Genomic DNA, 107,023 nt, shown 5'->3' on the forward strand with positions numbered 1-107,023 from the left:
ACAGGATTAGGTGAAACCGCAGATAACTCCTATTATAACATGACCGTGCCGCGCCTGATGGACGATATCAACGCTCACCGCTCATTCATCGAAAGCCTCCCTTTAACGACCCCGGAAGAATTCTGGGAATTCCTATACCCGCTCTTCAAAGATAACATGTTCGCACTGTGTGCCTTAGACCTTGCTGCACACGATCTGTACGCAAAGCTGCTGAACAAAAAACTATACGAGGTATGGGGCCTGGATATCTCTCATAACCCCTTAACAGACTACACTATCGGGATAGATACCATAGAAAATATGGTCAGTAAACTAAAAGAATTCCCATGGCCCATTTATAAAATTAAACTCGGCACAAAGGACGATATTGCCATTATAAAAGAACTGCGCCGGCATACAGATGCTATATTCCGTGTAGATGCCAACTGTGCCTGGGGAGTAGATGAAACATTACGTAATGCAGCGGCATTCGTATCTCTGGGAGTGGAGTTCATTGAACAGCCTATGCCTGCTGCCGATCTGGATGGTATGAAAAAAGTATTCGAGGAATCTGCCCTTCCGCTGATCGCAGACGAAAGCTGTATCATAGAATCAGATGTGAAGAAGTGTAAAGGCTACTTTCACGGTATCAACATAAAACTCACCAAATGCGGTGGTATCACACCTGCCCGCAGGATGATCACCCAGGCGAAACAATTGGGTATGCAGGTAATGACCGGCAGCATGAATGAAAGTACAGTAGGTACTTCAGCTGTTGCACACTTACTTCCTTACCTGGATTATGTAGATATGGACGGCCCTTTATTATTAGCAGAAGATATCGCAGATGGTGTAAAGATCATTGATGGAAAGATCCTCTATGCAGACAGGCCCGGTACCGGAGCAATCCTGATAAAATAAACCCGTTATAACCCGTTATGAGAAAACTCACTTTGTTATTAACCTGTTGCCTGGCAGCACATGTACTGCCTGCACAAACAATTGCCCGTTTTGTTGTTGAATCCGGCAAATACAGCCGTACAAACATTCCTGTAAACTGCGACGTTACTTTCTCAGAAAGTGATATCCTGCAATTACAAGAGGTAAAAGGTACCCGGCGTATACCCGTAGCTTTTCAATCAGGCCCGCACCAGATCTCCTGGTTACTGGACGGCATTAATAAACCCGGCTCTCAACGCATCTTCGAACTGATAAAGATCGATCCCCGGAAACTGGCAGCAGTACAGCAGGTAAGAATCCCACCGGCCATGCTGGCGATAGACAGCTCCGGATCTCTGATACTACAAGACCATAACCACCACTTACTCCAATACAACTATGCTGTCGTAAATCCACCTGCGGGTGTAGACACCATCTATAGAAGAAGCGGCTTTATCCACCCTCTCTGGTCTCCCAACGGGCAGGTGCTCACCAACATACATCCAAAGGACCACTGGCACCACGTTGGTATCTGGAATCCCTGGACGCATACCGAATTCGAAGGCAGGGAAACCGACTTCTGGAACCTGCAAAAGAAAGAAGGGACTGTTCGCTTCATCAGTTTCCTCAGCCAGACGCAGGGTGATATCTGGTGTGGCTTCAAAGCCCTGCAAGACCACATTGCCACAGTGAAAGGTGATGCTGCCAAAGAGAAAACCGCCTTACACGAAATCTGGGATGTCCGTGCTTATAACTGTGGCGCTGATACGACCCGTCGCATATGGGACTTCACCTCTACGCTCTCCTGTGCTTCCAGTCCAATAGAGTTCTTGCAATACCGTTACGGCGGAGGCTTCGGATTCAGAGCTACTGCCGAATGGAATGCAACCAACAGCAAAGTCCTCACCTCAGAAGGGAAGACCCGTATCAACGCGGACAGTACCCGTGCCCGCTGGATAAAGATCACCGGCAACACAAAAGCCGGTATCCTGGTGTTATGTGCGCCGGATAACTACGACTTCCCGCAGCCTTTACGTGTATGGCCGGAGAATACTGAAAGAGGAGAGATCATGCTGAACTATAGTCCCACAAAGATGAAACCCTGGAACCTGGAATACGGGAAAGAATACAGACAGCGTTATCGCATTATGGTTTACGAAAACGATATCACCGCAGCAGAAGCAGAAAATGCCTGGCAGGCATTTGCCTATCCGCCGGTAGTAAGAGTAACAGCTTTGAGATAAACGTTACTGTTGTCTTCTGATAGCTCTTATATGATAAATCGTATAATAAAGCCCTGCAATGGCCATTAAGATAAATGCAGTAACAAGGCCTGATGGACCAACAGCCCGGTAGATATACAGCTCTATACGTGTAATACGGGGAGTAAATCCGTTATCTCCTTTCTCAAAGAACTGGGTATAACGGACAATGGCAAATCCAACACCCATCATGATAACGCCAATACTCATGATTACGGAGAGCCATGTTGATTTTTCTTTTTCAGCCATAAATCAATATACAAAAAAAAAGTCACCCGGAACAGGGTGACTCAGTTATATGATCATGGTTAATTAAATGGCAATTCTGTGTGCTTCTTCCTGACTGGCCTCATATACCGCAGAAAGCAGTTCTCTTTCAGGCAGCCCTTTTTCAAACCATGCGTCCGTAATAGCATAAGTAATTTTCAAAGAAGGCGTTATTACATATATGGCAGGAATCGCAACATCTTCTTCAATACCAGCTACCCTGTCCCAGATAGGATCTGTAGAAGAATAAATACCCGCTTTCTTTGCAATATGATTATGCTGATCAAAGATCGTTGCAAATGGTAACTGCAATTCCTGTGTGGTATAGTCAAAAGTGGTCTTGTCTTCTGCAGTAGCTACCAGCAGATTACCACCCATTACACGGATATCGGCATAGATATCCCTTAACGCTTCCAGGCGACGCTGACCATATCCATTCCAATGTACAGAATGGAAAGCGATTACCAACGGACGCTCCAGCAACTGTGCAATTGGTAATGAGCCATTTACGGTTTTTAAGATATCCGCACGGGAAATAATGTTTTTCTTGTGTATATGAAAAGAAGGGAGAGTATCTCCTGCAACTAATGGCTTGATCGGTGTTTTTTCGTGGGGAGCCCTGCGTACTATGTCCAGTTCGAATTCAGGTAAAAGGTCCGCATATCTGTTGTTGTTCAGCATAAAATTAAGTTTAAATGAGAATGGTTGTATTGATTTTTAAGAAACGGTTATCAACAACAACAACAGCCATGGACGGCATATGAAGTAATGAGCTTATTATTCAGTGTTTGAGTTGTACGGTTAGGCATATTAAATTAATTTTGTTAGTTGCCTCTTATTAACACATCAAAGATAGGGATAATTATTTAATACCCTACAAGTTTTGTAGGGTATTTATCAGATGATTGATTATTAGGTACATATAAACGAGGAAATAGAAAAAATCTAAAAATGACGGGAAAAAAGTTAGTTACATTGATCTTACTGTCTGCCAGCATTGCTGCCTGTAATTCTTCCGGTAAAAAAGGAACGCAACAAGGCATAGACAGTACAAAGGAAGTTACTGCTATCAGGGACAATGAGTTATACCCATTTATGCTGGCCGGAGTATATTTCTTCCACGGTTATGGCGGCGCAGACAATGTATTTAACAGCATGATCAGACCGGTAGCGCAGGGGACACCCGGTACTGCTGTATTTACCAAAAGCATCCAGAAAGCCTACAGTCAATACTTTATCTTCCCTTTCAAACCACAGGATGATCCCGGAGGTGCAGATGCAAAGAGTACATTGTCCAAATACTGGGAAGTAAACAGTAAAGCCGATCTGGAAACAGATCTCAACTGGTTACTGGATGAAGGTCACCAGACACAATATGCCTTCCTGCGCAAAATACTGGATGAAAACGGCGGCGCTAATGCCGATGTAGAAAAGATCGATCTTAAGAAGTACGATCTCGATAAAGCATCTGTGCTCGGACTTGCATTCATCAAAGCGAATTACAGCGACTTTAGCAAAGCTGGTATCAAAGCATGGGACTATGCCCGTTATGTAAACAATATCTGCATAGGCTACCAGGCAGGTTACCTTACAAGGGACGAAGCCACTGCATGGCTGAAAAAAGTAAGCCTCGCTGCACAGCAGAATTATACCAGCTGGCAGGCATATTATAAAGACTTCTTACTGGGTCGTGCATTCTGGGGTGGGGGAGAAACCGATACGCCGCAATACGCGAAAGATGTAGCGGATATGATGACAGGAGATTACAGTATCTATAAATATATGTCTATCAACTAAAGCAATTTTTTAGTGATGGTGCTTTGCACCATCACTAAAAAATTGCTCTTATCTGTAAAGATGTTTATCGCTGCTTGTTACCTCATGCGTCTTTAAATATTCTATCATTTTAAACTGCGTATCAAACTCTTCTTTCGATATAGGATGATCAATATGTTTATTCGGATCATTCGTATCCAGCCCAAGGTCATTGGTCAGGATGACATCCACTACATCCAGCGGAAAATACGCACAGGCTACAATGAACTCATAATTTTGCTCTTCAATATATACCAGCGCACTCTCCAGGCATTCCATTACTTTCATGATACCGGTATCATTGGTTTCTTCCAGTTCAAAATCATCGATATCTATCGTATGCAGATTATCAATGTGCGAATCCACAACCGATTCATCAATAGCAGAAGGATTATCTACCACTGTCCACAGATACGACAGTGCATCGGTTAATACGGCATATCCTTCAACATCGTCCTTCTCTTTCAGATATTTTGCATATTTGGAATACAGGTACTGGCTGCACCAGGTGCCAAAGAACAATAACTTTTCAAATGGAAGCTGTTTGAAATCTTCCGTGATTGTTTTGTCAAACGAGGTATAAGTTAATTGCATTGCTGTTTTATTATTATCTGAAAATATTTTTATCTGCGCTTGTTACGTTATGATCTTTTAAATAAGTAAGCAATTTGTGTTGTGTGTCCAGTTCTTCCTTAAAATACGGATCATCAACACCACTTTTCATCGGAGTCGTATAAGGATCAAGTTTACTGTTTTTAAATGCATTCAGTACATCCAATGGATAATAAGCGCAGGCCAGCACATCTTCCGGATTCTTTTTCTTCAGATAGTTCAGCATACGCTCAATACCTTCCATTAACTTTAACACACCACAATCCTTTGGTTTAGCAAAATCAAACTCATAATCCATATCCATATTCAACAACATCCTCAGCTGTTTTTTTACAGCTGCTTCATCAATCACTGCGTTACTGTCAATGATGTTCCAGAGAAATGATATAGTATTTGTCATCAAGGTATGTTCTTTCACAAATCCCAGTTCATCCAGGTAACTGCCATATTTATTATCAAGATGCTCGCAGCACCAGGTACCAAAGAAAAGTAATTTCTCAAATGAAAGCGCTGTTAAATCATTCTTTACTGCCTTCGTATATGTTACATAAGGTAATGCCATACTATTATTTTATAAAACACGCTGTATATAATATCTACGAAGCACATTTCACATGAGGTTTACAATTGTCACAAGCCGCATTCTTCTGATTAGGCCCCCATGAAATTCCCCATTTCTTGAACTTGGTCCCTTCCGGTGCATTCCTGATAATGACCCTTTCTGCATGGTTATTGAGATTATAGGCCTTCCGTACAGATTTTAATTTACTGGTGGGTCTTGGTTGCTCCATTTTGGCTACCCCACTATAAATATTCTCCGCAGGAATACCATGATCTATCAATATCTGTCTCTGCTTCGGTGTCAGCTTTGCTCCATTGCCGGAAGCAAACAACTGTTTCTCTCCACTGGGTAATGTACCCTCTCCAATAGATACAGTGGACTGGTTAAAACCTATTTCAGGTTTATCAGGTATATTACGTTTAAGTGCATTATGCGCTTCCCTGGCTATTTTAGCTAAATCTTCATCAAAAACCGGATGCAGACCTAAGAAATCAAAATCTGCATTGGGATCATTTACATAACTGTAGGCCCTGCTGCCACCATCCAGTCCTATCGGGTCTTTGCTGATATAACTTCCTTCATCCGGACTATAATACCTGAACCTGTTATAATACAGCCCGGTTTCAACATCTTCATACTGCCCCTGGTACCTGAAAGGGATGAATCCTTTTGACCCTGCTAACTTACGTACCTTTCCATAAATATCCAATTCGCAGGACCAGATGTTTTCTCCTGCTTCATCATAGGCCTGACAGGGAGTACCTAAATAATCAGAGATAATAGAGTATTGCTTTCCGTTGATGATCCTGGCAACAGGAATATGAGAATCCCCTTCAAATACCCAGGTGATCAGTGTTTCCTCAGGTACCGGCTCTGGTGATACCGTGATATTGCCCAGTTCATCTATCACTGTCTGAGGTCTTTCATCTGCTGTATATACCCACTCATGCAATGGCGTATCATTATCCCACACCCAACGGGTAATCTTTTGCTGGAATATCTTCGCCGTTCTTCTCCCCAATGCATCATACTCAAACGTCACCGTTTTATTATCCGGCCTTGTTACCTTCGTCAGCTTTCCCTTGGCAGACCATTCATACAACCACACCTTATGGTCGGCCATGATCTTCTTCACCAGAAATCCCTCTGCATCATATTCAAAGCGGGCTTCAGGTGTTTCTTTCACCTGTCCGCCAGTACCGTATTTACGGTCTTTATGCGTAGCTGCACGATACAGGTTGCCCGTCTTATCCGGCTGGCGGTAATCAAACTGCCCATCTTCATATTGCGCCCACGCAAGGTTCCCAAAGTCGTCATGCCCGAATTTAGCCGTACTCTTATTCAGCGCATTCACCATCTGTTTCAACCGCTGATTCACATCCCAGCGATAATAACATTTGCGGGTAGTACGTGTTTTATTATTCACCGTATGTGATGCCGGCATACCCGCCTGGTCGTAGGTCATACTGCTTGTAACACCACCGGTTAAGATCCTTTCTGTTTCAAGTCCCAGCAGGTTATATTGTATCTCTACAGACCATGCATCTTTTAATCCGGCGGCATATGCTTTCATAGTGGTTACATCGCCCATGTTATTGCGATGCAATTGTATCCTGGCACCAAGAGAACTTTGCAGGGAACTACGTTTACCATTTACATCATAACTGCTCTTTACAATATGCCCGTTTTGCCATTCTTCTACTACCCGTCCTAATGCGTCCCGCTTAAACTGTACCGTAGTATTTTCATTTACGGCTTCGATCAGCTGCCCGTTGCGGTCATAGTTGAAAGTAGACCAGCTGCCGTCATGCTGCTCACTGCGCACCAGCATACCAGCATAATCATATTCATACAGTGTACTCTTTCCATCCGGCCGCTCTGTCTTCACAACCTTACCGGTAGTATCGCGTATGAAACGATGTGTAATGCCATCAAATCCTGTTTCCTGTATGATCTCTCCGCGTGCATTACGTACAAAGCGATACGTTTCTCCGTGCTCATTTACAATGGTATGAAGCTGATCTTCTGTATCATAAACGTAGTGTGTTTTAGCACCATGTTCTTCTCTTGTTCTCACACTGCCCAATGGTGTATAAGTAAAACGTACATCATGATGTTTATCACTGGCACGTAACACCTGGTCATAGGCATCATATTCCAGTTGCGTATAATTCCCATCGGGTGTTTCCATTGAGGTAACACGTCCCAGGTTATCATAACGGTAGGTTTGTTTTTGATTCAATGGATTACTGCTGCTGGTGCATTGTCCCCATACATCATGGGTCCAGCGTGCAATACCTCCATCCGGTAACACCATGGAGACGAGATTAAAGTCCTCATCATATTCCATCAGCGTAGCGTTGTCATTGAGGTCTTCCACACGCGATAACAACTGTTGTTGATTGTAACGGAACACCTGTATAGTACCATCAGGTTTAGTCACCGTATGCAGCAAACCATTAGACGGATAATAGATATAAGAACTGCTGTTCCCTTCAGGGTCTACGCCCAGTATCATATTACCATCCTCATTATAAGAGAATGAATAAGCATTGCCATCAGGTTGTACTACAGAAGCGAGATTACCTCTTTCATCATAAGTATAACCGGAGAGAGTACCTTCTTCATCAATCTCCTGGTATATCTCAAAATCTGGTGTATAGTTGGTAAAAGTAGAATTGCCTGAAGCATCTTTTACCTGGTGAACAACAAAGTCAGGTGTATAATAATAAGTAGATGTTTGTCCCAGTGAATTAGTAACAAGATTATATCCTTCCTGCGGATAATATTCAATGAAGCCTTCCAGTAATCCACCATCGCCCCATGTATGCACACAACGTTTCTTTGCATCATATTCCCAGTAAAAACGCTGACCGGTGCGGTCTTGTTTCTCTATCATCAGATGCTTATGAAAAACGATATGATTGGATTGTTCCAGTGCGTCCGTAATAGTGATCAGATCTCCTTCTTCATTATAAGCATAAGATACCATCAGCTGTTCTTCTCCGCGATGACGCGCAGTTACACTGGTAATACGTCCTGCTTTATCATTCTCAATATGTAAATGTCTGCCAACACTATCCGTTACGCGCAGCAGATGGCCTTTACTGTTATAATGCAGGGTAATAATAAAGCCTGCTTTGTTATGTATGGAAGAAAGCCGGTAGTGTTTTTCTGCGGGATGTGTTTTACGGAAGGTATAATACCGTTGTTCTTCATGATTGTACAACTGGTATTCATCGATATCACTTCTTGTTAATGTCAGTTTTTCATGACGATTATATTCATTGTCACCGCTAAAAGGAAGCAGATCGAACATCGCACTGCGTCCGTCTTCTAATAATACCGCTGTAGCCCCTTCTGCTGCAAATTCATGCACCCGCATATCATAAGACAGATGCGTGCCATGCCCCAGTAATCCTTCATGAGAGCTGTCACTGTTCCAGGAACGTTTCCATATTAAGGTAATAGGCCCTGGCAATTCAAAATCAAGACCATCATATATCACAATGCCCTGCACCAGGTCTACCGGCTCAAAGCCCTTTTTACACAGGAACTTACTCAGTTTATTGCTGCCTAATTTTCCCTTCAGTGCATGATTGAATTTAGTTGTCAGCTTACGCCCGATTTTACCTAAGCCTTTCATCAGTGCACCGAAACCAAAGGACATCACAAGGTTCATTAATACGCCTGCCCAGTCGGGCACAAAAGGACCACCTACCATTACCGGTTTACCAAAGGAGAGGGGGATAGAGAAGGAGGTAGGCAGGTACATACTTGGAATAGGTTTCAGCTTCTTACCTGGTTTTAAGGAAAGCGGAAGACCGATATCATTACAGGTCATGAGCATATGTCCGGAAGGGCTCATCATTCTTCCTTCCACCATTACTTTTTTGCTGCCAAAGAAGTTCACGGAATCATGGCCTATCATAGGAGCCAGCAACCAGGGCCCACCCATGGGAATATGAAAGAGAATGACGATGATACCACTGGTATCACTCACCCCTCTGGGTACATGATTCACTTTGGTAGTAGCGCCTAAAAATGGAATATAATCCATGGGGTCCAGCACAAATCCAATATAAGGATGTGGCAGCGGAATGGGGAAGCCGAATAATATAACAATATGTATATCCAGCCCTATGACGGGAATAAAGTGTTTATTGCTAACCAGCATACGCGTTTTTTTAAAGGTTCTCCATTTCCAGAGGCAGGTTCATAGGCATCCGGTTTTTCCGGATGGTATCGACATCAGTTTTCCAGTCGGCCCCAAATAAACGGCCCATCTTTTCATCGATGCCATTGATCACGTCGGTCATTTTGTTAGCGTGCGCATGATCGTAATAGTCACGTAACAGATAGATGTATATAGAGGCGCTTACTTCTTCATCAGATAGTGGTAATCCGGCCAGATAACCTTTTTCGAGGATATCATAATAACGGCCGGCGTCTTTGCGACGGCATAACTCAGCTGCCTGGTACCAGGCATTTAAAGCCTGTTGGGAGAAGTTATGCAGTTGTGCCATCTCTGCCTGTTGTATAAACCAGTTAATGGCTTCTGTAAAGCGCCTGCGTATCTGTGCATAGGCGCCCTGGTAACCATAAAACTGCACCAGCAAGGGTAAACAGGCTGTATCACCCTGTTGTACCCCCTGTTTGGATATACGCTGTCCGCGTTCCAGTAACAACGGTATCTGTGGATCTCTTTTAAAATGGAACAGCATACCTGCATACATAATATGCGCAGTAGCGAACAATCCCTTGTTACCGCTTTTTTGTGTGCAGTCCAGCGCCGCTTGTCCCCAGCGGTGCAGACGTTTAACATCTTTATCTTTGAGCGCTTCCCCCATTTCAAATACGCACTTGCGCATCATGATCTCCGGGTTGTTAGGATCGCCGCTGCCGCCTAGTTTACGAATGGCTGCATGCAGGTCCATAGACACGTGAATGGTACATAACATGTCCGGGAATTGCCGGTCGTGCATCGCAAACTGTTCGTTATTCAGATGGTCCAGTACCAGCAATTTCACACCTGATGGAATACCTTTTTTGAGGATGGTCGTCAGCCAGTTCTTCATGTCCCGGGTATTGCTGACCTGTCTGGGTAAGAGCACCAGTACCAGTTGTTGTTTCGCGGGCAAAGCACGTTGAAAGGAGGCCAGCATCAGCAATAAATCCTCATCACTTTTTCCCTGTGCAAAAGGCTTCGGGTCCCATGTAAAACCAGCATTACGCTGCTCCATCTCCTGTAACAGCGCAGTACTGTTATTGTAAGTTTCCAGCCAGTCTTTTATGAGTGCTGCACTGTAAGTATCTTCATCTTCGAAATCAGTAAGGTGGGTAACGAATACTTCCGGTAAGCTGCCATGAGCAGAAGATTCCAGTTTCACGAAACCTTCATATACACGCGATTCTTCCGGCTTTATCACCATTCTCACCAGCTTCAATGCCGGTTTGCCGCTTGTCTTTTCCAGCCAGGTACGTTGTATATTATTGACCAGTTGGGCTATGGGATTATGTTCATTCATAATACAGCTTAACAGTTAATGTTCACCATTCCACCTACTATATCAGTAGTGGTATTACCGTTCATTTTAATACTCAGACTGCTGATATCTACTTTGGTTTTTCCTATTACCTCATAGTGTTCTGCATTCAGCTTCATATTAGCAGTACTGATCATTTCATGCAGGGTATCTGCTGTTGTAGTGACTTTATCTGCTGCCGTATCTATTTTATTCGCTTTATTATCTACAGTAATCTGTGCAGGTCCTTCTCCGATCACCACTTTTTCAGACCCTTTAATATGAATTTCTTTGGAGATAAATTCTATCTTATTAGGCGCATCCACTATAATATGATCATCTGTTTTCACGGTCACCAGTGTCTGTGAATTGATAGTGATATTACCGGCGCCATCCATCGCCATGGAGCTGCCGTTTTTATCAGTAACAGTTACACTACCTGCAGCATCATTCAGCACGATCATATTACCACTGCGCGTTTTGAGCGCTTTCACATCATTGCCTGCATTGCCGTAACTGCTTTTGGCTTTACCATTATAGGTACTGCCTATTACAAAGGGTTGTTCTGCATTACCGCCTTCAAACTCTGCTATAATTTCTTCTCCTACTTCAGGCATAATAAATAACCCTTTATCTCCACCACCGGAAGAAGATACAACCCTTATCCAGGGTGTTTGCCCCTGCTGCATCCAGCGGAACTTCACCTTGATACGGCCTAATCCTTTAGGGTCATTATTCTCTACAACGGTAGCAGATTGAGGCTCACAATAGGGGATGTTACTGAGGTCTACATGTGGGGTAGCAACGTCTGCGGGTATACCTTCAAATATGTTATGATAGCTGCCGTTGGCACTACAGTAATGGCGTATACCGGTAACCATAAATTCCCCGTGATGCTGTTCCTGAGAGAAAGCAGATTCATTGATACTGACAGTATCGCCGATACGGAAAGAAGGATTGGTACTGCTGCCTTTTAATGTAACCATCTTAGCGAGTTGCCCTTTCTTCTTCAGCATGGTCATTTTATCTATCTGTGATTTGGCGCTGCTGTTGAAGGCATAGTTCATTTTATATAAGCCTTCGCGACTGTATAACTTCGTGCTTATTTCATGCGCATGTTGTGAATAGGCATTCATCTTACCTACTTCTTTCGCCTGCGTATTATCTTCCACTACAGTATCCTGGCGATAGTCGTATCCGTTGAGACGTGCATTATTCGGCCGTACTGATAATTCAATGTTAAAATCAAGTAGATCTACCTGGTGGGTAAGTACCGTTTTCTGTGGCGTATATTTACCAAATACCTGTTGCTGTCCGTCATAGAAAAACCACTCCCCATATCTTTCAGATAATCTTTTAATAAAGGAATAAGATGTTTCTTTATACTGAACAATATACTTCTGTGTTTCTTTTGTCTCAGGACTGATAGTCGTTCTGAGTACATTGGGAGGATAGCTTTTCACCGTAGCAGAAACAATATCCGATAATGATTTATTTTCGAATGCCGCAATGTGCGGATCATCTTCCAGTAGTATGCTTGGGCTTTGTCCTTTGATGATGCAATGACCATGTGTGCCATCGCCCTGTTTACCAGTGGTAATGTTCATCACAATTCCTTTGAAGATCAGGTTTTTTACACCAGAGAGTTGCTCTGCCGGTGCTACATTGATCTCTACTTCTTCTCCGAGGAATTTGGTAGCGGCACCTGAAATACCTCCACCCAGTTTTTCAAACCAGTCATAGCTGACATATATCTCAAAATCGTGATGACCGTTAATATATTGTCGCAGTTCTATCGTATGAAACGTTTCGAACTGTTGTCCGGCAATGGAAAAAGAAGTTTTTGTATTAAGCGCCATGATGTTAATATTTTATTTCTTTTCTTTCAGAATAAGAGGCTTGCTGAGAAGGCCTTCCTTTTGTTGGGGATGCAGTACAACGTCTGCTCCATTGAATGTTACAGTAAAGCCAGAGAAAGTGATCACTCCCTGTTTATTGGATGTTAACTGAAAAGTACTGCCTGATGTGATGGTCCAGGCATTATATCCCGGTAACCCGCTCAGGTTCCCGTTTGCATTGGTCTGCATGTTATTATATAACAGCTTACCGTTTTCATCGTATACGTCGAACCGTTTGCCTCTGAAATAGTAAGCCAGATAGTTATTGGTATGCATCCATAAAGGAGTGCCGGCCTTTTCTTTTGGTACTTTCTCAAACTGTACAGAATCTGTTCTTCCCTCTTTGTTAGCAATACCCAGCCACAGATCTTTTTTATCATTATGACTGATTAATGTAAAAGAGGCATCTTCAAACAAAGAAGATTGTCCGCCATTAAAGATGGGTCTGTCCAGCTGCCATACCTTCCTGTCGGGCAATACTTTTTCCTTACTGACATGTACAGGAAAATATTCCGCACCATATGTATAGATGCTGACATTATCAGAGAGGATACGCAGAGAAGAAATAGGGCTGAGGTATTTTGAAAAGTCTACGGATTTCCAGAAGGAATCTTCCGGGGGATGTTGTTTGCGGGCATCCAGGTAACTTTTAGGCATCCATATTGCGTTGTCTACTGTTATAGTTTGTGCAATAGCAGAAGTCGCGAATGCCAGTAAAAGGGTTATATACAAAATGGATCTTTTCATAGACTTTAATTTACTTCCCAGAACCAGATCTGTTTCACACGATTATCATTCGTATAATCTCCGGTGGCTGTCTGTATCTGAGCGTTTACGTGATATAACAGATCTATATGATCTCCTGAATTATTTGTCCCGTAAAAGTCCTTAAAGAAGATAATGCCGTTCTTAGACCAATACTGATTACTGATGAAATCGTTTTTCTGTGCAGCACTATTACAATCAATGATCACTGGTTTACCGTAATTACGCCATATCCATGTAGCCAGGCTTTCAGCGCCCCTTGCATAACCGTGTGTACATTTCGGGTCTGTATAATTGGCCAGGCTTACTCCTGATTTAATAAGACAGTATGACATCCTGATAGCGCACTGGTTTTCGTACTGATACATTCCATTGCGGTCTTTCTCATCGCACGGCATTGCGTGGCTGCTGCCGGGAGGAGCATCTCTGTCGTGCGGATAGCTACTCCATAATGTATTAAAAGACGGAAATTTCTTAAGTCCCATAAACACTGATTAAGCCTGAGGCCAGGGGTTCTGAAACGTGGAGCTGCCCAGTTGTACTTCTCTTGCTGAGAGTACCAGTTTTATCTGCATAGGAATTTCACCACTTGCATGAAAATGCTCAAAGTATTCCACGCAATAGGCATCCGTAAATTTCAGTTCTTTCATTTTAGACATCGCATCACGGCGAAAGAAAACAATGCTGCCGCTTTTAGTCTGTGTATTGGATATCATCCAGTCGAACAATGACGTATTACCATCTGATTCAAGTAATACTGTAAGTGAGCCTCCTGTGGGTCGGGCAGCCGGTTTTCCGTTATGATCTGTATGCTGCGAAAAAGAAAATTGGCAATCCAGTACATTGATTTCTTCTCCGTCTAATCGCATTACTGCTTTGAATGACATACCTGTGAGGTTTTTGGATTAACTATAATTACAAATAAAGATAAATGGTCAATACGAAAATAAATTATTCTGCCAGATAATCAGCATCATTTGGAAAAAATTAACTGATAACAGGGAGTAATTTATAACGGTATAATATGTTACTTTTATTTAAAATTATCATTAATTGATATTTGTTTTAAATTGTTGATCCGGATGAAGATGATTGATTGAGAATTGCTTAACTGTAATTGACACAGCAGTGTATAAAAGTGATTGCACGAACACTGCTATATTTGCAGTAGTCATATAAGCCCCTATAGCGCATTTCAACAGCGTAATAAATAATTCATATACATTTTAGCTGTATCTTTATCCCTGTTAATAATGCCCATATAATCGTAACCCTTTTTAAATAATAAACGGAAAAACCTATAAGTTAACTAATGACCCTGGCTACTTATAATATATATGCTCCGGAAGTGCAGGCGACTATCCGCATTGCACAAGCTCTCGCAAAAGAACATCATCATGTGCATTATACTCCTGCACACCTGTTACTCGCATGTTTACATAGAGAAATAAATTTATCTGCTTCTTTACAGGCCATGGATATTGATATCTATTACCTGGAAGAATGGGCAGAAGTACGACTGGATAGTTTACCTAAAGCAACAAGACCATCAGAGGAGCCTGAACCGGATGAACACGCTGCGAACGTATTACAGGAAGCGGATGCAGTAAGACTGGAGTATGATCTTGATGCAGCGGATGCATGGTGCGTACTGGTAGCATTAAGTACACCCGGAGTAGGATTTTCATATGAGCAGTTGAAGACTTTCCCGTTGCAACGTGAACAGTTGCTTACTCATTTCAGTAAGACTGCGATACAACCGGCAGTGAAGTCTAACGGTACCGGTAAAACGACCGCACTCAGGTATATATACCGCCTTACTGATCCGCAACGTCTGCAATCAGAACATGCACTCGCAGGCCGGGATGCAGAAGTGCGTACCATGATTGAAATCCTGACCCGTAAAGGACGTTCCAGCATCCTGCTGACAGGAGAGGGGGGCATTGGCAAAACATCCATGGCTATTGCACTGGCGCGTGCCATCATCAATAAACAGGCGCCATCACAATTACATAATACCGATGTATACGTGCTGGACTATGGTTCGTTCATCGCCGGGGCCGCTTATAAAAACGAACTGGAAGACCGCCTGCAACAAATCATTCAGCAATTACAAACTGCGGGCAGGCATATACTATTTATAGACAATCTGCATACCTTACTGGATAAGCAGCCCAATACTGCCGGCGGTATCGCCAACGTATTAAAAGCTGCGCTTGGCAAAGGCGATATCACTGTTGTAGGTACCAGCACCCCGGAAGGTTTCCGCAAACTGATAGAACCGGACAGCCTGTTGCGGCACTGCTTTGAAACAATCACTTTATCAGAACCTGATGAAGCGCTCGCAGCCCGTATGATACAGGCAGTAGTCCCTGATTACGAAAGCTACTACGGACTAACTGCTGATCCTGAAGTGATCTCAGATGCCATCCGTCTCGCCCGTCGTTATCTCAAAGAACGCAGTCTGCCGGACAGTGCCATTAATTTAATGGACCGTACCCTGGCAGCTGTGCGCACTACACAGGATACCGGTGAACAAATACTTGCCGACCTGAAAGTCAAACTGGAAGTTGCCGGGGATAGCCACCCGGAATTACTCTGGTGGTATCAGCAGTTAAGGCAGCGTTTAAGCGCTTTACTGATCACAAGGCTACAGATAGACCAGGAGATCTCTAAAATCGAAGATAAGGGCACTTTAAAGGCCATTCTGTCCAATCTGATTGAACAGTTGGAACCTATGGTGCAAAATAAGGCCACCGCCGTTACAACGACAGACCTGGCCACCACGATTGCAGAAAGCACCGGTATTCCACTGGGTAAGATCCAATCCGGGGAAAGGGAGCGGCTGGTGAACATGGACAAAGAGCTGCAAAAACGCGTAGTAGGGCAGGACCATGCACTTAAAACAGTGGCCGAGGCTATCCTGGAATCCCGCTCCGGATTGAGCCGGCCGGGACAGCCAATAGGCTCGTTCTTTTTCCTGGGGCCTACGGGTACCGGTAAGACCGAACTGGCCAAATCTTTGGCAGACTTCTTGTTTCAGGATGAAAGGTCCATGATCCGGTTTGATATGTCCGAGTTTAAGGAAGAGCATTCTGCCGCTCTTCTGTATGGTGCGCCCCCGGGTTATGTAGGTTATGAGGAGGGAGGTTTACTGGTAAACAAGATCCGGCAACAACCCTATGCCGTTGTATTGTTCGATGAGATTGAAAAAGCACACCCTTCTGTATTCGATATTTTTCTGCAGATAATGGATGAAGGTAAATTACACGACCGTCTTGGTAAAACAGGTGATTTTTCCAATGCCCTTATTCTGTTCACTTCCAATATTGGTAGCGATGTGATCGCACAGTCATTCCGCCAGGGTGTTATCCCACCTTCGCAACAGTTAATGGAACTAATGACGCGTCACTTCAGACCCGAATTCCTGGGCCGTTTAACAGAGATTGTTCCGTTTGGCCCGATTCAGCAGGAAAATGTGGTGAAGATATTCGACATTCATCTGCAACACTTACTGCAATTGCTAAAACAGCAGCAGATCTCTTTGGAGGTTTCGCTGGCAGCAAGACAGCAACTGGCCGCAGAAGGTTATTCCCCGTTATACGGGGCAAGACCTTTAAAAGAAGTAATACGCAGCCGCCTGCGAAAACCATTGTCAAGGATGATCATTGAAGGTAGCCTGCAACCCCATACGACAGTTAAACTGGATATAGATAGGAACGGGGAGCTGCAATGGGACATAGTAGCATCAGAATTGTAAGAAACCATAGCGCATTTATTGTTGTAAAAACCACTTAATATGAATGATAATTACGGAATTGGCGGTAACGAAGTAAGACTCGACGCTAATGAGGCCATTATTGAAATCTCTCATAACCGGACATTGTTTGCTGAAAAGTTAACCAGGCAGACACCTGTTAAACCGGAAATCGTACAGGGATTAACAACTGTAGAGGATGTGTTTGAAAACTACAAACCTTCCGTTAACATGCTTTTTCATGATGCAGAAGGCCGTACAGTGCCCGAAAATCTGGAGTTCCATAACCTTGGTGACTTCGGTGTAAAAGGTATCACTGCCCAAAGCAATTTCCTGAATAACCTGGCAACAGAAAAGGAACAATATCTCAAAATCATGAAACACCTTAAAACAAATAAGGTGTTGAAAAGCGCACTGGCAGATCCTGCAGCAAGACAGGCATTACTAACTTCTGTAAAGTCATTGCTGGCTGATCTGAACAACAACAAATAACCCATAATTCATTATCATATGGCAGAATTACAAAAACAACCGGAGTCACAGGAACAGCTCCAGGTCACTCCCGGTCAGCAATCTGCATCCCTTGATCAAAGTTTGGATACATTGGCCAAATACGGCGGGTTCGATCTGCTGGAAGGTACCATCGAAGGCATACAGAATATCAACCCGGAACGTAAAGCGCGTCGTAATATATTTTTAACGGAAAGCTCCAAAAAGAGTGAAAGGGAAAAGCTGAGGAAAACCCTGGAACTGTGGGAGAAAGTGCTGACAGAAGCTCAGGACCTGCCCGATATGGTCAGCTACTGTACAGAACATTCCGAACAGGCAGACAGGGTCCTCACCAACAACCTGTCTGAGGCAGTGGAAAGCACCCGCGACCTGGAACAATCCTATCGCAACGTGGCCCTGTTCTTCAAAAACACAGAGTCTGATAAAGTAAAGAACATTGCCTTCATCAACGCAGACCCCGACCAGTTAAAAGACCTGGACAATACACGTTTCATTGATGCCGTGCAACAGGAACTGGTAGCGAACTTCGATCGCCTGGACCTGCGTGGTAACTACAGCCTGCTGGTAATACCCGGTTACCTGGGTTCCAATAAGGTACTGGAAAAATGGGCCAAGATCGCTTATGAAAATAAGACAATGCTGGTAACGGATTTCTCTCACCTGGATGCACCGGACGATGTGATGGAAATGTTTGAGCTCGCCAACCTTACCGGTGGTGAAGTGCATCGTTCCAATGTGATCATGTCCTGTAACTGGCTGGTGGGGCGTGGCAAGTTTGATGAAATCCATGAAGAGGATAATCTCTACATTCCACCTTCAGGTGCACTGGCAGGTAAGATCTATAAAACACTGATGTCTCAGGTAACTGCCGGTAAGAAATTCGGTGGTATCAATGAGGTAGATGGTGTGAAATTCGAACTGAAGAAAAGTGAAATTGCCAGCCTGGAAAAAATGGGATTGATCCCTATGGTAAAAGAATATGGCAAGGTAATGGCCTTCAGTGCGAAAACATTATTCAATGGAGACAACCTTGGTTTACAGACCTACTCCGTAGTACGTGTATTTGATTACGTTACAAAAGTACTGATGGACTTCCTCAACCGCCGTGCTTTCGAAAACTTCAATGCCAATACCCGTAAAGACCTGATGAAGCAGATCATCCGCTTCCTGGACAGTATTACCGGTCCGGAAAAACTGATCGAGGATTTCAATATCCGCCGCTTTGAACAGGATACTATTCAAAAAGACTTGATCCACCTGGATATTCACCTCAAACCATATTTCCCTGCAAAGAACTTCCTGATCAAAATGGAAGGACATAAAGGAGAAGATATGAACAATGAGTGGGATACTGAATATGAACAGGATAAATCATGATTTCAGGTAGCAGGCACCATCAGAAGGTTAGGGCTTGTGAAAAATGTCTATTCATCAGGCTCCGTCAGGAGCCCCGTGTTTGTAGAAATATGGCACACTAAGTAAAACAGACTCCGTAGGAGTTCCCTGTTAAAGTATTAAAAGGGGCTCCTATGGAGTCTAAATTAAATATCAGAATTTATTTGCTACAAATACGAAGCTCCTGACGGAGCTTTGATTGCAAATCATCTTGTAGTTAAATAGAATGGAAAAGAATTATCAGATGAAGCATGCGTTAACAGTCTTCTGCTGTTTATTGTTTTGGAATAGCGTGCTTGGACAAAAACAGACAGATAGCATTATTACAACTAAAGGCGCTGTCACCCTTATTACCTGTGGAGCTGCGATTAGTACATTTCAAATTGGAGATGGTAAAAATTCAGATTATGATTACCGGATTGTAGATGGAACGATCGTTTTCATAAGACCCATCGTTGCCAACCCGCGAACAACGAACCTGGTCATTCGTGAAGGAGAGAACATCCACTACATGATCCTCGCATTCAGGGATAAGGCAGACCTTTCCCGCTTAAAGTATACGCTGTCTCCTGCAAAAGGTGGTGCGGCAAAAGGTACGGAACAACAGCCGCAACCTGCAACACCGGAAGAGGAAGAAGAACCTGCAGTTACGTCCAATATCGATACTGTAACTGTAAGTCGTATCGCCAGTGATTTTATGCGGCAGAAGAGAGTCAGCCACCAGTACGAAACAACGGCCGATGGCATCACCCTCAGTTTCTCGCAGGTAATGACGCTGGATAGTCTGGTATACTTCTGTTTCCATATTAAAAACCGTACAAACGATCCTTACATTATTGGCAAAACAACGCTGATGCATAAAACAGTAAAAGATTCTGCTGTACTTGATCCCATGCCCATACTTTATAGAAAAGTTAATACTACATTGGCCGGCAGGGGAGAACAACAACTGGTGTATGTAACAGGCGCCACATCTTTTAAAAGGAATGATGAAGTGATCATGGTGATTTATAATGGACTGAATAAAGATCAGGTAGTACTATACACACCGGTAGGCGCTTTCCCTAAGTATATGATCAGTAAATAAAATATGCGTTATTCCATCCGTCATATATTGTTTGTGATCTGCTGCTTTGCAGTAGTGACAGTCAGTGCCCGGCAGGTAAATTTCTGCGGAGAATCTGTTCCTCTGGAAAAAGAGTTTGTCTCTTACCGTTTGATGGATGTAATAAAAGGCAACTTACGTCACCGCAACTTCCTGCCTTTCCTGAAAGCAAAAACGGATATATACTTCCCCCTCATTATTCCCATTTTACAACAATACAATATACCTGAAGATTTTAAATACCTGCCCGTGGTAGAAAGTGGCTTTACAAATGCTACTTCTCCTGTGGGCGCCCAGGGGGTATGGCAGTTCATGCCGGCTACAGCTGCTGCATTAGGGTTAGAGGTAAGTTATAATAATGATGAACGCAATCACTTACTCAAATCTACCCATGCTGCCTGCCGTTATTTACAACAGTTACATGAGCAGTTACATTCCTGGACGCTGGCGGCCGCTGCGTACAATGCAGGTGCAGGGAATATTTCCCGTAATGTAAAAAGACAGGGAAGTAAGGATTATTATCAACTGATGCTGAATAGTGAAACAGCGCAATACCTTTACAAGATCATTGCCATCAAACAACTCTTCGAAAGCCCTGAACTATATATGCCTGGTTTCGGATATAATGTATTTGATAAGAGTACAGTCAATGGATCTGTATTCTCTTCAGCTCCGGCAGCTTCGAATAGTGATTTCAAAAGCATCCGTATCAACATGGGCAAACAAAGCAGCAGCAAAACCGGTTACGTTGCATATGCTGCACGTCTGCAAAGTAATATGGGTTTCCAGGATGGACAACTGGTCAGTATTTTACTATTGGACGATTTACAATCAAACGGAGTGTACATCAGGAAGAATACAAAGTTATCAGGGAGAGGGTGGCTGGTCAGCAACCGTATTTATGTAGACCTGGGTTTTGGGAATACCATTGTCCTTTGTGATAAAGTGGGGAACAAAGGAGTACCGCCTGACATTCTCAAATCAGGCGGCGATGTCCGTTTAAAGCAAATATAATCTACATCAGCACTTCATTCATAAATATCCTGTAAGGATAATTATTTGCAGAATGTTCCTGCAACTGTGTTAACAGCTCGTCTTTCAGATACGCAAGATTTCCCGCAGCATAATGTTCAGCAGGCTTTGACAGCAGGATCTTAATATCCATTGTTCTGCTATAACCTTCCGTAGAACCCTGCTTCACTGTCACACCTTTTGAAATAGCTACTTCGCGTACTTCTTTACCTAAGACATACCTGCACAATGCTTTGATATCTTCCGGTGTCACCACCCGGTTACGACTTAATAAATGATACCGGTACAGATTGATCTTCTCATCTATATTCAGCCTGTCTTTCCCACCTTGTGTGTTAGACAACAGGGTGATAGTGCCTGGCCTTACCTGTATGCTTCCATATTCCTGCAAATGACTGCCCATGCGGATGTTATTCGCAATACTGCCATTGGTCGTATAAAACTCTAAGAACAGATAGTCTGCATTCTCCCGTGGTTTGATCATCAGGTAAGGAATGTTTCCCCGGTTGGTACCCGGTTGTAACTGTTCTTCCAGAGATGCAATCAACTGGTGTAATTCCCGCATTCTGCCGGCTACATAATCATTCCGCACTTCTTCAAACATTGCGCTCTCATCTCTGATGACCTCTATCAGGTAAGCAATGATCTCTTTGGCTTCCCTGGAATCAAACCGGCCTATACCACTGCTGCGGATCACCAGTTCTCCTTCCTGCATTTCTCCGGCCGTAGTAAAGTTTCTTACATGATAGTCGAATCCGCTGGTGTCATACACCCGCTTTACATCGAAATAAATGTCCGCAGTATGCAGTGGCATAATGTTGAGGTACTTATTTAATCGCTGCGACTGCTCATTCACTTTTTTGTTAATCACCGGAAAGCAGTTGATCGAACAAAATAAGTCTTCTAAAAGTGAATGACGGATAGTCTCCGGAAACTCCACTCTTACCCAGCAGATCTCATTATTATAAGCGGCAAAGTTATTCCCGAATATCTGCTGCAAGGTAGCCGGTGCCGGTTGCTGAGGTGGTAATGGCATACTGCTGGTCACCGTTAGAAAGTGCCGGCGGAAACGCTGCAATACCTGCTGACTATACTTACTGTTTGTATCAAAAGCAGGCTGCATGATCGCATCCAGGTCTTCTTCCGCAGAAGCACGGCTATGACTATAACCGCTTTTGAAAGTCAGTTCGGTATTACCTATAAAAAGGCGCGACAAAGGCAGATAATAATAAAACATCTCCTGCTGATGCACATTCCTCAGGTCAAAAAACAAAGACAGCCCATCCAGGGAAGAAGGGGCGCCTTCCATATTCAATCCCAGCCACAGATGGTTCGGCGGGGTATCTGTTTGCAATGTACCCTGCAACACCTGTTCCTTAAACCACTGGTCTTTGCTCTCATAGAGTTTATTCCCTATTGCCATATATTTCACCTGCCCGCGGAACAACTTATGTTGCGCTACCGGCATGAAAAACAAATCCTGACTATTAAACCCGTTCCGCAGGGTATAAAAAAACTGGTGATCAGGCGTAAGTGTGGTCGTTGTTTCATTACTGCTGGCATGCAGAATGCCATAAGCAGGCTGACTGCTGGTAATCGGTTCCGGCATCATGATCTGCGCAAGCCTTTCCACCAGTCGGGCATGCGATACGTCCACTTCCCCGGAAATCTTTTCCAGTTCACTCGCACAAGCCTCTAACAACAGTTGAACGATGGGGTCAAAAGAGGTCTCTACTTCAGCATCCGGGTATCCCCATAGTCTGGCAGCAGTTTTCAGCATCCGGTCTTTTATTCTTTCTTTTTGTTCTTTCGCCATGACAATGAGTTTAATCGTAAGACAAAGGGCTTACATAAAAGAAACTATTATAGTGAAAAGGGGTCTTATTGCGTGCCAGTACACCCGTTACGGTTACTTTTATTTTCTTTTTCACTTTACGGGCAGTAGCCGAAGGGAATTCTTCCTGGCTTACCATGGCCACCACCCTGATCTGGGATATTCTTTTCTCATACCGCATAATAGAGGCTTTGATAGCCAGCTCTACGGACTCTTTCACTTCATTATTGGAAGCACGGATATCAAAATCAGAATCCCATAGCTGGCAGCCATATTGCGGATCATCTTTATTCTCACCCAGTACGGTAGTAATGAGCAATTGTATATGCTGTGCCACAGACTCCTCCAGGTTACAATCAGGAAGGTCTTTCTTTTGCAGTATGCGGGAAAAGTCCAATGGCAGTTTATAATATGCTTTCATGATCGTTAGAATATACCCAGGAATTTCTTATCATATCTGATACGGATCTCTTTCACACAACCATTCTGATCTTTGATCAGGTTCACCAGTTCTATCTTAAAGCGTTTCTTACCACGGATGCGGGAGCAGAAATGAGAGAACGAGTCGGTATCCTTATCATTCAGTAATACATTTGCGTTAAGGTTATTACAGAGGAAAGGAGAGAAGTCGCCCGCACTCTTCTGCTTATCTATTACCTGGGTCAGCATAAACTTAAACTCATCATCCGAAATAGACGGTGTTTTAGGCTTTTCCGGCACCGGTTGAGCCGCGGCCGCATTATCTGCCGGTTTCGGCTCTTCAGGGAAAGGCATGGGCTCAAAACGCTCATTACGGTGTGCTGGCTGTGAGACAAACACCTGTATATGTTTTGTTACCATCTTGCTGGTATCGCCGTTCACGATCAGGGTTAAAATGCGTTCACCCGGCGAAGCGAATGTATACACAACTGATTTTCCGTTATGCGTTTCTGCACCATTCTGCAACAAGCGCCATTGCCATTTGGTAGCATTGGAAGAATTGTTGGTAAAGGTCACCGCGCGGCCTGCAAGTGCCTCAGAAGGGCCTTCTATTACAGGGAACAGGTCGGATGACGGAGGCGGCGCGTTGTCCTGAATAGCATTCACTACTACCACTTCCTGGTGCCAGTTGCACTTTCCCCCCTGCACTGTTACCGTATAACTCCCTGCTTTATTAAAAGCGTGGTATACCATCAAACCCTGTGCCTGGCCGGTAGAATCACCGAAATCCCAGGAAATGTCTGTACGGGTTTTACCGGTATTGTCTGCTTTGAAAGTAATCACCTCACCGGTGGTAAAAGAATTGTGTTTTTTTGCATCCTGCTGGCTGGACAGTAATATGCTGGCCTTGCTGCAATCTTCCCTGCCTGAAACCTGAAAGGCCAGTATGACGATACTGATAGCCAGTAAAGAAAGGAACGTATACAGTACCATTGGGTCGATATGGCTTGTGATCTTACGAAATGGCGTGTACGTACTTACTTTTCGCTCGTTTGTTGACTTGCGTGGGGTCATGGGTCTATGGGTTTTTCGTATTTATGCAATTTTAAATATTTTTTTAGATAAATTGCTAAACAACCTACATTCGCTATTGAAATTTTAACATTTGAAAAGCTGATGTGACCCGGAACCCAAAGAGAGGAAAACCTAAATTAACCAGTTGATGTTAAATAATGCCCAAAAAGCCAATGTGCTCGAAGAAGTGATAGACCATATCAGGCGCCTGCATTACGATGTACGCGCAGAAGTAGTTGTAGGTGAACTGCTCGATAATCATGTGCAGGAAGACGAAGTGGCGGTACAAATGCAGAACGTTTTTACACGTGCTTTCAATAAAGATATTTTAGATGCACAATTGGATGATTCACAACCCTATCATCCCTTTATTACATTGACATTATCCCGTGATGGGATCTATGACCGCCTTCCTGAAGGACTTTTCCATGAGTTTACACCGCAGAAACAACAGCGTGCTGTCAGCGACATGGTAGCCAATTACAAAAAACAGCAGAAGGAACAACAGGAAGCACGCAAATTTTTCCGCCCCATAGAACATGAGTTTTTTTTACAACGCGTATTCCTCGAACAACGTGAAAAACATTTGCTGTTCGATGCTTTCGGAAAAGATGCAGACCAGTTATTCCTGTCCTTTTGGGGCATACCCACCGGCTTGCCCTCAACAGGTGTGAACCGGCTCGTAAAGTTGTTACCGTATATTCATCGTATAGCAGGCAATCTGCCTCTTGTGCAATTATACTTACAGGCTATTCTGGATGAACCCGTTCGTATCACCGCAGAAAACGGGGCCAGCGCTGTTCCGGCCGGTATACAGGCCGGACTGGGGGAATGCCGTCTTGGAATAGATACCATGACCGGCAACCTTTTCTACACTGATATGCCCCGGGTAAAAGTAACAGTAGGTCCCCTGCAACAGCGGCGTATATACGATTTCCTGCCCTGGAAACCCTATGGTAAATTACTGGAAGTATGCCAGGGCTTTTTGTTGCCCGCAGATGTGGAAGTGGAAACAGTGCTGGAACCCCATCCTGATGAGAAAAAAATTGTTGTGGCTGATAACCAGCTTAAAGAAGGGATAATGGGCTACAATTTTTATCTATAGGTATTAAATGGAACTATTTTTGCATTTGATTATACTTAACCATACTTAACCCTACTTTGAATAACTATGATGATCAGAGGTAAAATCTACTTTGTACTGGCGCTAGTGATCGCTATCGGCGCATTGATAGTGGGACTGCTGGGACGTTATATTAAGAACTTTGCGTTATATAAGAAAAAGGCATTGTGGTATCTCGCAGGTATGACCCTTGCATATGCAGTGATCAGTTCTATTCCTTTTCTTTTTACGCACCAGAACCTGATGAACCAATACTTGTTTTACCAGATATGGTTCCTGGGCCTGGGAGTAGTGCATTGTCACATCATGTACACCCGTTTCTGGGCAAATGAAAACACCCTTGGTTCTGAACTGGCCTTTATCATCGCTATCTGGTTATTTGGTGGGATCGGCTTCCTGCTGGTGCAATACCTCTTCACGCAGGGAGATTTTCTCTATTACCCCATGCTCACCTGCCTGCTTGTTTTTGCATTGCCCACATTTGTATACAAAACTTTCGAGAAGATGATGGCCATACCGGTGAAGCTCCACAAATGGTGGCAATATCCTGCTTACCAGGACCAGCCGGAAGTGAATGAAGATGATATGAGAGATATCATTGTAGTAGGTTTTGAACTTGAAAAGAAAAGCGCTGATGAAGACCGTACTTATTTCAGGGCACGTACCCCTATCAAGATGGACCTGGGCGATCTGTTCTATCATTTCGTAGCAGACTACAACGACAAATACCCGAATACGCCTATCGATATCATGGATGCCAGCGGACAGCCCTATGGCTGGGTATTCCACCTCAAATCGAGATGGCTGGGCATAGCCAGTACGCTGGACCCTGAAAAGCCGGTATTCATGAATGGCATGAGGGAGAACAGCGTCATCATATGCAGCAGAGTAGTAATCAATTAAATATTTAAAAATGGCAGAGCCGCTTAAACATTTTCCCGTTAACTGGGTAGATGGCATGAAAATTAAAAAGCAACATTTTATCGATACAGAAAATGCAATGCTGGATCAGATAAGAGATGCTATTTCCGGCGGGTTGCATGCACAGAACTATGGACTGTTACCGGCAAAGGCAGAAAGCAAAGAATCTTTGCGTTGCTGGTTCATCGCAGATAATCAGCAGCAATGGCGTATCAAATTAACGGAATGCCGAGCGGTAACGCCCGGTGGCGCTCGTATAGAAATACCCGAGCATACCGTTCATTCATTGAAATATGCGACCACTTTCCCCGAAGCAGTATACAACTGGGACCCTCAGCATACAGAAAATGTATATTATATCCTGATACAGGTAAACCCCTTTGACAGGCAACCCAGCGGAGAACCTTTATTAACCGAAGATCCGCCAAGATTGCCATATGCCACGCCGGAATATAATTTATACGTAGCACCTGTATCGCAGTTGCCAAACGGACAACTGGGCAGTTACCAGATGGTGCTGGGACGCATCTCCATTACAGACGGCCGTCCGCAGCTGGATGATGATTATATCCCGCCCTGCTCCATGGTCTCTTCACATCCTGCATTAACAGACCTGCACCAGGAACTGGACCAGTTCCTGGGACAACTGGAATTGTATGGCGTGAATATCGTGCAGAAAATATATGCACGTAATCAGAACAACGACCTTGCACAGGTGGTGTTATACATTACAGAAAGAATTACGCAGTACCTCAGTACACGCATTTCACAGTTCCGCTGGCTGGGGCTTTATCAGTCGCCCGCTGCTATGCTGGAAGTAGTGGCCGGACTGGCACGCACCATGAAGAATGCTATCGATCAGAGAGCCAGTGCCGGTAAAGAAGAACTGCTGAATTATTTATCAGAATGGTGTGAACTGAGACAGGGAGAACTGGAAACACTGATGGTAAACTGCGCCAATATCCGCTATAAACATATTGATGTGAGAGAATGCCTGCAACCTATGATACCGTTTGTACGTGCAATGAATAAGCTGTTTGAAAGCCTGAGCAGACTGGATTACATCGGTCGTAAGATGGATAGCGGAATATTTGTAAAAGAAGAATCTGCAGAAGATGCTGAATATATACGCAAGCATAAAACCAAACGCTGGTTCTTCACAGATTAACTCAATATATTAATTTAACAACACGATAAATACATGCGCGTACTTAATAAACGTGAACGGACCTCTGCATTCTTATGGTTCTTATTGTTTTTTATTATCACGGTTGGCCTCTTCATACTGGCTATCTTTTTTAATTTCCAGGTGCCTGCCAGGGAGAATGCAGAACTACGCAAACAGTTAAGCACATTCCGTCAGGAACAGGCTTTTCAGGCTGATTTTCTGCAAAAGCTGGAGAAGGTAAGGAACAATCTGGATTCTATAAATTTGCCTAATCAGAATGCGAATTACATAGATCAGGTGATCGCACAGGACCTTGTAAACATGCGTAATTCTATCCCTAAAGATGTGGTAAGCCATTATGGACTATATGCAAACATCATTCAGAATTGTCTGTTGTTGCAACAAAGCAAACAGCAGTTGCGTGGTTTGCAGAATGCACAGCAAACTATTGCAGAGCTGAAGGAAAAAATCAACGATATTAATAAAGAATTAGAGAATGCGAGAAACGAACTTGACTATAACAGACAACTCATGCGATCTCGCTAAAGATGAATTACTTAAGAGAGCCAATGGCTGCAACCCCGGCTGCTGGCTCTTATTCATATTATGAAATAAACGAATTATATTAATGTGCATGTGTTAAAGTATGCTTCTGCACAGTTGTTAACCTTGTCTATACAGGATATTTATTTTATTTTTGAAGCATATAAATAAATAGATAAATAAATACTCGTTAACTATTATTTTTTATTGTAAACCTTAAACATTTAACCCATGTCTTTCAAATCAGTGTTTGAAGTAGCTGGCAAAAAATTAAACGTTAAACATTGCAGCTACGACCTCACCCAGGAAGTTGATGCTACAGGCCGTCCATCTGCCATAACCCGTGGAGGCCGCATCCGTTTAGTTGTCGAATCAACTGGTGAAACTGATCTTTTTGAGTGGATGGTGAACAGCTTTGAACGCAAAGATGGCACCGTTACTTTCTACAAAAGGGACACAGATGCAGTATCGAAAAAACTTTCTTTTAAAGAAGGTTATCTGGTAAAGTTTGAAGAGTCTTTTGACGCTGATAACCAGAATCCGATGACTGTTGCTTTCACCATTTCTGCCCGCGAGTTAAGTATGGGCAATGCAACCCATGTTAATGAATGGGTTAAGTAATGGTATGATTTGTTAATCAAAATTATGCCTGAAAAACCCGGACGCTTTGTCCGGGTTTTTATATTTTCTGAATTAATATTGAGTTATTGTACTGGTACAGATACTTCCAGTTTTATCACATCATCCACTTTTCCTCCCGGGCTGCCAATGCCAAAGTCAGTGCGGTTTACATCAAACTTACTACTAAACGTACCACCGTTCCCGTTCTTCACAAATGTAAATGGGATACTGAATTCTTTTTTCACACCATGCATTTCCAGTTCTCCTTTCGCTGTATAACCACTACCGGATTTTAGAATCTCTTTGGATACAAATTTAATCTCAGGATATTTCTTTGCATCAAACCAGTTACCACCTTTTGCATGTGTATTCTTCAAACCATTTCCTGTATTGATAGAAGTAACATCAATGGTAACATTAAACTTTGAGGCAGCAAGATTTTTTTCATCAAAGGAAATATCTCCTTTTAATGTTCTGAATATTCCGGATGCTCCGGATGCAGAAAATTTAACAGAATAGCCATCAGCTATTTTATAATCCTGTGGAGGAAGAACAGTAAATGCTGATGCAATGACAATCAATAACGCCGCTATCGGATAAAGGGCTTTTTTCATGAGTACTCTTTTTAGATTCAAAACAAATGTATCTGTTATACGTCTTGACTGCAAAAATGATACCTATAAATAAATGTTAATACGGAAACTAACATATGTTAGTCGGGGTAATACGTATAATCCGGACCTTTACGTAAACAAAAATACAATGGCATTCTTATCCGGGTTATTATCAATAAGTCTGTTACTGCTCCTAACAGGCTTCCTTTTTCACCTGCCTTACCTGTTACATTTTCCGCATGATGCGGGTATTGCGGCAGCCTGTATGTTTATTATGATAGGATGTATGCATATACTAAGCCCCCGGAAACTCACATATATGATTGAGGCCTGGTTACCCTATGCATTACAACTCGTTATCCTTAGCGGGATAGGGGAGATCATTCTTGGTGCCGGTTTATTATTTCCTGCCATGCAGTGGTATGCCGCCTGGGGATTAACGATCCTGCTGATACTCATGTTCCCCGCAAATATTTATGTAGCGGTAAAGCAGTTACCTGCACCGGGGGGATTACCCGCAAAACCATGGTATACATGGAGCAGACTCGCATTTCAGCCAGTGTATATTGTATGGATCTGGTACAGTATCTCTTAAATAGTTATTTCTTCAGATTTTTTCTTATCCTGCTCAGGCTCTCCGGTTTAATACCCAGAAAAGAAGCCACATATTTCACAGGGATCTGTTGTATTATCCGGGGATGTTCTTCCAGCAACTGTAAATACCTTTCCTGTGCAGAATACTGAAGAAAGGATAATTCGCGCTGGTATTTTCTTAAATACTGATACTCCGCCAATAACCTGCCGGTGCGTTCTGCCACATGGCTTTGATGATATAATGCCTGCAAGGCATCGTAATAAAAAACAAAGCCGTTTACAGGCGTTATAGCCTCTATATTGACCGCAGAAGGAGTTTGTGTAATGAAAGATGCATAAGCCGTGGAAAACATTCCGGGAAAGGCAAAATCAAGGGATACATCTTCTGTACATACTCTTACGATCCCGTCGGAAATAAAATAAATAGCTGTTGATATTCTCCCGGCACGTGCAAGGTATTCACCGGTATTGAAATGTACTTCCTGCAGTAAAGGTTCAAATAAATGCCAGCTGTCGCCAGCATCCGGATTCAGTTGCAGTAAAGCGTTTTTCACAACAGTGATATCGGGCATCAGGTTTTTCTCAGTTTGAGTGACTGAACAAAGTGATGACTTCCTTTTTCAAGGATCAGGCTTGCCCTGAAGCGTGTAGGCATAATATTTAATTCAAGATTAGGCTTATTGATCTCATTCCAGATGCCTCTTGCAAAAAACTCGGATTCTTCATCAGAAAGATGTGCATAACGGTGGAAATATGAATCAGGACTCTGGAAGGCGGTGCGGCGTAAAGATTTAAAACGTTCTACATACCACTCCTGCAAATCCTTTTCTTCTGCATCTACATAAATGGAGAAGTCGAAGAAATCGGATACGAAGATAGCAGGCTCTCTTTGTGCCTGTGGGTGACGGGGTCTCACCTGCAATACGTTCACACCCTCTACAATCACGATATCAGGCGATTCTATCGTCTGTAATTCATTGGGAAGTATATCATACTCAAGATGACTGTAAACAGGTGCTGTTACCTTCCCTTTGCCCGATTTCACACTGGCCAGGAACTGGATTAAGCGGCGGATATCGTAACTCTCAGGAAAACCTTTGCGGTTCATGATGCCTTTCTGTTCCAGCACCCGGTTCGGATAAAGGAACCCGTCTGTAGTCACCAGGGCTATCCGTGGATGATTGGGCCAGGCGGACAGCAACCGTTGCAATACACGGGCAGTGGTACTTTTGCCTACGGCCACACTGCCGGCAATACCAATGATATAAGGTACTTTATGTATCTGGCTACCCAGAAAACTGTTGGTAGCGGTATGTAAACCCTGTGCCGCTGTTACATAGAGGTTTAACAACCGCGACAGCGGAACGTAGATCTGTGTAATTTCTTCTGTCGTCAGCGGCTCATTTAATCCATGTAACGCATCTATATCCTTTAACAGATGTAACATTGGATCATCGCTTCTCTTAGCCCATTCTTCCCGTGTAATAGTAATATAGGGAGCGTAATTATTCCTGGTCATGCCGATTTTGTTGCCGTTTGCGATAAATACAGGTGCAAGCTATATAAACCCTTCAAACATTCAAAAATTGATATGCGATCTCTGGATAGCCGGTAATTAAGCTATATAAACCGTTTTCACATTCAAAAACTCATGTGTACCCTCTACTGACAACTCTCTTCCGTAACCGGATTGTTTAACGCCTCCAAACGGTAAACGCGCATCAGACCGTACCATCGCATTGATAAACACATTCCCGCTCTCGATCTGGGTAGCCAGCTTCCTCGCCTTATCAAGGTCGGTTGTCCATAACGCAGATCCCAGCCCGAAAGGCGTCTGGTTGGCCAGTTGAATAGCATGCTGCTCATCATTTGCGCTGATAATCACGGCCAGCGGCCCGAAAGTCTCCTCGTCGAAAGCGGTCATACGGGGTTGTACGCCCGTCAGCAGGGTGGGCTGGAAGTTCGCTGAATCCTGTTTGCCTCCCAATACAAGGGAAGCCCCCTGGGTGATCGTTTTACGCATCTGAAGGGATAACCCGGTCGCCAGGTCCGGTCTTGCCATAGGGCCCATATCCGTATCTGCGTGGAAAGGGTCTCCCTGTTTCATCTGTCCCAGTAAGGTACTCACCCTGTCTGTGAAATCGCCTAATACGGACTGCTCCACTATCCAGCGTTTGGCCGCAATACAGGACTGTCCCGCATTCTGCATACGGGCCTTCACTGCGATCTTCGCGGCCTCTTCAATATTGGCATCTTTCAGTACGATAAAAGGGTCGCTTCCACCCAGTTCCAGCACCGTCTTTTTAATGTATTTCCCGGCTAATGCAGCCACGCTCATGCCCGCACCCGTACTGCCCGTAAGTGTTACGCCCTGTACACGTGTATCCGCTATCAGCGGCTCAATATTCTTAGCGTTAATTAACACCGCCTGGAAAGACCCTTCCGGGAAACCCGCTTCCAGGAACAGCTTTTCTATAGCGAGGGCACAGCCACTTACATTACTGGCGTGTTTCAGTAAACCGGTATTGCCTGCTAATATATTGGGAATGGCAAAACGGAATACCTGCCAGTAAGGGAAATTCCAGGGCATAATGGCTAGTACGATACCCTTGGGTTCATAGGCAACATAACTCTGCCGCCCATCGGAACTCACCGGTTTATATTGCAGCATCCCTGCGATATGTTGTGCATAATATTCCGCAGAGGCGGCACATTTCAACACTTCCGCTTTTGCCTCTTTCAGGGTTTTTCCCATCTCCCGGGTAATGATCGCGGCATGTTCATCTACCTGTTCTTTTAAGAGAGCGGCCAGTTTCAGCATCTGGTCACAGCGTTGCTGTAAAGGGATTTGTCTTGTCTGGCGGAATGTCTGGTGGCCCCATGCCAGCAGTTGTTCTATCTCTGCTTCTGTATGAGCGGCATACTCAGCGATGGTTTCCTGTGTGTATGGATTAACACTCTTGAAAGTACTCATAAAACCGGTTTTATTTTTTACGGCAACATACATGCCGCTACGTGGAGTGTAAATGTAAGACATCTGAACATTTCAGACTCTTGCGTTGTTGAACCTACGGAAAATGTTTATATTTAGACATAACCCAATCCACCATTTTATGAGGTCAACCAGAAGCCTAAGTCTGATAGCTGTGCTATTATTTTTCTTTTCAATGTCTTATGCCCAGAAGTTAAAGATTACGGGTAAAGTCACGGATGCCACCACAGGTGTTCCGCTGGAAGGTATTACTGTAAGGGTTAAATTAACCAGTACAGGAACGCTCACCGGCAAAGAAGGTACTTTTTCTATTGAAGCAAAAAGTGATGATGTACTGGAAATAAGTGCTATCGGTTTCATCGCACAGTCGCTGCCGGTGAATGGCCGTACAAACATCAATATCCAGCTTATATCCAACGTGTCTGAACTGAACCAGGTAGTACTGGTAGGTACCCGTGGGGGTGGCAGGGCGAAAACGGAAACGCCTGTACCCGTAGATATCATCAACCTCTCACAGTCCTCTTTGCCTACCGCAAAAATGGACCTCACCGCCGTATTGAATATGGCTGCTCCCTCTTTCAACTATAACAAACAAAGTGGCAGTGATGGTGCCGACCAGATAGATCTGGCTACACTCAGAGGTCTTGGCCCCGATCAGACACTGGTATTGGTAAATGGCAAGAGGAGACACCAGACAGCCTTCGTGGCCGTATTTGGTACCCGTGGCCGTGGTAACTCAGGAACCGACCTGAATGCCATCCCGGAAGCAGCGATAGACCGTGTTGAAATATTACGTGATGGTGCTTCTGCTCAATATGGTTCTGACGCCATTGCCGGGGTTATCAATCTGATCCTCAAAAAAGATGTCAATCATCTTTATATCAATGCCGGTTATGCCGGTTATTATGATCATAAGTATAATACTTATTTTGGCCGTGATCAGCATCAGTATAAATACAGCAACCCTATAGATGGTAATGCCGGTACATTCGGTATCAGTTATGGTGTTCCTTTAGGTAAACAGGGCGGTTTCCTGAACTTCTCAGGTAACTTCCTTGTACAGGGTAAAACATACCGTCAGGCACTGGATACCAACGTGGCGAATAAAAACGGCCTGCCTGTGAATGCGGTGAGAAGGTCCAATGGAGATGCTTCCAAAACTACTGGTGGCGGAATGATCAACATGGAAGTTCCTTTTGCAAATGGCCGCACCACATTTTATGCTTTTGGCGGATATAATTATAAATCCTCTGATGCATATGCTTACACCAGAACACTACATGGATATAATCCTTTTGCAAGCGCGCACCCCGATCGTTTCCCTACAGACGCGAATGGTAACGTGATCTTCAATAAGGATATCATGTATGCGGTACCTACTCCGGGTGGCGGACCATTAGACACCGTATACGATCCGCATATTCAGACGCATATCAGTGATGCATCCGGAGCGGTAGGTATCAAAGGTGAACTGGGTAACAACTGGAACTGGGACCTGAGTAATACACTTGGTAAAAACAACTTTCATTTCTATGGAGATAAAACATTTAACGCCTCTCTGGGACCCAACCAGACACATTTTGATGATGGCGGTTTCTCCTTCTTACAAAATACGGCCAACCTTACTTTCGATAAATCTATTCCAACAGTAGGAGCAGGGTTAAACCTGGCTTTTGGTGCGGAATACCGTTATGAGAATTATAAGATTTATGCAGGAGAGGCAGCGTCATACACTAACTACGATCCTACCTTTTTCAAAGCCACCGGTTCTCAGGGATTCCCCGGTTACAGACCTACGGACGTAGTGAGTGCAGACCGTTCCAACATTGCCGGTTTTGTTGATGCAGAACTGGATGTTACCAAAAAGTGGTTAATAGGCGCTGCTATACGAGCAGAGAACTACAGTGATTTTGGATTTACCAGCACTTACAAACTGGCTTCCCGTTATAAGCTAACACATAACTTCAATATCAGAGGTTCCGTAAGTACCGGTTATCGCGCACCATCCTTGCAACAGATCAATTACAGCTCTCAGTTTACGAACGTACAGGGCGGTACTATTTCTGAAGTAAAGATTGCCCCTAACTATGACCCTATTACCAAAGCAGCCGGTATTCCTGATCTGAAACAGGAAAAATCCGTGAATGCCAGTCTGGGTTTCTCCTGGAAACCACTGAGCGAATTAACGGTTACTATAGATGGTTATCTCGTGAAAGTAAAGGACAGGATCGTTTTATCCGGACAATTTAATAAAGGAGACACGACTTTATCACCTGCATTCTATAATGCTTTAAACAATTTGCATATTGATAATGCACAGTTCTTTGCCAATGCAGTGAATACGACCAACACAGGTGTAGATATCGTGGTGGATTATAATAAACGTTGGGGAAATCAGCATTTCAGGGGATTATTTACGGGTAATATTCAGCACATGAATATCGATAAAGTGAATGTACCAGGTTCTCTGAACGACAGTCCGCTGCATCAGAAAGAGTTCTTCAGCGATCGTGAGGAGAAGTTTGTATTAGCATCTGCACCGCCGGTGAAACTGGGTATAAACCTGGAATATGGCGTAAACAAACTGAGTGTTGGTACTCACCTCACTTACTTTGGTAAGATAGAACTGCTGGGTTATGGCTTTGCAGGAGACCTGGCTGGTACGGGTATCAATCCACAGGTTGAAAGTGATGCTGACGGTACCCTGTTACCTGAGAAATTCAATTACAAGGGCAAGATGGTGACAGACCTTTACGCCAGTTATAAATTCTCTTCCCATATCAGTTGGTTCATCGGTGCAGATAATGTCTTCAATGTACATCCTGATCTGGGAGTGGTACCTGCTGCTAAAAACTCTGCTTTTGATGGTGAAGCCGGCGGCGCCTGGGACCCTGTTCAGATGGGTTTCAATGGTATCCGTTTATTTACAAGAGTAGTTCTCAACTTTTGATTTTCGGGTGTATTGCAAAACCCTTCAATTTCTTTGATCAAAAAAAAGCCTTCCCGGACAGGAAGGCTTTTTTTATATATAATAACATCAATTACTCAGTCACCTTTGTAATCTTGATAGTATTAGTTGGCAGGTGCAGTTTAACCGGTGTGCTACCAGTATTAACAACCACGTCATCAACTTTCAGGAAACCTCTTTCTTTCAGGATACCGATCTGGTCAGCAATGATATTATCAAGGCTTTCTTCTTCTCCATAATAGAAAGCGCGTACACCCCAGCTAAGGCTGAGCTGATTTACCAGGGATTTCTCTTTGGTAAATACATACAGCGGAGAGCGTGGACGGTAGCTGCTCAGCATAAAGCCGGTATAGCCGCTCTGTGTCATACCGATCAGGGCATCAGCATCCAGGTCTTCTGCCATTTTGCAGGCATTGTAACACAGTGCATCGCTCAGGAAGGAAGGAGAGTGACGGTGAGGGATCAGGTTACGGTTGTAAACGATGTCTTCTTTTTCTACTTCGTCAATGATTTTCTTCATAGTCTGGATAACCAGCTCAGGGAATTGACCGGTAGCAGTTTCACCGCTCAGCATCACGGCATCAGCACCTTCCAGAACAGCGTTCGCTACGTCAGTGATTTCGCTACGGTTTGGACGGGTACGGTCGATCATGCTTTCCATCATCTGGGTAGCAACGATCACCGGTTTCGCACGGTGAATACATTTACGGATGATATCTTTCTGGATCATTGGGATCTGCTCAACCGGCAGTTCCACACCCAGGTCACCACGGGCGATCATTACGCCATCACTTTCCCAGATAATTTCTTTCAGGTTAGCGATAGCTTCTGGCTTCTCGATCTTAGAGATCACCTTTATTTTAGAATCACGTTCTTTCAGGCGTTTGCGGAGCAACAGCAGGTCATCTACGTGTCTCACGAAAGACAGGGCAACCCAGTCGCATTCATGATCGATGATGAACTGTAAGTCAACTTCGTCTTTTTCTGTCAGTGCAGGCAGGGAAACCTGGGTATCCGGCAGGTTGAAACCTTTTTTGGAAGAAAGTACTCCCGGGAAAGATACTACTGCTTTGATTTCGCCGGCAGCAGTTACTTCTTTTACGATCGTTTCTATCTTACCATCATCCAGCAGGATTTTCTGACCAGGTTTGATATCCTTGTGGAGGTCAGGGTAAGAAACATATATTTTTGTTGCATTACCTACCACTTTTTCGTTCACGAACGTGAGGATCTGTCCAGGAACCAGTGGCAGTGCATTATTTTCAATTTCACCAACGCGCAGTTTAGGACCTTGTAAATCGGCCAGGATGGCAACGTTATAAGGTTCTGTAGCGTTGATTTGGCGGATCAGCTTTATAATACGCAGCTTATCCTCGTGAGAGCCATGTGAAAAATTCAGACGGAACACATTAACGCCAGCTCTTACCAGTGCCAGTAATCCTTCGTAGGTATCGCATGCTGGCCCAACGGTAGCAACGATTTTTGTTTTGTGTTGAGAATGTGCTCTGGAAGCCTTATGGTCCATCTGTTTGTTTACGTATTTCGATAAATCGTTTGTACTCATAGCTCTATTTTTTAACTCGCAAGTATTTTAGTGATCTTTAACCATTCAGGATCAATGTGTTCTTTTGCCTTAATGGCCTGTTCCAGCGGAGTATAGTGAATTTTGTTGTTTACGATACCTACCATCACATTGGATGTACCTTCCAGCAATGCCTCTACCGCTGCGTAACCCATACGGCTGGCCAGGATGCGGTCCTGGCAGGTGGGGGAACCACCACGCTGTATATGACCTAAGATGGTCACACGGGTATCCAGCTGAAGACATTGTGCCTTGATCTGCCTGGCCACTTCCTCAGCACCACCGGCAGTAGAACCTTCTGCTACTACGATGATGTTCACCATTTTGCGGCGGCGTTCGTTCGCCTGCAGGTCTTCAATGATATCCTGTACGTCAATCAGGTGTTCCGGGGTCATAATATGTTCTGCACCAGTAGAAATACCACTGTGCAGGGCGATATAACCGGCGTCACGGCCCATTACCTCTATTATAAATAAACGGTCGTGCGCATCAGCTGTATCACGGATCTTGTCGATCGCATCTACAGCAGTGTTCACAGCCGTGTCAAAACCAATAGTAAAATCTGTTCCTGCAATGTCCTTATCAATAGTACCGGGTAAACCTATGCACGGGATATCGAACTCCTGGCTCAGCTTGTATGCTCCGTTGAAGGAACCGTCCCCGCCAATCACTACCAGGCCGTCAATATTGTGTTTCTTTAAATTTTCGTAGGCTTTTTTACGTCCCTCGTACTCATGGAACTCTTTACAGCGGGCTGTTTTGAGAATAGTGCCGCCTCTTTGAATAATGTTGGCTACAGACTTGGACTCCAAAGGGATAATCTCATTTTTCAGCATTCCCCTGTAACCATACATAACACCATACACATTCAGCTGATGGTAAATTCCCGTCCTCACAACGGCACGAACAGCAGCATTCATGCCTGGCGCATCTCCGCCCGAAGTTAGGACTGCAATGTTATTAACTTTTTTCATAGTTATGTTTATTTCCCTCTCTACGTTTTTGTCTATGGATTCAGGGAACCCCTACCTTGATTTGAACCTGTTTTACCCCGATATCCCCCGAACGTGTCATGAAACGCATTCATCATTCACACTTTCCAAATTTTACCCATCCGCTCGTTTTTTCCTGAGAATCACGCTGCTAATGCATAAATTGCCAAAAAATATCAAACGGGCGCACAAAAATAACATTTTGCCTTTTGTTTCTAATAGTATTCTGATGAATTACACAAAAATTTCAAATTTAGTTAACCAACGGGCTTAATTTTTTTAAAAATACACATATGTATAATTTAAATACAGAAAGAAAATTAAAAAGTCTATTCTTCTTTTCTATTTTATACTTTTTTACAACAACCGGAACAGTAATGGCTCAACAATCAGGCATCAGCTATCCACAAACCCGTAAAACGGATGTGACGGATAATTATCACGGTACTACTATAGCGGACCCATACCGCTGGCTCGAAGATGATAACAGTGCCGAAACAAAGGCCTGGGTACAGGAAGAGAACGCAGTTACACAGTCTTATCTTACAAAGATACCCTTTCGGGACGCGATTAAGAAACGTCTTGAAGTGCTCTGGAATTATCCACGCTTAGGTGCTCCCTTCAAAAAAGGAGATTATTATTACTTCTATAAGAATGATGGCCTGCAGAACCAGGCTATATTATACCGCCACAAAACCCTGGATGCTACGCCGGAGGTCTTTATAGATCCCAATAAACTCTCTGAGAGCGGAACGGTAGCCCTCGGCACTGTCTCCTTTTCAAAAGATGGGAAATATGCGGCTTACCTGCTGGCAAAGGCAGGGTCCGACTGGCAACAGGCGTTCATTATGGACGTGGAGTCCAAAACATTACTGGCAGATACCCTCGACTGGATCAAGTTCAGCAGTATCTCCTGGCGTGGTCATGGCTTCTATTACAGCCGTTACGATAAGCCCGATGAATCCAGCAAGCTCTCCAAAAAGAACGAGTTCCATAAAGTTTATTATCATATAATAGGTACTACTCAGGATAAGGACGAACTGATCTACCAGGATAAAGAACATCCCCTGCGTAATGCCGGACTGGGAGTGACGGAAGACGAACGCTTCCTGATATTACATATCTCAGAAGGGACTTCCGGTAGAGAACTCTGGTACCGGGATATGAAAGATACTGCCCGGACAGCATTCAAACCACTGGTAAAAGGCTTTGATTATGAACCTTCTGTTATAGATAATGATGGAGATAAACTGCTGATGCACACCAACCAGGATGCGCCTAATTATAAGGTAGTACTGGTAGACCCCAAACATCCTGAAAAGGAAAACTGGAAAGAGATCATTCCTGAGAGGAAGGAAGTCCTGCAGGGGGTAGGTACTGCCGGTGGCTGGTTATTCCCCAGTTATCTGAAAGATGCCGCTACCAAAGTATACCAGTACAGCTATGCCGGTAAACAGGAGCGGGAGATCATCCTGCCGGGTATAGGCACCGCTTCGGGCTTCGGTGGTGAAAAGGAGGATAAGGAGTTTTTCTACAGCTTTACTTCCTATGTATCTCCGGGTATGATATATAAATATGATATCAAAACCGGTAAATCTGATTTCTTCAGTAAACCGGAAGTGAAGTTCAATCCGGATGACTACGAAACCAAACAGGTATTTTTTAATAGTAAAGATGGTACCCGTGTACCTATCTTCCTGTCTTATAAAAAGGGAATAAAGAATACGGGAGATAATCCTGTATTGCTGTATGGTTATGGTGGATTTAATATCCCGCAGACACCGGCCTTCGGGGTATCCAACCTGTTCTTCATGGAACAGGGAGGGATCCTGGCAGTGGTTTGCCTCCGTGGTGGCAGTGAATATGGAGAAGCCTGGCATAAGGCGGGGATGATGGAACGTAAACAGAATGTGTTCGACGACTTTACCGGTGCGGCAGAATACCTGATCAAAGAGAAATACACCAATTCCGCGCATCTGGCTATCCGGGGTGGTTCTAACGGCGGTCTGCTGGTAGGCGCCTGCATGACGCAACGCCCGGAACTCTTCAAAGTGGCCCTGCCGGCAGTAGGAGTGATGGACATGCTGCGCTTCCAGTTATTCACTATTGGCTGGGCATGGGTAGCGGAATATGGCAGCAGCGAGAAAGCAGATCAGTTCCCGTATCTGCTTAAATACTCCCCGCTGCATAACCTGAAACCAGGTACAACGTATCCCGCTACGCTGGTTACCACTGCCGATCATGACGACCGTGTAGTGCCTGCGCACTCCTTTAAGTTCGCAGCTGCTTTACAGGCTTGCAACGCCGGCCCCAACCCAACGCTTATACGTATCGATACACAAGCCGGCCATGGTGCAGGGAAACCTACTTCCAAGCTGATTGATGAAGCCACCGATATCTGGGCTTTTACCATGTATAATTTAGGGATGACCGTGAAGTAGCGAATTGAGTAATTTTTGTGATGGTGCGAAGCACCATCACAAAAAAATTGTTCTTTGATCAAAATAAATCAAACTGAGTCACTACCCCTTTTTCTTTGTGATTGATAAAATCAGTAATTTACTGTTATGAAGGTATTAATAACAGGAAGCAATGGATTACTGGGCCAACACCTGATACCGGTTTTTTTACAGGACAGCCGGTATACAGTCATCGCAACCGGAAGAGGCCCCAACCGCCTGCCAGTTCAGGATGGATACACTTACGAAGCTACTAACCTGAGGGACGCAACAAGTGTCCAGCACCTGCTGGAAAAACACAAGCCCGATGTATTGATCCATGCTGCGGCGATGACGCAGGTAGATGATTGTGAGCGGAACAAAGATGCCTGCTGGGATATCAATGTCAGTGCTACACGTTACCTCATACAGGCTGCTGAAAAGACGAATACCTTTTTCGTGTTCTTATCTACGGACTTTGTATTTGATGGGCTGCAGGGCCCTTATGCGGAAGAAGATGCGGTAAACCCGCTCAGTTATTACGGAGCCAGTAAAGTGGCGGCAGAACGCCTGGTAAGGAATAGCAAACTGGCCTGGGCTATCGTTCGTACAGTACTCGTATACGGCGTAGCCGCAGATCCTAAACGCAGTAACATTATCACCTGGGTAAAGAATAACCTGGAACAGGGTAAGAAGCTGAAAGTAGTGACTGACCAGTGGCGTACTCCTACGCTGGTACAGGACCTGGCAGCAGGATGTAAACTGGTAGCCGATAAGAGAGCCACCGGTATCTATCATATCTCAGGAAGTGAAACACTCACTCCTTACGAAATGGCGGTGCAAACAGCAGGATATTTCAAATTAAATCCCCAGATGCTGGAACAGGTAGACGCAAAAACCTTTACCCAGCCTGCGAAACGCCCTGCTAAAACAGGCTTTGTGATAGATAAAGCAGTAAAGGAATTAGGTTACAAGCCCCACAGCTTTGAAGAAGGACTGGATATCGTAGCCAGAGAAATCTAATTCTCGCAGGCTTTTAAAATCTAACCCCTTAAAATTTCAGACTTACTTTTTGAACGATCAAATTTCTGATTGAATCTTTCATTTTTGTAGTATCAGCCGGAACACTGCGGAGTGGTATTACTATCTCCCAAAGAGAAGAATCAGAGGAAGTATATTGTAACTGATAAGTTATTCTGGATCCATTCTTCTTGCGTGTGGCATACTTTCTTTCTGCGAGCGCCTTGTCTTTGAAAGTCTCCACCACGGCATAATACGCTATGGTATCAGACACAGGGGGCGCTGGCGGCAATGTATCTGCCTGTTTCACTTCTTCCTTCATCTTCATGGTATCCACCGCTGTGCTGGCTACTTCTGCTGCTTTATTGGCATTGGCATCCTGGCGTTCCGCCAGCCACCAGATGAGCCAGGCAAACAGTAAAGTCCCTACAGGCGCTGCTATCCACCACCAGCGGAAGCGGGAACCACTCTCCGGAAAATCCGGGTATTCTGTAGTAGAAGAGGTATGATCAGGGGAAGCTGTTAAGTGGTTCATCACCGTAGTGCCCACCATTTCAGTATTACCCACCGTTATCTTATGACTCACATCCGTGCGTATCACGGGTTTCACATGCAGGGTCTCCATGGTGATAGGCATCGCTTCCGGTTCAAAGGAAATAATGCCTATGGTATTCGCCTGTAGTTGTCCCACGCCAGGTATTACCACCGGTCTGCCCGTTTGCAGGGTAGCCTTCAGCTCATCAATGTATTTGTCCATCTTCAGCCGCGCAATAGGCAGCACCAGGTTTTCCCGCTGGGCTATCCATTCAGCGCATCTGCCATCGTCCGTCCAGTTCTCTTCGAACACGATCTTCTCGCCTGGTGGCTCAATGGTATTATCTGTTACGTCGAAACGTGCAGACGTATGCTGAAGCGTAAACGTTCCGATTTTTGGGAGACTGCAACTGTGCTGTCTATATAAAACTTCCTGTATGTATTGTTCTAGTACCAAGTATAGTAAATATTCCTATTATGAAATGACTCAAACGTATAAATGGCTAATTGGGTTATCTAATATACCCAATTAGCCATTCAGAGCGCAATTTTACGACTTTAAAATTTACTTTAAAACTTAATCATCACTCCGCCTACCACATTCAACCCATAAGATTGATATCCATTCCACCTTTGATAGTGCGAATTAAAGAGATTATTTGCATTTATCCAGAGGTTAATATTCTTTCCTATATCGTAATTAGCCCCCGCATTCAGGTCCCAGGCGCTCTTGTTCTTAGCAAAGTCCTTATTCGGTAACTGGTAGTAGCTGCTACCCAGGAAATACAGGTTGGCATTGAGATGCAGCTTCTTTGCAATAGAGTATTGTGCGAAGGCATCTGTCCGGAAAGGTACCAGTCCCCATGGCTTCACTTCCGTTTTCTGTTTGGTATAATTGAACCAGTCAAGACTCACACGTACCTGGAATTTCTCCTCCTGGATATAACCAACCTCAGCATGCAAATTAAATGCTTTCAGCTCTTCTTCATTTTTTGTATAAAAAGTTTTACCATCCAGACTGTCATTCACGAATAACGGCATATTGTAATAAGTGACGGCGGCAAACTTGGTGTTATAATTAAAGTGACTGCCCAGCGTTCCTTTGATACCGGTGTATTTCTCTTCTACACGGGTATTGAGGATACCGGAACCATAAGAGGCCAGGAACGGATTCTGGTTCACCAGGTTGCGATAGCTGTTCTTATTGATGTAGGAGGTCCATCCGCTGCTCAGGATAACCTTCTTATAGATGATATGCGACTCGTTCACGATATCCGGCAACAGGTAGAACTTCTTGTTGGTCCAGGTAGGATTTACGCCTGCATGTAATACGAACCTGGGTTTGATGATCTCCAGGGCAGGATGTATGGCTACTACATTGTTATTGAACTGAGGCTGGTCATCCTGTTTATAGGAAGAAAGGTCGAACATACCTTCAGCGCGGATATAGATGTCCTCAAACAGCTGTTTGCTCACCGGTACTTTAATGATCACGGTAGGCTCCTTGCGTTTGTAGGAGTCGGAGAAGTAAATGAATTTGGCAGATGGCTCAAACTTGAAGGCCCAGTCGTTCAAAGGACGGTTTTTCACACCCGCCTGTGCCGTGAACTGGCTGAAAGCCTGTTTCACATCACCTTTACTGAAAGTATACAGACTATGATCGTATCCATAATAATGTACTTCGTTACGGTCAAAACCGATAGCGCCGTTTACTTCCAGGATAGGGGTGAAGTAGGTACCGGAGGCCAGTACGTTCAGCGCACTGTAGTCCTGGTTTTTGATATCTCCCTTAGAACCGGTATAACTACCATAGATCCCGAAGTTGTATTTATCATTCCTGCCACTGCCAAAACCTGCCTGTATCAGCGGTGTGCTAAGATTACCAAAGCCCGCTTTTATAAAGTTGTTCTGTAATTTATCCAGAGAATCCTTCCCCAGTGCCAGCGGTTTCAGGGGAACCGGCTGGTACATAAAGTACAGGTTCAGTGCAGGCACCTGGTACTGCAACTTGGGACGGGTAGTATCAAAACCCGGCAGGGAAGCCGTCAGGTTCAGTTTAGCCGCATCCCGCAGTTTGGGCCTGTAATTGGAAATGATGTCGATGGTTTCCTGCTTGAGCGTTTCCTGGGCATGTGCCTGTTGTTGCAGGAAAACACACCCTGCCACTGTCAAAAAACGGTTTATATGTTTGATATACACGTTCATGCTGATCGTAATTCGGTAAATTATTTATTGGATTTCATTTTAGATGCTGATTTTTCGTCAGCTTCTGCTTTGGCCAGTTTATCTTTTGCTTCCTGTTTCAACGCAGGGATGGTGCAATTCTCAGCAATACTCTGATAAGTGGCTTTCGCATTGAAATAGTCCTTTTGCTGTGCATAGATGTCTCCTAACAGAATATAGGATTTAGCTACCCACTGCTCATAACCCGGTGTATTCTTGATCACATCAAAACCGGCTTTCTCGGCGTTGGTCAGATCATTTTTCTGGAACAGGCACCAGGCAATATTATAACGGGCTTCGGCGCCAATCTCGGATTTGGTCATACCGGCAGCCACTTTGTATTCTTTAATCGCGTCATCATACTGACTCTGTTCCTGTTCTGCACGGCCCAGGTAAAAATGGCCGGTAATCTGGTCATCTGTACTGATGTTGGAGCTGGACAACAGGATCTCAGCATAATTGCTCACCTCATCCCAGTGTTTCAGCTGGTAGTTACTGCGCAGCAGGCCACGGGTAGCGGTGAAGGTGTTCTCCTTGGTAGTGGAAAGGTCCTGTAACTGCAGGTAGTAAGCACGGGCCTTTTCATAGTTCTTCTGCTGGAAGAAGTTGATGTTGGCGGCCTGTAAGGCGGAACGTTCTGCATACAGACTGTTATTCTTTGATAACACGAACTCATAACCCGGTAAGGCATTCGTGTAATCCTTATTGTTATAGGCGCATTCTGATTTATAGAACTGGGCCGGTAACACAAACTGTCCGTTAGGATATTTCTGTAAGTAGTTATTGAAGGCAACGGTAGCGCCTGCGCAGTCATTGCTCATGAACTTACTTTCAGCCGTGGCATACGTAAGGGAGTCCTCTACGGAGGTACTTACCGTTCTGCCGGTAGATTTCAGTAAAGCCACATAAGCATCTGTTTTACCCTGTCCTACATAAATATCTTTCACACTGCTCAGGGCTTCATTTGCTTCGGGAGAGTTAGGGAACTTCTCTACCACCTGGCGGTAATAGGTCAGTGCTTTATCTTCATTGTCTTTGTTGAAATAGCATAATCCCAGTTTCAGTAAGGCTCTTGGTGCATTCGGACCGTTAGGTTGTTTCTGCAATACATTATCCAGATAAGGGATCGCTTCTGTATATTTTTCCTGGGCAAGATAAGTATTGGCAATTTCCAGGTCTGCATCATTGCTGAAGTTAGACGTTGGGAATTTATCCCCCAGTTGTTTCAGCATGCTCAGTTTCTCTGTCTGCTTACCCTGTATACCGAGGATGATACTTTTCTGATAGGTAGCATAATCGGAACCCGGCAGGTTACCGTTGATGATCTTGTCGTACAATGCTGTCGCCTTTGGATAGTCTTTCAGCATATAGTAACAGTCAGCGCTGCGGATGATGGCATCATTGGTGATACGGGCCGCATTCGGACCGGTAGTCCTTTGTGCAGCTTCGAAATGCTGTAACGCCCTTGTATAGTCTTCTTTCTTCAGCAGGTTATAACCCATGTTATAACTGGCCGTTTGTGCATTGGCTTCTCCGGAAGCAGGAACAGCACCGGTAAGGTAGGTGTTCAGGTGGGAGATCGCAGCATCTGTATTATTCTGACGCATAGCAATTTCTGCTTTCCAGAAATGTGCCAGTTGTGTTACATTATTATCGTAAGGATTTTTGAGAGCGATATCCAGCAGGCGGTCCGCTTCTGCCAGTTGCTGGTCGTTGATCAGCTCTGTAGCGCGTCCGTAGGCCACTTTCTGGTAGGCTTTCTGCACGGTAGGTGTCTTGTCGGGGATGTTCTCGATGATAGACAGGGCATCCTTATAGTTGTTGGTATTTACCAGCAGGCTAACGAGTATCTCGCGGGCTTCCTTATTATAGGCCGACTGCGGATAGGAGCCTACAAAGCTGGTCAGTTCCGTGATAGCAGCATCCTGGTAGCCCAGTTCATAAGAGAGTTTACCGTAGTTGAAGCGGGAAATCTCCTGTTGCTGTGCGTTGGCGCTGTTACGGGCGCAGAAGGCGAAGGCGTTACGCGCATTGGCTTTCTGACCGGTACGCAGGTAGCAATCACCCAGCAGGTACATGGAGTTTTGCCCCAGGGAGTCTTTCTCGCTGCTCAGTTGTTTGAACCCGCTGATCGCTTTGGCGAAGTTGCCGGTCTGGTAGTAGCTATAAGACAGTTGATAAATATCTTCTTTCCTTACTGATTCTGCATTATCCTGGTATTCCTGGAGATAGTTCAGTGCTTTCTGGTACTCTTTTCTTTCGAAATAAGCCTGTCCCAGCAGTTGTTTCATTTCAGCTTCGTAATACAGGCCGCCTTTTTTCACGAGAGGTTCTGCATAGCTGATTAACTGATCGCGTTTACCCTGGAAGTAATAGATTTCGGCAATATAATAAGGAACGATATTGCTGTATTTAGGTTCATTCACCACGCGCTGGAAGCTGGTCAATGCATCTATGTACTGGTGATTATAGTAGGCGATGAAACCGTAGTAGTAATTGGCCGGTATATAATATTTACCGGGAATTTCCTTGATAGACCCGAAGAGAGGTTGTGCTTTCTGAAAGTCTTTCACGTTGAAATAGCAGTAGGCCAGTTCGAATTTGGCTTCTGCGATTTCGTTGTTGGAAAGATTTTCGATGTTGGCCTTTTCATACAGGGGAATGGCTTCTTTCAGCTTATTCTGGTGGAAATAGTATTTAGCCAGTTGATAACTAACGAGTTGTTCCCGGGCATTGTTATTATAAAGGGCCAGGAAGTCGAGCGCCAGTTTTTCAGCATTAGGTTGTCCCAGTTTCAAGGCACAAACGGTATAATAATATACAGCGTCTGTTTTCACCAGGCTACGGCTGGTTTCCTGAAAGTACCCGATATTATCGATGGTTTGCTTAAACAGTTGCAGGGCAACTGCATACTTCTCCTGTTGGAATAGCTGCTGGGCATCTTTAAATACTTTATCAGGATCTGTGTAGATCCTTGTTTGCTGGGCTTTTGCCGCAGGTACAGTCAGTATACCCAGGGTAATCATGAATAAAAACAAATGTCCTGGAACAAGAAACTTTCTTATTAATTGCATGCTTTTAACCTGTTATAAACTTAAATATGCGTTTTAAACGAATCCTGAACGGATTTATTTTCCATTCAGAATCAATACGTAATGCCTTCAGGGTAACATAAACAGGAGCAAATATAGCTATTGCTATGAATTATGCTTTACAAGTTCGTCACTAAAAGTGACTGGCCGTAAGGAATTATGGGAGATAATCCGTGATATTCAGGTCCCCATATTAATATGAAAACCAATGGTTGGAGCAAGAATCAAACCAAACCTTGAAAGGAGCTGATAATTAAAGTAGAATTTATGAAAAGTAGTTTTATGTAGTAGTCCTCTCAATGTCCTGAGGTACCATTAATGGTAATATTATTTTTCCGAACAAATCATTCTTACCTCGTTCTCTTAATAACCCTCTTGAATTATGATATGAAATATTTACGAGAAAGTTATCTAATTCTTTGTCAATGAATGGCTTATCTCCCTCATAAATAATGTATTTTGTCCAGTCATCGTCTGCCAGTAAGAAAGTATTAACTATGTTAACCGTACCAACTGAACTTAATCTGAGATCTTCTGCAATGTTCAGTAACATATCAATATTAACAATGATACTGATTGTTTTTTTATCTGTTTCTATAAGGGCTTTAACTCGTACATTCACCTTGCCACTATAATCATCTTTTGTCGTTGTAGGGTTATATGCCTTATATTCCAATACATCCAGTTGAATAATCTGTACGTTATACTGCATTTTATAGTATTGCCGTTTTTACAGGTATTTCTATAGTGTTATTCAGGTAGCTTGTTTTAAAAGATGCAGGTTTATATTTATCCCATTTCTCAAATTGATCTTTGGTATCCTCTGAGGCCAAACGCTCTTTTTGATAATTATTGGGCGTATCTATTATCTTCTCTTCAAGGGCAATTTCTATTTTTACAATTGTGTCAATAGTAAAATTGTGATCTCCCTTCATCCATTTGCTAACTTCAGACTCAGATTTTCCCAGTTTATCAGCAAGTTGCTTTTGGGTTATTCTTTTTTTCTCCAGAATGTCAAGAATTTGATCGCTTATATCAAATGATTTGGAAACCCGCTGTTTTAATTCAGGGGAAAGCCTGTCACTAACTTTTTTAAAACGTTCACTCATAGTTTAAAATTTACTCACAGTTACCAAATTCAAAATAGAGGGCATTGTTGACAACCTCAATTAATTTATTAGCACTATCCCAGCGAAGTTCATTCTCCATAATTTTCCTTTGAAACTCTTTTGCAAATGATACCATAAAGAGCCTGTATGGTTCGCAATCCGGACTATCTTGTGATTTTTGGGAAGTCTTTACGCCACCACTGCCAAAGACAACCATATTTTTATTCATCCTCACGCAATAAAACCTTAAAGCAGAACCTCCTGTTGGAATAGCATGTACCGCACCTTCCGGGCGAAATCTACCTTCTCTGGCGCCGCGTTTTAAGAACTCATTTATCATGGCCGTAATCAGATCTATATCTTCCGCGAATACTGAATCCTCATATTTCAGATAAAAATTCTCTGCTTCACATTCTTCCTCTCCTTCCAGTAAGATTGAATAAGCTGTCATAACGTCTCCTTCAATCCACTTAACTAGTTTTCCTTTGTAGCACTTCACTTTAAAGTTAAGATTAAAATTAGTTAATCTATAAAATGTCAATAAAAAATTAACAAGACGCTATCTAATTATAAACAAATATTTGATAATCAATGCTATTTTTATTAAATACATCTGATAGACGATAATTGTAAAATATAACATTGCACTTATAGGACTTTAACAACATGACAACTTTATTTTTTCTCCACCTACCCAACCTTTAGCTTTTTACTACCAGTTTATATAGGTAAATCATAATTCTATGAAGAAAATGCTTTGTTTTTTATTAGTTATTACGGCAGCAATGGCTTATCTCACATCCTGTAAAAAGGAAAGTTCTATCAATCCAACTTTAAATGCTTTAGGTCTGAGAGATACCTTAACAGATAGCGTACCTCATCATCCAACTGATTCATTACCAAATGATTCTCTGCCATGCCATCACCATGATTCCATTCCTGGTCATCCGCATGACACGATTCCGCATTTCCCGCATGATACAGTGCCCTTCCCTCCACACGATACATTGCCTCACTATCCGGTTGATACAACATATTATCCACCAGTAGATAGTATCCCTCCACACGATTCATTATCTGTAAGGCATGGGTAATGTAACTATTGGGAAGATTTTCCGTTTTAGATCTGATTAAATTGGGTCAGTATTTTTATGTAAGCATTTAAATATTGCCGGTCACTTTTGTGACCGGTTTAAGTGCTTGAAACCTTGTTCTGTACGCATATATGTAAGGTATCAGTTGGAAGACATTCAGGAATTGATTCATAAGTGTTTGATTAATGATCGTGGAGGTCAGGAAAAACTTTATCGTAAGTTTTACCCGGCCCTGTACCTGTTATGCAAAAAATTCTTTAAAGATGAAAATGATGCGCTGGAAGCTTTGAATGATGGAATGTTGAAAGTTTTTAAGAATATTGGACAGTACAATGAAAATAAAGGGGCATTTTTTAACTGGGTATATACAATTGTGCGGAATGCCGCCTGTGATAAACTGAAAAGGGACAATACCCATACTTTTACTTCTTCAGATATAACAGATTTTGTTATTGCCGGTTCTGACAATCCTCTTTCAGACCTGGAATGGAAGGATATCTATCAGTTATTACAGGTACTGCCACTGGGTACAAGGGCCGTATGCGTATTATATTATTTAGAGGGCTTTTCGATTAATGAGATTTGCGGACAATTACAATTAAGTGCAGGAACAGTGAAATGGCATCTGAGTGAGACCAGGATGAAAATGAAACCCGTGTTGCTGAAATATCATTCTAAAAAATAATTCCGGTATAAGTGGATGAACATTATTTAAATAAAGAAATGTCGGAGGGGGCCAAGCCGCCTATCCCGATCCCGTCAGCGGATCGGGCCTGGGCGGACATGGCACAATTGCTGGATGCTGAGTTACCGGTGACATCTGTGAGATATGGCTGGCTGCTGAGGTTTATGGTGGTTGTGATGCTGGTAGTGATGTTTTCTTTGAAAGGGGGGAATGTTTCAAAGGTTTCTTTGAAAGGAAAGAATGGTGTTTCTCAAAATGTAAATAATGAGCCGGATATAGTTATCAATAATAAGCGGGAGCCTTCTTTCATTAATACTGATACTATATCAGAAATCAATAAAAATCATCTGTCAGATAAAAGTAAAGCAGAGATACTAAAGAGAGATAACAAGAATGAAAAAGAGATAATATCAGATAGAGATAATGAGAATAAAAAAGGGGTAACAAGTATAAAAGTTGAAAGCATAGAGAATAGGAATAAAAAGGAGGAGTTAACAGGTATGAAAAATAAAAGGGAGATATCTGGTAGGGGGAATAAAAGTGAAAAAGGCATAACTGAAAGAATAGATAAAAGCAATAAAAAGGAATTAACAGGTACAAATAATAATAAGCATAAGAGAAAGAAACAGAAAGAAGATTTTACTACAGATGCTAATCAGCATTCATTTGCGGGAAGTCCTTCTTTATCTCCCGGAAGCCCCTGGATATATGGTTCTTCCGCCGGATTTTCTCCTGCAGTATTAAGCTTATTCACTCTTCCTTTATCTAAAGAAGATCCAAAGAGATTAATGCATAAAGATATGCAGATATCACTTTTGCAAACACCTGCAAAAAAGGATCTTCCAAAGTTAAAAACCTGGAGTTTCTGGGTACAGTTAAATACGCCTGTACCATTATCTAACAGTAAATATTATTTCTCTGACCCTAAAGGCAATAACCGGTTTTACAGGAATTTAATCCCTTCCATACGTATAGAAAAGGCGATAGGGAAATCAACGATATCCGCAGATCTGCAACCTTTCAGCAGCCGGTTATTACCGTTCTCTTTCTCTTCTTCCAAACCAGATAGCCTGGGGCAGGGTGATACACTGGGGCTCCATACCAACAAAGCGATGGTGAAACAATTCGGAGCAGGTGTCACCTTACAATATCATTATCTGTTATACAAAAACTGGGATATCAGCGCCGGTGTAGGTGCCAACTGGTGGTATAAAGGAAGTTTCCTTAAAGAGGACACGATATCTATCGCCACAACGGACAACTGGAAAAAATACCCTCATCTTGCTTTAACAGGTGTTGTGGAACTCAACTATAACCTTAATAAATGGCAGGCAGGCTTGCGTACAGCCATTCCATTCAATAAATACACGACTGATCCTGTACAATATGTAAGAAAGCCGATACAGCTGGAATTCCTGATCCGCAGAAAAATCAGGTAATCCGTTTTTTCATAATTAGTTCTATTTTTGGCCCTGAACCGGGGTAGATGATCAATCTGCCCGGATTTTAAAACAAACCATCATTAGGCTTTATTATGAGAAAACTATTTTCCACAGGCTACACAAACGGATCTGTCAACCTATCACTGTTCCTGCTCCGCGTAGTATTCGGCGGACTGATTTTCTTCCAGCATGGATATGAAAAGCTGATAAAATACTCGACCTTAAGATATGGTTTCCCTGATCCTTTTAAGATAGGTTCAACAATGTCTTTCTCTCTGGTAGCCTTCGCAGAAGGTATCTGCTCTATCTTATTAGTATTAGGATTGCTGACCCGGCTGGCAGCTATTCCTCTGGTAATTGCCATGGGGGTAGTTGTTTTCATGATAAAACAACATGCCTCAATAGGGGATAGGGAATTACCTGCAATGTACCTCTGTGCGTTCTTAGTCATCCTCTTCGCAGGACCAGGAAAAGCCAGCGTAGATAAATTACTTGGCAAATAAGATCTTACTGTATCTGGTCAAATATTGAGTGCGCCGTAGTAAATGAGAACATTCGAATGAAATTCATTTTATCCCTTTCCTTTATCCTGTTACAGATAAACCTGTCTTTTGCAAATCAGAAACAGGAACCATATACCATACATCATTTTACAGACCAGGACGGATTACCACAGAATAGTGTAAAATACATTATGCCGGATAAAGATGGGTTTATATGGATGGCTACTGAAAATGGGCTGGTAAGATTTGACGGGAGCCGTTTTTTGAATTTCAGCACCAGCAATACTGCCATACAAAGCAGCCGTATACATTATATTTATCCCAATGCAAAGAAAAATGGTATCCTGGCAAGGACAATAAGGAATGAGGTGATGGCTGTTCACAATGGAAGGGCTGATTTACTTGTTACTGCTCCGGGAGATTTTGATTACCTGTGGTTCAATGATGTATCAAATATTTATCCTGTTAATGGTTTGCCCAACGTGTTTTTAAATGAGGCTCGTGCAGCCAGTTATCTGATACCTGCAGAATCTGATGCATATTTTGATATCAGGGGGGATACCATCAGGTTTATGAAGGGAGGGATGGAACGTTACAAAATGAGATACCCACATCCCTATCCTGGTCGCTCATTTACGCTGAAGGATCAGCTTTGTTATTTTGAAAAAAACGGGCAATTTATCCTGCTTAAACGGGAAGGAGCTTATAAGCTCAACCTCACAGGAGATCTGTTACAGCATCCCGGATGGCACTCTCTTAAAAAACAACCGGAAATATACTGGAATTTTGGGGCCGGACAATTGTTCCTTTATTTAGATGAGTCCTTTTACAGATTGGAATTGTCTGACTCATCTACTATACGGTCCACATTGGTCATGAAAGGATTGGATTTTAAGAAGAACAGGATTTTAGCTGTTTATCATGATGAAATGCATCACAGGGTTTTCCTGGGTAGTGTTACCAGGGGATTGTATATATGCAGCCAGCAGCAGTTCCGGTGCTTAAAGGCCGGAAGAGAAGAAGATGAAGTATATTATGCACAGGCTCCCTTCGGTGAGCATAGTATTGTAACACCACTTGGGATGGTATTGGACCCCATCACCGGGAAAAAGACCCTGGCGCCACGACTGAGTAAAGTAGAGTTCCCTGACAGATATAGTATCACGCGGGATTTTAACGGGAACTACTGGTACAAAAATCATAAAGAATTATTGGAGTTTAACGGCGATTTTACGACTGTGTTATGGAAACAAAAAATAGATGATGATGAAATTAACCAGTTATATATAGCTAAGAATGGCCGTTTGTGGGTAGGAATGAGAAAGGGGGGATTGTATTTTCTGGAAACAGCGGCTGCCAGTCCACAACTGCAATTATACACTGCAGCCGTGAAAGATATTACTTATATCGTCCGGGGTGATCAGCATATATTATGGGCCGCTACTTTAAAGGGGTTGTCACGTATTGATTTATCAACGCGTAAGGTTGATACTGTGCCAGGACTTAACAATCTTTATATACGAAGCCTTTATGCACCTTCAGATAAGGAAGTATGGATCACAACTTATGATCACGGGGTTTTTCTGTATAAAGATGGACGTCTTGTAAATCTTCCGAAGGATCAGAAAAAATATATGGAAACGGCCCATTGTATAGTGAAGGATGATCAGGGGTATCTCTGGATCACTACCAATAACGGGCTCTTTCAGACAAACTACCAGGATGCACTGGATTTTGCAGCAGGGAGGATGAAGGACTTATTCTATCTTTATTATGGAAAAGAACAGGGTTTTAATACAAATGAATTCAACGGTGGTTGTCAGCCCTGTGCCCTGCAATTGCAGAACGGAGATATCTCTTTGCCCTCCCTGGATGGTCTGGTATATTTCACCCCTGCTAAAATATCCACAGAGCTGCCGGAGAAGGAAATATTTATAGACCAGGTAGAGTTGGATGCGAAAATAATTGATGCGAAGGAAGCTATTTCCCTGCCCAACAATTTCCGGAATGTAAGGCTTTCTATCAGCACGCCGTATTTCGGGGACCCTCAGAATTTACATCTCCATTATTCGCTGGAAGAAGAAGGAAAGGATGAGAAGGAACTATGGTTAGAGATGAGTAATAACAGGATCATAGAATTCTCATCTATGCATTCGGGGAAATATATTCTCCGGATCCGCAAATTGAATGGTTTTGGCAAAAATAATATAACGGAAAAAGTATTTACCATTCTGGTGGGGAAAGCATTCTACGAAACCATCTGGTTCAGGATACTGATAGGGATTGCGATCCTGCTGGCGGGGTTTGCATTATCCTGGCTACGGGTGAGGAGAGTGGAAAGTAAAAACCAGATGCTGGCATTGCGGGTAACGGAGCGTACCCGCGAATTAAAAGAAACGTTAGACAATCTACAGCTCTCTGAACAGCAATTACGCAGACAGGGATTTATCCAGCAACGGTTAATCGCGGCTATTTCGCACGATCTGAAAACACCGTTGAAATACATGATGCAGGTAATTGGCAACGGAAATGAACAGAGAAATGGGATCGGAAAAGATGAACGGAATATTATTTATGAAAGCCTGTACAGCATGTTCCATCTTGTAGAGAACCTGATCCAGTATCTGAAGTCACAGTTCATGGACGACGTTTCATCTCTGGAAATGGTAGATCTCGGACAGTTGCTGGAAAAGAAAGCAAACATTTTCCGTGTAGTTTCCCGGGCCAAGGAAATTACTATCATCAATAATACAGCACCTCATACGGTTGTGCTGGTTAACAGGCAACTGCTGGCGATAGTCATACATAATCTCCTTGATAATGCTGTAAAATATACCAGGAAAGGGGTTATACAATTAGAAACATACTGTAATGAAGAAGAGATCCTTATCCGGTTTATTGATACCGGAATAGGGATGTCTCCGGCCGTAATCAACTGGATCGATCAATATAGAACAGGAGTACCCATTATGGAAGCGAAGCCGGCTTCCCATGATGGTATTGGATTAATAATGGTGATGGAGCTTTTACAGCTAATCAATGGCAATATAATGGTAAGCCCGAATAACGGGCATGGAACTGTTGTAAATATCACACTGACTGTTATCAGATAGAAATATTATAAAATCTGATTTTTTCCAGCAATTCTATGATAGAGCTGATTTCCAGTTTTGCAAAAATGCGCGTTTTATAGGTACTCACAGTAGAGATCTGTAAATGCAGCATTTCTGCTATTTTAAATAACGGAATACCTTTTGTCAGGAGGCTCATCACTTCAACTTCCCGTATCGAGAGCGTTTCAAAAGGATTTGTCTGTGAATCTTTCTGCTGGTCCAGTTTGTTAAGTATCATCCGACGGGTGGATGGGCTCATGTACTTTTCCCGGTTTAAAAGGGTTTGGATAGCCAGTTTCGTTTCTTCCTCAGTAGAGTTTTTACTAAGATAGCCGTCTGCCCCGGCCTGCAGGTAATCAATAGCATATATTTTCTCATCGTAGGCAGAAAAAATAAGCACCATTGTATGAGGTTGCTGAAGCTTCACAGCATCCAACATTTGAATACTGTTACCTCCCGGAAGATTGATATCTAGTATCAGTAAGTCAAATGACTGTTTTGCCATCGTAACAATTACATCATCAAATGCTTCAACGGTTGTTACTGTGGCAGATACCGGGAGGTTGGCAATTATCTTCTTAAGGCCATAACGGACAATTGAATGGTCATCGGCAACTAAGATATTGATCATCAGGTATTCTGGCATAATGCGTTGCAAATATAGATAGTATTCCTTATACCCAGCCATTTAAACGTAGTATTATTACTACACCTGTAGTAGGGTCTTACTACAGATGTATAATTGGTTCGAATCTACCTTTGCACCGTTGAATATAATATAGTTTGTTTACGAACTCCTTTAAAGGGCAATGTACTGTTAAAAAATTAAACGATACCCTTATTGATGATCCTATTACTGCTGTTTAACCAAGCAGGACTGAATACCTATGTAAAATAGTTAATAAAATATATCTCAGTATTGGAACAAGATAAAAACTATCCTGTGAAAATCCCTTTAATACCATGCAATTGCCTGGTTGATCTATTTCAAAAATTACTTGATATCTATGAACAAATTTTACAAAACAGCTTTAACACTGTTATGTCTATTCGCATGTCTTAACAGTTATGCAGATGGCTCAAAGGACCTTTATCCCAGTGGTGCAACAGGGGACAGGGCTTTCTTAATGAGTTCTACCAATGCTATTTCCGCTGGCTGGCCTTTTACATCATTAGGCACACATTATGTATTTGTTAATCCCGGTGAAACGGTGGCAGCTGCTTCCAGTGCGCAGGGTATAGGCCAGGGACAGATCAGGTTTACAGCGCCGGATGGTACGGTCTATACTTCTACTATTGGATCTGCTACCGGCCAGATTGCTGATCGTGCAGCGGAACTCCTGGGGCCAGTAGCAGGGTATACACCTTTTACACAAGTAGCGGGTAGTAGCCAGGGTGGTTTATGGAAAGTAGAATTACTGCCTTCCGGAGATCTCACCCAGAACACTTCCAATGGAGCCACCGTTGCAGCCAATGCGAACTGGACGCAAAACAGCACAAATGCTATTGCAGCCTGGGATATTTCGGTAATAAGTGCTGCCAGTGCGCTTATTCCGGGTCGCGTGTATGCTACGGTAATGAATATGTATGTAACCAATGGAAGTTATTACGGTAAATTATTTGTACAAACAAGCGATGGTTATACGTATAAAGTGAACAATAACGGGCAGGCCGGTATCGGTTTTGTCTTTTTTGTAAACAACAAGGGGATTACCACCGGTACAGGTGATGCAGCTCCTCCATCTTATAAAAGTTTAAATGCTACCGCCAGCATTCCCACCAAAGACCCGAGAACTATGGATGGTGCCCAGAGCATTACCCAGAAGATCTTTTATACAACACCGGCTGCTGATCTGCCACAATCGGCTTCATTACCAGGGGGAAGCAGTACCTGGCTCAAAGTGCCTAAAGTAATACCTACTGTAAGCAGTATCAGTATTGATGGGGTGGAAGGAACTACCGGACAGGTGAGCAGCAAGGGTGCTTATATTAAGTTTGATGCCAACCAGGCGGGTACCTTCCGGGTCACTTTAACAGGTTCCGGCAGTTTTGTAACGCGGACGATCGTCGGATCGGCAGTGGCAGGTAGCAATTCCCTTTTCTGGGATGGTAAGGACGGTGCAGGAACGGCTCCTTCTCTGGGTACTGCATCTGTTACCGCAAACATACAACTGCAGGGAGCAGAGGTACATTTCCCGTTTATTGACGTGGAGTATAATCCCAATGGTACTATCCTTGAACAGTTGAATGATGACGGGTCTGTAAAAAGTGATGTTGTTTACTGGGATGACAGTGGTTTTGCAGGAGGTACAGGTGCATCCTCTCCACAGTTTAATGGTAATAGCGGTAGTGGGATTTCCAGCAACACTAACGGACATAAATGGAGTAATAATTACGGGAATAACAGGACCATGGATACCTGGACCTACATCCTGGGAGATATGGTCAGCAAGAGTACTACGCTTAGCATCAGGCGATCAGACCTGGCAGTGCAGAGCATCGCGCCTTCCGCTTCCGCAACAACAGTGGCGGCAGGACAACCAATTTCTTATACAGTTTCAGTTATTAATAACGGACCCAGTGATGCAAGTGGTGCACCATTTGTATTTAAAGTACCTGCAGGCTTTATTATCTCAAATGTAACTTTCACTACCAGTTGTGGTACTGTGAACAGTCCGGCGATAGATGGTTCAGGTAATTATACCGCATTGCTGGATTTGCCAAATGGTTGTGTTATTACCTTTACTGTTACTGGTAAAGCTGGTGCAGCGCTGGGTGGAAGTACTATAAATATGGAAGCCAGTATCATGCGGCCAAATGATGTAACAGATCCTGATGCTACCAACCCTGATGCATCTGTTCCCCCAACAGATCCTCACGTAGAATGTTTGAATGGTACCAGCACAGAGTCTTGTAATAATATTAAATACAATAATTCAGTTACAGTAACTCCCAGTGCAGATATAGTTACGGTGAAAAGTCTGAAGAATGGTAGTCAGACAAGTTTCGCTCCCGGCGATGCGGTGGTTTATACAATTGTTGTAACTAACAATGGCCCCAGTGATGCAACAAATGTAAACATTACAGATGTGGCTCCCACCGGGACTACCATCAGCTCCTGGACGGCCAGTGTCACTACTGGAACAGTAACGCTTCCAAACACCAGTGGTACCGGCAACCTGAATGAAATAATTGCAGCCTTGCCAGATGGTGCGGTTGTCACTTATATAATAACAGTACAGACGCCGTCTTCGTTCAGCGGCAGCTTAAGCAATACAGCTGCTGTAACGAGCAGTACTCCTGATCCTGATCCGTCTTGTGCTGCATGTATTGCACCATCTATTACAGCGGTTCCTGTAACACCACCTGTAGCAACAGATGATGCAACAACGCTCAACGCAGATAACAATGTAACCATTCCAGTGCTGAACAATGATAATGCCGGAACAAATCCGATAGTGCCTTCAACACTGACGATAGTAACGCAGCCTGCACATGGAACGGTAACGGTGAACGCAGATGGCACAGTAGTGTATACTCCTGCTGCGGGTTATTCCGGGCCAGATGCATTTACCTATAAGGTGCAGGATGGTGCAGGTAACTGGAGTAACGTAGCAACGGTAAATGTAACTGTAAGCGCCACCCCACCTGTAGCAACAGATGATGCAACAACGCTTACTGCAAATAGTAATGTAACCATTCCAGTGCTGAACAATGACAATGCAGGAACAAATCCGATAGTGCCGTCAACACTGGCAATAGTAACGCAGCCTGCACATGGAACAGTAACGGTGAACGCAGATGGAACAGTCGTGTATACACCTGCTGCGGGTTATTCCGGGCCCGATGCATTTACCTATAAGGTGCAGGATGGTGCAGGTAACTGGAGTAATGTGGCAACGGTAAATGTAACCGTAACCGCTCCGGCAGCCACGCCGCCGGTAACCACGGACGATGGAACAACTCTCAATGCAAATAGTAATATTACTATTCCGGTACTGAACAATGACAATGCAGGAACAAATCCGATAGTGCCTTCAACACTGACAATAGTAACGCAGCCTGCACATGGAACAGTAACAGTGAACGCAGATGGAACAGTCGTGTACACACCTGCCGCGGGTTATTCCGGGCCGGATGCATTTACCTATAAGGTGCAGGATGGTGCAGGTAACTGGAGTAATGTGGCAACGGTAAATGTAACCGTAACCGCTCCAGCAGCCACGCCGCCAGTAGTAACAGGTGATGTAACGACACTCAAAGCGGGTGAGAATGTTACAATACCGGTACTTAACAATGATACACCAGGTGAGGGCGCAAGTCCGATAGTGCCTTCTACACTGGAAATAGTAGATCAGCCTGCACATGGAACCGTAACAGTGAATGCGGATGGAACAGTTGTATATACACCTGCTGCAGGTTATTCCGGACCAGATACATTTACCTACAGGGTGAAGGATGAGTTGGGTAACTGGAGCAATGTGGCTGCTGTAACGGTAACGGTAGTACCAAATAACCTGGACGTTCCTAATGTAATTACGCCTAACGGTGATGGTAATAATGATAAATTGGTGATTAAAGGATTGGAAAAATATTCCCAGAATGAGATCATCATTTTCAATCGTTGGAATAATGTACTCTACAAGAGCAGAAATTACCAGGGAGATTGGGATGGACAGGGTCTGAATGCAGGTACGTATTACTATACCCTGAAGGTGCAGGAATCTAATGGGCAATGGCATACGATAAATGGTTATGTGATGCTGATGCGATAAAACTTAACTGTTAAGACTGCCGGTGTATAAGCCGGCAGTCTTACCTAAAAGGCCCTTTAACAGAAAAAAAGAGATCATGAATAAAAGCTTTACGAAAATTATTCTCCTGCTAATATGTGCACTATCATACTTTCCTGCGTATAGTCAGCAGGATGTACAGTTTAGCCAGTATATGTTCAATGGATTATATATCAACCCTGCTTATGCAGGTTACCGGGAACAGTGGAATGTAAATGTATTTTACCGCACACAGTGGGCCGGATTACCTGGCGCGCCCAAAACCTTTTCTGCAGCAGCAGATGGGACTGTGAATAGTAACCGTGTGGGATTAGGCCTGCAGGTGATGAACGACCAGTTAGGGGCGCAGAAAAACACCGTTTTATACGGAAGTTATGCTTACCGTATTCCTGTGGATGTAACCGGGGAGAAAACCCTGGCAATTGGTATAGGCGCAGGGTTTATGCAGCAGCGTCTGAATATAGAAGCATTGAATCCAGCTTCCCAGACAGACGCTGTATTAATGAATGCGAAGAAAACGGCTTCCATGCCCGATCTACGTGTGGGTGTTTTTTATAACAGTGAGCGGTTCTATGCTGGATTATCGGGGGATAACCTGATAACAGGTTCATTTCAGAAATCCGGTGGATTGAAGAATTATGTACCGTTAAAACCACACCTGTATTTTACAGTGGGAGGATTATTAGCATTGTCTGATCAGGTGTTAATGAAACCTTCCATCCTGGTGAAAGAAGATTTTGCGGGCCCTACCAGTATGGATTTAAATGCCTTTTTCCTATTGGATCAGAAACTATGGATAGGTGCTGGTTACCGCACTGCTTTATTCAATAGAAACAATATAGATAAGTCAGTTACTAAAGCGGGAGCTGCTGTGGGGATGATTGAAATGTTCGTCAACAGCAAACTGAGAATAGGTTATGCTTATGATCAGACCTTAAATGGAACGGGAGCAACCAGCTATACTACTCATGAACTCTCTCTGAGCTATTTCTTCGCAGGTCCGAAGGCAAGAATGTTGTCTCCGAGATATTTTTAACAGAAAACAATTCGGTTTTTATAAAATACAGAAGTCATTATGGATAAACGAAACTATAATCTTCCCGCATTGTTAAGCATAATGGTGGCAATGCTACTGTTTAAAACAACACAGGGACAATATATAAAAAAACAGGCTGACGACCAGGCCAGGTTGTATAACTATGCGGAGGCCATACCGTTGTATGAAAAAGCATATAGGAAAAAAGCAACATCGGCTGCGGCACGTGGAATGGCGGATAGTTACCGCCTGATGAGTGCTTATACTCTTGCTGAACCCTGGTATGCGAAATTGGCGACAATGCCGGACCATACTGCTGCGGATGAAATACATTATGCCGGAATATTGATGAACAACAGTAAATATGCAGCAGCAAAAGAGATGCTGGATAGTTACTTAAATAAAAAGAACGGTGATAAAACAGCAGAGAATATGCGTAGCGGTTGTGACAGCGCAGCTAAGTGGCTGTCGGCACCTGCTAAAGGGACGCTGGACAATTTAAAGGCATTGAACAGTCAGTGGTCCGATTGGGGTACAGCGTTTAACAAGGGCGTAATTATTTTTGCCTCTGATCGCCCATATGATTCCCTGCAACATAACCCTTTTTTTAGCACAACTAACATCAGGCAAAAATACTATGGCTGGACGGGCAACAGTTATCTGCATCTGTATGAAAGTAACGGGCAGGATAGCACTAGTACCAAGTTACTTGCACGCAATATCAATGGAGATTATCATAGCGCAAATGCCAGTTATACGGCCGATGGCAGTAAGCTTTATTACGCAGTAACCGATCTGAAAAAGAAGGGACGTACCCTGTTGGGAAAGGATGAACCTTATACATTGAATGTGGAGGTGATGGAACAGCAATGGGATTCGGCCACGGGTAGATGGCGACAGTCTTCTCCATTTCCTTATAATGGCATCTTTAATTATCCGGTGGGCGATCCTTTTATAAGCCCGGATGGTCAGGAGCTTTATTTTGTGGCTGACTATGGAGATAAGGGATATGGTGGCACAGATATCTATTATAGTCATGCAGATGAAAATGGCAAATGGCAGACGCCGGTAAATATGGGGCCGGAAATCAATACGCAGGGTAATGAACGTACACCTGTATTTGATAAAGCCGGTACATTTTATTTTGCTTCCGATGGACAGCCCGGAATTGGTGGACTGGATATTTATAAAGCCATCAAAACAAGTGGTCATTGGGTAACAAAGAATATGGGAATCCCGGTAAATAGCCCCCAGGATGATTTTGCACCGGCTTTAGACAGTACCACTATATATTTCTCTTCTAACAGGCCAGGTGGGAAAGGGAGTGATGATATTTACCGTTTTATTCCTGCAAGAATACTGCTGTTTAGTTTGTCCGGTCATATACTGGACAAAAAAACGAATAAACCATTATCCAATGCAGAGGTAATAATCAACAACAAAGAAACAGGCATACCACTGAAAGTTGTTACAGATGAAGAAGGGAATTATCATGTTAAGCTGGATAGTATATCATCGTATGAATTAAGTGTGGCAAAAACGGACTATAATTCAGTAACAGGGGCAGTAGTAACAACAAAGGGATTGTCAGCATCACGTGATCTGCGCTATGATGCCATGCTGGAGGCTCCCGAAAAGGTCACGGAAAAGAAACCTGAGCCTCAGCCAGCTCCTAATAAAACATATAAACTTGAAAACGTTTATTTTGATGTAGCTAAAGCAGATATCAAACCAGGTACAGCGACAGAATTGGATAAGCTGGTAAAATTGCTACAGGATAATCCCACCTGGAAGGTGGAAATAGCTACACATACAGACTCCAGAGCGAGTGACAGCTATAACCTGAAGTTATCCCAACGCCGCGCAGAATCAATTGTAGTATACCTGATCGGAAAAGGGATTGCCAGTGATCGTCTGGTGGCAAAGGGATATGGAGAAACCCGGCTATTGAATCGTTGCGCCAATGGAGTACGTTGTTCAGAAGAAGAACATCTGGCCAATCGCAGAACAGAATTTACAATATTAAATATGTAGTGGCAAGCTGCAATCAGGGGGCGACCTGGGAATTCAGTTAGGCGCTCCCTGTTTATTGTCATCGTATATATATTTTCCTCCTGTTTGTAAAAAATACACGGTTAACCCACTACCCCCAATCCTCTATATTCTAGAAATAGAGTACGCTGTGAAGACAATATTTCCGCTTTCTTTTGCCTGTTGATATTTTTTCTATACTTTTCCATTCTATAATTTTATGCATCTAAAAATTTATGTTTATATCAACAACGGACATCCGTGTGCGCTACGGAGAGACAGATCAGATGGGATACCTGTATTATGGTAATTACGCGCTGTATTACGAAGTAGGAAGGGCAGAAGCAATCCGTACACTGGGTTTCACTTACGCAGAGCTGGAAAAACAGGGTATTATAATGCCAGTGGCAGAGTTAAACGTTAAATACCTGAGACCTGCTTATTACGATGATCTGATAACAGTAAAGACTATACTCAAAGAGTTACCTGTTAGTCATAAGATACAGTTCCACTCAGAATTGTACAATGAAAAAGGAGAATTGCTGAATATAGGGGTCACTACCCTGGTGTTCATGCATGCAGACACGAAAATGAAATATGGGATGCCTCCGGTAATGATGGAGCGACTGGCTCCCTTTTTTGAAAAATAACAGCATTGATTATGGAAGAGGAACTGGCAAAGGTAACTGTCAGCATTATTACGATAGGTGATGAGCTGCTGATCGGACAAACAATAGATACCAACTCTGCCTGGATGGCCCAGCAGTTAAATGCAATGGGAATCTGGGTACACCGTCGCGTAGCTATCGGGGATGTAAAGGAAGCCATTCTGGAAGCACTGGACAAAGAAGGCGCGGTATCAGATATAGTATTGATTACAGGTGGATTAGGCCCTACGGCCGATGATATCACCAAACCGGTATTAACGGAATACTTCGGTGGAAAGCTGGTAAGGGATGAGATCACCTACCGGCAGGTGATGGAGTTCTTCGAAAGCAGGGGATTACCTACGCTGCAAAGGAACGTGGACCAGTCCCTGGTTCCGGATGTCTGCACCGTACTGCACAACACCCGTGGCACTGCTCCGGGTATGTGGTTCGAGAAGAATGGCAGGATCTATGTCTCTATGCCCGGTGTGCCCCATGAAATGAAAGGACTGATGGAGGACCATGTGCTGCCAAAGTTGCGGGATTACTTCAATACGCCGGCGGTAGTACATCAGACACTGATCACTTCCGGTATGGGCGAGTCTTTCGTTGCTGAAAGACTGATAGACTTTGAAGCAGGTTTACCTCCTCATATCAAACTGGCTTACCTGCCTGCCTATGGACTGCTCAAACTCCGTCTTACCGCGCAGGGGGCCGATAAAGTCTCTACCGCTGCTGCGTTATCCATCTTTTTCCACCAGATGAAGGCCATCCTGGCCGATATCGCAGTGGCAGACCAGGATATCCCTATGGCGGAAGTGATAGGCCGGGCCTTAATAGCGTCTCATAAAACGGTAGGTACCGCAGAAAGCTGTACCGGCGGGTACATTTCCCACAGTATGACCCTCATCCCGGGCAGCTCTGCCTGGTATTCCGGTAGTATCGTGAGTTACTCCAATGAGATGAAGATGCAGTTGCTGGGGGTACAGCCGGCCACCCTCAATACCTATGGCGCGGTCAGCGAACAGGTGGTACTGGAAATGGCAGCGGGGGCCTTACAAAGATTAAAAACAGATTATATAATAGCAGTCTCCGGTATCATGGGCCCCGATGGAGGTACCCCTGAAAAGCCCGTTGGGACTGTATGGATAGCGGCTGGTAGTGTGGGGAACCTGGTAGCGGTAAAGTTCCAGCTCCGGTACGATCGCTACAGTAATATTCAACTGACAGCGGCCTATGCGATGAATGAATTGAGGAAGTTGATAGTTTAACTTACTTTTGTTTCCATACCAAAAAGCAAAACAACAATCTTATGGCCATTGTAGAACTGGTAATGCCCAAAATGGGGGAAAGTATTATGGAAGCCACCATATTACGTTGGCATAAAAAGCCGGGGGATCAGGTAAAAGTTGAGGAAACCCTGCTGGAAATTGCTACCGATAAGGTGGACAGTGAAGTACCTTCTATCGCAGATGGGGAAATTACCGAACTACTTTATGCAGAAAATGACGTAGTACCTGTAGGTGCTGTCATTGCACGTATTAATACCAGCGCAGAGGAACCTGCTGCTGAGCCGGAACCTGAGACTACTGAACCGGTGGAAGAAACGCCTGAAGAGGAAGCTCCGCAGGCAGTTGAACACACCGAACCACAGTTCGTGACCGGCGGTGCCCGTTTCTATTCCCCGCTTGTGCTGACGATCGCACAGCAGGAAGGGATCAACTTTGCAGAACTGGAAAAAATTGCAGGCACCGGCAATGAAGGCCGTGTGACTAAAAAAGACATTCTGCAGTATGTTGAGAACAAGGGTAAGGGTGCGGTTACTGCTCCTGTTGCTCCTGCAACCACTCCGCATGTGGCTCCGCCTAAACCGGCAGAAGTCCCTGTGGCGCATACTATTACCCCATCTGTAACGGTACAGCATCCGGTAAGCAGTAATGGCAGCAGCCATAACTACGGCGGGAATGTAGAGATCATAGAGATGGACCGTATGCGTAAAATGATCGCAGATCATATGGTGCGCAGCAAGCATGTCAGTCCGCATGTAACCAGCTTTGCTGAAGCAGACGTGACCAATATGGTCCGTTGGCGCGACCATGTAAAGAAAGACTTTGAAAAGAGGGAAGGGGAGAAGATCACCTTTACTCCGTTGTTTATAGAAGCACTGGTAAAATGTATTAAAAAGTTTCCGCTGGTGAACAGCTCTCTGGATGGCGATAAGATCATTATCAAGAAGGATATCAATGTGGGTATGGCTACGGCATTACCGACAGGTAACCTCATCGTTCCGGTGATCCGTAATGCAGACATGCTGAACCTGGTGGGCCTTACCAAACAGGTGAACAACCTGGCTGCTGCTGCCCGTCAGAACCGCCTGAAACCGGATGCTACGCAGAATGGTACTATCACCTTAACCAATGTAGGCACCTTCGGTAGCCTGGCAGGAACACCTATTATCAATCAGCCGCAGGTAGCTATCCTGGCGGTGGGTGCTATCAAGAAACGTCCTGTTGTAATAGAAACAGAACATGGTGATACGATTGCGATCCGTCATATGATGTATCTCTCTCTTTCTTATGATCACCGTATTGTAGATGGCGCATTAGGTTCTACCTTCCTGAGCGCTATCGCGTATGAGCTGGAACATTTCGATTTTCACAGAGAATATTAATAAAACGCTTTTTTTTAGCCCGGCTTCTGTGTAAGGAGTCGGGCTTTTTTGTGGGGTAAATATTGGCTCCGTCAGAGCCCCGTATTTGTAGCTAACAATTTAGGCAACAAAACACAGACTCCGCAGGAGTCCCCAGCTATTCGCGATTTGGCAGACTACGGAGTCAATTGAAGAGTATATAAACATTTGCTCAAATACAGCGCTTCTGGTGGAGCTTTAATTGGCTGCAAATGCTACATCTGTTTTGTTGTATATCATACTTTCTTACGAACACGTAACTCTTACAACGCAATCAGGTCATTGCGCATCATGATTTAGTATAAACATGTAAGTTATAAGGCTCCGGCAAGAGCCTTGTTTGTAGCTTATCAGAAGATTCAGGGGTAAGAATCTCCTCTATCATAACATAGCATGTTATTGACAGGAACAAACATTGAAGACTAACAAAACAATTCATTATTAAAAAAGCCCCGAAGCAAAATGCCCGGGGCTTTCCTAATAAATTTCTTGACCGAATGAGCTTTGGTCAACAGAATTAATAACGACCACGACCGCCGCCGCCGCCGTATCCACCGCCGCCGCCACGGTTACCACCAAATCCACCACCTCTAGAGTTATTATTCGGTTGTTTAGGTCTTGCTTCGTTTACCATCAGCTGTTTGCCTTCAATTTCAGTTCCGTTCAAACTGTCCATAGCCTTGCTACCTTCTTCCTGGTTGGCCATCTCGACGAAACCGAAACCGCGTGAACGGCCTGTTTCATGGTCCTTGATAATTTTAGCGGAAGTCACTTCGCCAAATTCGCTGAATATCTGGTGAAGGTCCTCATCGTTCAACCTGTAGTGCAGGTTGGCTACGTAAATGTTCATGACTAAAAAATTAAAAAAATGAAAAATAATATTGAAGATAAAGAAATAAGTTCAATAAATACATAGCACGTAGAAATAATTTAACAATGCACTCAAACAAGTCGTTTTTACAGTGCCAATACCCCATATAGCAAGACTTTTACCCTCTTTTTAAGTTTTCTTTAACCCCAAATTAGCACGTATGTTATATAGATAATTGCATCATTTTTCGTAAATTAATACAAACGATCCATTAAATTTTATTACTATGAGTAGTCTGAGTGAAACCTGGTTTGCAGACGGTTATATAGACTTTGAGCAGAAAAAATATGCCTTACTGGCCTACCTGCAACAAATTAACCGTCATTTCAATGAAAATAAGTTGTACCCTCAGCTGGCAGACGTTGTTTTCCATTATAACAATCTCGTGGCCTTCAAAGAGAACAAACAATTCCTGCAGCAACAGTTCCCTAAACGGCTGACAGCTATCAACATGGAACGCTTGCAACTCCTCTATGAACAGATGATCGCAGATGACGAACTGATGCAGGAACTGGAAAGTATTATTCAGTTTGCTATCCATAAACTGAACTTCACGATCAAAGAAGGTGCAGAGATCTATGAATTCGTGGAAGACAGCCTTAATATCTCTCCTGTAGGTCTCATTCCCCTGGATACCCAGGAAGGATACCTCTTTCTGTGCGATGGCAGCCACCGCCAGACGCTGGTGTATGAATACCGCCTGAGCATCTTTGAACGCCATGACGAGAAGTACAGGGGCATCCACACGCAATACATCGATACCTACATCAAGGACCTGGTGCATTCCTGCGAACATATCAAAACCAGCCTGATCCGGCAGCGTAAGAAACTGCCCAATCCTGCAGTGTACCGTGTAGATACAAAACTGGTGTTCCCGGTAGAAGAAACATTATTGCCGATCGCCAAGCGCTGCCTGGTGAAATACATCGCCAAAAATGCGGCTTAAACGGTCTTATTTCAGTGTTTTACTGGCGCTGTTATCAAAGGTGATCTCCAGCTGATGATCGGCGAGAAATGGCTGGTAATATTGCGTAATTATCTTAGCGATCTTGTCCTTCGACTGGGTGAGGTATAGTTGATTGTTTTCCAGTTGCTCCCTGGAAGTCTGGTATAGTTTCTTTTGTACGTCTGTATAGGTTTCATCATCCTGGAACAAAAGCCATCCCTTGCGGTTGGCAGTCTCCATCTTGTCTACTTTCAGCTCATAACTCAGCAGGTGAGGCGCTGGCAGCTTTACCAGGATCTTTTTATCAGACAACGTGATGTGGAAATTCTTTTCACTCACATCCACTCCATATTTGGCCTCATAAGGTACGGATACCCAGATGGTATTCTCCAGGAAAGCCTTTTTCATGTTGCTTGTCCAGGAACCATCTTCCTCAATATTACTGCGTTTGATATTAGCTACCCCCTGCACATCCAGGCTGGCCAGTTCCGCTATTTCTTTAACGATCAGACTATTGGACAGTATGCTTTGATTGACGCTCTTGCTGCCGTATTGTTTACCCAGCCAGAAGATCAGTATTACGAGTAAAGTAAAAAAAATGAAACGAAAAAATCTTTTCATAACGGAAAACTAAGGAAAATGATGAATGCCCTGCAATGACTGCAAAATATTAAAAATAGCTGAAGTTATTCTTCCCTTGTAAGTTGTTGGATCAGTTCTGCATGTTGGGGATAGGTCTCCAGCAAGGTTTTACGGCTGCCCATCTCAAAGTCGGCGAAGTCGAATCCCGGTGCCACGGTGCATCCTGTCAGGGTGAAGCCCTGTTCTCCTGCTACACGCGAAGCAAACCAGTTACCGGCAGTAATGACCAGCTGGGGATATTCTCCCAGGTGAATATTCAGTCCCAGTTTATGGATGGTCAGGTTCCCGGAAGGGTCTATCTCATAGATATGTAACGGGTTTCCGTCATAAAAATGCCACATCTCATCAGAGGTTAAACGATGAAAGGCAGAGAACACATGGTCCTCCAGTAAAAAGTAAATACCGGTAGAGGCGTTCCTGTTACCCGACATCGCACGGGAACGGTAAGTTTCCCTGAACGCGCCCCCTTCAACATGGGGCTGTAACTGCAGATGTTCGCGCCAATAGGCAGCGTTAGAAGAAGTGGACATATCCCGAAGATAAATAAAAAAGCAGTCTGCTATACAGCAGACTGCTTAATAATATGTTTATAAGATGCTCAGGCAACAGCCATAGGACGCATTTGCGCAATAATCGGCATGTTTTCCGTTACAGGTGTTTCCCCTTTAAAGAACTGGAAATCCTGAATGAACTGCGCATGATTGTAATAATCATTGGTAGTAATGAATGACTGCCATTGTTCCACATTCATTTTCTGCATGTTACGCATAGCATCTCTGAAGCGGAGCATACGTGCATACAGTTGTGGGGTAATGCCGATCACTTCCATGAACTTCCTTTCCAGGGTAGGACGGGAAGTCTTGAATTTCCTCGTTAACCGGTCCATATTGATATAACCCTGGTGGCGTACCATGTAATCGGCCACTTCGTCTACCTGCTTCAGGGAATGACCGTTCTCTGCGATCATAGTAGTGAAAGCGTTGTTCAGTGTAATATCCAGACTGATAGGATCAGCAGTAGCTGCCAGGTCCTGCGTCAGCTGATGCCAGCCGGCATGATTATGTTTCTGCAGATCGCGGTAGTAGTTGTTGAAGGCAGACATGTCCAGACCCGCCAGCTTATAACAGCCATAGGCGTTCAGTTGCACCACCGTCATTTTTACCGGGCCTTTCACCCTTATCTGGTGATGGCAGGTAAAATGTCCGACTACTGAAGCAGCAGGTAAGGTAAAGGAAGCATGCTGGCTTGGTTGAAATGTCACTTCTCCTTCCTGCAGGAATACCATGTACAGGTCTCCAAGAGAAAAAAGGTTCTGAGGCAGATTAATCAAACCACTTTGCGCATTCTGCAAATGGTAATAATGCTTTACATAGGGTACCAGCGTAGCGGCTGGGTGATAGATACGGAAGTTCATAGGATCTGAATATGCTGTATTACGAGATATCCACACGGGCACTTAGGGCCACCAAATTATCAATACAAACATAACAGAATGTAAGTATATAAAAAAATATAATTTGATCGTATTGAAAGACAGTTTGTTGCGTTATGAAAATGTTAAAAACCGGCCATGAACGGGTAGTTACAAGCGTTCTTGGCCGGTTTGTTTTTTGTTTTTTTGCGTAGTGAACTGCTGCTCATTGTGTTGTGTTCTTTGCGTTTTTTCTAAGCGGTTGCAGTTCATAGCGTTAGCATTTTACCATCCCCAGTTTTTCCCTTTTTCCGTAGCAGGTACGCCTGTTTCCATCCATTCGGGTGCTGGTGCATCCTTTAAAAAATGATCAAAGAATTGTTGTTCACGACGTTGTATATCTTTTCTGTTCTGTCTTAGTATCAGGTTATGTGCTTCGTTGTTATAATTGAGCAGCCAGACGGGTTTGCCCAGTCTTCTCAATCCTGTAAACAGTTCTATGCCCTGGTACCAGGGTACAGCACCATCTGCATCATTACTCATAATAGCAACAGGTGTGTTTACATTGGGCAGATGAAAAAGAGGAGAGTTCTCAATATACAATTCCGGTTTATCCCATAATGTAGCGCCGATCCTGCTTTGAGAACGTTCATACTGGAACTGCCTGTTCATGCCTGTTTCCCATCGGATACCACCGTAGGCGCTGGTCATGTTGGCTACGGGAGCGCCTGCCCAGGCGGCTTTGAACAGGTTCGTTTGTGTAATGAGATAAGCTACCTGGTAACCACCCCAGCTTTGTCCCTGTATACCCATATGTAAGCTGTCTGCCCAGGAGTTTTTAGCTAATGCCCTTGCGCCGCTTACGATATAGTTATACGCACTTTTTCCCGGATGCCCGTTCTCATACGTGATATCAGGAGCCAGTACCAAATAACCTCTGCTCACAAAAAAAGAGATATTCAATCTTGATGGAGTAGGGGCAGGAGGTACGTAGGCATACATTTCTTCTGTGAGTTTTTCGTAGAAGTAAAGTATTACCGGGTATTTCTTTGTACTGTCAAAATCTTCCGGTTTGTATAAAATCCCTTCAGCCTGTTTACCATCGTATGCTGTCCATTTGAAGAGTTCAACGGTGCCCCAGTTGTATTGTTGCTGCTGGGGATTGATATGACTGAGTTGTATTTCTTTTTTGAAATTATTATTCAGATAGATATCCGGTGATAATAAATAACTTCCTTTTGTATAGATGTATACATCTGCGTTTTTCGCTTTCACGGGGGCATTGATGGTGAATGGTCCCATCATTATTTTCTTTTTGTTCAGGTATAATCCATTCTCCTTTGTTACCTCATTAAACGCTTCCAGTAACAATGGCTGACCAGACAGTATATAGCGTTCTTCTTTATCCGGAGAAATATACCTGAAACGTAACCTGTTTTTACGTCCTTCTGTGATAGTTGCCGGCGCGCTTTTACCTGCCGGATCTATCTTCCATATATCATAACGGTCATAGATATACACAAACTTATCTTTGGCTTCCCATGCAGCTACGCCATAAGGGCCTGGGGCATCCGGATGATCATCATCTTCTTCATACATGGCTGTTGGTATCAATGCACTGATATTACGTGTAATACCTGTAGCATTTTCATAAGTGAACCAATGCTTTTGCTGCACATCATACCAGAGAATATATTTACCCTCAGGAGAGATAACGCTGGTACTATCCAGGTGTTCTTTTACAGGTTTACGGGTACCATCATTTAAATTTATGAGATAAGATGTTTTCAATGTATGCCCTGTCCATTGCATGGATACACGTTCTCCCTTATCAGTATATCCCAGTGCATAGTAGCTGTTCCCTTCATCTGCAGGTATCACATTTTCCATGTCTTTATCTGCCAGCTGAATGAATTTGTCTTTAGCAGGATAATAAACCGCCAGATAATTTCTCTTTAATTCCTTATCTGCATTTTTCAGCTGCATAGGTTGCAGGTAATCATCCTTATAATTCCAGATATCCACCTTTGCTACTTCGAAATCCACGATGTTGGTATCTTTGGGTGCAGTTGCCGGTGCTGTACCGAAAAACAACCGTTCTCCGTTCCTGCTGAACCATACTTTCCCATCAGGACTTACATCCTTTTTTACAATGATCTTTCCTGTATCCTGCGCGTAATAGTACAATTGTTTAATACTATCCCGTGTGCTATACCAGGCGGCTTGCCTGCCTTCCTCATCAAAAGCAAATTGTTTACGTGTAGCTGTACCACGACTGATTGTATCTGCTTTATGTGCGGCTACATCCCATAACTGTACGTCAGTCTTTGTTGCTATCAGCAGTTTGTTACCCGGCTTACTGAAAATGTAGTCCTGCACATCTTTCACGGTATCTGCTGCGTTCGGGTACATGATCACGAGTGTTCCGCTGGTACTGTCATACTGTGGTTTCTCCTCCAGATAAGCAATCACCCCACTGCCCTTCTCCGGCGTTTTAAAGGACCTTACAGCGGCTGTTTTCCATATAGCCTCACTGGACAGCGTAATAATGCCTAAAGAGTCTTTAGGCATCTCTGCGGCCTTTTTCTTCCTGATCTTCGCCTGTCTTGTAACAGCAAACGGTGGTTTAATCGCAAAGACAAGATACTGGTTGTCTTTTGTGATCACCGGGTTGTAACCTCTGGGTATCGCCAGTTGTGTTTTACTGTTATAGACAATGAGGGTAGCATCACCTTCCTGCGGGGTGATGGTATAGGCTACCCATTGACCATTATTGCTGATGATCTTACTGCCTGTATTCTGCCAGCTATCGTACACGGAATGGTCCAGTGGTTTCTTCTGGGCGTAGGTATACAGGGAGAAGAACAGCATGATACACGTCGTAATCCTTTTCATCCGCCCAATGTAAAAAAAATAGGATTACGGGGTAACGGATTTATAGACAAACGGTCATATAGGAATTTCTTTATAAGTTTCATTGCCGGGCAGGTCTTCTGCCATGGCCTCTGTTTTTCCGCCTTTTAGAGTTGTATTTTTCTTTGTAGCGGAGCAGGTCCGGTCGATGCTGTTTCTGTCCATAACGGCATTGCCTTTTTCCAGCAATGGTTCCAAACGCTTTCTGACACTAGTATTCTTTCATCATTCCTTTATCACACCTATAGCATTCCTATAGCATTCTACTGGCATTCCTATATCCAAACGATATAGGAATGCTGAAAGAATGCCGAAGGAATGGACTTTCAGTGATGAAGGGATATAGGATTTGGAATATTTTCAACTACGCACATAGACTGCGCATGTAAGATCTAGCTTTGAAACATGTTTATGGAAAACAAGGCTACGTGCATCTATATACTGAAAGGTTGATTATATTTAATATGATCGCCGCGTTAAATTATTGGGATTTAATAATTTATACCATGAATGTGTGATGATTTTTACATGACAAGATTGATATATTTGCTTTTCAAATATTGTATGATATTTGACTATATGTAATCGCCGTATGCAGCTAACATAGCATTTATTTTATTGAGGCATTGTGAATCCATAGATATCTTATTTCCTATATATGTGAGTTTGAAAGTGTTTGTTTTATACCAGTTTTCTTATACCAATAATCAATCATTTTATGATTTGTAAATAACCAGCAGGACCAGGGGGCTGTTCTGTAAACGACATTCAGGGACAATTTTCTGTTTTAAAAAAATCAGTATGGGACGATATTTTATATACGCGTTCCTGTTAGTTTCATGCCATCAACTGAAGGCGCAGTCTCCTTTGCGCATGTTGAAAGATTCTGTGAAAATAACAGGCGTAGAAATGGTCATTCGTAATGCTACGAAAGACGTAAAAAGCTATTTATTTAACAATGAAAACGGAACGACCAGTTTCAAAAAGATTGGGAAGGCCATACAATTCTCTGTAGGCACTTCGGGTTTTCCGGTTGCCGGAGACTCTCTCTATTCAAGTAGTGATCTGATAAAAACGAATGTTAAGATCTGGCGTAATGGCCTGCTGCAAAGCATTAACGCAGCCAGTACAGATTCATTGACCGGGAAAGTAATTTTTCGTCCGGCACTTATCCAGGCAGAAAGGATCTATATAGAAGCCTTCAATAGTATCGATCTCTGATCTGCTGGCATCATCCGTCTTTTGAAATAAATTATTAGTCATGTGTATGTGTAAGAAGTTTCTGTTTATCCCTTTACTGCTTTTTTGTGCAATAACAATGGCGCAATCATCCTTTAAGGTAGATGCTGATTCAGTAAAGTTTTTGAATGCTGAATTAGTGTTGAGAAATAAAACAAAAGATATAGCGGGTTACCTGTATAACACGGGTGATGGGAAAACCGTATTCAAAAAGATCGGGAAAGGAATACAGTTTCGTGTAGGCGCAGCAGATGCACCTGCCGCCGGGGATACCGTGTATCTGAATGCCGGGCTGGCAAATTATTATGTAAAAGTATTGCGGAACGGATTGTTACAATACCGGGATACTACACAGGGTGTGAAAGTAGATGATAATACCGGCAGGATAGTGTTTTACCCTGCGCTGCAAAATAATGATCAGATCTATATTGAGGCGCTTAGCGGTATGGACCTTTCACTGAACGGAGCATCTGCCAGCAGCTCACTACCCGCCAGTGCAGTATTCCGTCTTAACTCAGGGGTCGTAGATAATGGTAACAAAACATTTACGTTAAGATGGGTTACAAATGCCAAAACATTATATATCAGTCCCAAAGTGGTAGGGATCGGCTCTTCCACTTTAGCAGGGTATAACCTCACGGCTCCCGACCGGTTAGGCGATAAGATATCTGCCTGGTTAGCGAACAATACTTACGGTGCAGTATGGACAAACCTGGCTGTTGCGGGGTATTCTACCACAGATGTTTTACCTGTTCAGAACGGGGGTGTGTTAGGGCATAATATAGAAACAGCCCTGAGTCTGAATCCGGATTTTATATTCGTTTCGTTACCTACCAACGACCCTGCGGTAAATATCTCTGTTAACCAGAGTATTATTAACCTGAAAAAAGTGGACTCGCTGGCACTCACCAAAGGTGTACCTGTGTTTTTTGAAACAACGCAACCCCGTACCAGTTTTAATGCTACCCAACAGGGGATGCTGAAAGATCTGGCAGACAGTATAAGGCGTATATGGCCTACCCGGTATGTGGAAGGATTTAAGGATGTGGCAGACCCGGCTACAACCGCTGCTATCCTGCCGCAATACAATAATGGGGATGGGGTGCATCTGAACAGTGCGGGTAACCAGTTTATTGCGAATAGTCTTTTTGACAGATGGCTGAATTATTTCCAGGCCATCAGGAATGTAAAACGGTATATATTGGATTCTTCTGTCAATAATATAAGCTGGTCGCAGTTTGTGGTAGAGACAGAACCTAATATTGTAAAGAATGTGTATCCCCGCTTTAATCAGGGCAAACAATACTTTCGTGTGAAAGCGGAATTAAAGGACGGGACTTATTCCGATTATTCAAACATAGCCATACTGGATGAAATAATAAACCCTACGCTACCCGGAGTGAATGATTATACTTACAGGTTACTGGTGGATTTAGGTGGAGATGGTGTGAACACGCTGAATGGCTCTAATGCGCCGGATGGTAAACCTACCCCTTCTCCGGATGCTGCAGGTAAGTACTGGAACAACTGGTATGGGATAGGAGGGGTAACAGGTTTTGCTGATAAATCTGCTATTAGCCAGATAAAGACAACAACGAATGAGGCGACTAATATGAGTCTCCAGATCATTGGATTACCCCAGGGTACTTTTGGTACTTCTGATACGAAATCTATCAACTATAGTGGTTTTACGGTTGCCTCGGGAGATTATCCTTACCAGGCATTATATGATAACATGTTCATTCATTCTTCTGTAAATCCTGATGGAATTACAATGAGGATAAAAGGACTTACCAAAACCAATACCTATTATATCAAATTATGGGGTGCAAGGTTAGATGATGCTGCTACTCCGCGTACTTTACAGGCTAAACTGAGTACAGAAACCTGGACAACAGCACAATCTGTAGAGACGAAGTATGCGACTACGGATGCCCCCGATTATAATCGCGCTGTAACGTTCAATTATGTGACCGGCCTGGATTCTGTGGATATTAATCTTCGCGTGGGTGGTACCAGCACTTTTGCTCATGTGAGCCTGGTAGATATCGGTGTAGTCGGTGCTTTGCCCTTACTTCCCCAGCTGAAATTAAGAGATACCACTACCACATTAAGCACCATGCAATTAACAGCTAATCCTGTCAATGGTGCCAGCATCGCTTCTTATCAGTGGACGCAGCTGTCCGGCCCTAATACGGCTACTATCAGCGCCAGCAACGGAACTGCGAGTATCTCCGGACTTACCAATGGTACATTCGTATTCAGGGCTGCCGGAACAGGTACAGATGGGAAGGTGCTGAATGCAGATGCTACTGTAAAAGTGTATCCTGATAATGGTGGTAAGAAAACACTGAGGGTGCACTTTAGTAAGACTATCGTAACAGGTATCCCGGGATGGTTTAACGTATACGGTTCTCCCGGTGGGGCGCATATTGCGATGACGGATACCATTACTAACTGGACAGTAGACAATGTGAGCGGGGATGCGACTTACTGGTCTCCTTATGCAGGTAACAGCTCTTCCAATACGGATGGTTCTACAACCGGTAATAACAGTGGTATTGTTCCTGATATCGTATTGCAGGGTATCTGGTATAACTACAGTCTGAAATATGCGGTTAATATGGACAACCTGTTAGTGAAAGGCTTGAACCCGGCGAAGACCTATACGATCAAACTGTATGCTTCACGTAACAATACTGCAACAGCGCCAAGATATGGATGCTGGAGAGTGAACGGAGGTAGTGAATTGTTACAGAATGCATTGAGTAATACAACCCTGGAAACTGTGGTGACCAGCGTTACGCCTGATGCCAGTGGTAATATCAAATTGTCCGTACATGCGCCAACCAGTACATCTAACGGAAGTTTTTCTTACATCAATGCTTTAGTGGTTCAGGAGAACTGATTAATGAATTAACCCTATACTATGTATAAGAATTGTAAAGCGGCCGGCTTGCTATTGTTTTGCCTGCTGTCCATTATGAGTGCCTATGCTATCACGACCGATAGCCTGCCTGTACCATTGAAAAATGCGGTGATGGATTCGCTGAATAAAAAATACGCGAACGTCCCGGGGCAATGGTTACCCGATTCGCTGCCTTTCAACCGTTTTGGGTTGAATGGGATGCAACAGGGGGCCCGTCAGGAATTTATGCAGTATATGCATGCGGGTAACAGCGCTGCCGGTATCGCAAAGATGCAGACCATGTTTCATGGATTGCAGGACAGCGCGAGAGGCGCCCGCTTCATTGATAACAAACTGAGAGGTTTTTACGCCCTTAAACCACAGGGCTCTTTAACATTACCCGGTTTACCGGAGAACAAGTTAAGAGGTATCTCCTGGCAAACCATTTACAGTGATACTACTGCTATGATGTCCGGCTGGTGGAATGAAGGGGTGGTCCAGGACCAGTTAACTGTTGGGAGTATCCCTGTACAACTGAATTATTCCACCTTATCAGGTTATAATTCAGGGTTAAAGGATGCACACTTCCTTAAACTGGCTTTTGATAAGGATGCCTATATGCAGAAGGTCAACCAGCAGTTGCAAAAGACCTATAACCTCAATAAATACTTCCTGGATGATATTGATATCAAAAGCAGTATCAAATCCTATGCGACTTCTCAGTTAGCCGCCATGGACAGTGTGAAAGGGAAGGTCTCTGCAGATCAGCTGATCTACCTGGATAGCACTCAGTTGCGCAATGCAATGAAGGATGCACCGGCAGATTACAACGAAAAAGTAATGTCGCTGAAACAGCAACTTGGAGGGGTGAAAGAGATGAATCAATTGTTGGGTGCGCAGAAAGATGCGCAGCATAATATTCAGTCGCTGGCAAGTCAGCCGGAGAATACGAGCCGTATGGCCGGCAATCTCCTTCACCTGAGTGCGCTGCAAAGTTTAATGATGAATATAAAGGAGTTGAAAGTAGGAAGCATTGGAGCGAACGCCAGTAAGGGAACAGTATCTGATTTATTCATGACAGGTGCTGCGGGCTCTTATCTGAAGAGTAACAAATTCATTATGCTGGCCATGGGTAAAAGCAATGAGCTAGGTGTGCAGGATGTAGGAATGCAATCTACAACACCCTCATACAGCATGCAGTTCCTGCGTTTAGGCCGTGGAGATATCGGTAGTGGTCAGACACATTTCTCTACCCTGAATGCAAATGCAAAACCTCAGACCAATAATGGTTTCAATACAGCAGCTCTCAGTAAAAACATTTTTGTAGGATCTGTATCACAACAATGCAGCCTGGGAAGTTTAGGCACGATTGATATCGAATTGTCTAAATCCAGCGGGCAATACAGTAATGAGGCTGCGGCAGTCTCTAAATCTGCTGCCTCGCATTTCATGGATGATATCTGGGCAACGGCTTCCGTGGGACTCGCATACAATGGTGATATTAAAAAATACGGCTTAACCCAAAAGGTATACATGAACTACTCCGGACTAGGATATACCAACCCGGGCAGCCCATTCGGCAGCAGGGGTAGTTTACAATATGGTTTCATGGTAAAGCGCAGCTGGCTGCGTAACAAAGCGGTGGTAAGTCTGCGTACGGATATGAGGAACCTGGCAGTATCCCCGCTGACAGACAATAAGAGAAAAAGCCTGCAGTTTTCACTGGACGGCCGTTACCGCCTTACACGTAAGCTCAGCTTCAGTATGAATATGCTGCAGAATACATTGCGTGAAAATGGTAATACGGCTTTCCTCAACAGGAAGATATCCTTCATGTCACAGGCAAACGGGAAGATGTATGGTCTGCCCTTCAGCAATAATTCTACGATAGGTATCCAGCAGTTAAACTATGTGGACCTGCACAGCTTATTTGTGAACATAGGCAGCATGCACACTTTTATGGCAGGACCAGGAATGGTTGTGTTAAATGCCTTCTATAACCGGGATATTAAAAATGCAGCTGTTTACAACAACATGCTGAATGTTGATGGTGGATACCAGTACACTTTATGGAAAGTGTTATCCTGTGGCAGTTCACTCATCTATATGGATAGTAAAGACGTAGTGACACAGATAGGCTTACGCCAGCAGGTATCGGCGCAGTTCCTCAAACGCTGGAGCCTTGCTATTTCTGCTGATGGCCGGAAAAACCTGAAGAATACAGCTGCCAACTATTACTATGGCAGATTTAACACCGCAATGTCTTTGCATTACCAGATAAACTAAGTGCATTATGAGAATATTATTAACAGGGCTGTTCCTGTGTTTGTTCGCCCAGCTGAAAGCACAGTATACCTTTTCCTTTATGCCGGAAATACAGGGCCGTACAATGGACGGCATTTATAAAGTACGCATAGGGAACAACGGAGCCCGGCAGAATGTGAGCCTTACTATTATAATTACTGAAGCAAAGTCGGGTGCTGTAGTAACGATGAAAACTCCCGCTTTTGAATTGCTGCCGGGAATGAATGTTATACCGCCAACAGCAGCATATAATGCAGTGGTAGCATTTGGTGGCAGTAAGCTGGCAACCATCGTAAGGCAAAGCAGCTTTTTCCCCGAAGGAGATTATGATTATTGTTTTGAATTATATGACGGTACCACGCATAGCAGCAATCTTTTGGCAGAACAGTGTTTCAGCTATAACCTGCAACCGTTCAGTACCATGCAACTGATCCAGCCTTATGAGGGGGATAAGATCTGCGACAAACGGCCTACTTTCTCCTGGCAGCCATTAATACCGGCTATTAACGGAGTGATGTACCGCATGTTATTAGTAGAAGTGAAAGAAGGGCAGCAACGGGCTGAAGCGATCCGTATGAACCTCGCTATTATTAATCAGCAACAGATCCCTCTGCCTGTGTTATTATATCCTTCTCTTGCCAATGAATTGCAGGAAGGGAAGCAATATGCCTGGCAGGTATCAGCTTATAGGAATGACCTGTTACTTGTGGAGTCTGAAATATGGGATTTTAAGGTGGATTGTGAGAAGGATTCCGTCAAGTTGCCAGCCGAAGCCTTCAGAAGCCTGGAAGATCTCTCTAAGGGCAATTTCTACATTGCCAGAGGGCAGATATTGTTTGCCTTCAACAACACCTATGAGGCGGCTACTTTACAGTACAGTATCAGGTGTCTGACCAAAACCGAACAGGAAGTTAAAAAACTGCCGAAGATAAAAGTGGGAAGAGGCTTGAACCAGGTAGTAATTGACTTGTCTGAGAACAAAAGTTTAACGGATGGTTATTTCTACATCATGGATGTAAAACTACCCGATGGTCAGCAGAAACAATTAAGGTTCATATATAAATTGCCGGAATGATGAAAAGATATCTGCCCATAGCTGTTTTACTGGCATTGTTTGCCTGTAAAACAGACCTCAGAAAAGCTGTAAAAGATAGTGGCCTTGTACAGGAAAAAACAGTGAATGGATTTGTGATGACAATGCAATACATGCCATCGGCGGATGTTAACCTGCTGCACTTTGTACTCAACGTGAAAGAAAGCAATGGCGCTTCGATGAAAGCAGCAGATGGTAATAAGTTCAGTTACGGACTGGATTCATTATTTGGCCTGATAAACGTAACAGACACTATTCATCCTGTGGATGTAGTAAGAGTAGCCAATGGCAACATTGGTGGTGTACAGTACATGATACTGTTCGACAAACCGAATGCTTTCTCCAGGGCAAATCTGGCGTTGTATTTCAAAGACGAATTGTTTACCCAGCAGATAATCACCTTCCCTTTAAAAGGAAGTGCGATCAACCACATTGACTCTTTAAGATTGAAAGATGATAATTAAAAGAACTTCAACCCGAAAAGGAATTGCCTGTTTTTTCCTGACCCTGCTCATTGTTCAGGGATTAACGCCTTCAGTGGCATGGGCGCTTACTTCCGGTCCGTCCCAACCGGAAACAAAACAGTTTGCACAGGCAGGTACCAGTGATATGGTAGACCTGGCAACCGGCAATTTCAAATACAATATACCATTGCTGGATGTGGATGGATATCCTGTTAACCTTAGTTATCAGTCAGGCACTGGTGTTGATGATGAAGCCAGTTGGGTGGGCCTGGGATGGAACCTGAATGCAGGGGCTATCAACAGGCAACTGAGAGGTATTGCAGATGATAGCTACGGAGATGAACTCACTACAGAGAGTTATATGAAACCTAAAATCACCGCTGGTGGTAGTGCTACGGTAAGAGGAGAAGTGTTTGGCTCCGGTATTACCGGTTCCGTATCAGTTGGTATCTTCAGTGATAACTACACCGGTATAGGAGCAGAGGTGGGTGTGAACGCAGGTCTGTCACTGACAAAAGCTAATTCCGGAGGATTGACCCCGGGGGTTAACATTGGTCTCAGTTCTAACACTTCCAGTGGCGTATCGGTAACGCCTTCTATTTCTTTATCGATGAATAATACCATGGATGGTAGCGGAGCTTCCATGGTGGGGATGTCTGCCAGTCTGGGATATAATAGCCGCGAGGGTTTAAAGAGCCTCAGCTTTGGGCGTTCATTAAACCTGGGCTTTAATGCGGATTTTACACAGACCATTGACTATAATACACCGCCGTTTTATCCCAAAACAAATATCCCTTTCAAATCATCCAACTTCACGTTCCGCGCAGACCTGGGAGGTGCGGCTGTGGGTATTTTCGGTGCGATCGGCGCCACCGGTTATAAAACCAAAAGAGAAGTAAAGGACCCCATACAGCGTAACAGGACTTATGGTTTCATGTATGCAGAAAAAGGCAAAGGGGTGTCTGATGCGATGATGGACTTTATGCGGGAGAAGGATAATCCTATTATACCTGAACTGCATAACCTGGCTATGCCTGTCATTACACCGGATTTATTTTCCTATACCAGTCAGGCAGGTAGCGGTCAGTTGCGGCTTTACCGGAATGGTACCGGTGTGATCTTCGACAACGAAACGAACGATGTGTCGGATAATACTTCTGCAAGTGTAGAATATGGTGGTGGTTATTATTTCCACGCAGGTGTTTCCATCTTTAATCAGGATATAAAAACCACGAATGGCAAATGGAAATCCAATAATGCTTTTTTAGGCAGGGGCGATTATGCTCCTACCACTGCTGTAGAGGAAGAAGATGCCTATTTTAAAGAGACCGGCGAAAAGAATACAGAAGATCAGACTTATAATAATCTGATCCAGGGAGAAGAGGCGGTACGTGTTCCTCTGGATGGGAAGAGTACATTGGGACAGTTACAAACTGCGTCCGGAACTACCACATCAACAACTCCTGATTTCAAAAAAACAGGCAGGCAGGTGAAGCGTTCCCCGGTATTAATGCTGACGGCCGAAAAAGCAAGAATAGCAGGATTGGATAGGAAAATTAAGAATTATCCTTTTCTTGATTCCAGTTTTGCGCCTGCCGGCTGTAATCAAACAGGTATTCTGCCGGAAGACCGGGTAAGTAGTGCGAGAAAGAAAAACCATATCTCTGAAATGACAATTACAGGAGACGATGGAAAGAGAATGGTGTATGGATTGCCTGTATATAATATCAGTCAGGACGAATATTCCTTTGCTGTTGATGGCAGCAACGCTGATAAAGTAAAGAATCTGGTGAAGTTCCCAATGAATGCGGATGGTACGATTAACCACAAGCCTTTGAATGCCAAAGGGAAATCTACCACAGATGAATACTATCATAAAGAATCACAGCCTGCTTATGCATCCTCTTTTCTTTTGACAGGTATCTTATCTCCTGATTATGTAGATGTAGGTAATGATGGTATCACAGAAGATGACAGGGGGACCGCTATCAAATTTAATTACTCAAAACTTGCATCCAACTTCCGGTGGCGTGCTCCTTACGGGTTGGATACTGCCACTTATAACCGTGGGTTAAATGCAGACCCTGATGATGATAAAGCTTCTTTTGTATGTGGTGAAAAAGAACTCTGGTATCTGCAGTCCATAGAATCGAGAACAAAGATCGCTTACTTTATCACAGAGGACCGCAATGATGCCTTTGGGTATGACTGGTTAGGTAACAAGATTACTAATGTAAAGCAAAAACGCCTTAAAGAAATACGCCTGTACTCGAAAAATGATCTAAGTCAGCCTATAAAAACGGTAGTACTGGATTATTCTTATGAGTTATGTAAGAAGATTCCCAACAGTAATATTAACCAGGGAAAGCTCACATTGAAGAGTGTATACTTTAAGTATGCCAGTTCTACCAGGGGATCGCATAATCCATATGTATTTGATTATAGTAAAAATGATGACTACGCTTATGTTTCTTCCGATCGCTGGGGGACTTATAAGCCAATAACGAATAATGGGAATGATGGATTCCCGGGTTTAACGAATGATGAATTTCCCTATGCTACAAGAAATGCGGTTACCGCTGCACAGGATGTAACAACGTGGCAGTTAACGACTATTACATTACCTACAGGAGGGGTGATCGATATTAAGTATGAACCGGATGATTATGCTTATGTGCAGAACCGGCGGGCCATGCAAATGGTCAAATTCACCGGTATGCTTGATGGGAACGATGTGGCGACTACCAGTCTGCGCGATGCAAAGAAGTTTAAAGTCGCGATAACAGATGCACCACCTTCGGGCACTGATCCAACAGAATGGTTCAAACAAAAATACCTGAATGGAGAGTCTTATATGTATGCCAGATTCTTTGTCAATGTTTCTGATGAACCTACTGCTACGGATGCATCCAAATATGATTTTGTACCTGGTTATGGTGCTGTTGATAAAGTAGTGGTACAGAATAATGAAGCTATTATCACTTTTAAAGTAGATAAAGACGGCGGGGTCAATGTCAATCCATTTATCAGTGTGGCATGGCAGCGAATGCGATTTGATTATCCGCGTTATGCCTATCCCGGTTATAAGAATAAAATTGATGATGACCGTCCTGTAACAGCAATTGTTACAGCGCTTGCGAATTCTATTAAGAACATCTCGGAGCTCTGGGAGAATTTCAATAAACGGGCTTATCGTAAGAACTTTGCGGCCGGTGTAAATATGGATAAGAGCTTTGGCCGTATTGTGAAGAAAGACGGTATTAAACTGGGTGGTGGCTTACGTGTGAAGAAAATTACAATGTCAGATAACTGGAGCGGAATGACCGGTGATCAGTCAACCGCTGCATACGGACAGGAATATGAATACACGACTATCCAGGATGGGCAGACCATTAGTAGTGGGGTGGCTTCGTATGAACCTTCTTTAGGTGGGGATGAGAACCCTATGCGTTTACCGGTGAATTATACACAGGATGTGAAGTGGGGATTGAACAACTATTTCTATCTCGAGGAACCGATGGGAGAATCATTGTTCCCATCACCGGAGGTTGTTTACAGGGAAGTGAAGGTACGTAACCTGGCTTCCGGCGCAACAGATCCTGCTAATAAAACAGGCTGGAATACGTATGAGTTTTATACGGCCAAAGAGTTTCCGGTCCTCATAAAACAAACTGCCATTGATTCCAGGGAAAATCATCCTAAATCCTGGTCATCTTTCTTCGGAGGTAAGGCGCTCTATGAACTTACGATAAGCCAGGGATATGCTATTACACTGAATGATATGCATGGTAAGCCCAAGGCGGAAAGAGTATTTAACCAGTCGGGCCAGGAAATATCCTCTGCGGAATATTTTTACAATGCGACGGAAGAGGGAGGTATTCAGCGCCTGAGAAATGTAGTGGACGTAGTAGATAGTAAGGGTAATATTACCAAAGATCAGGTGATTGGCAGGGATATAGAAATGTTTGCAGATATGCGCCAGTCTGAAACAAGTAATGTGGGTAAATCCATCAATATTGGTCTGGATATAATCCCGGTTATTATCTGGGCCATTCCTGTACCGCATTTTCCATGGTCAAGGAATGATGATTACCGCCTGTTCCGTTCAGCTTCTGTACTGAAGACGATCCAGTACTATGGAGTAGTGTCTAAGGTGGTGAAAAAAGTAAATGGTTCCAGTGTAACGGCGTCCAATCTTTTATATGATCAGCTGACGGGAGAACCTATATTGACGCAGTCGAATAATGAATTTGATGATCCGGTGTATAGTATTAACGTACCTGCTTACTGGATGTATAAACAAATGGGCCCTGCTTATCAGAACCTCGGTTTGGTACTGAGCGGGTTCCGGGCAACAGAGGGTGTCATTCAGGGTAGCTATGCGTCCCTGCTGACCGCAGGAGATGAGCTGATCAATCCGATGACCGGCGCCAGAAGATGGGTGGTTAATTCTGCTAAGAATGGCACAGGTACTCCTGCATTACGTCTGATAGATGGATCGGGAAGGGTAACATCTGAAAACGGGACCACCCTGAAAGTGATCCGTTCCGGGTACCGTAATCTGCTCACCGCAGGCGCTACGGCAATTACGAGTATGAAAAGCCCTGTTGTAGATAATGTGCTGAGAGTATTTAAAGATGAGGAACTGGCCACATTCAGGATACTGAATGCATCTGCCATCCAATATAATGATGCATGGGGACAACCAGCGGATTGTAACCTGAAGAGCTGTCCTACCGGTTACCAGGAAAGTGCGGACGGCCGTTGTTATCTGCCACCTATTCCTGCACAGACAGACCACTTCGATATTATTGCCGGGGATAAAGACCCTAAATATTCTGACCAGGGCGCCTGGTTTTTCACGGAAACACAAAGCGATATATCTGACAGAAGAAGCACGAAACCCTTCTGGATGGGAGGCTGCGAGCCGGGTTGCGGACGTTTGGCAGAATCGGGCATATGGATGAAAGGGAATGTAAATGGCCATTGGTGGGGTATAGAGAAATGTATCAATATTCCGGCAGACGGCGTGTATAATATTGGTTATGCTTCCGACAACCTCATGGGAATTTATATTGATGGTAAATTATTCTATGACTTCCATGATCCTACTAATCAAACCTGGTTTAAATCCTGGCGTATACGTGAAAAAGCACTGACCGCAGGTAAACATATTATCCAGATAGATGCGGTGAATGCTGAGACAAAAAGAGCGATGGCCGTGGAGATTTATTCACTGGATGCGGCTACACTGATGCAAGGTGATGCAACAACGATTACTAATCATACCATCTTTTCTACCGCCAGCCTGTTAGAAGATAATACGGCACTGGTATTTGATGCTGACAGCTATGGTAATAAGTTTGACCAAAGCCTCACATGCAGTGCAGGACAAACACTTGAGATGTGTGATGGTACGCCTAACTGTGGCTATAAACCTAAAGGTTCCTGCCCGGATGGATATACGTCAAGTGCAGACGGACAGGCATGTGTGCCTATTGGTGGAGGAGAGAATGCGGATCCTTTGCTGGCAATTGCCCGGGGTAGTCAACTGAGTGTGTATTCACAGCAGGGAGCAATATTTCATGATGCTAATGGGGTAGAGGGAATGAGGATTGCTGATCCTTTCTGGGGAATGACCAATTGTACTACTTCACAGAGTCGTTTAAGTGCGAAAGCAGTTACTACGTCTTCGGTTAGCGTAACGGATGCATCATCTATATCATCAGATAGCGGTACTACCGTTGCCAGTGCAAGATCATTATCAGTAGCATCCTCGTCCTCCGGCTTTTGCGGAAGACTTAATAATACAAGCTTTTGGTTACAGGGAGCATTTGACAACCAGTGGATAGGAGTAAATACCTGTCTGAACGTACCTAGCGGAGATACCTATTATGTTGGATTCGGAGCAGATAACCAGATACGCATTTATATTGATGGTAATCTTTTCAGACAGCAATTAATGAAGAATTCATCAGATGTAGAGCCATATGTTGACTGGAAAGTACATCCTGTATATCTCTCTCCGGGTAAGCATATGCTTACAATAGAAGCGCTGAATGCAGGCGGTGATCACGCCGCAGGTGTGGAAGTGTACAGGGGGACGCTGGCTGAGGTGCAAAACCGTGTCTTTGCTCCGATTTATTCTACGGCCAATTTACTGGACGGAAGAGCGTATGATACATATGTGAAAGATGCTGGCGGCAATATTATTGAACAGCGTTTCTCCTGTCCTTCTGCAAAAGTGAATGTGTGCAGCGATACACTGGGATGCCCTGCTATTCCTAATGGTACTGTGCTGAACCCTTATACAACAGGCTACCTGGGTAACTGGCTGCCATGGAAGCAGATGACATGGCTTTCTGACCGTTCCGGCCAGTTATTACCATACAGCGCTACCAGCATTCCTGATATCAGGCATAATGGTCACTATGCAACCTTCCATGCTTTCTGGGTTTATAATAATGGCTGGAGTATCACGACAAATACTGATTGGGTAACGTCAACGACTACCTCTCTCTATGACCAGTTCTCACAGGAATTGGAAACCAAAGATGCCCTGAACAGGTATAGCAGCGCACGTTACGGTTATAAATCCACCCTGCCGGTGGCAGTAGGCGCCAATATGCGTCAGCGTGAGATCTTCTATGACGGGTTCGATGATTATAAGTTCAATAATCTGTGTATGGATTCATTGCCTTGTCAGCCGGATGAGTTCAATATCTATAAAACACTGGGCAGTAATTATGCGGCCCGTCTGGATACGAACTATTCCCACAGTGGTAATTACAGTCTGAAGCTGAATGGGAATGATATCCCACTTAAAACTTACGTATTCGATAGTGAACATGCACCGGGTATTTATCTCGCCAACAATACGTTTGGTGAATACTACCGCAGACCAGATGCATGGCTGGGTTTAAGAGGGTTCTGTCCGGTTACGAACAGACGGTACATATTCTCTGCATGGGTAAGAGATGGGGCTGCATCGTCTACGAGTGCTGGTATTACACTCAAACTCAATGGTGAAATTGTCACCCTCACCAAAAAAGCAGCAGTCGAGGACTGGAAACTGGTAGAAGGTGTATTGGAAATACCAACGAAGGTGGGCACCGGGGATATGGCAGTTGTGAATGTTGTGCTAAACGGAGCCAGCGGAGTGTATATAGATGATGTCAGGATCTTCCCTTACGACGGACAACTGAAGACATTCTCTTATGACGATAAAACGTTAAGACTGATGGCAGAAATGGATGAAAACAACTATGCCACGTTCTATGAGTATGATGATGAAGGATCACTGATCCGTGTGAAGAAGGAAACAGAAAGAGGCATCATGACGATTAAAGAGAACCGTTCCACTTACCGTAAAAAGAATTAAGCCATGAGATTAAGTACAAAAATCATTATACCCGCATTCATAATATTGATAGGAGCAGGCGCTTATGCATCATTGCATAAAGCACCTGTTCCGTCCCCTGCGGCTGCGGTCCCGGCTGTGGACAAAGAAGAACAGGAAACCCTGAAAGAATTATCTACCCTGTTGCACCGCATGGATACCTTGACCGTACTAACGATTACAGGTAGCATTCACGCAACCGACCTGGCAGACAGCAGTAATACCATGCAATCGGATTTCTGTTATTCCAGGCAGGGAAATATTGCTTATTACCGGTTGGGACAAACAGAGATGATCTCTTTAGGGGATGCTTATATAGCTATAGCACATGATGCGAAGAAGATCTTTTTGTCTCCCCCCAAGGAAGTGGTAAACCCGGTAAAGATGCCAACCAGCGAAGAAGTTGACTTCCTTAGTAAAGAAGGATATAAAGTATCCCGCGTGGAGAAAGATAACCTGTTGCGGATATCACTGATCAGCAATACACATGTTGCCTGTCGTGAATACAGGGTGTCATTTGACAGTACAGGGTTCGTCCGTCAGTCATTCATGCGCATGACAGATCCCTATGAGCCTAAAGATAAAACCCGTGATAAGCTGATGTATTTAACCATCAGAAGCTGGGAGTTGGGCAAAGTACGTACGGACCTGTTGCGAATGGACCGTTACATCCGTGTTGTTGATGGAGAGCCTGTACCGGCTCCCTCCCTGAAAGCCTATGAATTGATCAGGGAACAATAATAATGTTAACCTCTAATGAAGAAAAGTATGCGTCGTTTTAATATAATTATCATCTGGCTGTTAGGCTTTGTATTGCATGCAAACGCATTCAATGCAATAGAGTCTTATCAGAACCAGTTGCAGGGGAGGATCAAAAAAGGAGATACGCTTATCGTCAAAGATGAGAAGTTTCAGAATAGTGCTTTCGACTGGACAAAGATCCATAACCAGACGGTGAACAACATCATCACCTTTGGCTTATTCAGGGATTCGGGTTATGTGTTTACAAAGTCTTTTAAATGCCAGGTGGAGCTGAAGATAGAATACTGGTCTCAACCGGACCAGGCAGATCCTGTGATCGTAGATCATGTGAAGCTGGATATAGGTTATGACTCTACAGCCGGAGCAGCCTACCAGGCTGCTGCTACCTATCGTTTCATGAACGGTTACCGGGTGAAGATTACGGTGAATGATATCAGCAGTGCCGAACTGGGATCAACATTGCCGGCAGCATTCAGTTTAGCCGGACAGGTAGTGATTGAACGTTCTTATGACATAGCAACGGATAATACGATCGTGCCCCAGGTAACACTTGTGGGTGCCACAAATGCCAACGCACCTGCTGCGCCTACTGGTACGCCTAATGATGTATCACTCACCTGGACCAAGATCACCGGTGCAGAGGAGTATGACCTGGAGTGGACATTTATAGATGAAGAATCAAAGAATGGAGGAATTCTTGCGCAGGCAGGAGCAGGGGTAACGACTACCACACTGGAGCGTATGTTCCGGAACAATGCTACCAGGGTAACTATTCCCCATGAGTATTATGATATCTCACTGGTGAATTTTTCCAAATACCTGTTGATAAGAATCCGTACCGTGCAATACACTGCGGATGGTTTCCGGCAGACAGGCGCCTGGAATTATGATCTTGATCAGGGAGGTACTTCCGGTCCGGGTGTTATCACCCTGGACGAAACAGCCGCATGGCATTTGCCTGGACTGAACTGGCAATATAGTGCGGTATATGCAGAGGAAGGGAAGAAGAAAGAGATCGTCAGTTATTTCGATGGTACCCTGCGTAACAGGCAGACCGTGACGGTGAATAACTCAGATAATAAAGCGATTGTACAGGAGTCTTTGTATGATGAATTCGGTCGTCCGCTGGTAAGTATTTTACCGGCACCTTTAACAGATAATAAACTCACCTATTATCCTGGTTTGCATCTTACCTCATCAGGCACCGGCACTTATAATTTCAGTAATGTATATGGTGCCAATACGAATTGTATCAATACACCACAGCCGTTAGGAACTACGGCCGGTGCGGGAAAATATTATTCCCCTAATAATGATTTTCTTAGTGACGAGCAGAATAAATATATCCCGGATGCGGGAGGTTATCCTTTTGCGGTAACAGTCTATACGGCAGATAATACAAACCGTCCCAAGGTACAGGGTGGAGTAGGTGCATTATTCCAGCCCGGACCGGACCCTGTTAACAGTAAGGCTACCCGTTATTATTATGATAAACCCCAGCAGTGGGAACTGGACAGGATGTTCGGGAATGACGCCGGTTATGCCAGTCATTATTTGAAGAACATGGTCATAGACGGTAATGGACAGATAAGTGTAAGTTATCAGAATGCTTCTGGCAAAACGGTGGCTACGGCGCTGGCAGGTGGAACACCTGCGAATACAGATGCGTTAGCATCTAAACCAGCTGCTACCACTGAAACATTCCTGGTGCTGCAACCAGATGATTTCACTTTTGATAATGCAAAGCTAAAACTGAGTGCCACTACGACTTATACTACTGCCGTACCAGGAAATGTCAGTCTTGTGTATACTGCGGATCAACTGATAAAAACATATTCGCAGAATGGCGTAACCATTTGTAGTAATTGTTACTATCAATTGAAAATACGTATCACGGATGATTGTAACCGTGTTATATATAATACGGCTACTCCTGTTACTGTGGGCAGTCTTGCCAGCGATTGTAATAATACTATAGCAGCAACAGATAGTATCAAAGTGAATTTTGACAAGATAGGAGAGTATTATATCTCTTTTGAATTAGGGCTTACGGATGAAGCTATTCAGCATTACACGGATGATTTTGTGAAGAGGAATACGAATCTCAGCACACAATGGCAATATATCCAGCATGCTTTATGGGGTAGTGATTTCTCTTCCTGTTTCAGTGAGTGTACAACCTGTAAAGCTTCTTTAGGGGAGAGGGTAGATTTTATTGCACGTGTAAAAGCGCGTCTGGCAGACCATGATGTGGATATTGTAGCTAATGCGACTGCTATTAACAGTTGGGCAGATAGTCTGTATACTAACCTTTCCGCGCAATGTCTTGCGGCGCGGGCTTCCTGTGCTCCTTCCCCGTGCGCGGACCTCGAAAATCAGATGAAGCTGGATGTGAGCCCGGGTGGACAGTATGCTTTGTTCGATGCAGCAAATGACCCGCTGGAACAGGGCATTAATGTACTCTATCTGCACTGGCGGGATGTGTTCCCGGTGAAAGCATCTTCAGATCCGGATTATATCAGTGAACAGTTTGAAGATCAGGAGGGTGTATTGATTTCTCCATATGATGAGAATTTCACATTGGAAGATCTGGTGAAATACTGGAAAAGTGAATGGGCTTCGAAGTTTGTTCCCCATCATCCTGAATATTGTGCTTTACTGTTCTGTAATGCCAATAGCAGCTATTTACAGTGGGACGATAACCTGGTGAATTTAGCGGAAACGGTATCTGATATTCCTGCCCTGGCAAGCGGTGTTACTTATAGTAACACGAATGCGGCGTGGTTAGTAGCAGGAGATCCATTCTTTGCTTCTACCGCCGGTGCAACTTACAAAACTGCTTTTACAGCGGCATTAAATAATTATTCAAACAGTGTATTAAGTATTACGCAGGCAGGTACTAAGAGTTTATCTGCTTATGTAGATTACTCATTGTATTGTTCGGATAAGACCGGATCTACGAACAGTTCTGCTGATTCGGATAACTGGACAAATTGCACACCTGTAGCTTCCTGTCGTATTCCTGATCTGGAGTGGAAGATGTACAGAGATAAATACATGGAGCTGAAGAATAAGTATTACCAGTTGCTTCGTGATAATTCCTATTGTGGTAGTTCATGTCCGGTAGGCAATAGCTTATCTTATGATACATCCAGTTGTCCGTCGGCATTAAGTTTTAATATTCAGCCGGATGGTACGAATTGCGGTACAGGTACACAAAGAGTGAAGATTACATATACAGGAGCTTCCCCTTTAACAAAATCTCTGACTGTAACATTGTATTATCCTGAAGAGCTGGACTTATTGACTAAGGACAATAGTGTTGTTTTTTCGGCAGGACAAACAGATGCTTATGCATGTATGGATGGTACGATCAATCTTAGTTCGGTCCATATTGCAGATGTTAGTTGTGCGGGTAGTAGTGCTGGTGGCAGGGCCTCAGCAAGCTTCTGTACGCTGGCAGCGAAAACTTCAAATTTCCAGATGTCGCATAATCATACATGGAATGGTACTGATGATATAGGTAATGTCTGGACTTTTACATTGACTTATATTGGAACGACTGCTATTCCTGTTGGAGCTACGCTTGCGGTACATGTATGGTTTGAAAATTCGTCTGCTGGTCCAGGGGAGTTCTATAGACATTTTTATTTTGATCATGATAACAGCTCGTATACTATCACATTGAGCGGAGTAGCGAACACGCAGTATACGTATACAATAGAGCCGGAGGTTTCCTGCTCTGTACCTGCCACAACCTGTGATCCGGCATACAAGTACAAGGAATCTCGTATTGATAAGATATCCTACACTACGCCGGCTGTTTCTACCGATACTACCGTAATAAAGGCATATGCGAATGCACAGATTGCAGCGCAGATAGGTGCAAACTGTGAAGCGCAGGCAGATACATGGATACAACAGCTGGATGGCTGTTTATTAGCAACAGATCCTGACTATGCAACGAAAAGGGCGTTGTTGCGTACGAGGTTAATTGAGGTGTGTAAATTGGGTGGGGATGTGAATCATCCTAATGGCGCCAGTACAACTCCGAATGCTCAGTTAACGGCTTCTGGTTATAGTTCATTCAAAGATGTGATTAAAGCAACACTTGGTGCTGCATCTTTTAGTATGATCTGTAATCCATGGTTGGTAGATGCCCCTTATCCTTATGATGTAAAAGAGCAGGCTGCCAGTCATATTATAGACAAGACCAGTACTGATGTATGTGCTAAACTGACAGCTATTACCCAGGAGTATACTTCCTCTGGCAGTACGCTTACGCTGTATCAGTATCTTACCAGTAAATATGGTACGGCGATGAACCTGTCTGCAGATGAGTTTACCACGTTACAGAATGGGTGTACTAACTGTCGTTATTTATTAGCCCAACCTATACAGGTACCGGTATTTTTAGATGGTACGGCAAAGGGTTGTATTACTGCTGCTGAGTTCCAGGCAGGTTTGACTGCGATGGCGCAGGAGAGCTGGATGAACAGTGCCAGTCCGGATTATGAAGGTATTTATTCAACCTATCTGAATCAGCGTTGGGGCTTTACGCTTTCTTACAGTGATTATAAGGCTTATGTTGATGCATTGGCTACCACTCCGACGGCTGTATTATGCAATCATCCTGCTTACAGTACTGTGAAACCAGACCCTTATGAGTGCATGATGCAGGTGATGGATAATGCGGTGGCTACGGCTGTGTTCTTATATAAAGAATATATAGCGGAAGTCCGCCGTCAGTTCCGCAAGGATTACATTGCTTATTGTTCGGCAGAGAAGGTGAAGTTACAGATGACTGCTTCTCAGCAGTATTATCATTTTACGCTGTACTATTATGATCAGGCAGGTAACCTGGTGCGAACTGTACCTCCGGAAGGGGTGCATTTGCTGGATGCTGCCTTACAGGAGCAGATCAGGGCTGTTCGTGCGAATGAGAATGTAAGCTGTGATTACGATGATGCGGTGGTTAATAAAGACAAACCGACAGCGTTGCAGCAGTTGACGACCATGTTACAGACGGGTACTAACAGTGCGATGGAGATGTGGTTGTATAATGGGACTGCGGGTACCAGTCAGGTGTTGATGACAACAGGTAATAACAAGTACCTGATGAATACTTGTCTGGATGGGCGTTATCTACATCTGGATACTTATACGCTGGTTCCTTCTTCGGACAATACGGCAGTTGATCTTACACAGTCTACGCATACTATCGCAGATTTGCAGGCAATTCTTCCATTGAAACAATGGACGCATATTGTGATGCAGGGCGCGAATCTCAATAGTAATAATCTTACTGTATATGTAAATGGGGTTGCTTGTCCTGCGGTGGCGATTGCACCTAACGGAAGCTGTGGATTTGAGATAATATCGACTTCTACGGGTATTGTGTATCCGGAAAGTATTACTACGCTGAAGCATCTGCGTTTGTATAACAGGTTGCTGACACCGGCGGAAATTGCTGCGAATGCGGGCGTGTCTTGTTTGTCTCTGAGTCCTGCCTATGCGACAGCGCTGAATAGTAATTTACAGTACTGGGGTAGGTTTAACATCCCTGCAGCGGGTTCTGTGACGACAATCGGCAGTGGTAGTACAACGGAAACGCAGTATTCAGCGGTATTCCCTTCGCATACACTGCCTACTTCATATGCTTATCATTCTCTGAATGGCGTAGAAAATTCCTTCGCCCCTGATAATACAGGTAACAGTCGTTTCTGGTATGACAGGTTGGGACGTGTAGTTTACTCTCATAACTGGGAGCAGTTTTCACCTGCAAATGGAGGTGTTGCGAATCGTTACAGTTATACGAATTATGATGCGCAGGGACGTATAATTGAAGTGGGAGAGAAGTCCGGCACTACTACGCTGGCCGCTACACCCTTCCTGACTGATACGCAGGTAAATACGATGAATACTACGGGTACTAATACGCAGATCACCCGTACTTATTATGATGAGCCTTATGCGGCTGCCGGTCTTGCTCAGGATAATTTGCGGAAACGTGTATCTGCGGTTACTTATCAGGATGTTGCAACTGGTGGACCTCAACAAGCAACTTATTACAGTTACGACCAGATAGGTAATGTGAAGACGTTGTGGCAACAGATACAAGACCTGGGTACTAAACGAATTGATTATCAATACGACCTTGTTAGTGGTAAAGTGAACAAAGTGCGTTACCAGCAGGGAGCTGCCGACCGTTTCTTCTACAACTACGAGTACGACGCTGAAAACCGGTTAACCAAAGCCCGTACTGGTATTAATAGTACGTCTGGGGATGCCTGGGAGATTGAGAATCCAAAGACAGATGCGGCTTATCGTTACTATTTACATGGCCCACTGGCTCGTATGGAGCTTGGTAACACTGCATTGGTGCAGGGACTGGACTATGCTTATACCTTACAAGGGTGGTTAAAGGGGGTAAATGGCAACTATCTATCCGCAGCTAATGATATGGGTAAGGACGGTGTTGTGGGCAGTACAAGGGCCGTTGTTGGCCGGGATGCGTATGCTTATACTCTTGATTACTTTAAAGGTGACTATCTGCCTATTGGTACAGGTCAAACTGCGATTACTTTAAACTGGGGGGCTAAGTCAGGAGATGTAATGGGTCGTAACCTGTATAATGGCAATATCAGCCGTAGTACACTTGCATTGTCTAACATCAATTCTGGTGCTTCTGTTGGTTACACTTACCGTTATGATCAACTGAACCGTCTAACCGCTATGCGTCAGCATGGGTTGACAGTAGGAGATACGACCTGGAGCACAACATCTATTGGATTCCCTTTCAAAGAGGATGTTAAGTATGATGGCAACGGTAACATCTTAAGCTATGTCCGTTATGGTAGTGGTGTTAGTGGCAAAACCTTACCAATGGACAGTATGAATTATGTTTATACTAAGGATGCCTCAGGTTACCTGAAAAATAACCGGCTGACCCAGGTATTAGACCGTGTAAGTGGAGATCCATATACAAACGATATTTCAAATCAGGCGGCAAATAATTATCTTTATGACAACATCGGTAATTTGATTAAAGATGTGGAAGGTGGTGTTAGTAACATCCAATGGACGGTGTATGGGAAGATCAAGAGCATTACCAAGTCCGATGGCAGTTCTTTGGAATATCGTTATGATGCTGGTGGTAACAGGATTTACAAAGCTTATGCTCATAGTGGCGTAACTGATAAAACCTGGTATGTACGTGATGCGCAGGGTAATACACTGGCTATCTATGGTAATAAAGATGGCGGTTCTACCCTGTACTGGAAAGAACAGCAACTCTATGGTTCCAGTCGTTTAGGTATCTGGACACCCGATGTTGCTGTAGGTACTGATGTAAGTAGTATGTGGGATAACCTGGGTATTAAGCGTTATGAGCTAAGCAATCACCTCGGTAACGTATTAGCTACGATTAGTGACAAACCTGTTTGGGAAGTTGATCATTATAAAGCAGAGTTACTCAGCGCGCAGGATTACTATCCATTTGGTATGTTGCAGCCTGATAGGAGTTATTCGCTTGGTAGTTATCGTTATGGGTTCAATGGGAAGGAGAATGACAATGAGGTGAAGGGTGAAGGGAATCAGCAGGATTACGGGATGAGGATATCAGATCCGAGGATAGGAAGGTTTTTAAGTGTGGATCCGTTGACGAAATCATACCCCGAGTTGACTCCGTATCAGTTTGCTAGTAACAGGCCGATTGATGGAGTTGATAGAGATGGTGAGGAATGGGAACTATCTAGTACATCAAGTAAGTTAATTAGGCATGTTGAGATTACAAAAGCTGTAACTAGTTACCAATTGAATTTGAGATTGGCTAATCAACCTATGTTCAGACAATCGGATCCTTGTGTGTCTTGTGCTGAGGAAAGGCGGAGGTCAATTGAGAATGTGCAACGCATAGATAAATTAAGAACTATTATGGGACCTGTGGGCGGTGAGTATGGTTCAGGGGCTGTGGAGAGTCCTGTTATAAAAGGTGTTGCTGTCGGAATATTAACGGCTCCATTATCAGGAAGTGGCGCCCGCATGTCAGGGGCTTTTACTTCTTTTAGTTCATTTGGAAGGTCATTAATTGGGTTTAATACATTTAGAGCAGGATTAGGAAGTGCAGCAGCTGATTTTACAATCCAAACAGCATTTCAAATTGGTCAGAATGGGAAAATTTCAATTGGCGATTATAATGTTGGAAGTTTAACAGCAAATGCTATTTTTAGTCATCCGTTTACTACAGCTTCTTTAGGTTCTGCGCTTCAGGTGAATTTATCAATGGAGCCTTTTAAGAATTCAGTTTTTCAAGATAAATCAATGATACAATTTGGAGTGGAGACAAGTGTAGGTACATTATTTAATATTGCAGCAGGTAAAGGCGCAAGTGCCCTTACATCCCATTTTGGTGAAACAAGTGCTAATTACCTAAACTATTTGTTTGGTAATCAAATATCAACTACTGGAACTTATATCTTTAGTGAACAACAAAAAAAGAAGGAAAATGAAAATACGCATTAGTAGGAAAATAATTATAGCGACTTGTATTATTTTTCTTTTTGGATATTTGATCTATTTGCAGTTTAATACTCGTTATAAATTATGCAATTATGGATTTTGGACCACAGGGATTCTTGTTAAAGAAGAAAGAGGTTATAAAGGGAATTTAAAGTTTGTATATGAATTTTATATTGGAAATAATAAATATAGAGGAGATGCATCTGGTATAGCATTATTAAATAGCGCAGGAAGAGACTTTGTAGGAAAATCTTTCCCGATAGTTTATTATTCCAAAGATCCAAATATAAGCAAGATATTAATTGTTCCAAGTGATTTTAAATACTGCAATAGAGAATATCCCGATAGTCTTAATTGGGTATTGGAGTATTTAAAATGATTTTTAGATAATAGGTGTTCTATTTATGACTTTTTTAAAGATAAAAGCCCCTGTCTAATCATTCAGCTATCTGAAAAATGTAGTAAAAGATAAAATAGTTACTAATTTAATAGAAGTGATGAGTATGACAGCTAATAAAGTAATCAAAGAATTAATTATGATCTTGATTTTACAGTTAAAAAAGATAAAATTAATTTAGCGGACAGATTAGATATTTGGCTATTTATGCGTTATGATCCAAAAGAAGATTGAATGGATTGGGTAAAAAACGGATAATGAAGCATAACAGCTAATGGCTAGCCCAACATATTTTTATTAATCGTGCATTGAACACCTCGGATCGACTTGTCTGATTCTATTATTTGCAAGTAATAAATATTGTAATACGATTAAAAGGATAAGAGTTGAATTATAATTAAAGTAATAAACCCGGTCAGCGACCGGGTTTATTACTTTATGTGCACCCGGCATGGACGTATACTCTAGGGTGTAAGTCCCTGAACGCGCCTTGATAGTAGGAAGCGTTAACTTAAGGCAAGGGTGTCCTTCGTGAGAAGGAATCTGAAGGAGGCCGGCGGTAAATCTCTGGCCTGACGAACAGGAAGCAGATTAGGCAAAGATGTGTGGGTGAGTTTGCATAACAAAACAAAGCCCGAAACTATCCGAAACACATTGTTGTAGATCTGACAGGTATATGAAGGATCTTTAAAAATATTACTATTGGCGGCTTCCCCCAATAAATACGCTACAGTAATATCGAATGCTAAGTCGAGGGTTTTTAGCCACTTCAAGAGAAGGGTTTATCTCGTCCCGTTCATATTTGCCTACAACAATATAAGAAGTATTCGTCTGCTTTGCTAACTCTTGCAGGGAAAGGTTTTTTATCTTCCCTGCATTTTCTTACTCTTTTACCGAAAGTAGTCATTGTTTGAAGACAGCAAGGCTGAATGGTGTTAAGCTGGTGCCTAAACTATAATGGACCCCGAAAAAAGGGCCGGCAGTTAAGATAAAAACTTTAGTCTTAAATTGCCTAAAGAATGACAAAGAAGAACAGACGTAAGTTTAGTGGGGACTTCAAAGCGAAAGTCGTATTAGAAGCCCTTAAGGAGCGCAGCACCATGGAAGAACTAGCGCGTAAGTATGAGTTGCATCCTACTCAAATCAATACCTGGAAGAGAGAAGCCGCAGGGAATTGGCCAGCGCATTTGAGACAGATAGCGGGGGGCCTAATACAGAACAACAGGAAGACCAACTGGAAAAGCTGTATGCGCAAATCGGTCAATTAAAGGTAGAGAATGATTTTTTGAAAAAAAAGTTGCGTTGAAATCGGTCTCTTCACGTAGAGATATGATCGAGTTAGGGCATGCTGGGTTAAGCATGCGTCAACAGAAACGCAGTATTCAGCGGTATTCCCTTCTCATACATTGCCTACTTCATATGCTTATCAATCCCTGAATGGGGTAGAAAATTCCTTCGCGCCGGATAATACTGGTAACAGCCGTTTCTGGTATGACAGGTTGGGACGTGTGGTTTTCTCTCATAACTGGGAGCAGTTTTCACCTGCAAATGGAGGTGTGGCGAATCGTTACAGTTATACGAATTATGATGCGCAGGGACGTATTATAGAAGTGGGAGAGAAGTCAGGCACTACTACGCTGGCCGCTACTCCCTTCCTGACTGATACGCAGGTAAATACGATGAATACTACGGGTACTAATACACAGATCACCCGTACTTATTATGACGAGCCTTATGCTGCGGCCGGTCTTACCCAGGATAATTTGCGGAAACGTGTATCTGCGGTTACTTATCAGGATGCTGCTACTGGAGGACCTCAGCAGGCTACTTATTACAGTTATGACCAGATAGGTAACGTGAAGACGTTGTGGCAACAGATACAAGACCTGGGTACTAAACGAGTTGATTATCAATACGACCTTGTTAGTGGTAAAGTGAACAAAGTGCGTTACCAGCAGGGAGCTGCCGACCGTTTCTTCTACAACTACGAGTATGACGCTGAAAACCGGTTAACCAAAGCCCGTACTGGTATTAATAGTACGTCTGGGGATGCCTGGGAGATTGAGAATCCAAAGACAGATGCGGCTTATCGTTACTATTTACATGGCCCACTGGCTCGTATAGAGCTTGGCAACACTGCATTGGTGCAGGGACTCGATTATGCTTATACCTTACAAGGGTGGTTAAAGGGGGTAAATGGCAACTATCTATCCGCAGCTAATGACATGGGTAAGGACGGTGTTGTGGGCAGTACAAGGGTCGTTGTTGGCCGTGATGCGTATGCTTATACTCTCGATTACTTTAGTGGGGACTATCAGCCTATTGGTACAGGTCAAACTGCGATTACTTTAAACTGGGGGTCTCAGTCAGGAGATGTAATGGGTCGTAACCTGTATAATGGTAATATCAGCCGTAGTACACTTGCATTGTCTAATATCAATTCCGGTGCTTCGGTAGGCTACACTTACCGTTATGACCAGTTGAACCGTCTAACAGCTATGCGTCAGCATGGGTTGACAGTAGGAGATACGACCTGGAACACAACATCTATTGGATTCCCTTTCAAAGAGGATGTTAAGTATGATGGCAACGGTAACATCTTAAGCTATGTCCGTTATGGTAGTGGTGCCAGTGGTAAAACCTTACCAATGGACAGTATGAATTATGTTTATACTAAGGATGCCTTAGGCTACCTGAAAAATAACCGGTTGACCCAGGTATTAGACCGTGTAAGTGGAGATCCTTATACAAACGATATTTCAAATCAGGCGGCAAATAATTATCTTTATGACAACATCGGTAATTTGATTAAAGATGTGGAAGGAGGTGTTAGTAATATCCAGTGGACAGTGTATGGGAAGATCAAGAGCATTACCAAGGCCGATGGGAGTTCTTTGGAATATCGTTATGATGCTGGTGGTAACAGGATCTACAAAGCTTATACTCATGGTGGTGTAACTGATAAATCTTGGTATGTACGGGATGCGCAGGGTAATACACTGGCTATCTATGGTAACAAAGACGGAGGCTCTACCCTGTACTGGAAAGAACAGGAATTATATGGTTCCAGCCGTTTAGGCATCTGGACGCCTGATGTTGCAGTAGGTACTGATGTAAGTAGTATCTGGGATAATCTAGGCATCAAGCATTATGAGCTAAGCAATCACCTTGGCAATGTGTTAGCTACAATTAGTGACAAACCTGTTTTGGAAGGCGATCATTATAAGGCAGAGTTGCTCAGTGCACAGGATTATTATCCATTTGGCATGTTGCAGCCGGATAGGAGTTATTCGCTTGGAAGTTATCGTTATGGGTTTAATGGTAAGGAGAATGATAATGAGGTGAAAGGAGAGGGGAATCAGCAGGATTATGGAATGAGGGTGTATGATCCGAGGATTGGAAGGTTTTTGAGTGTGGATCCGTTAACTCAGAAATATCCAGAACTTACACCATATCAATTTGCAAGTAATACTCCAATTTGGGCAATAGATATAGATGGAGCAGAAGGTGGTATTCCTATTAGCTATGGAGGTGGTCAATCGACTAATGAAATAGTAAGTAGAACTAACATAGTTAAGGATTTTGGAAAATGGCTTGATGCTCCTGCTCATAAGGGCATGGCATATTCATATAATCTCGCGTCTAATTTACCCAAAGGAACTGTTGAAACGAATAGGGATTTATTGAACGCCATGTTTCAAACAGGAGCGCAGTATATGATGCACCGTTTCGGCAATAGTAAAATTGTTGCACGGGTAAACGCTAGCAATCTTGCTCCTCAAACACCTGGAGTCGAGGTGGCTATAAAAACGACTCAACCCGCAATGAAGTTATCTTCTGAGCCTATAAATGTCGGAGAAGAAGATGGGTATGCTATTGTAAGAGATCCAGCAAATTCTAAGGTAGTAGGAAAAGGGTGGTTGACTGAAGGAGCATTAAGTTTATATATCAAAACAAAGGGTACTACATTAGATGGCCGCGGAGGAGATGTTTTGAAAGGAATCTTTAACTATATTAATACAGAATTCGATGAAATACGATCTATTCGAGGTATTTGGCGGGCAGGTGATTTAAGTGATAACCTTGATGCCTTTAATAAATCTTTAAAAAAATATGGTGGAGATGAAACTGCAGCACAGAAGGCCGTAATGGAAACCTTTACAGGGGAAATGGCAAAGAGATTGGGATATACTGGTACCCCTAAAGTTTCCTTAGGGACAGAGAAGGATGAAGATGGAAACTATAAATCTGTAGATGTAATATTTACTAAACCTAAATAGTAAAAATGATAGAGGAAAAGGATTTAGAATACTTGGGATTTGTTGGCTTTGAACATTTATCCAAAGATAAAAGGGATGGTAAACGAAGGTTGACTTGGGTAGGCGTTTTGAACGACGACCTTTTAACTTTGCTAATTGTGAGAATTGAGGACAGATGGGAGATTGAGTTATTGAAAGTTGAGTCAGATGATGTTCGAAGAAAATTTTTCAGTCTTAACCCGACATTAGATGAAGTATTGCAAGTTATTAAAGATCATGGTCAATTATCATGTTCAGATTAACAATATGTAAGTAATTAAGACCTACTAGTAAATGAAAAAAGTAGAGTCGTTATCGGCTATGACTTTTCTTTGGAATATCGTTATGATGCAGGTGGTAACAGGATCTACGAAGCTTATACTCATAGTGGCGTAACTGATAAAACCTGGTATGTACGGGATGCGCAGGGTAATACACTTGCTATTTACGGTAACAAAGACGGGGGCTCTACCCTGTACTGGAAGGAACAGGAATTGTATGGTTCCAGCCGTTTAGGTATCTGGACGCCCGATGTTGCGGTAGATACTGATATAAGTAGTATCTGGGATAATTTAGGTATTAAGCGTTATGAGCTAAGTAATCATTTGGGTAACGTACTGGCTACAATTAGTGACAAACCTGTTCAGGAAGGTGATCATTACAAGGCAGAGTTACTCAGTGCACAGGATTACTATCCATTTGGTATGTTACAACCGGATAGACGTTATTCTCTTGGCACTTATCGTTATGGGTTTAACGGGCAGGAGAAGTCTGACGAGATAAATGGAGATGGAAATAGTTATACAGCACAATTCTGGGAGTATGATTCAAGAATAGGAAGAAGATGGAATGTGGATCCTGTGCAACAAATTGACAAAAGTGATTACTCCGTATTCTATAATAATCCTATCTTAAATACTGATCCTAATGGAGCTTATTCAAGATTAGGTGCAGCTTGGAGAGCTATAGTCTGGGGAGGATCTACTACATACTCAGAATCACGTCATTCCTACGGCGTTACTTATGCTGGTAAGCAGTGGGATGAAAATATGTATAATGTAGTTACTGCCTTCCATGGAAGCAGGCAATCATTTGGTACCGAAGTAAAAGATGAGTATTTAAATAATTTAGAATTCAAAGAATTCTGGCAACGTGAACTTGATTCAAAGCGTGTAAAAATCACTGATAGCAGAGTAATAGCGGCAGGTAGTTGGGCTATTTTGGCTCTCCCAGGAGGTAAGTTACTCGGCCCGGTAGATCAAGCAGTGTTGTATGCTGAAGGAGGAACAGGAGTTGCTGCTAGTGAAGCTAAAAGTGTAGTTGTTGAAAAAGTTGTTGAGAAGGTGCTTCTTTTTGGAAAAAATGCGAAAGGACATTTAATAAAACATGCTGATGTATTAGGGCTCGGAGGCCATACTCCTCAAGAACTTCAAAAGCTTGTACCTAAGCTTGAACAGTTAGCTTCTGATTTACTAAAAGCATCAGATCCTGCATTAACAAGGATTGGGGCGTGGAATGAAACTCCAAATGCATTATTCTATATAAGCGATGGAAAAATGATAGTTACAGAAGCGAATGGTACATTAATTACTTTGATTAATAAAACCTCAAATAATTGGTATCAACTTGCCAAACCATTAGTAAAGCCTTAATATAATTAAAATGGATATTAGCACATTATTAAAAAAAGAAATAAGTAGAGTGTTTATTATTCTTTGGCCTCCTTTGGGGGAGGAAAAGAGAATAAATGTAGATATTTCAATTGGAATTACTTTAAGCGGATTTGAAGGATTATTTGTAATAACTACAGACAAGGGGGACAATTGGACTCCTATAGTTATTAAGCAAAAAATACCTGATAAATACTTTTCTTATGATATTTTTGAAAGTCGTGTTACCAAGTGGCAGACTTGTGAAATTGATGAAATTATTGACAATGAATATTATGACTTTACTAATTCTGCAGAATTTAATGACATTGTAGGGCATAAGATATTAGATATTGAATGGATAATGATTAAGGGTAAAAGTCCATTCGGGTTAAAGTTATATTTCGATGTTGAATATTTAATCTCAACACCTATTTCAGATGGGAATACTATAGAAACAAAAAAATTTAATTGTCTAAATAACATAACTACTTATCAACAGCTTGGTGAAATTGTTTTTGAAAGTGTACAAAAAATCATTTAAGATTATCTGAATTGTGTGCAAACTGATTTTTATTATAACGAAAAATAAGGTAGGCAAAATGTACGACAAAGGTAAGTACCGAATATTCGCATACTTTTATAACTCAAGTTAACACGACTAGATATTGCACGACTTAACGTGTTAGCTACGATTAGTGACAAACCCATCCAGTAAGGCGATCATTATAGGGCAGAGTTACTCAGTGCACAGGATTACTATCCATTTGGTATGTTACAGCCAGATAGGAGTTATTCGCTTGGTAGTTTGAGGTGTTTGATTTTCCCGGACAGTGTATTCTCTTAGTTAAGAAATAGATTTTACAAATATAGTAAACCCAATTACATTTATTGTCGATTCAAAGCAGAATCGGCTCTGCTGGGAAGCACCCGTGTAGGAATAGAATCGTCCGACAAATAGTCCGGTTGTCTACTCCGCATAAGTAGTAAGGAGCTCATGGAATAAATTAAGCCATGAACTTTTTTATTTCCTTTCAATAGACTATTTGGCGGATTGATGCCTATAAAATCCCGCCGGGGTCTGGGGGCGCGTAGCCCCCAGGACATGATGCTTATGGGCGTTAGCCCATGCCATTTTTGACTTTCTGATATCATGCTGCTGTCTGGTTTAACTCAAAATTATTAGGTGATAAATAACCCAGGGAAGAATGTAATCTTTTCGGATTATAATACATTTCTATAAATTCAAAAATCTCGGTTCGGGAATCCTCAGCGTTATCAAATGCGCCGCCTTCCATCAATTCAGCCTTAAAGCGGCTAAAATAGGACTCCATATGCGCGTTGTCGTAAGGATTGTCTGCATCGCTCATACTCTGCGTTAGCCTACGTTTATCAATAAGCTTGCGAAACTTTTTACTCGCATACTGACCACCCCGATCAGAATGAATGACCATCTTCTCCTGGGGTTTACGATTAGCCAACGCTTTCTTAAAAGAGGTTATTACCAGTGATTCCTTCATGTGATCCTGTAAATCCATCCCACAATTTTGCGCGAATATAAATCCATCCATACAGACAAATAGCGGAATGTTCCATCTGCCATAGGGATGTAAGTAATATCGCCTACCCATGTTGCATTCATACCGGATGGAAACCCCTGTTTCTTCAGCACATTAGGACTTATGGTGTAAGGATGCCTACTATCCGTTGTTTTAGGTACAAAAGACCTGGGCTGAATAGCTTTTAATCCATTCCGATCAAGGTGGATATTACGGTTAAAGCTTACCACTATTTCAGGTCATAGTGTACCACAATTAAAGACTTGTAGTAGCTGATGTAATTTAACTGTTTTTATTCTTCCGTAAGGATTCTCCTTTCAGCTCTATTTT

General features: G+C 43.3%; 77 protein-coding genes and 1 pseudogene (1 of these 78 cut by a window edge). 43 read left to right on the forward strand and 35 right to left on the reverse strand.

Annotated features, from left to right (window positions below):
- Window positions 1–900 carry the 3' portion of a dipeptide epimerase gene (locus GO495_RS11730; RefSeq protein ID WP_157299861.1) on the forward strand. Its footprint begins 114 nt before the window's first position, so 900 of the gene's 1,014 nt are visible here — the last part of the coding sequence; its start codon lies beyond the left edge, outside the window; it ends in the stop codon at window positions 898–900.
- A gap of 17 nt (window positions 901–917) precedes the next feature.
- Window positions 918–2,162 carry a DUF6807 domain-containing protein gene (locus tag GO495_RS11735; RefSeq protein WP_157299862.1) on the forward strand — a complete coding sequence of 415 codons (1,245 nt, stop codon included), beginning with the start codon at window positions 918–920 and terminating at the stop codon, window positions 2,160–2,162.
- A 3-nt stretch (window positions 2,163–2,165) separates the two neighbouring features.
- On the opposite strand, the gene GO495_RS11740 is transcribed toward GO495_RS11735, so the two are convergent.
- A complete protein-coding gene (locus GO495_RS11740; protein WP_157299863.1) occupies window positions 2,166–2,429 on the reverse strand; it encodes a hypothetical protein in 264 nt (87 codons plus the stop codon).
- Between the two features lie 63 nt (window positions 2,430–2,492).
- On the reverse strand, window positions 2,493–3,128 hold the full coding sequence (locus GO495_RS11745; protein ID WP_157299864.1) for a redoxin domain-containing protein: 636 nt from the start codon (window positions 3,126–3,128) through the stop codon (window positions 2,493–2,495).
- A gap of 270 nt (window positions 3,129–3,398) precedes the next feature.
- Between GO495_RS11745 and GO495_RS11750 the strand changes: the two genes are divergently transcribed.
- Entirely contained in the window at window positions 3,399–4,244 is an 846-nt protein-coding gene (locus tag GO495_RS11750) for a DUF1266 domain-containing protein (protein WP_157299865.1), read from the forward strand.
- A 48-nt stretch (window positions 4,245–4,292) separates the two neighbouring features.
- Here GO495_RS11750 and GO495_RS11755 read toward each other — a convergent pair whose 3' ends face one another.
- The 8 genes from GO495_RS11755 to tssD (GO495_RS11795) are packed head-to-tail and all read right to left on the reverse strand — an operon-like array spanning window position 4,293 to window position 14,511.
- Window positions 4,293–4,856: a hypothetical protein gene (locus GO495_RS11755; RefSeq protein WP_170302666.1), complete on the reverse strand. Its 564-nt coding sequence runs from the start codon at window positions 4,854–4,856 to the stop codon at window positions 4,293–4,295.
- 13 nt (window positions 4,857–4,869) lie between these two features.
- A complete protein-coding gene (locus GO495_RS11765; protein ID WP_157299868.1) occupies window positions 4,870–5,436 on the reverse strand; it encodes a hypothetical protein in 567 nt (188 codons plus the stop codon).
- A 34-nt stretch (window positions 5,437–5,470) separates the two neighbouring features.
- Entirely contained in the window at window positions 5,471–9,613 is a 4,143-nt protein-coding gene (locus GO495_RS11770; protein ID WP_157299869.1) for an RHS repeat-associated core domain-containing protein, read from the reverse strand.
- 10 nt (window positions 9,614–9,623) lie between these two features.
- Window positions 9,624–10,964, reverse strand: coding sequence for a hypothetical protein (locus GO495_RS11775; RefSeq protein WP_157299870.1), 1,341 nt, complete (start codon window positions 10,962–10,964; stop codon window positions 9,624–9,626).
- A gap of 8 nt (window positions 10,965–10,972) precedes the next feature.
- Window positions 10,973–12,820 (reverse strand): type VI secretion system Vgr family protein, encoded by a 1,848-nt coding sequence (locus GO495_RS11780; RefSeq protein ID WP_157299871.1) that lies wholly within the window; start codon window positions 12,818–12,820, stop codon window positions 10,973–10,975.
- 12 nt (window positions 12,821–12,832) lie between these two features.
- Window positions 12,833–13,606: a hypothetical protein gene (locus GO495_RS11785; protein WP_157299872.1), complete on the reverse strand. Its 774-nt coding sequence runs from the start codon at window positions 13,604–13,606 to the stop codon at window positions 12,833–12,835.
- 5 nt (window positions 13,607–13,611) lie between these two features.
- Window positions 13,612–14,109: a type VI secretion system amidase effector protein Tae4 gene (locus tag GO495_RS11790; protein ID WP_157299873.1), complete on the reverse strand. Its 498-nt coding sequence runs from the start codon at window positions 14,107–14,109 to the stop codon at window positions 13,612–13,614.
- A 9-nt stretch (window positions 14,110–14,118) separates the two neighbouring features.
- On the reverse strand, window positions 14,119–14,511 hold the full coding sequence (gene tssD, locus GO495_RS11795; RefSeq protein WP_089783182.1) for a type VI secretion system tube protein TssD: 393 nt from the start codon (window positions 14,509–14,511) through the stop codon (window positions 14,119–14,121).
- Between the two features lie 425 nt (window positions 14,512–14,936).
- Here tssD (GO495_RS11795) and GO495_RS11800 point away from each other — a divergent pair, with 425 nt between their 5' ends.
- The 5 genes from GO495_RS11800 to GO495_RS11820 all read left to right on the forward strand — a co-directional run bounded on the left by GO495_RS11800 (window position 14,937) and on the right by GO495_RS11820 (window position 21,405).
- Entirely contained in the window at window positions 14,937–17,384 is a 2,448-nt protein-coding gene (locus GO495_RS11800) for an AAA family ATPase (RefSeq protein ID WP_157299874.1), read from the forward strand.
- 39 nt (window positions 17,385–17,423) lie between these two features.
- Complete coding sequence (locus GO495_RS11805; protein ID WP_157299875.1) at window positions 17,424–17,873, forward strand: hypothetical protein; 450 nt, start codon at window positions 17,424–17,426, stop codon at window positions 17,871–17,873.
- An 18-nt stretch (window positions 17,874–17,891) separates the two neighbouring features.
- The gene (locus GO495_RS11810; protein WP_157299876.1) at window positions 17,892–19,268 is read left to right on the forward strand and encodes a DUF5458 family protein; all 1,377 of its coding nucleotides are present in this window, start codon (window positions 17,892–17,894) and stop codon (window positions 19,266–19,268) included.
- A gap of 244 nt (window positions 19,269–19,512) precedes the next feature.
- Window positions 19,513–20,373: a hypothetical protein gene (locus GO495_RS11815; protein ID WP_157299877.1), complete on the forward strand. Its 861-nt coding sequence runs from the start codon at window positions 19,513–19,515 to the stop codon at window positions 20,371–20,373.
- 3 nt (window positions 20,374–20,376) lie between these two features.
- On the forward strand, window positions 20,377–21,405 hold the full coding sequence (locus tag GO495_RS11820; protein WP_157299878.1) for a transglycosylase SLT domain-containing protein: 1,029 nt from the start codon (window positions 20,377–20,379) through the stop codon (window positions 21,403–21,405).
- A 1-nt stretch (window position 21,406) separates the two neighbouring features.
- Here the strand turns inward: GO495_RS11820 and GO495_RS11825 are convergent, their stop codons facing one another.
- The 3 genes from GO495_RS11825 to GO495_RS11835 are packed head-to-tail and all read right to left on the reverse strand — an operon-like array spanning window position 21,407 to window position 24,751.
- Complete coding sequence (locus tag GO495_RS11825; RefSeq protein WP_157299879.1) at window positions 21,407–23,239, reverse strand: type VI secretion system baseplate subunit TssF; 1,833 nt, start codon at window positions 23,237–23,239, stop codon at window positions 21,407–21,409.
- Between the two features lie 10 nt (window positions 23,240–23,249).
- Window positions 23,250–23,678, reverse strand: coding sequence for a GPW/gp25 family protein (locus GO495_RS11830; protein ID WP_157299880.1), 429 nt, complete (start codon window positions 23,676–23,678; stop codon window positions 23,250–23,252).
- Between the two features lie 5 nt (window positions 23,679–23,683).
- The gene (locus tag GO495_RS11835; RefSeq protein WP_157299881.1) at window positions 23,684–24,751 is read right to left on the reverse strand and encodes a PKD domain-containing protein; all 1,068 of its coding nucleotides are present in this window, start codon (window positions 24,749–24,751) and stop codon (window positions 23,684–23,686) included.
- Window positions 24,752–24,899: 148 nt separating this feature from the next.
- Between GO495_RS11835 and GO495_RS11840 the strand changes: the two genes are divergently transcribed.
- The 5 genes from GO495_RS11840 (at window position 24,900) to tssD (GO495_RS11860) (ending at window position 29,127) form a co-directional block, all read left to right on the forward strand.
- Window positions 24,900–25,856 (forward strand): type VI secretion system baseplate subunit TssG, encoded by a 957-nt coding sequence (locus tag GO495_RS11840; RefSeq protein WP_157299882.1) that lies wholly within the window; start codon window positions 24,900–24,902, stop codon window positions 25,854–25,856.
- 66 nt (window positions 25,857–25,922) lie between these two features.
- Window positions 25,923–26,777 (forward strand): TssN family type VI secretion system protein, encoded by an 855-nt coding sequence (locus tag GO495_RS11845; protein WP_157299883.1) that lies wholly within the window; start codon window positions 25,923–25,925, stop codon window positions 26,775–26,777.
- 10 nt (window positions 26,778–26,787) lie between these two features.
- Complete coding sequence (locus tag GO495_RS11850) at window positions 26,788–27,963, forward strand: hypothetical protein (RefSeq protein WP_157299884.1); 1,176 nt, start codon at window positions 26,788–26,790, stop codon at window positions 27,961–27,963.
- A gap of 33 nt (window positions 27,964–27,996) precedes the next feature.
- Window positions 27,997–28,509: a type VI secretion system TssO gene (tssO, locus tag GO495_RS11855; RefSeq protein WP_157299885.1), complete on the forward strand. Its 513-nt coding sequence runs from the start codon at window positions 27,997–27,999 to the stop codon at window positions 28,507–28,509.
- Between the two features lie 228 nt (window positions 28,510–28,737).
- Window positions 28,738–29,127: a type VI secretion system tube protein TssD gene (tssD, locus tag GO495_RS11860; RefSeq protein WP_089783195.1), complete on the forward strand. Its 390-nt coding sequence runs from the start codon at window positions 28,738–28,740 to the stop codon at window positions 29,125–29,127.
- Between the two features lie 83 nt (window positions 29,128–29,210).
- Here the strand turns inward: tssD (GO495_RS11860) and GO495_RS11865 are convergent, their stop codons facing one another.
- Window positions 29,211–29,741, reverse strand: coding sequence for a YceI family protein (locus GO495_RS11865; protein ID WP_157299886.1), 531 nt, complete (start codon window positions 29,739–29,741; stop codon window positions 29,211–29,213).
- A gap of 148 nt (window positions 29,742–29,889) precedes the next feature.
- Here GO495_RS11865 and GO495_RS11870 point away from each other — a divergent pair, with 148 nt between their 5' ends.
- A complete protein-coding gene (locus GO495_RS11870) occupies window positions 29,890–30,336 on the forward strand; it encodes a DoxX family protein (protein ID WP_157299887.1) in 447 nt (148 codons plus the stop codon).
- 4 nt (window positions 30,337–30,340) lie between these two features.
- Here GO495_RS11870 and GO495_RS11875 read toward each other — a convergent pair whose 3' ends face one another.
- From GO495_RS11875 to GO495_RS11885, 3 genes are all read right to left on the reverse strand, one after another.
- The gene (locus GO495_RS11875; RefSeq protein WP_157299888.1) at window positions 30,341–30,907 is read right to left on the reverse strand and encodes a Crp/Fnr family transcriptional regulator; all 567 of its coding nucleotides are present in this window, start codon (window positions 30,905–30,907) and stop codon (window positions 30,341–30,343) included.
- A complete protein-coding gene (gene coaA, locus GO495_RS11880; protein ID WP_157299889.1) occupies window positions 30,907–31,854 on the reverse strand; it encodes a type I pantothenate kinase in 948 nt (315 codons plus the stop codon). The genes GO495_RS11875 and coaA overlap by 1 nt, the downstream gene beginning before the upstream one ends.
- Window positions 31,855–31,950: 96 nt before the next feature.
- The gene (locus tag GO495_RS11885) at window positions 31,951–33,309 is read right to left on the reverse strand and encodes an NAD-dependent succinate-semialdehyde dehydrogenase (RefSeq protein WP_157299890.1); all 1,359 of its coding nucleotides are present in this window, start codon (window positions 33,307–33,309) and stop codon (window positions 31,951–31,953) included.
- Between the two features lie 139 nt (window positions 33,310–33,448).
- Between GO495_RS11885 and GO495_RS11890 the strand changes: the two genes are divergently transcribed.
- Complete coding sequence (locus tag GO495_RS11890; RefSeq protein ID WP_170302667.1) at window positions 33,449–36,277, forward strand: TonB-dependent receptor; 2,829 nt, start codon at window positions 33,449–33,451, stop codon at window positions 36,275–36,277.
- Between the two features lie 91 nt (window positions 36,278–36,368).
- Here GO495_RS11890 and pyk read toward each other — a convergent pair whose 3' ends face one another.
- Window positions 36,369–37,859: a pyruvate kinase gene (gene pyk / locus GO495_RS11895; RefSeq protein ID WP_205691245.1), complete on the reverse strand. Its 1,491-nt coding sequence runs from the start codon at window positions 37,857–37,859 to the stop codon at window positions 36,369–36,371.
- Window positions 37,860–37,870: 11 nt separating this feature from the next.
- A complete protein-coding gene (pfkA, locus tag GO495_RS11900) occupies window positions 37,871–38,851 on the reverse strand; it encodes a 6-phosphofructokinase (protein WP_157299892.1) in 981 nt (326 codons plus the stop codon).
- Window positions 38,852–39,246: 395 nt separating this feature from the next.
- Here pfkA and GO495_RS11905 point away from each other — a divergent pair, with 395 nt between their 5' ends.
- A complete protein-coding gene (locus tag GO495_RS11905; RefSeq protein WP_157299893.1) occupies window positions 39,247–41,310 on the forward strand; it encodes a prolyl oligopeptidase family serine peptidase in 2,064 nt (687 codons plus the stop codon).
- A 126-nt stretch (window positions 41,311–41,436) separates the two neighbouring features.
- A complete protein-coding gene (locus GO495_RS11910) occupies window positions 41,437–42,330 on the forward strand; it encodes an SDR family oxidoreductase (RefSeq protein ID WP_157299894.1) in 894 nt (297 codons plus the stop codon).
- Between the two features lie 28 nt (window positions 42,331–42,358).
- Here the strand turns inward: GO495_RS11910 and GO495_RS11915 are convergent, their stop codons facing one another.
- The 6 genes from GO495_RS11915 to GO495_RS11940 all read right to left on the reverse strand — a co-directional run bounded on the left by GO495_RS11915 (window position 42,359) and on the right by GO495_RS11940 (window position 49,736).
- Window positions 42,359–43,318 carry an HU domain-containing protein gene (locus GO495_RS11915; protein ID WP_157299895.1) on the reverse strand — a complete coding sequence of 320 codons (960 nt, stop codon included), beginning with the start codon at window positions 43,316–43,318 and terminating at the stop codon, window positions 42,359–42,361.
- Window positions 43,319–43,431: 113 nt separating this feature from the next.
- Window positions 43,432–45,066, reverse strand: coding sequence for a TonB-dependent receptor (locus tag GO495_RS11920; protein WP_157299896.1), 1,635 nt, complete (start codon window positions 45,064–45,066; stop codon window positions 43,432–43,434).
- A 20-nt stretch (window positions 45,067–45,086) separates the two neighbouring features.
- Window positions 45,087–48,158 (reverse strand): tetratricopeptide repeat protein, encoded by a 3,072-nt coding sequence (locus GO495_RS11925; RefSeq protein WP_157299897.1) that lies wholly within the window; start codon window positions 48,156–48,158, stop codon window positions 45,087–45,089.
- A gap of 298 nt (window positions 48,159–48,456) precedes the next feature.
- Complete coding sequence (locus tag GO495_RS11930) at window positions 48,457–48,888, reverse strand: hypothetical protein (RefSeq protein WP_157299898.1); 432 nt, start codon at window positions 48,886–48,888, stop codon at window positions 48,457–48,459.
- Between the two features lies 1 nt (window position 48,889).
- Window positions 48,890–49,285: a helix-turn-helix domain-containing protein gene (locus GO495_RS11935; protein WP_157299899.1), complete on the reverse strand. Its 396-nt coding sequence runs from the start codon at window positions 49,283–49,285 to the stop codon at window positions 48,890–48,892.
- Between the two features lie 10 nt (window positions 49,286–49,295).
- Window positions 49,296–49,736 (reverse strand): hypothetical protein, encoded by a 441-nt coding sequence (locus GO495_RS11940; RefSeq protein ID WP_157299900.1) that lies wholly within the window; start codon window positions 49,734–49,736, stop codon window positions 49,296–49,298.
- A 292-nt stretch (window positions 49,737–50,028) separates the two neighbouring features.
- Here GO495_RS11940 and GO495_RS11945 point away from each other — a divergent pair, with 292 nt between their 5' ends.
- The 5 genes from GO495_RS11945 (at window position 50,029) to GO495_RS11965 (ending at window position 56,122) form a co-directional block, all read left to right on the forward strand.
- Entirely contained in the window at window positions 50,029–50,379 is a 351-nt protein-coding gene (locus GO495_RS11945) for a hypothetical protein (RefSeq protein ID WP_157299901.1), read from the forward strand.
- Window positions 50,380–50,557: 178 nt separating this feature from the next.
- A complete protein-coding gene (locus GO495_RS11950) occupies window positions 50,558–51,064 on the forward strand; it encodes an RNA polymerase sigma factor (protein WP_240915203.1) in 507 nt (168 codons plus the stop codon).
- A gap of 11 nt (window positions 51,065–51,075) precedes the next feature.
- The gene (locus GO495_RS11955) at window positions 51,076–52,503 is read left to right on the forward strand and encodes a hypothetical protein (RefSeq protein ID WP_157299903.1); all 1,428 of its coding nucleotides are present in this window, start codon (window positions 51,076–51,078) and stop codon (window positions 52,501–52,503) included.
- Between the two features lie 95 nt (window positions 52,504–52,598).
- Window positions 52,599–53,009: a DoxX family protein gene (locus tag GO495_RS11960; RefSeq protein ID WP_157299904.1), complete on the forward strand. Its 411-nt coding sequence runs from the start codon at window positions 52,599–52,601 to the stop codon at window positions 53,007–53,009.
- Between the two features lie 56 nt (window positions 53,010–53,065).
- Window positions 53,066–56,122, forward strand: a complete 3,057-nt coding sequence (locus tag GO495_RS11965; RefSeq protein WP_157299905.1) for a two-component regulator propeller domain-containing protein — start codon at window positions 53,066–53,068, stop codon at window positions 56,120–56,122.
- Here the strand turns inward: GO495_RS11965 and GO495_RS11970 are convergent.
- Window positions 56,115–56,768, reverse strand: coding sequence for a response regulator (locus GO495_RS11970; protein WP_170302668.1), 654 nt, complete (start codon window positions 56,766–56,768; stop codon window positions 56,115–56,117). The genes GO495_RS11965 and GO495_RS11970 overlap by 8 nt on opposite strands.
- A gap of 361 nt (window positions 56,769–57,129) precedes the next feature.
- On the opposite strand from GO495_RS11970, the gene GO495_RS11975 reads away from it, so the two are divergent.
- The 6 genes from GO495_RS11975 to GO495_RS12000 all read left to right on the forward strand — a co-directional run bounded on the left by GO495_RS11975 (window position 57,130) and on the right by GO495_RS12000 (window position 67,300).
- Complete coding sequence (locus tag GO495_RS11975; protein WP_157299907.1) at window positions 57,130–60,897, forward strand: Ig-like domain-containing protein; 3,768 nt, start codon at window positions 57,130–57,132, stop codon at window positions 60,895–60,897.
- Between the two features lie 76 nt (window positions 60,898–60,973).
- Window positions 60,974–61,951 carry a PorP/SprF family type IX secretion system membrane protein gene (locus GO495_RS11980; RefSeq protein ID WP_157299908.1) on the forward strand — a complete coding sequence of 326 codons (978 nt, stop codon included), beginning with the start codon at window positions 60,974–60,976 and terminating at the stop codon, window positions 61,949–61,951.
- Window positions 61,952–61,990: 39 nt separating this feature from the next.
- Window positions 61,991–63,985, forward strand: coding sequence for an OmpA family protein (locus GO495_RS11985; RefSeq protein WP_157299909.1), 1,995 nt, complete (start codon window positions 61,991–61,993; stop codon window positions 63,983–63,985).
- 233 nt (window positions 63,986–64,218) lie between these two features.
- Window positions 64,219–64,632 carry an acyl-CoA thioesterase gene (locus GO495_RS11990; RefSeq protein ID WP_157299910.1) on the forward strand — a complete coding sequence of 138 codons (414 nt, stop codon included), beginning with the start codon at window positions 64,219–64,221 and terminating at the stop codon, window positions 64,630–64,632.
- An 11-nt stretch (window positions 64,633–64,643) separates the two neighbouring features.
- Window positions 64,644–65,900, forward strand: coding sequence for a CinA family nicotinamide mononucleotide deamidase-related protein (locus tag GO495_RS11995; protein ID WP_157299911.1), 1,257 nt, complete (start codon window positions 64,644–64,646; stop codon window positions 65,898–65,900).
- Between the two features lie 41 nt (window positions 65,901–65,941).
- Window positions 65,942–67,300: a dihydrolipoamide acetyltransferase family protein gene (locus GO495_RS12000; RefSeq protein ID WP_157299912.1), complete on the forward strand. Its 1,359-nt coding sequence runs from the start codon at window positions 65,942–65,944 to the stop codon at window positions 67,298–67,300.
- A gap of 535 nt (window positions 67,301–67,835) precedes the next feature.
- Here the strand turns inward: GO495_RS12000 and GO495_RS12005 are convergent.
- A complete protein-coding gene (locus tag GO495_RS12005; RefSeq protein ID WP_089783217.1) occupies window positions 67,836–68,168 on the reverse strand; it encodes an RNA recognition motif domain-containing protein in 333 nt (110 codons plus the stop codon).
- A 247-nt stretch (window positions 68,169–68,415) separates the two neighbouring features.
- Between GO495_RS12005 and GO495_RS12010 the strand changes: the two genes are divergently transcribed.
- Entirely contained in the window at window positions 68,416–69,135 is a 720-nt protein-coding gene (locus GO495_RS12010; protein WP_157299913.1) for a hypothetical protein, read from the forward strand.
- Window positions 69,136–69,141: 6 nt separating this feature from the next.
- Here the strand turns inward: GO495_RS12010 and GO495_RS12015 are convergent, their stop codons facing one another.
- The 5 genes from GO495_RS12015 to GO495_RS32375 form a co-directional block, all read right to left on the reverse strand.
- Window positions 69,142–69,756: a DUF4230 domain-containing protein gene (locus tag GO495_RS12015; RefSeq protein WP_157299914.1), complete on the reverse strand. Its 615-nt coding sequence runs from the start codon at window positions 69,754–69,756 to the stop codon at window positions 69,142–69,144.
- A gap of 65 nt (window positions 69,757–69,821) precedes the next feature.
- Window positions 69,822–70,307, reverse strand: a complete 486-nt coding sequence (locus tag GO495_RS12020; protein ID WP_157299915.1) for a cupin domain-containing protein — start codon at window positions 70,305–70,307, stop codon at window positions 69,822–69,824.
- 68 nt (window positions 70,308–70,375) lie between these two features.
- Window positions 70,376–71,191 (reverse strand): DUF6597 domain-containing transcriptional factor, encoded by an 816-nt coding sequence (locus GO495_RS12025; RefSeq protein ID WP_157299916.1) that lies wholly within the window; start codon window positions 71,189–71,191, stop codon window positions 70,376–70,378.
- Between the two features lie 282 nt (window positions 71,192–71,473).
- Window positions 71,474–74,083 (reverse strand): alpha/beta hydrolase family protein, encoded by a 2,610-nt coding sequence (locus GO495_RS12030; protein WP_157299917.1) that lies wholly within the window; start codon window positions 74,081–74,083, stop codon window positions 71,474–71,476.
- Window positions 74,084–74,137: 54 nt separating this feature from the next.
- On the reverse strand, window positions 74,138–74,266 hold the full coding sequence (locus GO495_RS32375) for a hypothetical protein (RefSeq protein WP_276611810.1): 129 nt from the start codon (window positions 74,264–74,266) through the stop codon (window positions 74,138–74,140).
- 636 nt (window positions 74,267–74,902) lie between these two features.
- Between GO495_RS32375 and GO495_RS12035 the strand changes: the two genes are divergently transcribed.
- From GO495_RS12035 to GO495_RS12075, 9 genes are read left to right on the forward strand one after another with little or no spacing between them, the layout of a single operon-like run.
- Entirely contained in the window at window positions 74,903–75,322 is a 420-nt protein-coding gene (locus tag GO495_RS12035; RefSeq protein ID WP_157299918.1) for a hypothetical protein, read from the forward strand.
- 46 nt (window positions 75,323–75,368) lie between these two features.
- Window positions 75,369–78,248: an SGNH/GDSL hydrolase family protein gene (locus tag GO495_RS12040; RefSeq protein WP_157299919.1), complete on the forward strand. Its 2,880-nt coding sequence runs from the start codon at window positions 75,369–75,371 to the stop codon at window positions 78,246–78,248.
- A 21-nt stretch (window positions 78,249–78,269) separates the two neighbouring features.
- Window positions 78,270–80,534, forward strand: coding sequence for a hypothetical protein (locus tag GO495_RS12045; RefSeq protein ID WP_157299920.1), 2,265 nt, complete (start codon window positions 78,270–78,272; stop codon window positions 80,532–80,534).
- A gap of 7 nt (window positions 80,535–80,541) precedes the next feature.
- The gene (locus GO495_RS12050) at window positions 80,542–81,627 is read left to right on the forward strand and encodes a DUF928 domain-containing protein (protein ID WP_157299921.1); all 1,086 of its coding nucleotides are present in this window, start codon (window positions 80,542–80,544) and stop codon (window positions 81,625–81,627) included.
- On the forward strand, window positions 81,624–82,109 hold the full coding sequence (locus GO495_RS12055; protein ID WP_157299922.1) for a hypothetical protein: 486 nt from the start codon (window positions 81,624–81,626) through the stop codon (window positions 82,107–82,109). The genes GO495_RS12050 and GO495_RS12055 overlap by 4 nt, the downstream gene beginning before the upstream one ends.
- Window positions 82,099–89,490 (forward strand): hypothetical protein, encoded by a 7,392-nt coding sequence (locus GO495_RS12060; RefSeq protein WP_157299923.1) that lies wholly within the window; start codon window positions 82,099–82,101, stop codon window positions 89,488–89,490. The genes GO495_RS12055 and GO495_RS12060 overlap by 11 nt, the downstream gene beginning before the upstream one ends.
- Window positions 89,491–89,493: 3 nt before the next feature.
- A complete protein-coding gene (locus GO495_RS12065; RefSeq protein ID WP_157299924.1) occupies window positions 89,494–90,249 on the forward strand; it encodes a hypothetical protein in 756 nt (251 codons plus the stop codon).
- Window positions 90,250–90,264: 15 nt separating this feature from the next.
- Window positions 90,265–98,793, forward strand: a complete 8,529-nt coding sequence (locus GO495_RS12070) for an RHS repeat-associated core domain-containing protein (protein WP_157299925.1) — start codon at window positions 90,265–90,267, stop codon at window positions 98,791–98,793.
- A complete protein-coding gene (locus GO495_RS12075) occupies window positions 98,777–99,169 on the forward strand; it encodes a hypothetical protein (RefSeq protein ID WP_157299926.1) in 393 nt (130 codons plus the stop codon). Before GO495_RS12070 ends, GO495_RS12075 begins: the two co-directional genes overlap by 17 nt.
- Before the next feature lie 717 nt (window positions 99,170–99,886).
- Here GO495_RS12075 and GO495_RS32655 read toward each other — a convergent pair.
- Window positions 99,887–100,054, reverse strand: a complete 168-nt coding sequence (locus GO495_RS32655) for a helix-turn-helix domain-containing protein (RefSeq protein ID WP_420808913.1) — start codon at window positions 100,052–100,054, stop codon at window positions 99,887–99,889.
- Between the two features lie 152 nt (window positions 100,055–100,206).
- On the opposite strand from GO495_RS32655, the gene GO495_RS12085 reads away from it, so the two are divergent.
- From GO495_RS12085 to GO495_RS12105, 5 genes are all read left to right on the forward strand, one after another.
- Complete coding sequence (locus tag GO495_RS12085) at window positions 100,207–100,455, forward strand: transposase (RefSeq protein WP_157299927.1); 249 nt, start codon at window positions 100,207–100,209, stop codon at window positions 100,453–100,455.
- 138 nt (window positions 100,456–100,593) lie between these two features.
- Window positions 100,594–103,467, forward strand: a complete 2,874-nt coding sequence (locus GO495_RS12090) for an RHS repeat domain-containing protein (RefSeq protein ID WP_157299928.1) — start codon at window positions 100,594–100,596, stop codon at window positions 103,465–103,467.
- A gap of 5 nt (window positions 103,468–103,472) precedes the next feature.
- Window positions 103,473–103,748: a hypothetical protein gene (locus tag GO495_RS12095; RefSeq protein WP_157299929.1), complete on the forward strand. Its 276-nt coding sequence runs from the start codon at window positions 103,473–103,475 to the stop codon at window positions 103,746–103,748.
- Window positions 103,749–103,817: 69 nt separating this feature from the next.
- Window positions 103,818–105,137, forward strand: a complete 1,320-nt coding sequence (locus GO495_RS12100) for a hypothetical protein (RefSeq protein ID WP_157299930.1) — start codon at window positions 103,818–103,820, stop codon at window positions 105,135–105,137.
- A 10-nt stretch (window positions 105,138–105,147) separates the two neighbouring features.
- A complete protein-coding gene (locus GO495_RS12105) occupies window positions 105,148–105,678 on the forward strand; it encodes a hypothetical protein (RefSeq protein WP_157299931.1) in 531 nt (176 codons plus the stop codon).
- A 607-nt stretch (window positions 105,679–106,285) separates the two neighbouring features.
- Here GO495_RS12105 and GO495_RS12110 read toward each other — a convergent pair.
- Both GO495_RS12110 and GO495_RS32660 read right to left on the reverse strand, forming a co-directional pair.
- Window positions 106,286–106,531: an integrase core domain-containing protein gene (locus GO495_RS12110; protein ID WP_344812471.1), complete on the reverse strand. Its 246-nt coding sequence runs from the start codon at window positions 106,529–106,531 to the stop codon at window positions 106,286–106,288.
- A gap of 12 nt (window positions 106,532–106,543) precedes the next feature.
- Window positions 106,544–106,776: pseudogene (locus GO495_RS32660) on the reverse strand (transposase); the annotation flags it as partial.
- Between the last annotated feature and the right edge of the window lie 247 nt (window positions 106,777–107,023).

It is taken from the genome of Chitinophaga oryziterrae (assembly GCF_009758125.1).
Lineage (GTDB): Bacteria > Bacteroidota > Bacteroidia > Chitinophagales > Chitinophagaceae > Chitinophaga > Chitinophaga oryziterrae.

Coding starts and splice junctions, on each gene's coding strand:
- GO495_RS12070 (WP_157299925.1), top strand. CDS start 90,265: ATGAAGAAAAGTATGCGTCGTTTTAATATAATTATCATCTGGCTGTTA.
- GO495_RS11960 (WP_157299904.1), top strand. CDS start 52,599: ATGAGAAAACTATTTTCCACAGGCTACACAAACGGATCTGTCAACCTA.
- GO495_RS12035 (WP_157299918.1), top strand. CDS start 74,903: ATGGGACGATATTTTATATACGCGTTCCTGTTAGTTTCATGCCATCAA.
- GO495_RS11850 (WP_157299884.1), top strand. CDS start 26,788: ATGGCAGAGCCGCTTAAACATTTTCCCGTTAACTGGGTAGATGGCATG.
- GO495_RS12015 (WP_157299914.1), bottom strand. CDS start 69,756: ATGAAAAGATTTTTTCGTTTCATTTTTTTTACTTTACTCGTAATACTG.
- GO495_RS11940 (WP_157299900.1), bottom strand. CDS start 49,736: ATGACAGCTTATTCAATCTTACTGGAAGGAGAGGAAGAATGTGAAGCA.
- GO495_RS11820 (WP_157299878.1), top strand. CDS start 20,377: ATGCGTTATTCCATCCGTCATATATTGTTTGTGATCTGCTGCTTTGCA.
- GO495_RS12055 (WP_157299922.1), top strand. CDS start 81,624: ATGATGAAAAGATATCTGCCCATAGCTGTTTTACTGGCATTGTTTGCC.
- GO495_RS11770 (WP_157299869.1), bottom strand. CDS start 9,613: ATGCTGGTTAGCAATAAACACTTTATTCCCGTCATAGGGCTGGATATA.
- GO495_RS11970 (WP_170302668.1), bottom strand. CDS start 56,768: ATGCCAGAATACCTGATGATCAATATCTTAGTTGCCGATGACCATTCA.
- GO495_RS11835 (WP_157299881.1), bottom strand. CDS start 24,751: ATGACCCCACGCAAGTCAACAAACGAGCGAAAAGTAAGTACGTACACG.
- GO495_RS12020 (WP_157299915.1), bottom strand. CDS start 70,307: ATGTCCACTTCTTCTAACGCTGCCTATTGGCGCGAACATCTGCAGTTA.
- GO495_RS11980 (WP_157299908.1), top strand. CDS start 60,974: ATGAATAAAAGCTTTACGAAAATTATTCTCCTGCTAATATGTGCACTA.
- GO495_RS11875 (WP_157299888.1), bottom strand. CDS start 30,907: ATGCCCGATATCACTGTTGTGAAAAACGCTTTACTGCAACTGAATCCG.
- GO495_RS12005 (WP_089783217.1), bottom strand. CDS start 68,168: ATGAACATTTACGTAGCCAACCTGCACTACAGGTTGAACGATGAGGAC.
- GO495_RS12075 (WP_157299926.1), top strand. CDS start 98,777: ATGAAAATACGCATTAGTAGGAAAATAATTATAGCGACTTGTATTATT.
- GO495_RS11925 (WP_157299897.1), bottom strand. CDS start 48,158: ATGCAATTAATAAGAAAGTTTCTTGTTCCAGGACATTTGTTTTTATTC.
- GO495_RS11930 (WP_157299898.1), bottom strand. CDS start 48,888: ATGCAGTATAACGTACAGATTATTCAACTGGATGTATTGGAATATAAG.
- GO495_RS11910 (WP_157299894.1), top strand. CDS start 41,437: ATGAAGGTATTAATAACAGGAAGCAATGGATTACTGGGCCAACACCTG.
- GO495_RS12000 (WP_157299912.1), top strand. CDS start 65,942: ATGGCCATTGTAGAACTGGTAATGCCCAAAATGGGGGAAAGTATTATG.
- GO495_RS11740 (WP_157299863.1), bottom strand. CDS start 2,429: ATGGCTGAAAAAGAAAAATCAACATGGCTCTCCGTAATCATGAGTATT.
- GO495_RS11890 (WP_170302667.1), top strand. CDS start 33,449: ATGAGGTCAACCAGAAGCCTAAGTCTGATAGCTGTGCTATTATTTTTC.
- GO495_RS11990 (WP_157299910.1), top strand. CDS start 64,219: ATGTTTATATCAACAACGGACATCCGTGTGCGCTACGGAGAGACAGAT.
- pfkA (WP_157299892.1), bottom strand. CDS start 38,851: ATGAAAAAAGTTAATAACATTGCAGTCCTAACTTCGGGCGGAGATGCG.
- GO495_RS11815 (WP_157299877.1), top strand. CDS start 19,513: ATGGAAAAGAATTATCAGATGAAGCATGCGTTAACAGTCTTCTGCTGT.
- GO495_RS11870 (WP_157299887.1), top strand. CDS start 29,890: ATGGCATTCTTATCCGGGTTATTATCAATAAGTCTGTTACTGCTCCTA.
- GO495_RS11800 (WP_157299874.1), top strand. CDS start 14,937: ATGACCCTGGCTACTTATAATATATATGCTCCGGAAGTGCAGGCGACT.
- GO495_RS11965 (WP_157299905.1), top strand. CDS start 53,066: ATGAAATTCATTTTATCCCTTTCCTTTATCCTGTTACAGATAAACCTG.
- GO495_RS11995 (WP_157299911.1), top strand. CDS start 64,644: ATGGAAGAGGAACTGGCAAAGGTAACTGTCAGCATTATTACGATAGGT.
- GO495_RS12045 (WP_157299920.1), top strand. CDS start 78,270: ATGTATAAGAATTGTAAAGCGGCCGGCTTGCTATTGTTTTGCCTGCTG.
- GO495_RS12095 (WP_157299929.1), top strand. CDS start 103,473: ATGATAGAGGAAAAGGATTTAGAATACTTGGGATTTGTTGGCTTTGAA.
- GO495_RS12025 (WP_157299916.1), bottom strand. CDS start 71,191: ATGAACTTCCGTATCTATCACCCAGCCGCTACGCTGGTACCCTATGTA.
- GO495_RS11750 (WP_157299865.1), top strand. CDS start 3,399: ATGACGGGAAAAAAGTTAGTTACATTGATCTTACTGTCTGCCAGCATT.
- GO495_RS12060 (WP_157299923.1), top strand. CDS start 82,099: ATGATAATTAAAAGAACTTCAACCCGAAAAGGAATTGCCTGTTTTTTC.
- GO495_RS11810 (WP_157299876.1), top strand. CDS start 17,892: ATGGCAGAATTACAAAAACAACCGGAGTCACAGGAACAGCTCCAGGTC.
- GO495_RS12050 (WP_157299921.1), top strand. CDS start 80,542: ATGAGAATATTATTAACAGGGCTGTTCCTGTGTTTGTTCGCCCAGCTG.
- GO495_RS12085 (WP_157299927.1), top strand. CDS start 100,207: ATGACAAAGAAGAACAGACGTAAGTTTAGTGGGGACTTCAAAGCGAAA.
- GO495_RS11805 (WP_157299875.1), top strand. CDS start 17,424: ATGAATGATAATTACGGAATTGGCGGTAACGAAGTAAGACTCGACGCT.
- GO495_RS11735 (WP_157299862.1), top strand. CDS start 918: ATGAGAAAACTCACTTTGTTATTAACCTGTTGCCTGGCAGCACATGTA.
- tssD (WP_089783182.1), bottom strand. CDS start 14,511: ATGTCATTCAAAGCAGTAATGCGATTAGACGGAGAAGAAATCAATGTA.
- GO495_RS12065 (WP_157299924.1), top strand. CDS start 89,494: ATGAGATTAAGTACAAAAATCATTATACCCGCATTCATAATATTGATA.
- GO495_RS12105 (WP_157299931.1), top strand. CDS start 105,148: ATGGATATTAGCACATTATTAAAAAAAGAAATAAGTAGAGTGTTTATT.
- pyk (WP_205691245.1), bottom strand. CDS start 37,859: ATGAGTACAAACGATTTATCGAAATACGTAAACAAACAGATGGACCAT.
- GO495_RS11985 (WP_157299909.1), top strand. CDS start 61,991: ATGGATAAACGAAACTATAATCTTCCCGCATTGTTAAGCATAATGGTG.
- GO495_RS11755 (WP_170302666.1), bottom strand. CDS start 4,856: ATGCAATTAACTTATACCTCGTTTGACAAAACAATCACGGAAGATTTC.
- GO495_RS11765 (WP_157299868.1), bottom strand. CDS start 5,436: ATGGCATTACCTTATGTAACATATACGAAGGCAGTAAAGAATGATTTA.
- GO495_RS11840 (WP_157299882.1), top strand. CDS start 24,900: ATGTTAAATAATGCCCAAAAAGCCAATGTGCTCGAAGAAGTGATAGAC.
- GO495_RS32375 (WP_276611810.1), bottom strand. CDS start 74,266: ATGGACAGAAACAGCATCGACCGGACCTGCTCCGCTACAAAGAAAAAT.
- GO495_RS11920 (WP_157299896.1), bottom strand. CDS start 45,066: ATGAACGTGTATATCAAACATATAAACCGTTTTTTGACAGTGGCAGGG.
- GO495_RS11830 (WP_157299880.1), bottom strand. CDS start 23,678: ATGAAAGCATATTATAAACTGCCATTGGACTTTTCCCGCATACTGCAA.
- GO495_RS11790 (WP_157299873.1), bottom strand. CDS start 14,109: ATGGGACTTAAGAAATTTCCGTCTTTTAATACATTATGGAGTAGCTAT.
- GO495_RS12040 (WP_157299919.1), top strand. CDS start 75,369: ATGTGTAAGAAGTTTCTGTTTATCCCTTTACTGCTTTTTTGTGCAATA.
- GO495_RS11825 (WP_157299879.1), bottom strand. CDS start 23,239: ATGGCGAAAGAACAAAAAGAAAGAATAAAAGACCGGATGCTGAAAACT.
- GO495_RS11865 (WP_157299886.1), bottom strand. CDS start 29,741: ATGAAAAAAGCCCTTTATCCGATAGCGGCGTTATTGATTGTCATTGCA.
- coaA (WP_157299889.1), bottom strand. CDS start 31,854: ATGACCAGGAATAATTACGCTCCCTATATTACTATTACACGGGAAGAA.
- tssD (WP_089783195.1), top strand. CDS start 28,738: ATGTCTTTCAAATCAGTGTTTGAAGTAGCTGGCAAAAAATTAAACGTT.
- GO495_RS11845 (WP_157299883.1), top strand. CDS start 25,923: ATGATGATCAGAGGTAAAATCTACTTTGTACTGGCGCTAGTGATCGCT.
- GO495_RS11975 (WP_157299907.1), top strand. CDS start 57,130: ATGAACAAATTTTACAAAACAGCTTTAACACTGTTATGTCTATTCGCA.
- GO495_RS11885 (WP_157299890.1), bottom strand. CDS start 33,309: ATGAGTACTTTCAAGAGTGTTAATCCATACACACAGGAAACCATCGCT.
- GO495_RS11935 (WP_157299899.1), bottom strand. CDS start 49,285: ATGAGTGAACGTTTTAAAAAAGTTAGTGACAGGCTTTCCCCTGAATTA.
- GO495_RS11785 (WP_157299872.1), bottom strand. CDS start 13,606: ATGAAAAGATCCATTTTGTATATAACCCTTTTACTGGCATTCGCGACT.
- GO495_RS12010 (WP_157299913.1), top strand. CDS start 68,416: ATGAGTAGTCTGAGTGAAACCTGGTTTGCAGACGGTTATATAGACTTT.
- GO495_RS12030 (WP_157299917.1), bottom strand. CDS start 74,083: ATGAAAAGGATTACGACGTGTATCATGCTGTTCTTCTCCCTGTATACC.
- GO495_RS11775 (WP_157299870.1), bottom strand. CDS start 10,964: ATGAATGAACATAATCCCATAGCCCAACTGGTCAATAATATACAACGT.
- tssO (WP_157299885.1), top strand. CDS start 27,997: ATGCGCGTACTTAATAAACGTGAACGGACCTCTGCATTCTTATGGTTC.
- GO495_RS11905 (WP_157299893.1), top strand. CDS start 39,247: ATGGCTCAACAATCAGGCATCAGCTATCCACAAACCCGTAAAACGGAT.
- GO495_RS11780 (WP_157299871.1), bottom strand. CDS start 12,820: ATGGCGCTTAATACAAAAACTTCTTTTTCCATTGCCGGACAACAGTTC.
- GO495_RS11945 (WP_157299901.1), top strand. CDS start 50,029: ATGAAGAAAATGCTTTGTTTTTTATTAGTTATTACGGCAGCAATGGCT.
- GO495_RS11745 (WP_157299864.1), bottom strand. CDS start 3,128: ATGCTGAACAACAACAGATATGCGGACCTTTTACCTGAATTCGAACTG.